This is a genomic window from Devosia indica (assembly GCF_003056405.1).
Lineage (GTDB): Bacteria > Pseudomonadota > Alphaproteobacteria > Rhizobiales > Devosiaceae > Devosia > Devosia indica.
In genome coordinates this window covers 1-113,691 of the sequence record NZ_PYVZ01000008.1, presented here as the reverse complement: position 1 = coordinate 113,691, position 113,691 = coordinate 1, and the positions used below count along the sequence as shown (strand labels likewise).

Sequence of the window (113,691 nt, the reverse complement as noted above, 5' to 3'; positions counted from 1 at the left end):
CGCGCGAGGCCGCATCGCGCTGGGCTGCCATATTGGCGTGCAGCGCCGCGATCACCTCGGTGTCGTGCTTGCCGATCAGGACGCGCAAAGCCTCGCTTTCAAGGCCCTTGCGGATGAGCATGTATTCACGGACGTCGGCAATCTTGACCAGCGAGACGGTTGAGCCGCGCTGTGGCGCGATATCGACCAACCCTTCATCGGCCAGCCGGGCCAGCGCTTCGCTGACCGGGAATCGCGAGACGCCCAACTGGCTGCAAATGGCGGATTTGTCCAGCATGGTGCCGGGTGGCAGAGCCAGGGTGACAATGGCCTGGCGCAGGGCATTGGTCACGTCCAGCGTAACCGTGCCGCGCGAGAAATCGCCTGCTTGCCCAAGAAATTGGTAGGGACTGGCTTCCGTTTTCATGCTAACATGTTAGTTAGTGATGTCTTGAATGACAATGCCGGACCTCTCTATTGCGGGCGCAATCTGACGAGAATATCCGCCGGCGTAAAGCGCTGAGAACCGACTGCCAAAGGCCCCCTGTCGATGAATGATCAAGTGACGCAGCCGCAAGGCAAGACCCTGGTGCTGAACGCTGCCGACAATATTGCGGTGGCGCTGGCCAATCTTGAGGTGGGCACCGATACGCCCGAGGGTGTCGCCATCATCCGCCGGGTGCCGCGCGGGCACAAATTTGCCACGCGCCCGATTGCGGCAGGCGAGGCGGTTGTGAAATTCGGGCAGATCATCGGCTTTGCCAAGGAGGGTATTGCACCGGGCGACTGGGTGCATGAGCACAATTGCGGCATGGGCGGCCCCGATGGGTCGCTGGCCCATGATTATGCTTTTGCGGAAGGCGCGGTGCCGGTCGAGATGGTCGAAGCCAGCCAGCGGGCGACCTTTGAAGGCTTCAGGCGGGCCAATGGTTCGGTGGGGACGCGCAATTACGTGGGCATCCTGACGTCAGTGAACTGTTCGGCGACTGTTGCCAAGTTCATGGCCGAAGCGATCAACCGCTCGGGCGTGCTGGATGATTATCCCGAGATCGACGGAGTGATCCCGTTCGTGCATGGCACGGGCTGCGCCATGGACCTTTCCGGCGAAGGCTATCAGATCTTCCGGCGGACGCAGTGGGGCTACACCTCCAATCCCAATCTGGGCGCGGCGCTGCTGGTGGGCCTGGGGTGCGAAGCGTTCCAGATCGACCGGATGAAAGAGGTCTACAGTCTTTCCGAAACCGACACGTTCCAGACCATGACAATCCAGGAGATCGGCGGCACGCGCAAGATGATCGACTGGGGTGTCGAGCGCATCAAGGAAATGCTGCCGGTGGCCGCAAAGGCAAGGCGCGAAACGGTGGATGCCAGTCATCTCACCCTGGCGCTGCAATGCGGCGGATCGGACGGCTATTCGGGCATTACCGCCAATCCGGCGCTGGGCGTGGCGGTCGATACGCTGGTCAAGCAGGGCGGCACCGCCATCCTCTCGGAAACCCCGGAGGTCTATGGCGCCGAACATATGCTGACCCGCCGCGCGGTGACGCGCGAGGTGGGCGAAAAGCTGATCGAACGCATCAAGTGGTGGGAAGATTACACCCGTCGCAATGGCGGGGAGATGAACAATAATCCCTCGCCCGGCAACAAGCTGGGCGGGCTGACCACGATCCTGGAAAAATCCCTCGGCGCCACGGCCAAGGGCGGTTCGACGCCGCTGACGGCGGTCTATGAATACGCTGAAAAAGTCACTGAAAAGGGCTTCGTGTTCATGGATACGCCGGGCTTTGATCCGGTCTCGGCGACCGGGCAGGTGGCCGGCGGGGCCAATGTGCTGACCTTCACCACCGGGCGCGGCTCGGCCTATGGCTGCAAGCCGGTGCCCTCCATAAAGCTGGCCACCAATTCGGACATGTATGCCCGCATGACCGAGGACATGGACATCAATTGCGGCGATATCGTCGAGGGTGTTTCCATCGAGGCCAAGGGCCAGGAAATTTTCGAACATATCCTCAAGGTCGCCTCGGGCGAGCGCACCAAGTCCGAGGCGCTGGGCTATGGCGACAATGAATTCGTGCCCTGGCAGGTCGGCGCGGTGATGTAAGTCACCGACGTATCGCTCTTGCGCCTCCCTCCCCTTGAGGGGGAGGGAATGAGGGTGGGGTGAATGGTGACGCTGCGATGAGTAGTCACCCCTCCCAGCTTCGCTAAGGCCTGTCGGCCAAGCTTCGCTGCCCTCCCCCTCAAGGGGAGGGAGGTGATGGAGCTGATGTGTCAGGGCTCTACGAAACGCACCTTCCCGATATGGGGCAGGTTCCGGTTGCGCTGGGCGTAGTCGATGCCGTAGCCGACGACGAATTCGTCGGGGATGTCGAAGCCGATCCAGCGGGCCGGCACATCGGTCTCCCGGCGGGATGGCTTGTTGAGCAGGGCGCAGACTTCCATGCGGCGCGGGTGGCGCGTCTCGAGGATTTCGAGCACGTGCTTGAGCGTGTGGCCGGTGTCGATGATGTCTTCCACCACCAGCACGTCGCGGCCGGCAATCTCGCCGCGCAAGTCCTTGAGGATACGGACTTCCCGGCTCGATTCCATGGCGTCGCCATAGGAGGAGGCTTCGAGGAAATCCACTTCGACCGGCAGGTCGATCTCGCGCACCAGGTCAGCGATGAAGATGAACGAGCCGCGCAGCAGGCCGACGACGACGAGCTTGTCGGTGTCGCGGAAAGTCTCGGTAATTTCGGCGGCCAGTTCCTCAACGCGGGCGGCAATGGCCTTGGCTGAGATGAGCTGGTCGACGGTGTAGGGGGCTTGGGGCATGAAGGGCTCCGCGGAATCGCTTTGGCGGGACCATACCCCCACCTGCCGTGCGGGCGTAGCCCTTCCGGCCTTCGAATCTAAAATCACGCCACTGGCGTGATTTTAGATTCGGCCGTTCCGAAGTCCCCCTGATAGGGGGAGGGACCCTTCCAGTATGCGGCGGGTCCGGGCCATTCGGCCATAGGCCTCATGGCCGGGTCGCCTCAAATCGCGCCACTGGCGCGATTTGCCCTGCGGGACGGCTCTCAGCGAGGAAGATCCGTCTTGCCCATCAGGTCGAAGTCGATGGAGCGGGCGGCCTGGCGGCCTTCGCGGATGGCCCAGACGACGAGCGACTGGCCGCGGCGCATGTCACCGGCGGCATAGACGCCGGGCACCGAGGTCTTGTAGCTCATGGTGTCGGCAAACAGATTGCCACGCTTGTCGAGGTCGGCGCCCAATTCGGTCAGCATGCCTTCGGCAACCGGGCCGGCAAAGCCGATGGCAAGCAGCACCAGATCGGCCTTGATGACGAATTCCGTGCCTGGAATGGGCTGGCGCTTGCGGTCGACGCGGGCGCATTCGACGCCGGTGACATGGCCATTGGCATCGGCAAGGATTTTCATGGTGCCGGCAGAGAATTCGCGGATGGCGCCTTCGGCCTGGGAAGACGAGGTGCGCATCTTGACCGCCCAATTGGGCCAGTTGGTCAGCTTGTTCTCCAGCTCGGGCGGCATGGGGCGCACATCGAGCTGTGTCACGGCAATGGCCCCCTGGCGGAAGCTGGTGCCGACGCAGTCAGATGCGGTATCGCCGCCGCCCACGACCACGACATGCTTGCCGGCAGCGGTGAGCTGGAACTCATTGCTGACGTCCTCACCGCCGATGCGGCGGTTCTGCTGCACCAGGAACGGCATGGCGTAGTGCACGCCGGCAAACTGGTTGCCTTCGACATCGACCGGCCGCGGGCGCTCGGCGCCGCCGCAGAGCAGCACGGCATCGTGGTCGCGCTGCAGGTCCGAGAGAGGCGTGGTGACGCCCACATTGACGCCATAGTGGAAGGTGACGCCCTCGGCTTCCATCTGTTCGACACGGAAGTCGATATGCCCCTTTTCCATCTTGAAGTCGGGAATGCCATAGCGCATCAGACCGCCGGCCTTGGGCTCGCGCTCATAGACATGCACGTCATGTCCGGCGCGGGCAAGCTGCTGGGCAGCGGCCATGCCGGCCGGGCCGGAACCGATGACGGCGACGCGTCTGCCGGTCCTGGCCTTGGGCATTTGCGGCTTGACCCAGCCGGCCTTGATCGCCTTGTCGGCAATGGCCTGTTCCACCGTCTTGATGGCGACGGGCACGTCCTCGAGGTTGAGCGTGCAGGCCTCTTCGCAGGGGGCAGGGCAGATACGGCCGGTAAATTCGGGGAAATTATTGGTCGAATGGAGATTGCGCGAAGCCTCTTCCCAATCGCCATTATAGATCAGGTCATTCCAGTCCGGGATCTGGTTATGCACCGGACAACCCGTGTCGCCATGACAGAAGGGAATGCCGCAATCCATGCAGCGGGCCGCCTGATCGACCACCCGGCCTTCGGTCAGGGGAATGGTGAACTCGCCAAAATGGCGAATGCGGTCGGAGGCCGGCTCGTAGCGCGGCTCTTCACGTTCGATTTCGAGAAAGCCTGTTACCTTACCCATGGGCCTTACCTCTAGTTCTCTGCCGAAAAGGCAGGTAGTCCGAGTTGGTTTTCGCAGGCAGCGATCCAGCGCAACAGCGCGGGCCGCCCGGAGAGATCAAAACCGCCCTGCGGCGCCTGCCGCGTATAGGGCAGAAGGGCGATGTCGGCGATGGTCATGGCCTCGCCCACCAGCCAGGTCCGGTCCGTCAGGGCCTGTTCCATCAGGTCGAGGGCTTTGTTGCCCTGCATGACCAGATTGGGGTCGAGATCGGACACGGCCTGCTTATCATAGACGACGCGGGCGCGCGCCACCGCCACACTTGGCTCATGGCTGTACTGTTCCCAGAACAGCCATTCGTCCACCTTGGCAGCCTCGTAGCGGTCGGCCGGGATGAAGCGCGTATCCTGTGCCAGATAACGCAGAATGGCGTTGGACTGCGCCAGGGGCCGGCCGTCATCGAGAATGACGACGGGCACCTGACCAGCCGGATTGAGCTTGAGGAACTCCGGTGTGCCGGTTTCTCCGGAACGTGAGCGGACTTCACGCAACTCAAAAGGCAGACCGATGGCGTCGGCGATATACTTGACCTTGAGGCAGTTGCCCGACCCAAAGTTGCCGTAGATCTGCAACATCACTCCGCCGCCGCCTGTGCGCCAGAGCCGCGCTTCTTTTCCATCTCAAGGATGGCGCGGCGATATTCGACTGGCATCACCTTGACGAATTTGGGGCGCATCTCGACCCAGTTCTCCAGGATCTGCTTGGCGCGGGTCGAGCCCGTATAGTGCAGATGGTTGGAGATGAGCTGGTGCAGGCGCTCGTCGTCATGCTTGGTCATGTCGCCTGAAATGTCGACGCGGCCATGCCATTCAAGGTCGCCACCATGGTGGTGCAGCTTGCGCATGAGGTCTTCTTCCTCCTGCACCGGCTCAAGATCGACCATGGCCAGGTTACAGCGGCTGCGGAAGGTTCCGTCCTCGTCCAGCACGTAGGCGACACCGCCACTCATGCCGGCGGCAAAGTTGCGGCCGGTCTTGCCGATGACAACGACAAGGCCCCCGGTCATATATTCGCAGCCGTGATCGCCCGTGCCTTCGACCACGGCGATGGCACCCGAATTGCGTACGGCAAAGCGTTCGCCGGCCACGCCGCGGAAATAGCACTCACCCGAAATAGCGCCGTAGAGCACGGTATTGCCCACGATGATCGAGTCTTCCGGCACAATGCCGACCTTGTCCGACGGGCGGACCACGATGCGGCCACCCGACAGGCCCTTGCCGACATAGTCATTGGCGTCGCCGATCATGTCGATCGAGATGCCCTTGGACAGGAAGGCGCCAAAGGCCTGGCCGGCCGTACCCTTGAGGGTGATCGAGATGGTGTCCTCGGGCAGGCCCGCATGACCGTATTTCCGGGCCAGTGCGCCCGAAAGCATGGCGCCGGCCGAGCGGTCGCGGCTGCGGATCGGCAGTTCGATCTGCACCGGCGTGCCGTTCTCCAGGGCCGGGGTGGCCAGCTCGATCAGCTTGCGATCAAGCACGGCTTCAAGGTGATGGTTCTGCGTTTCGGTGTGATGAAGGCTGTCGCCACCCAGCGGTTCGGGCTTGTAGAACACCTTGGAGAGGTCGATGCCTTCGCTCTTCCAGTGATCCTCTGCCCGGCGCTGGTCGAGCAAGTCGGAGCGGCCGATCAACTCGTCCAGCGTCCTGGCGCCGAGCGTGGCCATCAGGCCGCGCAGCTCTTCGGCCACGAAGAAGAAATAGTTGATGACATGTTCGGGCGTGCCCTTGAAGCGCTTGCGCAGCACCGGGTCCTGGGTGGCAACGCCAACCGGACAGGTGTTGAGGTGGCACTTGCGCATCATGATGCAGCCGGCTGCAATCAGCGGGGCCGTCGAGAAGCCGAATTCGTCTGCACCCAGAATGGCGCCGATCAGCACGTCGCGGCCGGTCTTGAGACCGCCATCGACCTGCAGGCGCACGCGGCTGCGCAGGCGGTTGAGCACCAAGGTCTGGTGGGTTTCGGCCAGACCGATTTCCCAGGGACCACCGGCATGCTTGAGTGAGGTCAGCGGGGACGCACCGGTGCCGCCATCATAGCCGGAAATGGTGATATGATCGGCGCGTGCCTTGGCAACGCCGGCGGCCACCGTGCCGACACCGACTTCACTGACCAGCTTGACCGAGATATCGGCCTGCTCATTGACGTTCTTGAGATCGTAGATGAGCTGGGCCAGGTCTTCGATGGAATAGATGTCGTGGTGCGGCGGGGGCGAAATCAGGCCCACGCCCGGGGTCGAATGACGCGTCTTGGCGACGATCCAGTCGACCTTGTGGCCGGGCAATTGACCGCCTTCGCCGGGCTTGGCGCCCTGTGCGACCTTGATCTGGATCTGGTCGGAATTGACCAGATATTCGGTGGTGACGCCAAAGCGTCCCGAAGCAACCTGCTTGATGGCCGAACGCAGCGGATTGCGCGAGCCATCGGGCAGGGGCTTGTAGCGGTCGGGTTCTTCGCCGCCCTCGCCGGTATTGGACTTGCCGCCGATCTTGTTCATCGCGATGGCCAGAGTGGTATGCGCCTCGCGGCTGATCGAGCCAAAGGACATCGCGCCGGTTACGAAACGGCGGACGATATTGGCGGCCGGTTCGACCTCATCGAGTTCGACGGCAGGGCCAAGCGGCTTGATGTCGAACAGGTTGCGGATCGCCAGATAGCCATTGTCGCCCGAGTTCACATGGGCGGCAAAACTGTCATAGCGCTCCTGGGCGGTTTCGGGGCTTTCGCCGGCAGTGCGCACGGCATGCTGCAGATCTGCCACCACGTCGGGCGACCAGGCGTGCTTTTCGCCGCGGATGCGGAAGCCGTATTCGCCGCCGACATCGAGCGCCTTGCGCAGCACTGCATCATCGCCAAAGGCCGAGGCATGACGGCGCACGGTTTCCTCAGCAACCTCGGCCAGGCCAACGCCTTCGATGGAGGTTGCGGTGCCGAAGAAATACTTCTTCACAAATTCGGAATTGAGGCCGATGGCGTCGAAGATCTGGGCGCCGCAATAGGACTGGTAGGTCGAAATGCCCATCTTGGACATGACCTTGAGCAGGCCCTTCCCGACGCTCTTGATATAGCGATAGACCACTTCGTCGGCGGACACCTCGGGCGGATACTCGCCTTCGGCATGCAGCGCGGCGAGGGCCTCGAAGGCCAAATACGGGTTGATTGCCTCGGCGCCATAGCCGGCCAGCATGGCGAAATGGTGCATTTCGCGGGCTTCGCCGGTTTCCACCACCAGGCCCGAAGAGGTGCGCAGACCCTTGCGGATCAAATGGTGATGCACGGCAGCGGTCGCCAGCAGCGCGGGAATGGCGATGCGGTCGGCCGCAACCAGGCGGTCGGAGAGAATGATGATGTTATATTCACCCCGCACCGCCTCTTCGGCAATGGCGCAGATGTCGGCCAGCGCGGCTTCCATGCCAGCGGCGCCCTTGTCGGCCATATAGGTGATGTCGATGGTCTTGGTCTTGAACTGGTTGTCGCGCATGTCGCCAATGGCGCGGATCTTTTCGAGATCCTCATTGGTCAGAATGGGCTGACGCACTTCCAGGCGCTTTTCGCGGGACGAGCCTTCGAGATCGAGAATATTGGGGCGCGGGCCGATGAAGCTCACCAGAGACATGACCGATTCCTCACGGATCGGATCAATGGGCGGGTTGGTGACCTGCGCGAAGTTCTGCTTGAAATAGGTGTAGAGGAGCTTGGACTTGTTCGAGAGCGCCGAGATCGGCGTGTCGGTGCCCATCGAGCCCACGGCTTCCTGGCCGGTGGTGGCCATGGGGGCCATCAACAGCTTGAAGTCTTCCTGGGTGTAGCCAAAGGCCTGCAGGCGATCGAGCAGGCTTTCCGAGCTCTTGGGTGCCTGCGGCTCGGTGGGCGGAAGGTCCTCGAGCACGATCTGGCTGCGGGCGAGCCATTCGGCATAGGGGTTCTTGGTGGCGAGGTGCTTCTTGACCTCTTCGTCCGAGATGATGCGGCCTTCTTCGAGGTCGATCAGCAGCATGCGGCCCGGCTGCAGGCGCCAGCGCTCGACGATATCCTCATCGGGAATATCGAGCACGCCCGATTCCGAGGCCAGGACCACATGGCCTTCCTTGGTGACGAGATAGCGCGCCGGACGCAGCCCGTTGCGGTCGAGCGTGGCCACGACAAAGCGGCCGTCCGACAGCGACATGGCGGCCGGCCCATCCCAGGGTTCCATCAGGGCCGCGTGATATTCGTAGAAGGCGCGGCGCTCTTCATCCATCAGCGAGTTGCCGGCCCAGGCTTCGGGGATCAGCATCATGGCTGCGTGCGGCAGCGAATAGCCGCCGCGCACGAGGAACTCGAGCGCGTTGTCGAAGCAGGCCGTATCCGACTGCCCCTCATAAGAGATCGGCCAGATCTTGGTGATGTCATCGCCGAACTTGGGCGAGGAAACCGACGCCTGTCGCGCCGCCATCCAGTTGACGTTGCCGCGAATGGTGTTGATCTCACCATTGTGGGTGGTCATGCGATAGGGGTGGGCCAGCTTCCAGGAGGGGAAGGTATTGGTGGAAAAGCGCTGGTGCACAAGCGCGATGGCGCTTTCGAAGGCCTCGTCATGCAGGTCCGTATAGAAGGCGCCAAGCTGGTCGGCCAGGAACATGCCCTTATAGACAATGGTGCGGGCTGACATTGAAACGACATAGAAGCCGTTGTCGCTGTCGCTTTCGGGCGCGTCCTTGTAGACCGAGTTGGAGATCACCTTGCGCACGATCAGCAGCTTGCGCTCGAACTCATCGATCGAGAGGCCTTCAGGGCGCGCAATGACCATCTGTTCGATGATCGGCTGGGTGGCAATGACGCCTTCGGACAGCCGCGAATTGTCGGTTGGCACGGTGCGTTCGCCGAGCAGTTCGAGCCCTTCGGCCTCAAGGCAGCGGCGCACCACCACGGCACACTTGTCGCGCAGGGCAACATCATTGGGATAAAAGATCATCGCCACGGCGTAGTGGTGCTTTTCGGGCAGGGCGAAGGGCAGCACCTTGGCGAAGAAGGCGTGCGGTGTCTGCACCAGAATGCCGGCGCCGTCGCCCATCAGCGGGTCGGCGCCCACCGCGCCGCGATGCTCCAGGTTCTCGAGAATTTCGAGACCCTTCTGCACCACTTCGTGGCTGGGCTTGTTCTTGATGTTCGCGATCATGCCGATGCCGCAGGCATCATGCTCGTGGGCCGGATCATAAAGACCCTGGGCCTGGGGACGGCCATCGACGCGCTTGCCGTCCAGAATCAGGGTTTTGCGATTGGCTGTTTCGGTCTGGGCGGTGATGCCGGTCCGTACGTTTGCCATTGCTCAACCTCGTTCTGTTCGGGCCCTGAACTGGGGCCAATGTTTCGTCTTGCGCATCCTGCTATTGCCGACGGGGCCGGCCGGGCGGATGCATGGTTTCCTCTGGGGCGCAGTGTTCAGCCGGGTCGTACTACACGAGTACGGCTCGAATGAGCAAATTGCGTTCCTGCATGGGGAGCGGCACTGCATCCAAATGGCCGCTCATATTCGGGCTCTATCTTAGCCCCGCCTGTCCGTTTCCGCTATCGACTAGCGGTCCAGCCGGACCAGCGTGCGCGCTGGCCGCGGAGAGCGGGGCGACGCGTGAGATAGGACAGAGATGCTGCCCTAACGCCTGCACATTTGCATAATTCAAAACTAGGGGCAAGCCATTTTGCCACCAGTCCGACACAAAAAATAGGACTTGGCTGCAAAAACAATAGGAAACTGTAGGACAATAGGCCCCAAACGCATTGGGCGCCCCGTCGGGGCGCCCAATCTCTATCCGTCCGGTCTAGAAATCCTATTCGAGATGGGATTTGATGAACCACAAATTCTTGTCGAGGTCGCGCGAATAGGCGGTCAGAATATCGGCGGTGTCGGCATCGCCGGCTTCGTCGGTGGTGTCGATATCCTTGCGCACCTGGTTGGCCAGCTTGCCAAAGCGCTCGGCCAGGGCGGCAAGGTGATCGGAAACCTTCTTGATGTCGGTGGGATAGGCATCAAGGCTAGTGGTCTTGGCAACGGTCTGGCTGGTGCCATCCGGTGTGCCGTCGAGCTGGGCGATACGCTCGGCCATCACATCGACATGGCCATCAATGGCAGCCCGCATCGGATCGAGCATTTCATGCACGGCGATGAAATTGGGGCCTTTCAAATTCCAGTGAGCCTGCTTTGTGGCGAGGGCCAGATCAATGCTGTCGGCAAGGCGGGCATTGAGCACGTCGATCACCGCAGATTTGGCATTGGCCTTGAGGTCGATGCTTGGCGTTTTCATGGGGTTCCTATCCTGACGCTTGTGTTGATTGAGATGGCGCGGCGGCCTTGCCCAATCAACTGCCCAGCACGCGGAACCGTTCCAATGCCGATGGGGAGTACGCTATTCGGCTGGTGCGGGCTTTGGATCCGGCATCGTGGATGCGGCGCGCCGCGTGATGGGCAGGATCAGGATGAAGCAGACCACCGGCAGGAGCGCCAGGCCGGTCCATGTCCAGAGCGTTGCGGAAACGCCGACCTGGCCAATAGCCAGAGCCATGGCAAAGGGGGCTGTTGCCGCGGCCATCTGGCGGGCCGCAGAGATCAGCCCCTGGCGGGCCCCGTAATTGTGCTGGCCAAACAGGTGCAGCGGCAGGGAGCCGGAGACAATGCTGGTGAGCCCCGAACCCAGTCCAAAGAGCAGGGCAAAGGCCATTGCACCGGCCAGAGCGGGAGCCGAGATGGCGAGCAGCAGCAGGGCTATCGGCAGGGTCGCGGCGGCGATGATGGCCAGGGCTGTCGGGCGCAAGCGGCCGCCGAACACCATGTTGACCAGTCGCGCCAGAACCTGGGCCGGTCCAAAAATGCTTGAGATCAGCAGGACGTACGTGCCAAGGTCGAGCGCCTGCAGCAGCGGCAGCATCTGCAGGGTCACTGCTGCCAGCACCAGTCCTTGCAGGGCAAACCCGACCAGCACCAGCGGAAAAAGCCATTTGCTTTTGGGACTATCGGACGGGGGCATTGCCAGCGCCCGGGTCGTGGCGGCATCGGTCGGCGCTGTCGCGGCACGATTTGACATTCGGCCCAGCCAGAGATGCAGCGGCAGGCAAATCAGCAGGTTCATGCCGGCGAAAACCACATAGCTGCCGCGCCAGCCGATCTGGTCTTCAAACACTGCTGTTAAGGGCCAGAACAGGGTCGAGGCAAAACCGGCGATCAGGGTGAGATGGGTGATGCTGGCCTGCGCCTGCCGCCCGGCCAATTGCACCAATACAGCGAAGGCGGCGGCATAGAGCACCAAAGTGGACGCGATTTCCATGCCGCCGAGGGCCAGTGCAAAGACCGTCCCGTTTGGTGCAATGGCCATCAGAAGCAGGAAGATCGTGACCAGGATTGAGCCCAGGCTCATGGCGCGGGCGGCGCCGAACCGGTCCAGCATGCGTCCGGTCCATGGCGCCGCCAAACCGCCGATCAGCAGGGCGACAGTCAGGGCGCCGAAGATCCATTCGGGCGACAGGCCAAAACTGTCCCCGATGGCCGGGGCCAACACGCTGAAGGAATAATAGAGCGAGCCATAGCCCACGATCTGGGTGATGCCGAGCGCCCAGACGGCGGTCGCGGGGACGGGCTTGGACATGGCGATAGGGTTCGCTTTACGTGGCGGTCAGGCGCAGCAGGCGGCGGATTGGGTCGCCGGGCCGCAGCAGGCTCCCTCCGGCTGGCTGGCGCGATGACGGGGCTTGCAGATGGCGGGGCGCATTGCCAGTTCCAGCTCCATGCGGCCCTGCCCTTTCTCAACGCGGGCGATATCAAAAACCTGCATGGCTTCGCCGGGACGGCTGATTTCGATGGTGACCCGGGATGAAGGGTCCATGCTCAGGGCCTGTTCGACACGGGCAAGAATGGAAAGAAACTTGCCCACGCTCATCGTGTCGTTTCCCTCCCGGGCCGGCAGGTCTTCCACCTGCAGGACCGTTTCGGCCCACTGGTCCGGGTTGCCGCCGCAGTCGAGGGCAGAAAAATGTGCCGCCTTGATCTCGGTGACATGGTAGCCGGGCTGGATGGTTCGTCCGGCATAGTTGAAGACCAGCGGCAGGGCGGTGTGCGGCTCCAGGCGAGCGCGCAACTGGCCAAGGGTGTGGTCGGGCTGGATCATGGAGGTGACAGGCGCGTTCATTGGTTCTACCATTATCTCAATCTTTCAAGAGATATTGAAATGAGAATGGACGAAAAGCAAGCCCTTGATGCCTTTGGCGCGCTCTCGCAGGACACGCGGCTGCGCATCGTGCGGGCATTGGTGATAGCGGGTGAAGGTGGCATGGCTGCGGGGGCCATCAGCGAGGCGGTGGGGGCATCGTCCTCGCGCACCTCGTTTCACCTGGCGCATCTGGAGCGCTCCGGTCTGATTGCATCGCGCCGCGAAGCGCGCTCGATCCTCTATACGGCCAATTTCGCCGGCCTGTCCGGGCTGGTGGACTTTCTGATGCGCGATTGCTGCCAGGGGCACCCGGCCATGGTGGCCGGTGTCACCCATGCGGCCGAGGCGTGCTGCGCGCCAGACCCTGGCGCATGAAAAAAGGCGCGGCCCTTGCGGACCGCGCCTTCATCATTCCGATGGACTCGGAAAGGTCTAGTTCACGGATTTGTCCTCGATGGTGGCGGTGCCGCCATTGATCTGGATGGTGCGCGCCTTCTTGCTCTCGGGCAGTTCGCGCTTCAGTTCCAGATGCAGCAGGCCGTTCTCAAGGGTTGCGCCTTGCACCTCGACATAGTCGGCAAGCTGGAAGCGCAGCTCGAAGGCGCGCTCGGCGATGCCGCGATGGAGGAACTCACGCTTGTCCTCACCGCTCTCGGAGGGCTTGGCGCCTTTGACGACGAGGCTGTTTTCCTTGGTCTCCACGGCGATATCGCCATTGGAGAACCCGGCTACCGCAATCGAGATCCGATAGGTATCATCGCCGGTGCGCTCGATATTGTAGGGCGGATAGGTCTTGGCTTCCTGTGCGCCCAGGCTGTCGAGGCGGTTGAACAGCCGGTCAAAGCCGACAGTGGAGCGGTAGAAGGGGGAAAAATCGATGGTCTGCATTTGTCACATTCTCCTGATTGAGCAACGTGGTTGAGTGTCGACCGGTGCCTGTGGCGGCGCTCCCTTGAATAGGCGAGACCGCTTGGACAGGGCCGGTGTCCCCGGTATTCCCGGCGAACAGCATTGATGTAGGTGCGGTCAAAGCCGGTTCAAGAGCTCGGCGAGATGAACCCAAGATGAATGATCTGCTCCGCTCCGGTTCAGGTGCATTGGCCTAGAAGGGGGCATGTGAACGTAGCCGGACAGCTCCGGCAGAGGCGTTCGCAACCCTGACGGTCCCGTCAACCCGCCCCCCGCATGGGACCGCGCAGACAAGGAAAGCCAGCAGCCAGACCGGTTGCTGGCTTTTCTTTTTTCACAATGCCCGATTAAGGTCGCCGCCATAGCGGAAACGAGGGCAGGCATTGTCAGCGCAAGTTGAACCAAACGGACCCAGGCTGGTGTCCATCCCGACCAATCCGGTGCCCGAAGGCGCGCGGGTGGGGTATTTCACCACCTCGGACAAGGTGCGGCTGCGCTATGCGCTATGGCCGAAGACCGAGGGGCCGCAACGCGGGACGGTGTGCCTGGTGCAGGGGCGAACCGAATATATCGAGAAATACTTCGAGACCATTGCCGCGTTCCGCAAGCGCGGCTTTGCGGTGGCAACATTTGACTGGCGCGGGCAGGGCGGCTCGGACCGGCTGATCGGCAACCAGCATGTGGGTTATGTCGATCGCTTCGAGGATTACTGGACCGATCTGCGCTGTTTTCACGCGGAGATCCTGCTGCCCGATTGTCCGCCGCCCTTTTACCTGGTGGGCCATTCCATGGGCGGGCTGGCCAGCCTGATCGCGACGACGCGCGACCGGATGATGTTCGACCGGGTGTTTCTCAGCGCGCCCATGGTGGGCCTGCATGGCCTGGATCACAGCCTGCATCGCTGGGCCGCCGTGGCCGAAGCGGTGAGCTTTTTCGGGCTCGGGCATTTGCCGCTCAAGCGCAAGGGCGACCGGCGGCCGGACGAAAGCATGTATCCGGACAATCCCTTGACCTCGGACATGCTGCGCTACAAGCGCATGGTCGAAACCATAAGGGCCGATGACGGGCTTTATGTCGGTTCGCCCAGCTTCCGCTGGCTGGGCGCCTCCATGCGCGCCATGCTCGAAACAAGGCAGGACAGGTTTCCCGGCGAAATCCGCATTCCCCTTTTGATCCTGGCGGCGGCGCGGGAGCGGATCGTCTCCACCCCGGCCATCGAACAACTTGGCCTGCGTCTGCGCACGGGGCGGCATATGGTGATCGCCGGATCGCGCCACGAGATGTTCATGGAGGCGGACCCGGTGCGCGGCCAGGTGTTTGCGGCTTTCGATGCGTTCATTACGGAGCAGAGCACGTGAGTGAAATGAGTGAGAGCCGAAGACGCGCGCAGATCAACGATGCCATGCGCGCTGACATGGACAATGCCGTACTGTGCTGGCTGGCAACGGTCGATGCGGACGGAGTGCCCAACGTTACGCCCAAGGAGATCTTCGCTGCTCATGGTGATGACACCATTCTCATCGCCGATATCGCGTCGACCAATAGCGTCCGCAATCTCTCCGCCCACCCCAAGGTCTGCGTAAGTTTCGTCGACGTGTTCCGGCAGAAGGGATTCAAGGTCGTCGGCACGGCGCGCCTGGTGGCGCCGAACGACGCGGATTTCACGCAGATGTGCGCGCCATTGCGGATATTGACGGGTGGAGCCTTCCCGATCAGGCACGTCATTGCGGTGGGCGTCGAAAAGGTGTCGCGCATCTGGGCACCAAGCTACAGCCTCTTTCCCGAGCGCAGTGAAGCAGAACTCATGGATGCGGCCTATCGCACCTATGGGGTGCGCCCCGAGCCTGATGTTCCCTAGACGGTGTTGATCAGCTCCAGCGCCCTGTCGAGCAGTTCAGGGGTTGCGGCGGCCACCACATTGCCGCCGCCGCTGGGCTCGGAGCCGTCCCAGCAGGCGATGGCGCCACCGGCTTCGCGGATGATCGGCACCAAAGCGGCGATGTCATAGGTGTTGAGATAGGGCTCGATGACGAGGTCGGCCTGGCCGGCCGCCAGCAGGGCATAGCCGTAGCAATCCATGCCAAAGCGTTGCAGGCGCGTGGCCTGTTCCACCGCCAGCCATTTGCTCCAGTGTTCACCCTGAAACAGGTTCGGCGTGGTTGTGAAGACGCGCGCGGCGGCCAGTTCGGTCTGGCCGCTGGTCTGGTTGGTGCGCAACAACTCGCCGCGCCGATAGCTTGAGCGGCCCGGTACGGCAATGAACTCCTCGCCGATAAAGGGCTGGCTCATCAGCCCGGCCACCGCCACCCCATCAATGGCAAAGCCGATCAGCGTGCCCCAGACCGGTGCGCCTGAAATGAAAGCGCGCGTGCCATCGACGGGGTCGATGATCCAGCTATGGTGCCCTTGCCCGGTTGTGCCCCATTCCTCACCGATGATCTGATGATCTGGAAAGGCCTGGGCGATGATGTCGCGGATGACGGTTTCAGCCCCCTTGTCTGCCTCGGTGACCGGATCGAAACCGGCAGCGAGCTTGTTGTCGATGGCAAGCGGGGTGCGGAACAGGGGCAGGGTGTGCTGCGCGGCTGCCGCGCTGGCCTGGCGCAGAACCGCTTCAATCCGGGCAAAATCGATCGAGTTGGCGGGCATATCGGGACTTTCGAGGCTATAGGTCAGACAAAAAGCAAATCTGACAAGGATTTACTTGCGAACACTTTTGGTTGAACGGCAAAGGCGGCAGAATTTGTCCCGGATTTTCTGTGTCGTTTCTGATTCATTTTTGCAACAAGGCGGGCGGGAACTGCTGTGGACCGGGGCGGGAAGACTTGTCCAAAGGCGCGAATGGGTTCATCGACAAGGGGCATGGTGCGTTGCCGAACGGCCCGGCATCTGGGTGCCGCGTTCGGTGAACATCGTTCCTCCCTTGACTGGGGCCGTCTTTGGGGGCGGCCCCTTTTGTTTGTCCGGGTTTATTCTGCCGCGGCCTGTTCGGGCAAGGTGGAGATGCCGGCCAAGGCAACCAGATCGATCCCCACCAGGGTCATGATCAGCCGCTCGATCAGCGCCTTGATGGTGTCAAAGCCGGCATTTTTCTCCAACGTCACCTCGTTCATATAGAGGTGACGGCTGATTTCGATCTGCAGGGCATGCACGCCATGTTGCGGGCGGCCATATGCGCGGGTACAGAAGCCGCCGGCATAGGGCCGGTTGCGGGCCACCCGCAGGCCTGCCGAGGCAAATACGGTTTCGACCAGATCGACCAGCGGACCGGCGCAGGTGGTGCCATAGCGGTCGCCCAGCACGATATCGGGCGTGGCCCGCTCGCCATGGCGGCCCAGCCGCGGCATGGAGTGGCAGTCGATCAGCACGCCCAGGCCGAACTTGGCCACGCTTTCGGAAAGCAGTTTCTGCAGCGCCGCGTGATAGGGGTGATAGATGCCCTCAATACGCATGCGCGCATCTTCCAGCGTCAGGCGTTCGCGATAGATGGGCTTGTTCTCGGCCACCACGCGGGCCAGCGTGCCCAGTCCGGCCGCAACGCGGGGGGAGCTGGTGTTGAACCGGTCCGATAGCGGTTCGACGAACATTGTGGGGTCCAGTTCCCAAGGCTCGCGATTGACGTCGAGATAGGCCCTGGGGAAATGCGCCCTGAGCAGCGGCGCGCCCAGATGGGGCGCCCGGCCGAACAATTCATCGACAAAGGCGTCCTCGGACTGGCGGATCGAGAGGTGGTCCAGCCGCGCCATGGCCAGGAACCGTTCGGGATAGACCCGGCCCGAATGGGGCGAGTTGAACACGACAGGCGCGACCAGCCGTCGTGGACGGATCGTTTCAAATGCCGGTTGATCCCAATAGTCGGACCGCACGCCGTCTCCCCCAATATGGCGGTATGGTCCGCCAGAAAGTGATTTGCTGGAGTTAAGTTTCGCGCGCGGCGGCGCGATTGTCCAGAATTGTTGCATTTGTGCGAACAACGCGGAAAAGGGCGCACTGGATGCAGTGAGAGGTTGCGAAAGCGGTACGGTGGCATAAACATCGGCGCAAATACCGACTCAGCCGCTGGCTCTGCCCCAAGAGGACCCTTGATGAAGCGAATCCTGCTCGCCGAAGACGACAATGATATGCGCCAGTTCCTGACGCGGGCGCTCAAGAATGCCGGCTATGAGGTTGTGTCCTTCGACAATGGACTGTCGGCCTATGAGCGGCTGCGCGAAGAACCGTTCTCGCTGCTGCTGAGCGATATCGTGATGCCGGAAATGGACGGGATCGAGCTGGCGCGCCGCGCCACCGAGCTCGACCCCGACCTCAAGGTGATGTTCATCACCGGCTTTGCCGCCGTGGCGCTCAACCCGGACAGCGATGCGCCCAAGGATGCCTCCGTGCTCTCAAAACCCTTTCACCTCAAGGATCTGGTCAACGAGGTCGAGCGCCTGCTGGCCGCCTAGGAAACGCTACTGCGGCGGCCATCTGACGCGCATTTTCTGCGCTTCCGGTGCTCATGTACTCATGTACGCTCCGCTCCAGGGCTCGAGAATGCACGCCAGTGGATTCACCGCAGCGAGTTTCCACAGAGGTCGAACTCTTCTGATTTGCCCTCTTGACCCCCCGAGGGGTTTTATGGTCTATCCGCGCCACCGGATCGGCACAGCCAGTCCGGCCCGGAGAGATGGGCGTATAGCTCAGCGGGAGAGCACTACGTTGACATCGTAGGGGTCACAAGTTCGATCCTTGTTACGCCCACCATCTCTTTCCGGTTCGCTTTGCTTCCCTCAGGGGAAAAAAGGCGATGTGGGAGTATAGCTCAGCGGGAGAGCATTCGCTTCACACGCGAAGGGTCACAAGTTCAATCCTTGTTACTCCCACCATTTTTCTTCAAGTGATAACGGCCTGCATCCGGCGTTCTTCTGCGCTCCGGTGCTCACGTACCCACGTACGCTCCGCTCCGGTGCTCGAAGAGCCACCGGCTTCGACTCGTTCTGACTTGAAGAAGCCCGCTGCCCGGGCAGATGGTGCCCTGACCCGACCTGGCAACGACCTTTCGATCACCACATCGTCTGTTTCGCCCTTTCGGGCCAGGCCTTGTCATAGCTCTCGCCGCCCACTCGCTGGCCGGTCATTGCCGCCAGGATCTGGCCCGGGGTGGGCAGGCTTGTCGGGTCGACATGGCGTTCGGGGTTCCAGAGTTCGGAGCGGAGAACCGCGCGGGCGCACTGAAAATAGATCTCATCGATATCAAGGACGACCACCGAGCGCGGCGCCTTGTCCTCAACCGCGAAGCTTTCGAGCAGGGCCGGATCGATGGAGAGATGCGCACGGCCATTGACGCGCAAGGTGGTGCCCGCGCCGGGAATGAGGAAAAGCAGCGCGCAGCGCGGGTCGCGCACAATGTTGCGCAGGCTGTCGATGCGGTTATTGCCACGCCGGTCAGGCAGCATCAGGGTTTTGTCATCATGGATGCGTACAAATCCAGGCTTGTCGCCACGCGGAGAGCAATCAAGGCCTTCGGGTCCGATGGTGGCGAGCGCGGCAAAGGGGCTGACTTCGATCAGGCGCCGATAATCGGGCGTTATGGCGTGCGCCACCTTGGCGGTCGAAGCGGGCGCTGGGGCGGGTTGATAGAGCGCCTCAAGCTGGTCGAGGGAAACAATCTTGGTCATGAATAAGCCCTGGGAACCGCGTCGTGATCGAGCGCGCGCTGGGATTGATGTGTAACCAAGCCTATATGACAAACGAAACACAGGTCGAGACAAGGAGTGATGCCATGGATGCGCAAACTTTCCCCGTGACCCGCACCGATGCCGAATGGCGCGCGCGGCTGAGCGAAGAGCAATATTACATCATGCGCCAGCACGGCACTGAGCGGCCGGGCTCCTGCGCCCTGTTGCACGAAAAGCGGCCCGGCACGTTTTCCTGCGCCGGCTGCGACAGCCCGCTCTTCGCCGCGACGCTGAAATTCGAGAGCGGTACAGGCTGGCCGAGCTTTAACGATCCGATCCCCGGTGCGGTTGAAACCACCACCGACCGCAGCCACGGCATGGTGCGCACCGAAGTGCATTGCGCCACCTGTGGCAGCCATCTGGGCCATGTCTTCCCCGATGGTCCGCCTCCGACGGGCCTGCGCTATTGCATCAATGGCGTGGCGCTCGACTTCACGCCCGAAGCATGAAGTTTTCTGCCAATCTGAGCATGCTCTATACCGAGCATGACTTTCTTGATCGCTTCGCCGCCGCAGCCGCTGATGGCTTCGGCGGCGTTGAATTTGTGTCCCCCTATTATCATGAGCCCGACACCGTGCGCCAGGCGGCACAAGCGGCCGGGGTGCAGGTGGTGCTGTTCAATGCGCCGGCCGGCGATTGGGCGACGGGGGAGCGGGGCTGCGCCTGCCAGCCTGGTCAGCAGGCCCGGTTTCGCGCCGAGATCGACCGGGCGATCGATTATGCCAGGGCGCTGGCTTGTCCGCGCCTCCATATCATGGCCGGCCTCGTCCCGGAGGGTGTCACCACGGCCGAGGCGGAGGCCGTGTTCATCGACAATCTGGGCTGGGCCGCCGAGCGGCTGGCGGGCGCTGGCGTCGTCGGGCTGATCGAGCCGATCAATCCGGTCGATATGCCCGGCTATGGGCTATCCCGTCTCGACCAGGCCGAGCGGGTGCTGGCGGCGGTGGGGCACGACAATCTGCGCCTGCAATATGATGTCTATCACATGGCCATGATGGGCGAAGCTGTGGTGACCCAGTTCACGCGCCTGCTGCCGATCATCGACCATATCCAGATCGCCGACAGGCCGGGCCGGCATGAGCCGGGCAGCGGCACCATCGATTTTCCGTCCGTGTTCACGGCTATCCGTTCGAGCGGCTACCAGGGTTGGGTGGGGGCGGAATATCTGCCGGCCGCAGGGACCAGCATGGGGCTCGGCTGGCGCGAGCGCGCCTGAAATTCAGGTGCCGCGCGGCTTGGCGCGACTGGTGGCGGGTGCGGCCAGAGGATCGTCCGGCCAGGGATGGCGCGGATATCGGCCCTTGAGGTCGCGTGCCACATCCTTCCAGCTGCCGCGCCAGAAGCCGGGCAGGTCCCGCGTGGTCTGGATCGGGCGATGGGCCGGCGACAGCAGCACCAGCAAGAGCGGTATCCGGCCATTGGCAATACTGGGGTGCCGGTCGAGCCCGAACAGTTCCTGCACCCGGATTTCCAGCGCCGGACCGTTTTCGGCCCCATAGTCGATGGGCAGGTGACTGCCCGAGGGCGCGTGGAAATGGCTGGGCAGCAGCTTTTCCATTTCCTGCTTTTTCGCCCAGGGCAGCAGGGCTTCCAGCGCCGATCCGAGATGCTCGGCAGTGATCGCGGACAGCCGGGTTTCACCCAGAATGTGCGGGGTCAGCCAGGCCGGGTCGGCGGACAAAGCCATGTCGGACAGGTCGGGCCAATCCGCCCCCAGGCTGTGATGCAAAAAACTGGCGCGGGCGCGCTGGGCTTTCTGTTCCTTGCTCCAGGGCAGGGTGTCGACCCGCTTGACGGCTGCTTCGGCCAGGAGCCCGGCTGCGGCGTCAAAATCGGTCACCGGCGCGGTTTCGTCGGCCAGCCGCAAGGCGTCGAGCCGGCGCTGCCGGCGGGCGCGGACGGCGCCGCTCCCCGGATCGAAACTGAGGCTGGTTTGAGTGCGGATATGGCTGGCAAACAGGGTTTCGAGTTCGCTCGCATCGAGAGCGGCGGCCGATCGGATGCGGCCTTGTGTGGCGCTGCCGGTCACATCGGCAACGACGATAAAGGGCGCGCCGGCCAGGGCGTGTGTCTCGTCAAGCTGGGCCTGCCGTCCATTGGCCAGGCGAAAGCGGCCACGGGCCCCGGCCGATTGCGCCACCCGGTCGGGAAAGGCGCGGGCGAGGTGATGGCCGGGGGACAGGCCTTCGCCCGAGGACCCACCGGCCAGCTTTGCCCAGCGCCGGGCCAGGCTGCGGGCCTCCTCGGCGCGGCGCGATCGATCCATGCGAAAGCGCTCAAGGCGGCGGCCGAGATCGATGTCGTCCCCACCCAGCCCCCGCTCGCCGATCAGCACGGCCAGTTCGGCAGCGGTTTGCGCATCGCCATCTTCGGCGTCGGCCACCACCATATGGGCGAGGCGCGGATGCAGCGGCAATTTTGCAAGGGCTTTGCCGGCCGGCGTGAGGTGTCCGGCTTGATCGATGGCGTCGAGGCGAGACAGGAGCGCTTTGGCCTCGGCCCAGGCCGGGGCAGGCGGGGGATCGAGGAAGGCCAGCGCCTGCGGGTCGGTGACGCCCCAACTGGCGAGGTCGAGCAACAGGCCAGACAGATCAGCGGCTAGGATTTCCGGGGTTTCGAACGGTTCGAGCGCGGCACTCTGGCCCTGGTGCCAGAGCCGGATGCAGACGCCGGGGCTGGTGCGCCCGGCCCGGCCGCGGCGCTGGTCGGCACCGGCACGGGACACCCTTCGGGTGGCGAGGCTCGTCATGCCGGTGGCGGGTTCATAGACCGGCACGCGGCGGAATCCACTGTCGACGACGATGCGCACGCCCTCAATGGTCAGCGAGGTTTCGGCAATCGAGGTCGCCAGCACGATCTTGCGGCGACCTTCGGGCGCGGGCTGGATGGCGCGATCCTGCTCGGCGGGCGAGAGCTGGCCATAAAGTGGCGCCAGATCGGTATTGGCGGGCAGGCGCGTCGCGAGCCGTTCGGCGGTACGGATGATCTCGCCCTGCCCTGGCAGGAACACCAGCACCGATCCCTCATGCTCGCGCAGGGCAGCGAGCGTCGCGCCGGCCACCTGGTCTTCGAGGCGCTGCAGCGGGTCGGGCTCGACATGTAAGGTTTCGACCGGAAAGGTGCGGCCGGGGCTGTCGATGACCGGCGCGTCATCGAGCAATGCGGCGACACGCGCGCCATCGATGGTGGCGGACATGACGAGAAGTCTCAGGTCCGGCCGCAGGGCGCGGGCATCGAGCGCCAAAGCCAGACCCAGATCGCCATCCAGGCTGCGTTCATGAAATTCATCGAAGATGACGGCGGCGACGCCGCTGAGTTCCGGGTCATCAAGCAGCATGCGGGTAAACACGCCCTCCGTCACCACCTCGATGCGGGTGCGGGCGGACACTTTGGTCTCCATGCGCACGCGATAGCCCACGGTCTGCCCGACCTCTTCACCCAGCAGCCGGGCCATCTGCCGGGCAGCGGCCCGGGCGGCCAGCCGGCGCGGCTCGAGCATGATGATGCGACGGTCGTCGCGCCAGGGTGCCTCCAATAGCGCCAGGGGCACGCGCGTCGTCTTGCCGGCACCAGGCTGGGCCACAAGCACGGCGGACATCCCCTGCGTCAAGGCTTTGGCAAGAGCGGGCAGGGCGGCATCGATGGGCAGCGGCGGCATGGCGTGGGACATAAAGAGCCGATAGCCCTTGCGGCCGCCAGCACGCAAGGGGTGTCACGACCCGCGCTGCCTTAGGAGCTTGTTCATCGCAAGCGTACTTGCGGGTTCTCCTTTGTGCCAGAAAGGGTTAGGGTGCTTGCTGATCCAGAAATTGCCCGGAGCGGCGCATGCAACTGACCCGTATCGCCAATGACCAGATCACCGTCGATATCGCGGCGCTTGGTGCGGAGATGCAGTCGATCCAGACGCGCGATGGCCGCCACTGGCTCTGGCATGGCGACGCGACCTATTGGACCGGCCGGTCGCCCCTGCTGTTTCCCATTGTCGGCAAGGCGCCCAATGACACGGTGACCGTGGACGGTGTGCCGTTCCAGATGAGCCAGCATGGCTTTGCCCGGCGCAGCAATTTTTCGCTCATGGTCGAGGAGTCGGATCGTTGCGTCTATCGGCTGACCGCTTCCGAGGCGAGCCGGGCCATGTATCCCTTCAACTTCGAACTCGATGTCGAGCACCGGGTGGAAGGTCGCGCCGTGGTGGTGAGCGCCATAGTTACCAATCGTGACCATAAGATCATGCCCTTCGGCATCGGCTTTCACCCGGCCTTTGCCTGGCCGCTGCCGGGCGCAGAGGGAGCGCCGCATGGCGTCGAACTGGATCAAGGCGGCGCTCCGGCGCTGCATCGGCTGTCGGGCGGGCTGGTGGACCCCAGGACACTGCCCTCGCCCTTTGAAGCGGGGCGGTTGACGCTCGACCACAGCCTGTTTGCGGACGACGCCATGCTGTTTCCCGATGGGGCAGGCGCCGGGCTGGTCTATGGACCGGTCGAGGGGCCAAGCGTGCACTTCACCTGGGAGAACCTCCCCAATTTCGCACTCTGGACCAAGCCGGGCGCCGGCTTTGTCTGCCTTGAACCCTGGCATGGCACCGCGGCCGAAATTGGCGGATCGGAAGAATTGAGCGAACGGCCATATTCCGAATTGCTGGGGCCAGGCGCGACGGCACGATACAGCTTCCGGGCGGAACTGAGGGGTTAATCGATCGCCATTTGAGCACAGCTCACATGGCCTCCTTGTCTCGATTCCCCCCACCGGGGAGAAACGCCTACCGACGACGCGAAATTACTCCGCTGCACCGCGTTCCTCGACCAGCTCGTCCGGGCCGTTGGGATCGCCCGGAGCCGTCTCGGCGCCCAGATCCGGAAAGGCGGCGATGCGCTGGTTGCGGAAATCGGTGCGCAGCACGATCAGCCCGCGTTCCTCGAACCAGGTCAAAAGGCGCCGGGCACGGCTCGATGAATGGGTGCCATAAAGCCGGGCCAGCGTGGCGTCGGACGGGCAGGGGGCGCCGGTGAGCGCCGCCTGGGCAATGACCAGGAACACGCCCTGCACATCATCGGTCAGCGTTTCGGACAAGCTCAGCGCCTGCTGCCAGCCATCGGAGGACGCGGTCTGTTCGTCAGGCGCCACCCGGGCCACGGCAAGCAACCGCTTGAAGGCCGGCAGGGCCGGTGGATCACCCGGCACGCGGCGGATGCGGCAGCGCACCAGGAAATCCTGATAGAGCTGGGCCGTGGTGCGAAAGCCGGCATCGGGGTCGCTCATCAGTTCGACCATCACCGCCTGGATCATGGCGTCGCGCTCGGCCTCGTCGATCTCGGGGAAGAGCGAGCCTGGCTCCTCGGGTGCTTCGGCGCGGGCTTTGGCACGGGCCTCGGCGACCTGGGCGAGCAATTCATTGGTCGATGGCGGCGGGGGCGGGGCCGGGCGGCGCGCGACCGGGCGGGCCAGTTCCTCGGGGTCCTGGGTGAAAATGAGATCGGCCGCGTCGGCCGGTGCCTCGGGCAAAGGTGTCAGCTTGGGGCTGGTCGAGCGGGCCGAGGTTTCTACAGATCCGATGACGATGGGCAGGGGCCGGCGCGAGATGGCGGGCCCGAGGGCCACGAAATGGCCGCGCGCCAGATCGCGGAACTGTTCGGCCTGGCGGCGATCCATGCCCAGCAGGTCGGCGGCGCGCGCCATGTCGATATCGAGAAAGGTGCGGCCCATGAGGAAATTGGAAGCCTCTGCCGCCACGTTCTTGGCCAGCTTGGCCAGGCGCTGGGTCGCGATCACGCCAGCCAGGCCCCGCTTGCGGCCGCGGCACATCAGATTGGTCATGGCGCCCAGCGAGAGCTTGCGCGCTTCGTCCGAGACCTCGCCGCCAGCGGCGGGCGCAAAAAGCTGAGCCTCGTCGACCACGACCAGCACCGGATACCAGAAATCGCGGTCGGCATCGAACATGCCACCGAGAAAGGCGGCAGCCGCGCGCATCTGCTGCTCGGCGTCGAGCCCTTCAAGATTGAGCACTACGGAGACACGGTGCTGGCGCACGCGATTGGCGATGCGGGTCAATTCGCTTTCGGTGCGCGTGGCGTCGACCACCAGATGCCCGTACTTGTCGGACAGCGTGACGAAATCACCCTCGGGATCAATGATGCATTGCTGCACCCATTGGGCAGATTGCTCCAGCAGGCGGCGCAGCAGATGGGACTTGCCGGACCCCGAATTGCCCTGCACCAGCAGGCGCGTGGCGAGCAATTCCTCAAGATCCATGTGGGCTGGGCCGGATCCCCGGCTTTCTCCCATGTCGATGGCGACCTGCATCATCTCTCCGGCTGGATGCGTCTCATCTCCAGCGGGAAGGCAGACGCACGGCTAACTGACTATTTGCGAGTGATAGCACATAGCCTCACCGATTCGCCCAATCGGCGAAAGCCCGGTTCCACAGGCCAGTCAGTCCGGCTTGCGGGCGATCAGGAAGAGCGCGGATTTCGGGTTGGGGCGCCAGTCATGCTCGATGACAAAACCGGTCCGGATCATGTCGGCGCGCAACTGGTCGGGGGTCATCACATTGAGCATGGGCAGCAGGCCCAGGGCGCGACCGAGCGGGGCGACATAGCCGAACCATTTCATGGAATCGCCCAGACAGGCCGTGCTCGACACGAACCGTCCGCCGGGTTTGAGCATCTCATAGACCCGCGCGATGACCGCCTGCCGGTCCTTGAGCAGATGCAGGATGGAGAGGTCCAGCACCATGTCATAGCGGCCCGGCTCCACCGCAATGCTGGTGATGTCGCCCTGTTCGAAGGTGACATTGTCCACACCGGCTTCGGCGGCGCGCTGGCGGGCCATGTCGAGCATGCGGGTGGAGAAATCAATGGCGCGGACGCTGCGCACATGCGGGGCATGGGCAATGGCGGTGCCTCCCGTGCCGCAGCCAAACTCGAAGATCTCCATCTCCGGGGTGAGATGCGCCTGGGTGCGCGCGAGCTTGGTGCGGTAGGCGTCTTCATCGGCAATTGGCTGGGCGGCATATTTGTCTGCCAGCCTGTCCCAGAAAGCGCTCAACTCGGCCATGTTCACGCGGTCCTGCCTCAATGAATTGATCGGGAGTGTAAAGCCTGCGCCCTCAAAACAAAATTGCACAATTTGGCAGAAGACCTATACATCAGCGTATGAATGTATCGCCCGGCAATCCCGACTGGAACCAGATGCGCGCCTTGCTGACCACGGTCGAGGCGGGATCGCTCTCGGCTGCGGCCAAGCGCCTGGGCCTCACCCAGCCGACACTGGGGCGGCAGGTGGCGGCGCTGGAGGAAAGCCTGGGGCTGGCCATTTTCGAGCGGGTGGGGCGGAACCTGGTGCTGACGGAGGCCGGGCAGCGACTGGTGGCCGATCTGCGCGAGATGGGCGCGGCGGCCGAGCGGGTGACCCTGTCGGCGGCGGCACAGTCGCAATCGGTCGAGGGGGTGGTGCGGATCACGACGGCCGATATCTATGCCGGCCATGTGCTGCCGCCTTTGCTCGAAAAAATCAGGCGCGAGGCCCCGGCGATCACCGTTCAGGTGCTGGCGGTGGGACAGATCAGCGATCTGTTGCGGCGCGAGGCCGATATCGCCATTCGCCATGTGCGCCCGGATCAGGACGGGCTGATTGCCCGGCGCTGCAAGGACACCGCGGCCTATGTCTATGGCACGCCGGCCCTGATCGCGCGGCTGGGGCGTCCGCAGACCGCCGCAGAACTGGCGCGGCACGATTTCGTCGGGGCGCTGGAAAACAATGATGATTTCATCGCCGAGATGCAGAAGCGCGGGGTGCCGCTGGGGCCGGACAATTTCCGGCTGGCAACGCAAAGCGGCATGACGGCGTGGGAATGGGTGCGCAAGGGCATGTGCCTGGGCGCCATGGTCGAAGCGGTAGCACGCCAGACCCCTGAGGTCGAAATCGTGGTTCCGTCCATCGAGCCGATCCCGGTGCCGGTCTGGCTGGTGACCCATCGGGAACTCCACACCAGCCGGCGTATCCGGCTGGTGTTCGACTTGCTGGTCGAGCATTTTTCCTGAGAGGTTAGAGATCCCGCAGCAGTCGCGCCGGTCTGGCCGAGGCCGCGCGCAGGATCGTCATGGCGCCCAGAATGGCGGTAATGGCGATGGCGACGGCCAGCACCACGATGATAATGTCGAGCTTGAGGGTGAACTCGACTGCCAGCAGCAATCCGCTGACAAATCGGCCCATGCCGATGCCCAGCACCAGGGCCGGAACCGCGGCCAGCACCGCCAGCACCAGGTATTGCAGGAAGGCCGAGCCGATCAGCTCGGACCGGGTTGCCCCCAGCACCTTGGTGATGATGGTGTCAGCCTCGCGCTGGCGGCGCCCGGTCGAGAGCGAACCGATCAGCACCAAGAGGCCATTGCCAACCGCGAGGCCCCCGATCAGGCTGGCCGCAAAGGAGAGCTGCCCCAATGCATCGGTTACCTGCTTGAGCGTGTCGCCCACCGAGATGAAGCGGATATCGGGCAATTCAGACGCCAGGAGCCGGGTGACGTCTTCCTCCGCGCCGGGCGCGGCGGTGACGGCGGCAAACAGCGTCGTGGGGTAATTCTCGATCACGCCGGGCGAGAAGGTGGCGAGAAAATCGATGCCGCCCTGCCAGGAATAGTCCCGGAAACTGGCAATGGTGACACTCACCTCTTCGCCGAATATCGAAAAGGTCAGCGTGTCGCCCAGATCGACACCCAGCCCATGCCGCAGGCTCTGGTGCAGGCTGACCAGGGCTGGGCCGGCGTAATCGTCGGGCCACCACTCGCCGGCCGTTACCCGCGATGAAGCGGGCAGATGGGTGCGATAGGTCAGTGGCACTTCACCGGCGAGGAGGAATGTGGCTTCCGGGCCACGCGTCACGAGTGCATCGGCCGGGGTGCCGGCCACATCGACCAGTGCGCCGCGCAGCATGGGGGTAGAGACAAAGCGGGTAATGCCATTGCCCTCAAGTGTCAGGGTTTCGAGCGCTTCGACCTCGTCCGGGAACAGGTCCGAGCCGACCAGCGTGGGCGCATCGAACGCCGAGGCGCCGAGGAATTCCTGCTGCAGATTGGTCTGCATCACCAGAACGATGATTAGCATGGTCAGCGCCATGCCGGCTGAAACCGCGACGGCGGCGGCGTTCTGCCCGGCGGCAGAGATATTGCGGAAGGTATGGCGCAGGACGCGCGGGCCGGCTTCGGGCACACGCTTGAGGCCAAGCTGGGCCAGGCGGATGAAACCCTGGAACAGAAGGGCGCCGAGCGCGCTCGCCAGGCCAAACCCGAACACCAGCGCGGCATCGCCGGTCATCAGCCAGGCCAGGTTGAAGAATGCCAGAATAGCGGCCAGCAGGGGCAGCACCTGCCAGGAGAGCAACAAGGCGCGCCAATCGACCGGCGGGGCGTCGAGCCCCTTGGAGCGGAACAACAGCACTGGCCGAATGGCCTGGGATTGCACCAGCGGCAGATAGGCAAAGGCAAAGGCGGTGACCAGCCCGGTGCCCGCTGCAATGGCCAAAGGCTGGATATGCACCGCTGGCGCCAGGGCAATGCCGACGGCCGCACCAATAGTGGGCAGGATGAACCAGGCCGTGCCGGCGCCAATGACCAGCCCGATGCCGACCCCGACCAGCGCCAGGGCGGCGACCTGGGCGAGGAAGTGCACAAAGACACGGGCGCGATCGGCGCCGATGCTGCGCAGCACGGCAATGACGCCGGAGCGTTCGGCGATATAGGCGCGCATGCCGGTCCAGACACTGACGCCGCCGATCAGCAGCGAGCCCAGCCCGACAATGAGCAGGAAGCGCATGAACAGATCATAATAGCGCACCATCTGCCCCAGCCCGTCGCGGGCCGAGCGCACGGTCCAGCCGGCATTGCCGAATTGGTCGACGGCGCGGGCAAGCCCCGCATCGATATCGCGGTCGCTGAGGTGGATCTTGTAGCGGTACCAGGTGCCCAGGCCCGGCAAGGGCGAGGTGCGGTCGCTGACGCCGGCGAAGCCGTCGCTCGATATCAGTGTCGGCATGCCGAGGCGGAAACCGCGCACCGGGCCATCGGGCAGTCCAATCAACGTGCCGCGGACCTGAAACTCGGTGCCGCCCAGCCCGAAGCTGTCGCCGATAGCGAGGCCGAGCTGGTCGAGCATGATGCCATCGATCAGCGCGCCATGCACGCCATCGACGTCGGCCAGCAAGGCGGCAAGGTCCTCGCCTTGTGCCAATTGCGGGCTGCGCACCTGGCCGAGCAGGGGATAGGTCTCGGCCACGGCGCTGACATCGGCAAAGGCTTCTTCGTAGAAGGTCTCGGCCCGCAGATTGGTGTCGATCACCTGGGCCACCCGGCCCATAGCTTGCATCGCGGCACGTTCATCCGGGGTAGCCAGGCGGTCGGCGCGGGAAAGTTCGATATCGCCGCCCATGATCTCGGCGGCGCCGGTTTCAATGGCGCGGGTGATGCTGGTGCCGACCGAATTGACGCCGGCAATCAGCGCGGTGCCGACGGCCAGGCAGATTACCAGCAGCAGGAAGCGCCGCAAGTCACCGCGCATGTCGAGCAGGCCGATGCGGGTGGCGGCCCAGAAGCTCCGCATCACTTGGTCACCGGCTTCTTGGTTGCCGGTTTTCTTGCCGCCGGCTTGCGGGCCGGTGCTTTTCGCGTGGAGGATGCACTTGCTGCGGCCGGCTTTGGGGCGGTCGTTTCGGTCAGCTGGCCCTGGGTCATGGTGAACACGCGGTCGGCCTTGGCGGCAAGCGCCGGGTCGTGGGTGATCAGCACCACGGCAGTATTGTTCTTGCGGGCCAGGTCGAACATCAGGTCGACGACGATGGCGCCGGTCTTCTGGTCCAGATTGCCGGTTGGCTCGTCGGCCAGCAGCAATGGCGGGTTGGCAACGCTGGCGCGGGCCAGGCCGACGCGCTGCTGCTCGCCGCCCGAAAGGGCCGAGGGGCGGTGGTCGAGCCGGCCTTCAAGGCCCACGGCGGCCAGCGCCGCAGCCGCCTTTTCGCGCACCTGCGCCATGGACAATTCGGGCTCGGCGATCTCAAGCGCCAGGCCCACATTGTCGAGCGCGCTGAGCGAGGGGATCAGGTGAAAGCTCTGGAAGACGATGCCCAGCGTATGGCGACGGAAGCGTGCCAGGTCGTCTTCGCTCATGCCCGAGAGGTCGCGGCCATTGACCACGACCTGGCCGCCAGTGGCCTTTTCAAGGCCTGCCAGCAGCATGAGCAGGGAGGTCTTGCCGCTGCCCGAAGGGCCGACAATGGCCACGACTTCGGCCGGTGCGACGGTAAGCGACACCTTGCGCAGGATGTGCAGCGGGCGTCCGGCGACGTCCAGCGTATAGTCGACGTCGCGTGCGTCGATGATCAGTCCGGCACTCATACCCGCAATATTCCCCTCAATGGCCAGCCTGGCATATTTTCATTCTGTTGGCCTCATTATCCAATAGTGGTTGGGTGATTCGTAACAATGCCGTCAATTGCTGGACTTTTTTTACTGGTTCCTGCCCTAGAGTGCTGGCAGATATGAACCGCAGGCGGACCTGAGGGGGTAGGACGTGACTTATTGGCTGCGAACAGTTTTGATAGCTTTTGTGCTGGCGGCAACCACGCTGAGCGCCGGGATGGCCCAGGCCGGCGTGCGGGAGCTGGAGCTGCTCTCCTCCTATATCGGGGACTGGCGCGGGGAAGGGGCCCTTGTCGGGGGCGACCAGCCCGAACCTTTCCGTTGCCGGCTGAGCGTGGCGCAGGGCAATCTGCTCAAGATCAATTATACCGGCCGCTGTAGCCTGGTAAACGCGACGCTCTCGATCAGTGGTACTATCGCCTATAATGACGATGCGGGACGTTATGAGGCGGCGATGAGCTCGAATGCCGGCTATACGGGCCTCGCCATAGGCCGCCAGTCGGGCGGCAGGATCAGCTTCGATTTGCGCGAGCAGCAGAAGGACCGGGCCGGCGGCGATGTCCGCATTGGCGCCCGTATCCTCCTGGTCGATGACCGCATTACCGTGGACTTCGAGGTCGAATTCAACAATTCGGGCGACGTACTGACCGCCTCGGTGCCGTTCGACCGGTAGGGCAGTATGTTCAGGGGATCGTGTCTGTGTGGCGCCGTGTCGTTTGAAATGGACGGAGGCATGCCGCGCGCTACTGCCTGCCATTGCTCAATATGCCGCAAGGCAACTGGTCATTACGAGGCCGGCGTCGACGTCAAAAAGTCGGACCTGACCATCCACGGAGAAGCGCACCTGACATGGTACTTTTCTTCCGAGAACGTTCGCCGCGGGTTTTGTTCGACCTGCGGATCGCCGATGTTTTTCGATCCGCCGGAGGCAGACTGGATCGGCCTGATGCTGGGCGCTTTTGACGGTCCAACAGACACAAGGATTGCCGAGCATGTCTTTGTCGGAGACAAGGGCGACTACTATGAGATATGCGATGGCGCGCCGCAGTACCGGACGATACCCGGCGCGCCGTGAGGCCTAAAGCTTCACCAGCGTCTTCACATCCACCGGCAAGCCGGTGTCGAAGGACTTGTTGGCGGCGATGCCGGTCAGGATCGAGAGGGCGCCATCGCGGTGGTTGGCGCCATAGCCGGGGCGCGGCGTGGCGTTGCCGAAGATTTCCTCGAGCATGATCTTGTCACCGCCGCCATGGCCGCCTTCGCCATGCTTGACCGGCACGACGCGCGGTTCGCCATGCAGGGGGAAGTGATAGAGCTTGACGCCCTTGGCGGCCCCTTCAGTGTCCGAGGTCGAGCCGGCATTGATATAGGAATTCTCGTGCACGGTGAGTTCCAGGCGCCCGCCGGTGCCGTTGATGGCGACGTTAAAGCCTTCCCAGGGTGCATAGGCATAGAGCGAATAGGTCATCACCGCCTTGTTGGCGTAGCGCACCATGACATTCATGGTGTCCTCGATGGAAATGCCGTCGCCGAACACGTTCTGGTCGCGCTGGTAGCCGTCTTCCTTCTCGCCGTCCCAATAAAGACCCTTCTGCACCGGGTTCGCGGTCAGGTCGATGGCGAAGGGGTCATCCTTGGCCGCTTCGACACCCGTGGTGCGGGTATAGGGGGTGAAGACACCCCGTTCCTCGGCGTTGGCGCGGCCGTAGAATTTGAGGTCGCCCATGGCAAACACGGTGTCGGGCTGAGTGCCGAGCCAGAAATTGACCAGGTCGAAATGGTGGGTCGACTTATGCACCATCAGGCCACCCGAATTGCGCTTATCGCGGTGCCAGCGGCGGAAGTAGTCGGCCCCGTGGCGGGTGTCGAGCAGCCATTCGAAATGCACCGAGGTCACCGTGCCGATTGCGCCCTCGGCAATCAGCTCGCGCAGGGCCGAATTATGCGGGGCATAACGATAGTTGAAGGTGACGCGGACCTGCTTGCCGGTGCGCTCGACAGCGTCGAGAATGGCCTGACATTTTTCCGGATCGGTGGTCATCGGCTTTTCGGTGATGACGTCGCAACCCGCTTCAAGCGCGGCGATGATATAGTGATGGTGGGTGCGGTCGATCGAGGTGACGATGATGGTATCGGGCTTTTGCTCGGCGATCATCTTGCCGAAATCGGCGGCCTTGTAGGTGGGCACCGCCTGGCCGGAGAGTTCCTCGACAATGACCTTGTTGGTGAAATCCATGCGGACTTGATTGGTGTCGCACAGGGCCAGCAGCCGGGACTGTTCGCGGTGCGGCCCCAGAATGGCCTCGTAGAACATCCGTGCGCGGCCTCCCGTTCCCACCAGCGCGTAAGTCTTGGCCATTCGATTTCTCCAGTCTCGATACAAATCGGTGCGCCGTCTCCTCGCCGGAGCCGGGCGAAAAAGCATCTACCATACAAGATTGCGGAAATGTACTGTTTCTTTCTACAATTGTGCGGCGCGGCGCCTGTTGGGCCTGCATGTAGCGAAAAAGGGCCAGAATCCTGTGGAAGACAGCAAACGAGGCAAGCCGTGCGCGGCCTATTCGTCACATGGTCCAGAAACGGAATCAGCCCGGGCTGGAGGCAAGGTGGGCGAGACGCTCGAAGGAACCATCGCATTTCGCGTCGTCGGCGCCTTGCGCGACGACATCGTCAGCATGGTGCTCAAGCCCGGCGACGTGATTTCTGAGAGCGATATCGCGGCCCGCTATGGCGTGTCGCGACAGCCGGTGCGTGAAGCCTTTATTCGTCTGGCCCAGCAGGGGCTGCTGCTGATCCGTCCCAAGCGTGCCACCGTGGTCAAGAAAATTTCGCCCGATGGGGTGCGACAGAGCCGGTTCATCCGCGAGAGCATTGAGGTTGAGATCATCCGCCGGGTGGCGACCGATCCCAAGCCGGAAACCGGCCAGATCCTGGACGATCTGATTGCCGATCAGGAAGCGGCTTCATCGGCCCATGACAGCCGCCGCTTCCATAAGTTGGACGAATTGTTTCACCGCACCCTCGCCCGGCTGGCGGGTGTGGAATATGCGTGGCAGTTGATCGACGATCACAAGATGCAGCTCGACCGGGTGCGGTATCTGACCCTGGGCGTGTCATCGAGCCAGCGCGCCATTGCTGAACACAAGCAGATCGCAAAGGCCGTCAGCACGGGCGATGTGGTGGCAGCGGAAGCGGCCATGCGGGCGCATCTGGCCCGGGCCGAAGTGCTGCTCAGCCAGACTATCGAGGACTTTCCCGATTATTTCGAATAGCCCTGTGTGCAGGATTGTTGGAACCGGGGCGCTGCGGCGCCCTTGTTCTTGACCGGGCGCGCCAATAGGTTGCCCGGCAGGTGACTTTATCGGGAGACAAGCGCATGAAAACGCGGCGGCTGGGCAAGACGGGTTATGAGGTCAGCGAGATTGGCCTGGGGTGCTGGCAGCTCGGCGGCGATTTCGGGCCGGTGGGCGATGAAACCGCCGACGCGATCCTGACCCATGCCCTTAATGCCGGGATCAGCTTCTGGGATACAGCCGATGTCTATGGCGGGGGGCTAAGCGAAAGCCGCATCGGCGCGCATGCCAAGGGCCCCAATGTCACCATCGCCACCAAGCTGGGTCGCGGGGCGGGCCTTTATCCCGATGGCTATTCCAAGCAGGCCATACGCGAAAGCCTTGTCGGTTCTGCCAAGCGTCTGGGCGTCGACACGCTCGATCTGGCGCAGTTGCACTGCGTGCCGACCGAGGTGCTGCGCGATGGCGCTATCTTTGGCTGGATGGACGAGCTCAAGGCCGAAGGGCTGGTGCGCCATTGGGGGGCGAGCGTTGAGACCATCGAGGAAGGCCTGATCTGCCTGGACCAGCCCGGTTGCGCCACGCTGCAGATCATTTTCAACCTGTTCCGCCAGGACGCGGCTGAGGAGCTTCTGCCCAAGGCCGCCGAAAAAGACGTCGGCATCATCGTGCGCCTGCCTTTGGCCAGCGGGTTGCTGAGCGGCAAATATGACAAGAACACCCAGTTCGAGGCCAGCGATCACCGCAGCTATAACCGCGACGGCGCGGCCTTTTCGGTGGGCGAAACCTTCTCGGGCATCCCCTTTGAGCGCGGCGTCGAACTGGTGCAGACGCTCAAGGGCTTTGCCCCCGAAGGCGTGCCGCTGAGCCAGTTCGCTTTGCGCTGGATTCTCGATCACCCGCAGGTCTCGACAGTGATTGCCGGCGTTTCCAAGCCCGAGCAGATCGCCGACAATGTCGCCGCGAGCGAACGCAAGAGCCTGTTCCCGGCGCTGCTCAAACAGCTCGGCGAATGGTATCGCGATGAGGTCAAGCCGGAGATCCGTGGCGGGGTGTAATCAGCGTTTCCAGCCGTTCGAGCGCAGCTCTATTGGCCGTCTCACCTTAGTTTGCCTCGCTGGAGCAAACTAAGGTGAGAAGCCCTAGCGAACCGACTGCTGCGCACCTAGGTTAGAGCCAAACAGAATTTCAAGAAGAGTAGCCTGATGTCCCATCCCGCCTTCGTGCTTGTCCGTGACGAGACCATTGCCGAGATCAAATCCCAGGCAAAACTCTATCGGCACAAGAAGACCGGGGCAGAGGTGCTTAGCCTCGTCAACGAGGACGAGAACAAGGTTTTCGGCATCACCTTCAAGACGCCGCCGGAGGATTCGACCGGCATTGCGCATATCCTGGAGCACTCGGTGCTGTGCGGGTCGCGCAAATATCCGGTCAAGAAGCCGTTCGTCGAGCTGCTCAAGGGCAGCATGCACACCTTCCTCAACGCCATGACCTTTCCGGACAAGACCGCCTATCCGGTGGCCAGCCAGAACCTCAAGGATTTCTACAATCTGGTCGATGTTTATCTGGATGCAGTGTTGTTCCCGCTGATTTCCGAGGACACCTTCGAACAGGAAGGCTGGCACTACGAACTCGACGATCTCGAAGCGCCGCTGGTCTATAAGGGCGTGGTCTTCAACGAGATGAAGGGGGTCTATTCCTCCCCGGATTCGGTGATGCACACCCAGACCCAGACCGCGCTTTATCCCGACACTACCTATGGCAAGAGCTCGGGCGGCGACCCCCGGGTCATTCCCGAATTGACCTATGAGCAGTTCAAGCGCTTTCACCAGACCTATTACCACCCCTCCAATGCGCGGGTGGTGTTTTCGGGTGATGACGCGCCGGAGAGGCGGCTGGAAATTCTGGATGAGTATTTCAGCCAGTTCGACAAGCTCGAGGTGGATGCCGAGGTGAAGCTGCAGCCGCGCTGGAATGCGCCGCGTCAGGTGTCGGGCACCTATGCCGGCTCCATCGATCCGGACAAGCGCCGCGACGGCATGGTTTCGGTCAGCTGGATGCTCGATCCGCCCGAGAGCCGGGAAGAAACGCTGAGCCACGGCATGCTGAGCTATCTGCTGGCGGGCAATTCGGCGGCGCCGCTGCGCAAAAAGCTCAATGAGAGCGGACTGGGCGAGGGCATGATCGGGGGCGGCATTTCCTCCTACCTGCGCCAGCCCATGGGCGGGTTCGGGCTCAAGGGGATCGATCCGGCTGACGCCGGGAAGGTCGAAAAACTGGTGCTCGAAACGCTGGCGGAGCTGGCCGAATCCGGCTTTTCGGCCGACCAGCGCGAAGCGGCGATCAATACCTTCGAGTTCAATCTGCGCGAGCAGAACACCGGCTCCTATCCGCGCGGCATGACCTATATGTTCACCGCCTTGGGCGGCTGGCTGCATGGTGGCGATCCGCTTTCACCGCTGGTCTATGAGGATGCCCTGTCCACCCTCAAGGAGAAGGCGGCCAACGGGCATTTCGAAAAAGAAATCCGGCGGCTGTTCCTCGACAATCCGCATCGCCTGACCTCAAGGATCGAGGCCGATCCCGAGCAGGGTGCGCGCGAGGCCAAGGCCGAAGCCGACAGGCTGGCCGCCGTACGGGCCGGCCTGAGCCAGAGTGAACTGGCCGAGGTCATGGAGCGCACCGAGCGTTTGCGGGCGCTGCAGGAAAGCGTCGACAAGCCGGAGGATCTGGCCAGGATCCCGACGCTGACGCTGGATGATCTGGACCGCGAGATCCGCACGGTACCGACCGCGGAGAGTGCCATAGCCGGCGTGCGCACGCTTTATCATGACCTGCCGACGCTGGGGATTTTGTATCTTGATCTTGGGTTTGACCTGCATGTGCTCGACAAGGCCGATCTGCCCTATCTGCCCCTGTTTGGCCGGGCTCTGCTGCAGACCGGCACCAGCAAGGAAGATTTCGTCTCGCTGACCCAGCGGATAGGCCGCACCACGGGCGGCATCTCTCAGCATCGTGGTCTTGCCAGCATGCAGGACGGCTCGGGCACGGCCGCCTGGTTCTTCCTTTCGGGCAAGGCCGTGGCGGACAAGTTCGCGGGCATGCTCGACATTATGGGCGATGTGCTGCTTGACGCTGACCTCTCCAACAAGGCGCGCTTCAAGCAGATGGCGCTGGAAGAAAAGGCCGGCTTTGAGGCGCGGCTGGTGCCGAGCGGCAATGCCATTGTCGACACCCGCATCAAGGCGGGCCTGACCGAAGCGGGCTGGATCGCCGAACAGATGAGCGGGGTCAGCTATCTCGATTTCCTCAAGGGGCTGGTCAAGCGCATCGACAGCGATTGGGAGAGCGTTGCAGGCCAGCTCTTTGCCATCCGCGACAAGCTGTTCAATCGCGGTCGCATGATCATCAATCTGACTGCCGATGGCGAGCTCTGGGACGGCGCCAAAGGCGCGCTTGAGAGCTTTGTTGGCGGCCTGCCCGAGGCTATGCTGGCCAATGCGGATTGGGGGTACGCCTTCGCGCCAAAGAATGAGGGCCTGGTGATCCCGGCGCAGGTCAATTACGTGGGCAAGGGCGCCAATCTCAAGGCGCTCGGGGTCGAGCTTTCGGCGGCCGCTTCGGTGGCGCTCCGGCTGCTCAACACCACCTATCTCTGGGACAAGGTGCGCGTGCAGGGCGGTGCTTATGGCGGATCGAGCCGGTTCGATCTGTCTTCGGGCAATTTCGCCTTCCTCTCCTATCGGGACCCAAATCTGCTCAAGACCCTTGAGGTCTATGACGGGGCGGCGAGGGCCCTGCGGGCCGAGATTGGCGAGGCCGACCTGGTGCGCTCGGTGATTGGTGTGGTCGGCGATCTTGATCGCCCCGAATTCCCCGATGCAAAGGGCTATTCGGCCATGTGGCGCCTACTCAACGGCACCACTGACGACATTCGCCAGCAGCGGCGTGATGAAATCCTTGGCACCAGCCGGGCCGATTTCCTGGCCCTGGCCGATGCGATCGACCTGGTGGCCGAGAAGGGCCATGTGGTGGTTCTGGGCGGTGAGGCGGCGATCACCACCGCCAATGAAAAGCAGCCCGGGTTGCTCGCGGTCAGCAAGGTGGTGTGAAGTATCCTTCTCCCCTTGTGGGAGAAGGTGCCCGAAGGGCGGATGAGGGGGACCCGTTTCCGAGTTCGGCAAAAGCGCCGAGACCCCTCACCTGTCTCGGTCTGCGGCAGATCCACCCTCTCCCACCAGGGGAGAGGGAAGAAGGGTTGACCTACTGGCTCAACACTTCCGCCAGATAGGGCAGGCTGACATCCATGCGGTAATCAATGCCGGAATGGTTGTCCGGGAATTCTTCGTAGCGATGGGCGATGCCGTGCTGCTCCAGCGCTTTATGAATGCGTCGGGTGCCGTAAAGGATCGCGTATTGGTCCTCGGTGCCGCAATCGAGGAAAAAGCCCTTGAGCTTGCCGATGGAATCGGCGTGCGACTTGACCATCAGGGCCGGGTCCCAGGCGAGCCAGTTTTCCCAGCGCTCGGGGATGATCTCGCAGGTGTCGAGCGTCACCGGCAGCCTCAGGCCCAGAAAGGCCTCGGGATCGGGGTCGAAGCTTGCGGCCTGGCAGAGGAACATCAGCGTCATGGTGTCCTTGCTATCGAGCTTGGGCTTGGCTTCAAAGGCCTTCATCCAAGCTTCGATTGAATTGTCTTTCTTGGCCAGGGCCATCAGGACGTCAGGGAAGCCGGCAAGGTAGAGATGCTCAAACCCGGCATCGCCGGAGTGGCTGGCGGCGGCGGCCCATACATCCGGGTGGCGCATGGCGTGGACGAGGCTGCCAAACCCGCCCGATGACTTGCCGAACACCCCGCGCCGGCCGGTGCCGCCGCAGGCAAACTTCTTCTCGACGGTCGGCAGCATCTCCTCGATCAGGAAATCCTCCCAGTTGCCCATGACGGGGCTGTTCACATATTGATTTCCGCCCAGCCGGGTGAAGCAATCGGGGAAGGCGACCACCACGGGCGCCATCTTGCCTTCGCCGATCAGGCGATCAAGGCGTTCGGGCACATTTTCGGTGAAGGCCTTCCAGGCCGTGTGGGCCGGACCGCCGGCCATATAGCCGACAAGATCGACCAGCAGCGGCAGATCCTTGCCGTCGTGGCCGGCAGGCACATAGACATCGACAATGCGCGTCGTGTCATCGCCGAGGCGGTTATTGGCCAGCGCCTTGCTCTGGATGGTCAGGCGATGGATGGTGCCGGGGGCGTGGGTCGTCTTGCGCATGGCGGGCTCCTCGTTTTCATCCGGTCTGGAACAATGCGATTGATAAGGCAAGGGCGGATCGCGGGCCGGCGCCATGCTGACACCGACTGGCGCTGGCAGGGCGCAAAAGCGGCGGTGAAAGCGTGAACCGGGTCTCGCATCGCTGCGTTTTGGTAGAACCATGAGCTTCATCCTCGACCGCAACCTTTACGTCCCCGCCATCGACGCCTGGATTGATCCTGGCGAACCGAAGCCGCGCGCCATCATCACCCATGGCCATGCCGACCATGCCCGGTCGGGCCATGGGGCGGTGCTGGCGACGCCGGAAACCATCGCCATCATGCAGGTGCGCTATGGCGACGATTGCGCCGGTCGGTTCGAGCCGCTGCGCTTTGGTGAAATGCTGACCATCGACGGAGCCCAGGTGAGCCTGCATCCCGCCGGGCATATCCTGGGTTCGGCGCAAGTGCTTGTCGAAGCCGAGGGACAGCGCGCATTGGTCACCGGCGACTACAAGCGTCTGCCGGACCGCACGGCCGAACCTTATGAGGCGGTCGATTGCGACCTGTTGGTCACTGAAGCCACCTTTGGCCTGCCGGTCTTCCAGCATCCCGCGCCGCAGGACGAAATTGCGCGCCTGCTGAAATCTGTGGCCGATCAGCCCGAGCGCTGCCATCTGGTGGGGTGCTATGCGCTGGGCAAGGCACAGCGGGTCATTGCGCTGTTGCGCGATGCGGGCTGGGACCGGCCGATTTATCTCCATGGCGCGATGATCGAGCTGTGCGCGCTCTATGAGGACCTCGGCGTGCCCCTGGGCGAACTGCTGCCCGCGACCGGCATGCCCAAATCTGCCATGGCCGGGCAGATCGTTGTCGCGCCACCCTCAGCCATCCGCGACCGCTGGAGCCGGCGCTTCCCCGATCCGGTGGTCTGCCAGGCTTCGGGCTGGATGAGCATCAAGCAGCGGGCGCGCCAGGCCCTGGTGGAACTGCCGCTGGTGATTTCGGATCATTGCGACTGGGGCGAACTCAACAGTTCGATCCTGGAAAGCGGTGCGGGCACGGTCTGGGTGACACATGGGCGCGAGGATGCGCTGGTCTATTGGTGTCAGCAGCAGGGGCTTGTGGCCGAACCGCTGGCCCTGCCGGGGCTGGATGATGATGGCGGGGAGGGCGGCGCATGAAGCGTTTTGCAGAATTGCTCGAACTCCTGGCCCTCACCCCATCGCGCACGCGAAAAATCGCGGCCCTGGCGCAGTATTTTGCCGAGGTGCCGGACCCGGATCGCGGCCTTGCGCTGGCCGTGCTGACCGGCGAACTCGACATTGCCAATGTCAAGCCGGCCCTGCTCAAGCAAACCGTCCTGGCGGAAGTGGATGAAACGCTGTTTGCGCTCTCCTATGACTATGTCGGGGATTTGGGCGAAACCATTGCGTTGATCTGGCCGCATCACGGGACAGGTGAGTTGCCGCGGCTGAGCGCCTTGGTGGAGCTGCTCAACACCACCAGCAAGGCGGAGCTGCCCAAGCTGATTGGTGGTCTGCTGACGCAAGCCGCGATCCATGAGCGCTGGGCGCTGATCAAGCTGGCAACCGGCGCGCTGCGCATTGGCGTGTCGGCACGGCTGGCCAAGACGGCACTGGCCGAAATGAGCGGGGTGGAGCTGCAGGCCATTGAAGAGGTCTGGCATGGGCTCAAGCCGCCCTATGCGGCCTTGTTCGCCTGGCTGGAAGGCAAGACCGGACGGCCGGAGGTGGATCACACGGCGCGGTTTCATCCCCTGATGCTCTCCACGCCAATCGAGGAGAGCGATTTCGAAAAGCTTGATCCACGCGACTTCGCCGCCGAATGGAAATGGGACGGGATAAGGGTGCAGCTTGTGCTGGGGCGCAACGGTGCATCGCTGTTTTCGCGCACGGGCGACGACATCGCGCCGAGCTTTCCCGATGTGGTCGATGCCGCCATGGGGCGGGCGGTGCTGGACGGCGAATTGCTGGTCGGGCACGATTTCGCGCCGCGCAGTTTCAATGACCTGCAGCAGCGGCTCAATCGCAAGCAGGCCAGCGCCAGGCAAATGGCCGAGCTGCCCGGCTTTGTGCGGGTCTATGACATGCTGTTCGATGGCGACGAGGACATCAGGGCGCTGGGTTGGCAAGCTCGGCGGGCGCGGCTGGAGGCATGGTTCGACCAGAACCCGCAGGCCCGGCTGGATCTGTCAGAGGTGCTTGGTTTCACCGCCTGGGAGGATGTTGCCAGCTTGCGGCGGCAGGGGGCGGAAAGCCACGGCCATGAGGGGGTAATGCTCAAGCTCAGGACCGCGCCCTATGTGCCGGGCCGGCCCAAGGGGTTCTGGTTCAAGTGGAAGCGCGATCCCAATGTGGTCGATGCGGTGCTGATGTATGCCCAGCGCGGGCATGGCAAGCGGAGCTCGTTCTATTCCGACTACACATTCGGAGTGTGGAAGGGCAATGAGATTGTCCCCATCGGCAAGGCCTATTTCGGTTTCACCGATGAGGAGCTGAAACAGCTCGACCGCTGGATCCGGGCCAATTCGATCGGCAGTTTCGGGCCGGTGCGCGAAGTGAAGAAGGAGCTGGTGTTCGAGGTGGCGTTCGACAGTGCGCAGAAAAGCACAAGGCACAAATCGGGCGTGGCGCTGCGCTTTCCGCGCATCAACCGGATACGCTGGGACAAGCCGGCCAGTGAGGCTGCACGACTTGAAGACATGGATGCATTTGTGGGGTGAGCGATGTCGTCACGGACCAATCATCAGCGTCTGGTGGCGCTGGAAAAGCAGATGGACGCAGCCGCTGCGGCCTTCGATTTCGAAACAGCGGCCGCCCTGCGTGACGAAATTGCGCGGCTCCGGGGTGAGTATGGCGAGGCCACAGAAGTGTACGATGCAGACGGCGAGCCGGTCCGCGTCGTGGTCGGGCAGGCGCCGCCGGGGCAGATCGGCCTGGGTTCCAACACCCCCTTGCGCCAGCCCCCAAAGGGCTGGGTGAAGCCGAAAAAGCCAAATCTGATGACCAGGAACCACAAGGGGCGCGGGGAGCGTTAGCCCGCTTTCTGCAGCCGATCCTGGGCCAGTTGCTTGATCTCGCGCAACTCGCGGATCGTGGTCTCGAGATCGTCGCGCTGGCGTTCGAGCAGGGCCAGGCGCTCGTCGACCTTCTCGGCCAACAGGTTCACCTGCTGGGTGCGGTCGGCATCGTAAAGGCTGAGATAGTCGGATATGTCGCGCAGGGTGAAGCCGAGCCGCTTACCGCGCAGAATCAGGATCAGCCGGGCCCGGTCACGCTTTCGGAAGATGCGCGTGGCCCCGACGCGTTCGGGCGAGAGCAGGCCCTTGGACTCATAAAAGCGGATGGCGCGGGTCGATATGCCGAACTCACGGGCGAGCTCGGCAATGGCAAAAAGATCCTGGCTTTCCGGTGGCGTTCTGGTCACGATTTTCCGGCTTTCATCTGGGCGTATTCTTCCCGCAATTCCTTCTTGGACAGCTTGCCGATCAGGGTCTTGGGCAGGGCATCCTTGAAGATGATCTGGCGGGGCATTTCAATCTTGTTGAGCTTTTCGGCGAGGAAGGATTTCAGATCCGCCTCGCTCAGCCTGTGGCCATCCTTGAGCTTGACGAAGGCCACCGGGGCCTCGCCGCGATATTCGTCCGGCACGCCGATCACATTGACCTCGTCGACAGCATCGTGGGTCATGATGGCCTCCTCAATGGTGCGCGGATAAACATTGAAACCCGAGCAGATGATGAGGTCCTTGATGCGGTCGACCAGGAACACATAGCCGTCTTCGTCCATATGGCCGACGTCGCCGGTGCGCAGCCATCCATCCATGAAGGCGTCCTTGCTTGCTTCAGGATTTTCGTAATAGCCGGCCATGACCTGTGGGCCCTTGACCTGCAACTCGCCATTCTCACCAATGCCGACGACCTTGCCGCTGTCCACATCGACAAAGCGGATATCGGTGCCGGGCAAAGGCAGGCCGATGGACATGGGCTTGGAGGGCACACGCAGCGCCGCGCAGCAGACCACGGGTGAGGCCTCGGTCAGGCCATAGCCTTCGGCCAGGAGGGCCTTGGACTTCTTGGAAAAGGCGTGGCGCACCTCGTCGGGCAGGGCGGCGCCACCGGAAATGGCGACCTCCAGGGTCTCGATCTGGGCCTGGGTGACGGCGTCGGCCCGCGCCAATGCACTGAGAAGGGTTGGCACGGCGGGCAGCACATTGGCGCCGGTTCGATTGAAGATGCCCAGCAGGGCCTTCAATTCGAAGCGCGGCAGCATGATCACCGGGGTGCCATTGCACAGCGGCACGTTCATGCAGACGGTCATGGCGAAGATGTGAAAGAAAGGCAGGACCGCGATCACCTTGGAGGGCGGATAGAACAGCCCGCACCCCCATTTGTCGATCTGGCTCATATTGGCCGCGATATTGGCGTGGGTCAGCAGCGCGCCCTTGGGAATGCCAGTGGTGCCGCCGGTATATTGCTGCACGGCGATGTCGGTCTGCGGATCGATGGCGACCGGCGCTGGCGCGTCCTTGCGGGCAAGCAGGTCTTCAAAGCGGCTGATGACACCGGCATGGGCGGAGCGGTCGGGGTGGGCCAGATCCTTGCGCTTGGCAACCGAGAACAGGATTTTCTTGACCAGTGGCAGGGCATTGGGGAAATGGGCCACGACCAGTTTCTTGACATGGCCGGCGGCCAGCAGGGCCTCGGCCTTTTCAAAGATCTGCTGCAGGTCCAGCGTCACCATGATGTCGGCGCCGGCATTGGCGGTGATGTGGCCCAACTCGGCCACGGTATAGAGCGGGTTGCAATTGACCACGGTGCCGCCGGCGCGCAGCACGCCATAATAGGCAATCGGGTAAAAGGGCGTATTGGGCAGCATCAGGGCGACGCGCGTGCCCTTGGTGACGCCGAACTGGCTTTGCAGCGCCCCGGCAAAGGCAACGATCTTTTCGGCCAGTTCACCGAAACTGGTCGTACCGCCCAGAAAGTCCAGGGCCATGGCGCCGGGATTTTTGGCGCAGGCAGCCAAGACCTGTTCATGCACCGGGGATGTGTCGATCGTGTCGTCCCAGACAATGCCCTCGGGATAGCTGGCGATCCAGGGGCGAAGCCCGTCATTGCTGGTGGCTGGCGTGTCCATTGATATCTCCTCCCTATGCCTGAAACAGACAAACGGGCGTTCCCATTATTGGATGCAGTGGCGCGGTTTCCGCCCCCGGCGCTCTTTTGGCGCCTATCCTGTCATCATCGTGAAACTATCACACTTGTTTACGTTAGCGTCAATTGGCTGCCCAAGACATTGGCAAGCGCTCGCCCGAGCGTGGCCCTTATCGGCATCTGGTTGACGTATGCGTCAATCTGAGTAAACTGTCTTCAACAGATCCCCGTGGTGGCGCTAGGCTGCGCTTGGCGAGGGGGAGCGGGGCGAAACTTTCGTGGCGGTCCCGCATTTGGTTGAAGACAGCATTGCTCCCCAGCTTGGGGCAATGTTGCAAGAGGAGGATGTGGGCGATGACCCTGTTGCTGGTTGCGATCAGTCTGGTGGCGTTTGGTGCTCTGGCCATGCGGGAAAGCCCGCTCTGGCAGTGGGGCGCCGCTTTCGCCGTGATCGGCGTGGTGTCGGGTTTGGACTTCACCCAGTCCGGCGCCGTCTATGGGCTGGGCTGGTTATCCTGGGTGCTGATCGTCTTCGGCGCCCTCTTGCTGGCCCTGTCGGTCAAGCCGATCCGCATGGCGGTGCTCACCACGCCAATTTACGGCGCGGTCAAATCCATCCTCCCCAAGGTCAGCCGCACCGAACAGGAGGCGCTCGATGCCGGTACCGTGGGCTGGGACGCCGAATTGTTCTCCGGCCGCCCGGACTGGAACAAGCTGACCGGCATTCGGCCGCTGACCCTGACCGACGAGGAACAGGCCTTTCTCGACGGGCCCACCGAAACCGCCTGCAAGATGATCGACGATTGGGATATCCGCCACAATCGCGCCGATCTCAGCCCCGAACTCTGGGACTTTCTCAAGTCCAAGGGGTTCCTGGGCATGCTGATTGCCAAGGAGCATGGCGGCTTGGGCTTTTCGGCTCAGGCCCAGTCGATGATCGTCTCCAAGATATCGAGCCGTTCGGTCGCTGCCGGCATCACCGTCATGGTGCCCAATTCCCTTGGGCCGGGCGAACTGCTGGAAAAATACGGCACACCGGCGCAAAAGGAAAAATACCTCCATCGCCTTGCCGATGGCCGCGAGGTGCCTTGTTTTGCATTGACCGGGGTGCATTCGGGGTCCGACGCGGGTGGTATGCGCGACATCGGCATTGTCACCAAGGGCATGCATAACGGGCAGGAAGTGCTCGGCGTGCGCCTCTCCTTCGACAAGCGCTACATCACGCTGGCGCCCATCGCCACCCTGGTGGGCCTGGCTTTCATCCTCAAGGACCCTGACAATCTGCTCGGGCGTGGCCCGGATATCGGCATCACCCTGGCGCTGATCCCGCACGACCATCCCGGGCTTGATATCGGCCGCCGCCACTACCCGGCCCGTCAGGCTTTCATGAACGGCCCGGTGCGGGGCACCGACATGTTCGTGCCGATGGATTTCCTCATTGGCGGCACCGACTATGCCGGGCAGGGCTGGCGCATGCTGATGGAGTGCCTGTCCACCGGCCGCGCCATTTCGTTGCCGGCCATCGGCACAACGTCGATCAAGCAGACCCTGCGCGCCACTTCGGCCTATGCGCGGGTGCGCCGCCAGTTCGGCATTCCGGTGGGCATCATGGAAGGCGTGGCCGAACCGCTCGGCGAGATGGTCAAGCGCGCCTATATGTATGAGGCGGCACGCCGCCTCACCGCCTCGATGGTCGATGAAGGCCAGCGTCCGGCGGTGATTGCCGGGCTGCTCAAATACACCACCACCGAGGCCATGCGTGACAGCATGGACGACGCCTTCGACATCCAGGGTGGCCGCGCCATCCAGGATGGGCCGGGCAATTATCTGTTCGGCGCCTATCAGTCCATGCCAGTAGCGATCACGGTGGAGGGTGCCAATATTCTCACCCGCACGCTGATGACCTTTGCCCAGGGCGTGCTGCGCGCGCACCCCTATCTCCTTAAGGAAATCCAGGCGGCGCAGAACAAGGACAAGCGGGCGGGTCTGGAAGCTTTCGACGCGGCTTTTGGCGGCCATACCGGTTTCATGCTGCGCAATATCGTGGCGAGTTTCCTGCATGGCCTCACCAATGGCGCCTTCGCTTCGGCGCCCAATGAAGGCTCGATGGCCCGTTGGTACCGGCGCCTGCATCGCTATAGCCAGGATTTTGCCCTGGTGGCCGACTGGACCACGGTGGTGCTGGGCGGCGCGCTCAAGCGCAAGCAGAAGATTTCGGGCCGCATGGCCGATATCCTGGGTGACCTCTATTTGATGTCGGCGACCCTCAAGCGCTTCGAGGAAGAAGGCGCGATCGCCGAGGACAAGGAACTGGTCGAGGCCATCATGGCCGATCGGGTCGCCTCGCTCGAAGCCAAGTTCGCCGAGGTCTTTGCCAATTTCCCCAACCCCGTCTTTGCCTGGGCCATGCGGTTCCTGTGTTTCCCGCTGGGCCGCCACGCCCAGCCCGCTTCGGACCGCGTCAACTATCGTTTCGTGCGGTCGGTGCTGCGGCCCGGCGCCTTCCGCGACCGGTTGACCACGGGCGTCTTTGTGTCGATGGACCCAAATGACGTGACGGGCGTTCTGGAAGATGCCTTGCTCAAGGTGACCGAGGCCGAAGAGATCGAAGCCAAGTTCATCAAGGCGGCGCGCCGCGGCGTGATTGAGCGCCGGCTGGATCGCGATGCGATTGCCGACGCGGTCGAGGCGGGTGTGCTGAGCGATAATGAGGCCGGCATCATGCGGGCCGCCGACGAAGCCACCAACCGGGCCGTGCATGTCGACGATTTCGATCAGGACGTGCTTAAGGAAACCTCGCCGCGTCAGGCGGCGGAATAGCAGAGCGTCCGTAGATAAAATTGAACGATGCAGGCTTGGCCTGCGCCTCCCTCCCCCCTTGAGGGGAGGGACTGAGGGTGGGGGTTCCGGCTTTTCAGGGGACGCAACAATGCGTTGAGCCGCCTGAACCCCCACCCCTAACCCCTCCCCTCAAAGGGGAGGGGAACAAGAGAGGACCGAACGAAGATGATCGCCCCACAGGCAACCGAGACCAGACATTGGCGCTTTCACACCGATCTCGAAAAGATCGGCTGGCTGACCATCAACACTCCCGAGTCCTCGGTGAATACGCTGAGCCGCGAAGCCATCATGGAGCTCGAGACGCTGGTGGCGCGCTTCGAGGACCTGGCCAGTTCCGACGAGCTGGCGGGCGTGGTGATCCTGTCGGGCAAGGATAGCGGCTTCATCGCCGGCGCCGATGTCAGCGAATTCGACGCAATGAGCGATTTTTCGGTGCTGCCAGAAGCACTGCGGCGCACCCATGCGCTGTTTGCCCGCATCGAATCGCTGCCCGTGCCGGTGGTGGCCGGCATACACGGCTTCTGCCTGGGCGGTGGGCTCGAACTGGCGCTGGCCTGCCACTACCGCATCGCGGTCAATGACGAGAAAACCCGCATTGGATTCCCGGAAGTGAACCTGGGCATTTTCCCCGGTTTCGGCGGCACCGGCCGCTCGATCCGCCAGGCGGGACCGGTCGATGCCATGGGCATCATGCTCACCGGCAAGATGTTGCGGGCAGGCGCCGCGCGCGGCCTCAACCTCGTCGACAAGCTGGTGCGCCATCGCGACCAGTTGCGCTGGGAAGGCCGCAAGGCCGTGCTGACCAGGAAGAAGTCGAGCGAGGCGCCAGCGATCAAGAAGGCGGCTGCCCTGCCGCTGGTGCGCGAGGCCATTGCCAACCAGATGCGCAAGCAGGCCGGCAAGAAGGCCCGCAAGGAGCACTATCCCGCCCCGTATGCGCTGATCGACCTGTTCGAAAAGCATGGCAATGACTGGCGCGCGATGATCCGCGGCGAGGTCGATGCCTTTGTGCCGCTGATGGGGTCACCCACCGCCACCAATCTCAGGCGCGTGTTTTTCCTGTCCGAGGGCCTCAAGAAACAGGGCCTCAAAGGCGCGAAATTCTCCCGCGTGCATGTGATCGGCGCGGGGGTGATGGGCGGCGATATCGCTGCCTGGTGCGCCTATCGCGGCATGAGTGTTACCTTGCAGGATCTGGACATGGAGCGGATCAAGCCGGCACTCGATCGGGCCAAGGCGCTGTTCAGCAAGCGCTACAAGAAGAAGCGCGAGGTCGATGCCGCCATGCTGCGCCTTGTCGCCGACCCCAAGGGTACCGGCGTGTCCCGCGCCGACGTCATCATCGAGGCGGTGGTGGAAAAGCTTGAGGTCAAGCAGAAGATCTTTTCCGGAATCGAGGATCAGCTCAAACCCGGCGCGATCCTGGCCACCAATACCTCGTCAATCGAACTGGAACGCATTGCCGAGGCACTGAAGGACCCGGCGCGTCTGATCGGCCTGCACTTCTTCAATCCCGTGGCGCAACTGCCGCTGGTCGAGGTGATCCGCTCGACCTTCAATACCGATGAAGAAATCGGCAAGGGCGCCAGCTTTGCCCAGGCCATTGGCAAGTCGCCGGTGGTGGTCAAGTCCGCGCCCGGCTTCCTCGTCAACCGCGTGCTGATGCCTTACATGCTGGGCGCCGTGGAGCGGGTGGAAAAAGGCGAGAGCAAGGAATTGCTCGATGCCGCCGCCGTCGCCTTCGGCATGCCGATGGGGCCGATCGAACTGATGGATACGGTGGGTCTCGACGTCGGCAAGTCGGTCGCCACCGAACTGGGCCACGATATTCCGGCCGACAGCAAGTTTGCCAAGCTGATCGCCGAAGGCAAGCTGGGCCGCAAGACCGGCGAGGGCTTCTACAAATGGGAAAAGGGCAAGGCGCAAAAGGGCGAAACGCCCAGCCATCCCGACCTCGCTGGCCTGGGCAAGGAACTGGTCAGGCCGCTGGTCGACATGACCGAAGTGGTGGTCGCCGAGGGCGTGGTTGCCTCGCCCGAACTGGCCGATATCGGCGTCATCATGGGCACCGGCTTTGCGCCTTTCCTGGGCGGGCCGATGAAGGCCAGGGCCGATGGCCGCGCGTAAGAGGAGAACAACACAAATGACTGAACTCAAACGCGTTGCCATTGTCGGCTCGGCTCGCATTCCCTTTGCCCGTGGTGGCACCGCCTATGCGGACGAAACCAACCTGTCCATGCTCGGCACGGTGCTGGGTGGGCTGGCCGACAAGTTCGGTCTCAAGGGCGAAAAGGTGGATGAGGTGATTGCGGGCGCCGTGATCAACCATTCGCGCGATTTCAACATTGCCCGCGAAGCCCTGCTCGATGCAGGCCTCAGCCCCCGAACCCCCGGCACCACCATGCAGATCGCCTGCGGCACGAGCCTGCAGGCGGCGCTGGTATTGGCCGGCAAGATTGCCTCGGGGCAGATCGAAAGCGGTATCGCCGCCGGCTCGGATACGGTGAGCGACAGCCCCATCGTCTTTGGGCCGAAGTTCCAGCATCGCCTGCTCAAGGCCAATGCAGCCAAGACGACGGGTCAGAAGCTGGGTGCCTTCAAGGGCTTTTCCTTTGGCGAACTGACCCCGGTGGCCCCATCGGTCAACGAGCCGCGCACAGGCCTATCGATGGGTCAGCACTGTGAACTGATGGCGCGTGAATGGGGCATCAGCCGCAAGGATCAGGATGCACTGGCCGTGGCCAGCCACCGCAATGCCGCGGCGGCCTATGACGAGGGCTTCCACGATGATCTCCTGGTCTCCTGCGCCGGCCTGGTGCGGGACAATAATGTCCGTGCCGATGCCAATCTGGACAAGATGAGCACGCTCAAGCCCGCCTTCGACAAAGCGAGCGGCCATGGCACGCTGACGGCCGGTAACTCGACGCCGCTGACCGATGGTGCGGCCGGGGTGCTGCTGGCCAGCGAAGACTGGGCGAAAGCGCGTGGCCTGCCGATCCTGGCGTACCTCACCACCGGGCGCGTGGCCGGCAATGACTTCGCCCATGGTGAGGGCCTGCTCATGGCGCCGACCATCGCGGTTTCCGAAATGCTGGAAAAAGCTGGCATCGGGTTTGATGACATCGATTATTTCGAACTGCACGAGGCCTTTGCCGCGCAGGTGCTGTGCACACTCAAGGCCTGGAAGGATCCGGCCTATTGCAAGGACGTTCTCGGGCGCGACAGCGTCATGGGGGAGATCGATCCGGCCAGGATCAATGTGAAGGGCTCGAGCCTGGCCTATGGCCATCCCTTTGCGGCGACCGGCGCGCGCATTCTGGGCCTGACGGCCAAGATGCTGTCGAACCAGGCTAACAAGAAAGCACTGATTTCGGTGTGTACGGCAGGTGGCATGGGCGTGGCAGCTCTGGTAGAAAGCGCTCAATGAGCGACAACGTCATCAAATTCCAGCGGCCCGAGAAGACGCCCGAGCCGCCCGTCAAGAAACCGCGCGGCCCCTTGCCGGGCTGGGTGCCCTTCGCCGTGCTGGTCGGCGTGGCCCTCATCATATTTTTTGTGCAGGGCGGCATGCAGCCGGGCTGAACGGCGCGATGCGGCGAATTAGCACGCGCTTGCGCAGGCTGAAGATTGATCCAGACGCCAGAGCATCTGATTCCATCATTGCCTTATCCGGCAAAAATTCATGCCTCCCAGCAGGCTGAATTGAGGATATTCACAATCGACCGCCAGATGACGTTTAGGTCAATCTTTTGCTTGTCAGTGGACGGATTTGCGTAATACCGTCCACCATCTTGCTCGCCGGGCCCCGGTCCGGCGGCGAAGAAGAATGAGCTGCCCGACGTCAAAGGCGGCCAGTTAGAGAAACGCGAAGAATTCCACAAGGAGATGGGACGATAATGAAATTCACAACAGCCCTTAAGGCCGTTGCGCTGGCCAGCGTGTTCAGCTTGAGCTTCGGCGCCGTGCAGGCACAGACCCTGCACATGATGAATGGTGGCGAGCCCGCTTCGCTCGATCCGCATCGCGTTTCCGGCGACTGGGAAAACCGGATTGTCGGCGACTATATCGAAGGCCTGATGACCGAAGATGCCGAAGGCGCACCGATCCTGGGTGCTGCCGAGTCCTATGAAGTGTCCGAGGACGGCCTGGTCTACACCTTCAAGATCCGCGAAGATTCGGTGTGGTCCGATGGCGAGCCGGTGACCGCTGGTGATTTCGTCTTCGCCTTCCAGCGCCTGATGAATCCGGAAACCGCAGCCGGCTACGCCTATCTGCAGTACCCGATCAAGAATGCCGAGGCCGTCAATGCCGGCGAGATGGAGCTGAGCGAGCTCGGCGTTACCGCTATCGACGACAAGACGCTTGAGATCACGCTGGAAAATCCGGCGCCGTTCTTCCTGGGCGCGCTGACGCACTACACCGCCTATCCCGTGCCGCAGCACGTGGTGGAAGAGTTCGGCGACGACTGGATCCAGCCCGAGAACATTGTAGGCAATGGTCCCTACACCCCGGTCGAATGGGTGCCCGGTTCGCACATCAAGTCGGTCAAGTCCGAAAGCTATCACGACGCGGAAAACGTGCAGATCGAAGAGGTCATGTACTACGCGCTCGACGACCTGACCGCTGCGGTTAACCGCTACCGTGCCGGCGAGTTCGATATCCTGACCGACTTCCCGGCCGATCAGGTGACCGCGCTGGGTGAAGACGCAGCCGTTGCCGCCTTCCAGGGCGTGCACTACTACGTGATGAACCAGAACGCCGAGAAGCTGCAGGACGTCAATGTCCGCAAGGCGATCTCGATGGCGATCAACCGCGAAGTGATCGGCCCCGACCTTTGGGGTACGGGCGAAGTGGCAGCCTATTCCTGGGTCCCGCCCGGCACGGCTAACTATGTCGAAGACGCCTTCGAATATGAATGGGCCGATACGCCCTATGGCGAGCGCGTTGAAGAAGCCCGCGCGCTGATGGAAGCGGCCGGCTATTCGGCAGACAATCCGCTGCAGCTCACGATCAACTACAACACCAACGACAATCACCAGCGCCTTGCGGTGGCGATTTCCTCGATGTGGGAGCAGATCCACGTCACCACCGAGCTGTCCAATGCCGAAGTGGCCGTGCACTATGATGCACTGCAGAACAACGACTTCGACTCGATCGGCCGTGCCGGCTGGCTGATGGATTACAACGATCCGATCAACATGCTCGAACTGCTGCGTAGCGACATCCAGTACAATTATGGTCGCTACAACAATCCGGAGTTCGACCAGTTGCTGCGTGACTCGGCCACCGAGCTCGATCTTGAGGCTCGCGCCGAGATCCTGGCCCAGGCCGAAACCATCGCCATGGAAGACTATGCGGCCCTGCCGCTGGCCTTCTATGTGTCGCGCAATGCCGTTTCGCCGCGTATTGAGGGCTTCGTCCCCAATGCTCGCGACGTGCATCGCACCCGCTGGATGAGCAAGTCCGAGTAATCGGGCCAATCTGCGGTCCGGTCGCCCCAGCGGGCGGCCGGACTCTTTCTTCTCCGGCATAGTGCGATGCATCGACATTGCCGGTGACCGCTGTACGGGTTCGTACGTTCAAGATTATTCGAGGGCAGCCAGCCGTCGGCCAGTGGCCGCGTCGCTCTGCTCGCTCAGGTCCCTAGAGAAAATGCTGCGCTATGCAACGCGGCGCGTGCTTTCGGCGCTGCCGATCGCCTTTATCGCCGTTACCGTCTGCTTCTTCATTCTGCGCGCCGCCCCGGGCGGGCCGTTCGACTCCGACCGGCCACTTCCGCCCGAAGTGCTGGCCAATGTCCGCGCCTATTACAATCTCGATCAGCCCCTGTTCATGCAGTACCTGCTCTATATCGGCGGGGTGCTGCGCGGAGATCTGGGACCGTCCATGTCGTCCTACGACTTCTCGGTGTCCGAGTTGATGGCGATCGGCATGCCGTTCTCGCTGCAACTGGGGCTGACCGCCTTCGTCATCGCGACGGCAATCGGCGTGATCACCGGGATGATCGCAGCCGTCTACAAGAACAAATGGCCAGATTACATGCTGGTGCTGGTGGTGATGATCGGCGTGATCGTCCCCAATTTCCTCATCGGCGCACTGCTTCAGCTCTGGTTCGGCGTCTATCTGCGCTGGCTGCCGGCGGGCGGCTGGGTGCCGGGAAGCTGGGCGCATCTGGTGCTGCCCGTGGCGGTGCTCTCCTGGGCCCACGCGGCGCGCATTTCGCGGTTGATGCGGGGCTCGATGATCGAGACGCTGGGCACCAATTATGTGCGGACCGCCCGTTCCAAGGGACTGGGCGAACGGCTGGTGCTGGCGCGCCATGCCATCAAGCCGGCCCTGATCCCCGTGGTCAGCTATCTTGGGCCGGGCCTGTCCTATCTGCTCACCGGCTCGCTTGTGGTCGAACAGATCTTCGGCCTACCCGGGATCGGCCGCTATTTCATTCAGGCCGCCCTTAATCGCGACTACGGCATGGTGCTGGGCACGACGCTCTTCTACATGCTGCTGATCATTGCGCTCAATCTGATCGTGGACCTCGTCTATGCCTGGCTCGATCCCAAGGTGAGGTACCGCTGATGGCCGGATTGACTCAAAAAGACGAGGTGCTCACCCGCTATGCGGAAAAGCTGAGCACGCTCAAGGCGCCCAAGGGTCGCTCGCTGACCGATGATGCGATCCGGCGCATGCTGGCCAACAAGGCTGCCATGGTGTCTCTGTTCGTGCTGGCCGCCATTGTGCTGTTTGCCTTTGTGGGGCCCTATTTCGTACCCTGGGGCTATTCCGAGGTTGATTGGGCCAGCATCCGCAAGCCCCCCGATTTCGAGGCCGGGCACTATTTCGGCACCGACCACAATGGCCGGGACCTGTTGGCCCGCACCATGTTCGGCACGCAGATGAGCCTGATCGTGGCGCTGGTGGCCACCACCGTGTCGGTGGTGATCGGCATCGCCTATGGCGCTATTGCCGGCTATTTCGGCGGCCGGGTCGATGCGGTGATGATGCGTATCGTCGATATGCTCTATGCGCTGCCCTATATCCTGTTTGTCATCATCCTGGTCGTGATTTTCGGCCGCAATCCGATCCTGCTGTTCGTGGGCATCGGGGCGATCGAATGGCTGACCATGGCCCGCATCGTGCGCGGCCAGACGCTGACGCTTAAGGAAAAGGAGTTCGTGGAAGCGGCGCGGGCGGGCGGTGCCAAGCCCTGGACCATCATCTTCCGCCATATCGTGCCGAACCTGACCGGGCCGGTGGTGATCTATGCCACGCTGACCATTCCCGAGATCATCATCGTGGAGAGTTTCCTCTCTTATCTGGGCCTGGGTATCCAGGAACCCCAGACCTCGCTGGGCACGCTGATCTCCACCGGTGCGCCGGTGGCCGAGGTGACGCCCTGGATGCTGATCTATCCCGGCATCATTCTGGTGTCGCTGCTGTTCTGCCTGACCTATGTCGGCGACGGCCTGCGCGACGCGCTCGACCCCAAGGACCGCTGACATGTCCGATTACGTACTTTCCATCCAGGACCTGTCGGTCACCTTCGCCTTGCACGATACCGAGGTGCAGGCTGTGCGCGAGATGAATTTCGACCTTCGGGCGGGGGAGACCCTGGCCGTGGTGGGCGAAAGCGGCTCGGGCAAAAGCCAGGCCTTTCTCGGGATCATGGGCCTGTTGGCCAAGAACGGCCGGGCCACCGGCAAGGCCGTGCTGGGTGATGTCAACCTGCTCGGCATGGCGCCGTCGCGGCTCGATGCCTATCGCGGCAAGGACATCGCCATGATCTTCCAGGATCCGATGACCTCGCTCAATCCCAGCCTCAAGATCAAGACGCAGCTTTCCGAGGTGCTGGTCAAGCATCGCGGCTTTGACACGCGCAAGGCCGAGATGACGACGATCGAAATGCTCGAGCGGGTCGGCATCCCCGAACCGGCCAAGCGTGCCAATGCCTATCCGCACGAGATGAGCGGGGGCATGCGGCAGCGCGTGATGATCGCGATGGCGCTGTTGTGCCAGCCCAAGATCCTGATTGCGGACGAGCCGACCACGGCGCTCGATGTGACCGTGCAGGCGCAGATGCTGGACCTGTTCAAGACACTGACCGAGGACTTCGGCACCTCGCTGGTGATGATCACGCATGATCTGGGCGTGGTTGCGGGCGTGGCCGACCGCATGATGGTGATGTATGGCGGTCGCGCCGTCGAAAAGGGTAAGGTCGACGACCTGTTCTACGATCCGCGCCACCCCTATACGCTGGGCCTGTTGCATTCGACCCCGCATATCGCGCATCGCGCCGCGCGGCTCGACCCAATCCAGGGCCTGCCACCCAGCCTTGAACATCTGCCCAAGGGCTGCTCGTTCAATCCGCGCTGCGCTTTCTGTTTTGACCGGTGCCTGGAAGAGCGCCCGCCGCTGACCCCGGTGGGGGATGAGCGCGAAAAGGCGTGCTTCTTTGAGGGCCCACTGCAATCGAAAAAGGTGGCCTGATGAACCAGACCCCCGCCAATCTGCTCGAGATCCGCGATCTCAAAAAGACCTTCTCCATCGCCACGGGCCTGTTCTCGCGGCAGCTGACCCTCACCGCGCTGGCCGATATCAACTTCAATGTGCGCCAGGGCGAAACCCTGGGCATTGTGGGCGAAAGCGGCTGTGGCAAGTCCACACTGGGGCGCTGCATCCTGCAATTGATCAGCCCCGATGAGGGGCAGGTGCTCTGGCTGGGCCAGGACCTGACGCGGGTGCCTGCCGAGGAAATGCGCAAGCGCCGCGCTGATCTGCAGATCATTTTCCAGGATCCGCTCGCTTCGCTCAACCCGCGCATGACCGTGGGCGAGATCATCGAGGACCCGCTGCGCACGCTGCGGCCGGAAATGAACAAGACCGAGCGCCGCGCCCGCGTGGTGCGGATCATGGAGTCGGTCGGCCTGCTGCCCGAGATGATCAATCGCTATCCGCACGAGTTCTCCGGCGGCCAGGCGCAGCGCATCGGCATTGCCCGGGCGCTGATCACCGAGCCCAAGCTGATCGTTTGCGACGAGCCTGTGTCGGCGCTGGATGTCTCGATCCAGGCGCAGATCCTCAACCTGCTCGCCGAGCTCAAGGACGAGTTCGGCCTGACGCTGATTTTCATTTCGCACAATCTGAGCGTAGTGCGGCATGTCTCGGACCGCATTCTGGTGCTCTATCTGGGCCGGATCGTGGAGCTGGCAACCGGCGACGAGATCTATGAGGATCCCAAGCACCCCTACACCACAGCCTTGCTGACCGCGGTGCCGATCCCCGACCCCAAGCTGGCGCGGCAACGCAATATCGATGCGCTGAAGGGGGAAATTCCTTCTCCGATCAATCCGCCTTCGGGCTGCACCTTCCGCACCCGATGCCGGCATGCCCAGCCGCAATGTGCCGAAACAAGGCCACCGCTCGAAACCCTTGAGAATGGCCGGTTGGTCGCCTGCATCCGCTGGCGCGAGATCGAGGCCGAAAAGGCCGCTCTGGCCGAAGCCTGAGATCTGTCCGGACGGGGTCAGACCTCGTCCGGCTCATGCTGGCTGCGCCGGTCGGCCGCACCGACATCCTTGGCCTGCCGTCGCCGGTCCGGCCCCGCATAGCCGCCGGCCTCGACGAAGGGCCGGGGATTGGCGGCAATGCTGTCGAGCCGCGTCTTGAGGTGGTTGGCGGCGAACGGCTTGCGCAGGAATTCGGTGACCCCCGCATCGCGCGCCGCGGCAATACGGGTGGCGTCGGGCGCGGCCGACATCATGATGATGGGGGTCAGCCGGTTGATGCATTCGGCATTGGCGCGCAGGCGCCGCACCAGGTCAATGGCGCCTGGCTTGGCAAGCCCGTCATCGATGATGATAATTTCGAACGGGCGGCGTTTAAGCTCGACCTGCGCCTGGTTGGCGTCATAGGCTTCGCGGATGTCGCGGCGTTTCAGGCCGCGCAGCATGGTGGCGACCAGCGCGGCCATATTGGCCTGCGGGTCGATGATCAAGATGCCGGATTTGGTGATCTGTTCGCTGGGCATGGGAGGCGATTCTGAACTCTGTTCCATACCAGAATAGGCCTTGCCGATAACTGCCGCGTTAACGACTGTGCAATGGGGGAAAGCCACGCGATTGCGCGTTGACAGCCGGGTTCGGTTTCCTTATGTAGAGGCCAGTTTTCGGGCGCCTTGCCGCCCCTTTTGTTTGACCGAGGATTAGTAAGATGAAGATCCGCAACTCGCTGAAGGCGTTGATGACTCGCCACCGCGCGAACAAGCTCGTCCGCCGTCGCGGCCGCGTTTACATCATCAACAAGGTGGACAAGCGCTTCAAGGCCCGCCAGGGCTAAGCGCTTCGCTCCACTGATTTGACTTCGACAAGGCCCGCACGAAACTGCGGGCCTTGTTGCGTTGGGGGGGAATGAATAAGGCCGTTTGCCGGAGACCTTGCTGCTAGGGCCTGTCGCCTTGCGCAATTTCCAGCCCGGCGGCGCGCCATTGCGGCAGGCCGTCCTCCAGCCTGCGGGCCTCGTATCCGGCCTGACGCAGGGCAGCCACCGCCTCGAAGGCATAAACACAATAGGGGCCGCGGCAATAGGCGATAATTTCGCGGGTCCGGCCCAGTTCGCCGATCCGCTGCTCGAGTTCGGCAAGCGGAATATTGTTGGCCCCCGGTATGTGCCCGGCCGCATACTCATCCGCCGGGCGCACATCCAGTACCGTCACCAGTCCGGATCGCGCGCGTTCGAGCAGTTCGGTGCGTGAGACCGGCTCCATGGCGTCACGCTGGTTGAAATAGCCCCGCACGATGCGGTCCATCTCGGCATTGTGCTGTTCGCTCACCACTCTGAGCCCCGACAGCAGCGTCATCACCGCGTCTCCCGCCACCGAATAGAGAATGAATTTGCCATCCCGCCTGGCGCTGACCAGCCCGGCGCGCTTGAGCGTCTGCAGATGCTGGGAGGTCGTGGCAATGGATAGGTCCGCGCGCTCGGCAAGGGCCTCGACGCTGCGCTCGCCCTGCGCCAGCAGTTCGATGATTTCGATCCGGGCCGGGTGACCAAGGGTTTTGGCCGTTTGGGCGAATTGGGCGAAAACGGCGCGCTTGGGTGTGGTGCTTGACATGGCCGGTCACATGTTATTATCACATTCAACAGAATTATTGAATGAATGGCTTTGGCCGCCTTGTCAAGGAAAGACCCTGCAATGATCGTTCGTCAGTTCCTGCACACCGACCCGGTCGGTGCCTCTTATCTTCTCGGCTGTGGCGGCAAGGCCTCCGGTGCCGTCATTGATCCCATCGGCCCCATCGCGCCCTATCTGGAGGCGGCCGAGCAGACCGGTATGAAGATCCTTTATGTCATCGACACCCATGTCCATGCCGACCATATCTCGACCGGCCGTGAGCTGGCGGCAGCGTCGGGCGGCAAATATGTGCTGCATGACAGCGCTGACGTGGCCTTCGACTATCACGCTGTTGCCGAGGGCGATGTGCTCGAACTGGGCAATGTCACGCTGACGGTCATGCACACGCCGGGCCATACGCCCGAGCACATCTCCCTGCTGGTCACCGACCGGACACGGACGAACGAGCCCTGGTTCGTGGTGACCGGCCATACCCTGATGGTTGGGGACCTTGGGCGCACCGAACTGGCCAGCAGCGCCAAGGAGGGCGCGCGTAATCTCTTTGCCAGCGCCCAGCGGCTCAAATCTCTTCCCGATCATCTCGAAGTCCTGCCCGGTGCGTTTTCGGGCTCGGTGTGCGGGCGCAAGCTATCGGGCAAGCCCTCCTCGACCATAGGCTTCGAGCGCCGCTTCAATACGGCCTTTGCCATCGAGAACGAGGCCGATTTCATTGCCGCAATGGTCGCCGACATACCGCCGCCCCCGCCCGGTGCGGCTCAAACCCGCGCCCTCAACGCTGGCCGCAGCTAAAGCGCAATGACAGCTATCACGCATCAGTTCGGCATTGCTGAAAACCGCAGCCAATTCGTTCATCAGCTCGTTCAGGTGCTGCTGGTCGGCTTTGCCATCGGCATGACCCGAACGGTGGTTCCCGCACTGGCCGAAAGCGAGTTCGGGCTGGAGCGGGGCTCCTTCGTGCTCCTGTCGGCCTTCGTCATCGCCTTCGGCGTGGTCAAGGGCGTGCTCAACTTCGTGGCCGGGCGCCTGTCCGAGCGGGTGGGGCGCAAGAAGGTGCTGGTGCTTGGCTGGCTGGTGGCGCTCCCCATTCCGGTGATGATCGCCCTGGCCCCCGACTGGAACTGGATCGTCGCTGCGACCGTATTGCTGGGCGTCAATCAGGGGCTTTGCTGGTCCATGGCACAGACCTCAAAACTCGACCTCACCCGGGCCAATCAGCGGGGCGTGGTGATCGGGCTCAATGAGTTTGCCGGCTATGTCGGGGTGGCGCTTGCCGGCATCATCACCGGTTATGCTGCCACCATTATGGGGCCGCGCGAGGGCCTTCTGGCCTTCGGCCTGATCGTTATCGGTCTTGGTCTTTTCCTCTCGGCCTTCTTTGTCCGCGACACGCTTCCTTGGGCCCATGCCGAAGCGAAATTCGCTGCTGCGACTGCGCCCCTCTCCACCTGGCAGGTCTTCACCCTGATGTCCTGGCGCGACCGCAGGCTTGCGGCGATCTCACAGGCGGGTCTCGTCGAAAAATTCGTCGATGCGCTGGTCTGGGTCATCTACCCGGTCTTCCTGTTCTCCCGTGGCCTGAGCCTGCCGGAAATCGGCTGGGTGGTGGGGATGTATGGTGTGGTCTGGGGTGGCTCGCAACTGGTTACCGGGCCGCTCTCGGACAAGGTCGGCCGTCACTGGCCCAATGTCTTGGGCATGTGGATCTGTGGCGCGGGTGTTGCCTTAATGGTGCTCGGAGAAGGCATTGCCTGGTGGTCCTTTTCGGCGGCGGTTTCCGGCCTCGGGATGGCGTTGCTCTATCCCAATCTTTCGGCGGCTGTGGCGGACATCGCCGCTCCCGCCTGGCGCGGATCGGCCATCGGCATCTACCGTTTCTGGCGCGATCTGGGCTATGCCATCGGTGCGCTTGGCTTTGCCCTCGCCGCCAACCTCATGGGCCAGATCGAAGCGGCCTTCTGGTTTGTGGCCGTTGCCATGCTGGTTTCAGGGCTTGTGCTACTGGTTTGGGGGGAGGAGACGCGGCCGCATTGAGCGCGCACATTGTCTCTCGGTTCTGAGTTATCCCCGCGCCCAAAACCTCCGCTATCCTCTTCCCATCTCTCCCGCGATGGGCGGACTGCAGCGAACAGTTGCGGGAGGAGCCGGTGAGACTGGATTCGCTCCAGGGCTCGCCTGCTCGTTGGGCCACCTTGCGACGATCGATCAATAGGGGCCACGACAGCAGGAGAAACCCGGTGTTCCGAGGCGGCGACGTCTCTATTTACTTAGTTTTACTGAGACGCACGCGCCTCGGGACACGTCCATTTCCAAAACCCGCGACGCCAATGGGCCGGGCGGCGCAAAGTCCTGCGCGCAGGAAGGCGACCCTATGCGGTTCCATGGACAATTCGGATCAGGCCTTGAGCACGATGACCTTGGTGTTGACCGGGGTGCGCTCGTAAAGGTCCATCATGTCCTGGGTCAAAAGGCCGATACAGCCGCTCGAAATGCCCTTGCCGATCGTCTCGGCCTGGCGGGTGCTGTAGAGCGTATAAAGCGTATAGACGCCGTCCTGGTAGAGATAGAGCGTGCGGGCGCCCAGCGGATTGTCGAGGCCGGGGGCCATGCCGCCGGCATATTGAGCGACTTCGGGCTGCCGCTCGATCATTTCCCTGGGCGGGGTCCAGACCGGCCATTCGGCCTTGCGGCCAATATAGGCGTCTCCGCTCCAGAGAAAGCCGGCCCGCCCCACATTGACGCCATAGCGCGTGGCGACATTGTCGCCCTCGATGCGATAGACATAGTAGTTGCGTGGATCGACGATGATGGTGCCGGGTGCCTCGGCGCTGTCATAGCGCACGGTCCGCCGCCAATATTTCGGATCAACCTTGTTGAGATTGACCGCCTCGATGGGGAAGCGCTCGTCGGGCAGCGGGCCATAGACCTGTTCGGCCTCGGCCATGCTCAGGGCCTTGATCGTGGTGCAGCCGGAAAGTGCCAGCGTACCCAGCGCGGCGGCAGAGCCGAGCAGGAAGCCCCTGCGGCCCATCGGCGTTGTGCGCGTGCGCGTTGCCGGGTTGTTTGCCGTCAGTTCATTGCCTGCACGCATGACCCTGCTCCCTTGCTTGCCTTGAGCGATCTTGGGCCTTGCCGGAGATGGCTGCAAGCACAGCCTGAACAAACAAGGCCCCGACGGGGTCGGGGCCTTGGTCATTGATGCAGCTGGGTAACACCCTAGCTCGAGCCGGCGCCATCCTGGCGCACAAAGGCGATGCGCAGCATATTGGTCGCGCCGGGGGTGCCCAGGGGCACGCCGGCGGTAATGGCGATGCGGTCGCCGGGGCGGGCAAAGCCTTCCTGATAGGCAATGACGCAGGCGCGATCGACCATGTCTTCCAGGCTCACCGCATCCTCGGTCTGCACGCAATGAATGCCCCAGACCACCGACAGGCGGCGAATGGTGCGCAGATTGGGCGAGAGCGCGATGATGGGCTTGTTGGGCCGTTCGCGCGCGGCGCGGATGCCGGTCGAGCCCGAGGCGGTATAGGTAACGATGGCGGCCAGATCGAGGGTTTCGGCAACCTGGCGGGTGGCGGCCGAGATGGCGTCGGCGGCGGTGGCCTCCGGCTCGGTCTGGGCGGCGCGAATGATGTTGTTGTAGTTGGCGTCGCTTTCCACGGCCACGGCCACCTTGGCCATGGTGGTGACGGCTTCGACCGGATACTGGCCCGAGGCACTTTCGGCCGAAAGCATGACCGCGTCGGCGCCTTCAAACACGGCAATGGACACGTCCGAAACCTCGGCGCGGGTCGGTACCGGCGCGGTGATCATGGATTCGAGCATCTGGGTGGCGACGATAACCGGCTTGCCGAAGCGGCGGCACATGCGGATCATGCGCTTTTGCAAGCCCGGCACCTGCTCAAGCGGCAGTTCAACACCCAGATCGCCACGGGCAACCATGATGGCGTCGGAGAGTTTGACGATTTCCTCGAGCCGCTCGATGGCCTGCGGCTTTTCGATCTTGGCCATGACGCCGGCGCGGCCCTGGACGATCTTGCGGACATCGATGATGTCTTCGGGGCGCTGCACGAAGCTGAGCGCAACCCAGTCGACCTCGGCCTTGAGCGCTTCGAGCAGGTCTGCGTGGTCCTTCTCGGTCAGGGCGCCGGTGGGCAGCAGGGTGTCGGGCAGGGACACGCCCTTCTTGTCCGAGAGCTTGCCACCATAAATGACTTCGGTCTCGATGGCGCCATTGCCGACCTTGGTGGCCTTCAGTTGCAGCTTGCCATCGTCGAGCAGCAGGCGGTCACCCACCGACACGCTCTCGATGATTTCGGGGTGGGGCAGGTACACGCGCTGGACATTGCCCTGGTCGTTTTCCTCGCTGTCGAGGGTAAAGCTCTGCCCGGCGACCAGATTGACCGAGCCCTCGGCGAACTTCCACACGCGCAGCTTGGGGCCCTGCAGATCGGCCAGGATGCCGATGGGGTGGTTGAGGCGCGCCTCGACCGCGCGGATGCGCTTGACGGTCTGGTGCAGCACTTCGTGGCTGGCATGGCTCATATTGATGCGGAAGACGTCGGCCCCGGCCTTGGCCAGTTCCTCGATCATGGTCTCCTCGTGGCTGGCAGGCCCGAGGGTGGCAAGGATCTTTGCGCGTCTGATCCGTCTCATTGCGTGTCCGTATTGTCTGGCGTTAGGGGCTCGTCGGGGTCGACAAGGAAGGCCGGGTCTTCAAGATCTTCGCCCAGGTCCGGGCCGACAATGCTTGGCGCGCCAGCGCTCTCGGTGAGCTGCAGCGTCCAGTCGGTACGGTTCTGTGTATCGATTTCAAAGAACCCGGTGCGCTCATAGCCCCGGGCGAGGCAATCCTCAACCCCGAATATTGTGAAGGTTTCGTCACGAGTGCACATGAAGACCTGTCCATCCCAGGATCCGCCGCCGATATCGTCCACTGCGTAGAGGTAGTAAAAGCGGCGGGCGAGATCGCCCTGGAAGATCGTGCGGCAGTCGCCCGGAGGGGCCTGCCACCAGCCTTCGCTCATCCAGCCGCGCTCGGCGCGATAGCCTAGGGCGACCGAAACCAGGTTGGCGGTTTCGTTGCAGATGCGCAAATCGGCCTGTGCGGGCGTGGCCATGGCCATCAGGCCACCAAGGGTGGCAAGCAACAGGGTCGAGCCAAGACGGATGGGTTTCACCATTGCGCTGGAAATCACCGGAAAACGTGCCCTTCTTTGATCGTATGGCAGAGACGAGGTCAATGGCTAATGGGGTGATTTGACGGAAATGCGGGCATCACTGGGGCGCTGGTCACAAAAGCGGCGTGAGCCACCCAACAATCACCGGCAAGCCCGGGCAGGGTGTGGATTGCCCCATAAAAGGGTTGAACCAATGCAGGGCATGAGGTTGATGGGGACCGGACAATTCCGGTTTATCCCCGCATCCGCTTATCCGTGCGAAGATGCCGTGGAGGGCCGGAGTATTTATTTGTTTTACCGCGCTTCCGAACCAAAAGTGGCGACCGCTTTTTGGAGGAAACGCTCCAGAAGAGGTTGGCCATGGCCGTTGAAGATAGCGTCGCGCAGGATCAGTTGCGCGCTTTCATCGAGCGCATCGAGCGTATGGAAGAAGAAAAGGCGGCAATCGCTGCCGACATCAAGGAAATCTATGCTGAAGCCAAGGGCAATGGCTTCGATACCAAGATCCTGCGCAAGATCGTGACCATCCGCAAGCAGGATGCCAATGAGCGCATGGAGCAGGAAGCCCTGCTTGAGCTCTATATGTCCGCCCTGGGCATGGTCGAAGCGCCGCCCGAGCGGTAGTCGGCGATCAGGCCAGTATGTCGAGCAGGGCTTTGGACATGTCGCTGGCCACGCTGACGACCTTAGCCGAGGCCTTGAAGTCGGCCTCGGCCCCGATCACGTTAACCATTTCGCTCGAGAGGTCGACGGTGTTGCCTTCGGTGCCTGACCGGGCGATGCGCGCGGCGCTCTGTTCGAGCTGACCGCTGGCGCGCTGCATGCCATAGGCGCCGATGGAAATGCTGGAAATGGTCATGGACCGCCCTCTCGTCTTGAGGGGCAGAAAGCCAGCAAAACTCTCAACAATCAGTTAGCCGGACCGGTCCAACTCGCCTCAAGCTCAAGCGGCCCGGGCGGCTTCATCGCCCAAAGCGAAACGGATCGCCGCATTGGCGTGGATGATCGTTGAGTCAAAGCCGGGCAGGGGAAGTGTATCCGGATCGATCAGCAGGCCGATCTCGGTGCAGCCAAGAATGACGCAGTCGGCGCCTTCCGCCTTGGCGCGGCCGATAATGTCGAGATAGGCCCTGCGGGCGGTTTCGCGCACCTGACCCTGGCACAACTCGTTGAAGATGATGTCGTGCACGATCTTGCGGTCATTTGTTGCCGGCACCATCACCTCAAGGCCACAGGCCTTCATCCGGTCGGTATAGAAGCCATGTTCCATGGTGTAGCGGGTGGCGAGCAGCAGCGGGCGCTTGTGGCGGTGCGCCTGCAAGGTCGAGGCCGTTTCGGTGATGATGTCGATCAGCGGAACCCCCGACATCGCCGCGACCGGTTCGGCCACCAGATGCATGGTATTGGTGCAGATCAGCACACAGTCCGCACCGGCGCGCGCCAGGCCTGCCCCGGCTTGGCCCAACAAAGCACCGGCCTGATCCCAGTGTCCGGCCCGTTGCAGCGCCACGACTTTGTCAAAGTCCAGCGAGCGCATCGCGATGTCGGCCGAGGCCAGCCCGCCGCGCAGGCGCCGCACCTCTTGATTGATGTGGCGATAATAGACAGCAGTCGATTCCCAGCTCATGCCGCCGATCAGACCGATCGTTTTCATTTCCGCGTCCTCCAGGTCCCGCGAATGATGCCGCGTTTCCGGAGCATTCGGCGCGCGGAGTTTGGCTGTCTTTGCAATAATCATGCGCAATATTTGCAGTATTTGCAGGAAATGCGCTATTGGTCTGCGTGGCCGGAGTGAATTGCATGCTGGATGAGCGCGATCGGAAGATTTTGAGCCTGCTGCAGGCGGATGCCGAGCGGCCTGTCAACGATATCGCGGCATCAGTGGCGCTGTCGCCTTCGGCCTGCTCCCGCCGGATTGCGCGGCTCAAGGAGGACGGATTTATCGCGCGAACGACGGCAGAACTGGACCGGCGCAAAATGGGCTTACCGACAACCGTCTTCGTCATCGTACGCACCGGCTCGCATGCCGCAGATTGGCTGGAAAAGTTTCATTTAGCCGTTTCGGCGATCCCCGAGATTGTCGAGGTGCACCGGCTGACCGGCAATTTCGACTATATTCTCAAGATCGTGCTGCCCGATGTGGAGCATTATGACGCAGTCTACAAGCAGCTCGTGTCGCGTATCGAGCTGTTCGACATGTCGGCCTATATCTCGATGGAAACGGTCAAGGCCGCCCAGGGCCTGCCGACGAATTATGCGTGAGGCGGAAAGTGTCCGGTAGGGCAGATTAGCGCGCTAAACCTTCGCCAGGGCCGCTTTCATGGCTGCCTGGTCATATCCGAGTGCGGTGAGGGCGGCAGCCACGATGCCGGCGCGATCGAGGCCGGCAGCGGCATACATGTCGGCCTGGGACGCGTGCTCGACAAAGGTGTCGGGGATCATCAGCGGGCGGAAACGCAGCTTGCCGTCGAGCAGGCCGTTGCCGGCGAGGAATGTTGCGACATGGCTGCCAAAGCCGCCCAGTCCACCTTCTTCGGTCGAAATCAACACGTCGTGGCTTTGTGCCAGTGATGTGATGAGTTCTTCATCGAGAGGCTTGAGAAAGCGCGCATCCGCCACGGTGGGATTAAGCCCAAGCGCGGCCAGCTTGTCAGCGGCGGCAAGCACTTCACCAAGCCGCGCGCCATAAGAGAGCAGCGCAATGGTGCTGCCCTGGCGCACCATGCGGCCCTTGCCGATCGGCAGGACATCGCCGCGTTCCGGCATGTCGACGCCCATGCCCTCGCCGCGGGGATAGCGGAAGGTGATGGGGCCGCTGTCAAATGCGGTGGCGGTTGCCACCATGTGGCGCAGTTCGGCCTCATCGGCGGCGGCCATATGCACCATGCCGGGAATGGCACCGAGATAGGCATTGTCGTAATTGCCGGCGTGGGTCGGCCCATCGGCGCCGACATAGCCGGCCCGGTCGATGGCGAAGCGCACTGGCAGGCCCTGAATGGCGACGTCGTGGATCACCTGGTCATAGGCGCGCTGCAGGAAGGTCGAATAGATGGCGCAGAAGGGTTTCATGTCTTCGCTGGCCATGCCTGCCGCAAAGGTCACGGCATGCTGTTCGGCAATGCCCACATCGTAGATGCGGCTGGGAAAGATCTCTGCGAACTTGTCCAGGCCTGTACCCGAGGGCATGGCTGCCGTGACGGCCACGATGCGGGGATCAGCCTGGGCTTCCTGGATCAGCGAGGAGGCGAACACCGAGGTATAGGACGGCGCATTGGACGGCGCCTTGGCTTGGGCGCCAGTGATGACGTTGAACTTGGATACGCCATGATATTTGTCGGCCGAGTTTTCTGCCGGGGCATATCCCTTGCCCTTCCTGGTCACGGCATGGATCAGGATCGGCCCCTGACCAAATTCCTTGACGTTGTCGAGAATGGCCAGCAAGTCCTCAAGATTGTGCCCGTCAATGGGACCGACATAGTAGAAGCCCAGTTCCTCGAACAGCGTGCCCCCGGTAAAGAAGGAACGGGCGAACTCTTCCGTGCGACGCGCCGGCTCGTGCAGGAAAGGCGGGAGCTTGGAAACCACGGCCTTCGCCGCCTCGCGGGTGCCGCGATAGACCGGGCCGGAGACCAGCCGCGCCAGATAGGTCCGCAGTGCCCCGGTGGGCGGGGCAATGGACATGTCATTGTCGTTGAGTATGACGATCAGCCGCGCATCCATTGCGCCGGCATTGTTCATCGCCTCATAGGCCATACCTGCCGACATGGCGCCATCGCCGATGACGGCAATGACATTGCGCGGCTTTTCGAGATGCTTGCTGGCCTCGGCCATGCCCAGGCCGGCCGAGATAGACGTCGAGGAATGCCCGGCGCCAAACGGATCGTATTCGCTTTCGGCGCGCCGGGTGAAGCCGGAGAGCCCCCCCTTCTGCCGAAGGGTCCGCATGCGGTCGCGGCGGCCTGTCAGGATCTTGTGCGGATAGGCCTGGTGGCCGACATCCCAGATGATGCGGTCGTGCGGGGTATCGAACACAGCGTGCAGCGCCACGGTCAGCTCGACGACACCAAGTCCCGCGCCGAGGTGGCCGCCGGTAACCGAGACAGCGTCGATCATTTCGGCGCGCAGTTCATCGGCTAGCTGGCGCAGATTTTCGCGCGGCATGCCGCGCAGATCGGCTGGCGTCTGAACGGTATCGAGCAGCGGCGTGTCGGGCTTGTTGGCCAAGCGTATCCCCGTCAAATATCTGGTTTGTCCCTGTTTAGGCGCAGGGTCATGCCTTTGCAATGCCGGCCAGGGCAATGCGGCGATGGGTCTCCACCAATGCGAGAGCATTCAGGCATTTGCGGGGCAGACAAGGCCCAACGGCAGCTTCAGTTGCTGGCCAACACCAAAGGTGCGGTGCGCGTAAAGCGGTTGTGGACTGGTGCGGGAGTACTATCACCGATACCCTTGACCAGCACATGGCGGCCCATTTCCGGCGTCGGGTCGAAATCGGCCTCATCGTGATCGAAGATCACCGCATAACGGCCCGAGGACATCGCTGCCGGATCGATAAAGATATCAGCGACATGTTCAAGGTCGGGCGCCACCAGATCGGGGCGGCGCATGGCATTTGGGTCATTACGGCTGGCGACATGTTGCACGAGTGCCTCGGCCAGCGGCGTGGTCGCATTGGCATCGGTCGCACCAAATGTGTCACCGAACAGGTCGGACAGGTTGCCACCGAGCGATGCGGTCTGGATGGTTGCTGCGGGGCGTAGAGGCGGCAGCACCGGCAAACGTTCAGTTGGTCTGGGGGGCGTTGCCGCAGTACTGGCGGTTGTCGTGCCTTCGATAATCATTTCCAGCGCGCGCTGGGCGCCAGGGTCGGCTGCCGGGCTTGCGGCAGCATAAGCTGACAGGATGTCCGCCGGCGGATCGGACATGATAAGCCGTGGCGTTGGCATGGTCGGCTCGGTCAAGGCTGCAAGGGCCGTGACGGCGTCATTGTTGCGCAGGTCTTCGGGCATGGTCACTGGCATGGCTACCGCGACCTGCGTACTCTCACTTATCTCGTCATCGGTCAGCGGCGCACTGCCGCTGGTCGAAAAGGGCAGAGCGGTATCGGACGCCGAGGCAACAGCAAGGTCTGGCCCGCCCAGATCGGCCGGCCGGAGATCGGGCATGACCGGGGCAACCGGGGTCGTGCGCTGTGGAGCCATGGATGCAGTTTGTACCTGCGGCGCATTGCCGGACGTCTGCTCGTCTTCGCCAAACAGCAGATCCATCAGGGTGCGGCCACTGCCTTCCGACGAGCTGGCCACCTGCGTGCCCGAACTGCTGCCATTGCAGGGATAGGCATGGCAGCGCTTCCATTCAGCCAGGGCCACATTGTAGCCCTGCTGGGACAATACCTTGCCATCGGTGGGCACATGCATGGTCTTGCCGTCGGGGAACAGGTCCTTGAGCTGAGCGCGGGTCATACGCGGCCAGGCGCGCACCGAACCGGTATCCAAATGCACAAACGGGCTGCCTGAAGTAGGGTAATAGCCTACGCCACCGACCTGTTTCTTCATTGCGGCGGCGCGCAGCTTGGCCAGTGGTACCCCGGGAATGAAGAAGTCCATGGCGGTGCCGCGCATGTGCTGCGAATTATCGGCCACGCCAGACGACTTTGAGGCCAGCATGGCGTTGGTGGCCGGTGAGCGATAGGCGGAAACGATGTTGATCGGCTGCGTGCCGCCGACGTCCTGATAGACCTCCCAGACCAGGTCGAACAGGCGCGGATCCATTTTGGTGGGTTCGTTGCGGCGCCAGTCCCGCAGGAAATAGTTGAGCTCATTCAGGCCCGACTGGACATATTGCCCATTGCGCTTGAAAACGATGCGGGCGGTTTCTTTGGTGTGGGTATAATAAAGGTAAAGAGCTCGCTCAGTCGCTGCCTGGACCGGAACGACCGGTAGCAGGGCGGAAACGCACAAGGCCGCGGCGGCAACAACCCGTGCAGCACTTCTCCAATTGATGAACCCCAAGACCGTCACGCCAAACTCTGCCCGGCTTTCTCGTCAGATAATGGTGAGACGTTAGCGCCCAATTCGCTCGAATTGATTAACGCTAACCAGTTGTGAACTGACCGTAGATCCCCTCACGCGTCTGTTATTAAGGGCAAAAGCAGGCACAACCAAGGCGAAATTGTTACCCGGGCGTTAACCTAGCTCAATGTCATCGAGCCTTTTTGCCGTCAGGGCGAGAGCTCTTGGGGCACTGTTTCGGCCTCAGCAACAATGGCCGGTGGCTCGACGGCATTGAGCCCCATGGCGGCGATCAGCTTTTCATTGTGGCCATAGAGATCACCAAACGAGCGAATGGCCCCGTCCTCGTCGACCCGCAGGGTAAAGTAGGCCAGATGCACCGGAATCTGCTTCTGCGGGTTTACCCAGCGCTCGGACGGGCCGAACATGGATTCGAGCGAGGCGCGCGATATGTTTGGCTCATTGGCCATCAGCGCATCGGCAAATTCCATCGGGTTCTGCACCCGCACACAGCCATGGCTGAAGGCTCGATAGGACCGCGCAAACAACGATTTGGACGGGGTGTCGTGCAGATAGACGTCATGCTTGTTGGGGAAGAGGAACTTGATCTGCCCCAGGGCATTGCCGGCGCCGGGGCGCTGGCGCACGCGGAAGGGGAAATTGGACGGCGAAACCTGGGTCCAGTCGACCTGCCAGGGACTGACCGGGGCGCCATTATAGAGCAGGTCCATATTGTGGCTGTCGGTATAGCCCGGATTGCGCAGGACCGCGGGGGCGATCTCACCGCGAATAATAGACGACGGCACGTTCCAATAGGGGTTCACAACCACGTGCCGGATGCTGTCTGAAAATACTGGCGTCTGGTTCTTGGTGGTGCCAACAACCACGCGCGTCGTATATTCTTCCTGGCCATTGCGCAGGATAGAGAGGCGGAACTCGGGAATGTTCACGAAGACGGTGAAATCGCCCAGTTCGGACGGCATCCAGCGCCAGCGTTCCATATTGGCGATGATGTCTTCGCGCCGCGTGGCTGCGCCACCGTTTAGGGCGGCGACCGTGGCGGGCCCGATGATGCCGTCGACTTCGAGTCCTTGGCCTTCCTGGAAGGATCGGATCGCTTCAACGGTCAGATCATCATAGAGCTGGGAGGTCGAGGCGGCCAATTCCAGCCGCGCGCGAATGGCGGGCAGGCGGGCATCGGAATTGCCTGGACGGAGCACCGGGCCGTCACCAATCGGGGTGGGGCGGGCGGCACTGGATTGCTCAAAATTGGCAAGGGCCGCCTTGAGCGCCTGGAACTCCCGGTGCTGGGGTTCGAGCTGCATCAGGATCGCGGCGGGATCGTTGCTCCGGGCGAGCTGCTCAAGCAGCGCGGCCTCATTGATCGGCTTGCGCTTGAGATCGAGCAGGGTGCTGATCGACTGGGGATCGATGCGGCCATTATGCAGGTGATCGGCATAGCGCATGGTGGCAGCCGAAAAAGCGGTCTCAAGGGTAGCCAGTTCAATGCCGTCGCCCGACAGCCGGGCGGCATCAATTTGCGGGGTCAGATAGTCGGACGGGTCCAGCCCCTCGCTGGCAGCATTTTCAAACAAGGTGATGATCTTGGCGGCTGCGGGCGAGAAGGCGACCGTGCCATTGGCCTGTTCGGTCAGCCAGATTGGCTCGAAATGGCGCTCACCATAGAGAAAATAGAGCCTTTGGGCTTCCTCGTGAGCGCGCGTGTCAGGGCGAGCGCCGTAATATGCGGCTGACAAGCCGGACTTGATTGTGCGCGCCAGGGCACTTTGCGGCGGAGCAATGACGATGCGGTCGGTTTCAAGGCTGGCAAGCTGTTGAGCTGATACCGGAGAAACCACAGCCGTGGCGGCGACCAGGGCGACCAGACTGACCAGAACCTTGTTCATGCTTGCTCCCGACAACAATCAACCACACCCGGCACGAATCTAGACGTGTCTGGGCATGCCAGAAAAAATCAATAGCCCGCAATTCTTAACAGGAGCAATTGCTCGCAGATTCGTGAAACGACGCTGTGGCTGGACTGCAACGGTATGGGCACTGCCGAAAGACCGCCTTTCTGCTCCTTGCGCTCGTGCCGCCCACATTAGGGTCGGCACGGTGGGTCGGCAACGCGCCTCATTCGCAGGAGGTAGCTTAGCTACCAAGGGGCCAGCCCGGATACTCGATCGGCAACTGGCTGATGGCGTCGAGTTGCGCCATGTCTTCCTGGTCCAGGAAAATTTCGGTTGCCTTGACGTTTTCGCGGAGCTGGTCAACCCGGTTGGCCCCGATCAGGACGGTGGAGACAACCGGCTGTATCAATAGCCAGGCGATGGCGATCTGAGCGGGCTTGCGGTCGTGTTTTGCAGCAACGGCTTTCAGCACGTCGATCAGCGGTTCGCCGCCTCACCGCTCGATGCACATGGCCACGCCCATGCCGCCGCCGATGCAAAGGGTGGCGAGACCTTTGCTGAGATTGCTGCGCGCAAGCTCGTGGAGAAGCGTGACGAGGATACGGGCGCCGGATGCGCCGATGGGGTGGCCGATCGCAATGGCCCCGCCATTGACGTTGACGATGTCCGGGTTCCAGTCCATCCCGGCATTGACCGCGCAAGCCTGGGCGGCGAAGGCCTCATTGGCCTCGACGCGATCAAGGTCACCGACAGTCCAACCCGCATTTGCCAGCGCCTTGTGCGATGCGGGAATAGGGCCGGTGCCCATGATCGATGGGTCAACCCCGGCTGTGGCCCAGCCAGCAATGCGCGCCAGCGGGGTGAGACCGCGCCGCGCCGCTTCATTCTGATGCATCAACAACAGGGCCGCCGCGCCATCATTGAGTCCCGAAGCATTTCCGGCGGTTACACTGCCGTCCTTGTCAAAGGCCGGACGGAGTCTCGCCAGGGCTTCGGCGCTGGTGTCGGGACGCAGATGATCGTCGGCATCGACAAGGGTGGTTCCCTTGCGCGTTTCGATGGAAACGGGCGCGATTTCCGCCTTGAAGTGCCCTGCGGCCTGGGCCGCAGCGGCCTTCTGCTGACTGGCCAGCGCAAATGCGTCCTGCTGTTCGCGCGAAATGCCAAACTGTCGCGCCACATTCTCGGCCGTGATGCCCATGTGATAGCCGCCAAAGGCGTCAACGAGCCCGTCGGTCACCATGGTATCGACCAGGCTAAGCGGTCCCATCTTGGTGCCGGCCCGCAAATGCTGGCAATGGGGTGAGAGCGACATTGATTCCTGTCCGCCCGCAACAATGATATCGGCATTGCCGCACAGGATCTGCTGCATGCCTATGGCCACGGCACGCAGGCCCGAACCGCAGACCTGGTTGATGCCCAGGGCCGTGGCCGATTTTGGAATGCCGGCTTTCACCGCCGCCTGGCGGGCCGGGTTCTGGCCGGCGCCAGCCGTTAGCACCTGGCCAAGGATCACCTCTTGGACGTCCTCGGGTGAAACGCCGGCGCGGGATAGTGCGGCGGTAATCGCAATGGCGCCCAGATCATGGGCCGGAACATTGCTCAACGGGCCCAAAAAACTGCCGACCGGCGTGCGGGCCGCGCCGACAATGACGATGCCGCTCATGCCACCTTCTCCGCGAGGGCGACCGTGAAGCGTGCCTCGGTCTTGGCGGTGATCTCATCTACGCTGACCCCATCGGCCAATTCGATGAGGCGCATGTCCGTGTCGCCTCGGCGAGCAATTGAGAAGACGCCGAGATCGGTGATGACAAGATCGGCAACGCGCTTGCCGGTGAGCGGCAAGGTGCATTCCTTCAGCAGCTTGGCCTGGCCCTTGGCCTCGTGCTCCATGACCACGACGACCCGCTTCACGCCCGCCACGAGATCCATGGCGCCGCCCATGCCCTTGACCATCTTGCCGGGGATCATCCAGTTGGCGAGATCGCCTGTTTCCGAGACCTGCATGGCCCCGAGGATAGAAAGGTCGATATGCCCCCCCCGGATCATGGCAAAACTGTCGGCGCTGGAAAAGAAGCTGGTTTCGGGCAGGGCAGTGACGGTCTGTTTGCCGGCATTGATGAGGTCGGCATCTTCTTCTCCGGCATAGGGGAATGGTCCCATGCCCAGCATTCCGTTTTCGCTCTGCAGGCGTACGTCCATGCCTTGGGGGATAAAATTAGCCACCAAGGTCGGGATGCCGATGCCGAGATTGACATAGAAACCGTCTTTCAGTTCCTGGGCGGCGCGTGCCGCCATCTGATCGCGTGTCCAGGCCATCAGGCACTCTCCTCGTCGCGCTGCCGAACGGTGCGCTGTTCGATATGTTTGGTGGGTACGGGCACATGCACAATGCGGTCGACATAGATGCCAGGCGTATGAATCTGGTCCGGATCAAAGCTGCCGGTCTCGACCAGGTTTTCCACCTCGGCAATTGTGACCTTGCCGGCCGTTGCCATCATCGGATTGAAGTTCCGCGCGGTCATCCGGTAGACGAGATTGCCTTCGGCATCGCCCTTCCAGGCATGGACAATAGAGATATCGGCAACCAGGCCGGTTTCCAGCACATAGTCGTCCTCGCCGAAGCGTCGCACTTCCTTGCCCTCGGCGATCAGCGTGCCGACACCGGTTCTGGTGAAAAAGGCTGGAATGCCGGCGCCTCCGGCACGAATGCGCTCGGCCAGGGTGCCCTGCGGGTTGAATTCCAGCTCAAGTTCCCCTGATAGATATTGTTCGGCAAACAGCTTGTTCTCGCCCACATATGACGAGATCATTTTTCTGATCTGCTTTGTCGCTAGCAGGCGCCCGAGGCCGACCCCATCGACCCCCGCATTGTTGGAAATGACTGTTAGTCCCTTGGCGCCCGAGGCCTCGATGCCTTCGATGAGCGCTTCGGGAATACCGCAGAGGCCAAAGCCCCCCGACATGATGGTCATGCCATCGGCCAGCACATCAGCCAGCGCTTCGGCAATATTGGACTTAACTTTGCGCATAGCGGGTTCCCTAGAGCGGTTTCTTGAGCCAGCGCGACAGCACGCCAATGATGCCTTCACGGAACAACAGCACGCTGACCACAAAAATGGTGCCTTGCAGGATGGTCACCCAGGCTCCGAAGCTGGCGAAATAGTTCTGCATGGTGACGATGACGGCGGCGCCGACAAACGGACCAAAAATGGTGCCCATCCCGCCCAATAGGGTCATCAGCACCACCTCGCCCGACATGGTCCAATAGACGTCGGTGAGTGAAGCGAGCTGGAACACGAGCGCTTTCGTCGAACCGGCCATTCCCGCGAGCGTGGCCGACATGACAAAGACGGCGAGCTTGTAGCGGTTGACCTTGTAGCCCAGCGAGATCGAGCGGGGCTCGTTGTCGCGTATGGCTTTCAGCACTTGGCCGAAGGGCGAATGGATGATGCGGTAGATGGCGAGGAGCCCGCCGAAGACAATCGCCAGCACAACAAAATAGAGCGTCATGTCATTGCTGAGCGGGATGACGCCAAAGAGATCGCCGCGCGGCACCGCCTGGATGCCGTCTTCGCCGCCGGTGAACGGCGATTGCAGGGCGAAGAAGAAGACCATCTGCGCAAAGGCCAGCGTTACCATGGCGAAGTATATGCCCTGGCGGCGGATGGCCAGCGCGCCGATGACGAGGCCGAGAAAGGCCGCGGCGATTGTGCCGAGCAGGATGGCCACTTCCGGTGTCAGGCCCCAGACCTTGGCGGCATGTGCGGTGACATAGCTGGCCGAGCCGAAGAAGGCGGCGTGACCGAAGGACAGGAGTCCCCCAAAGCCGAGCAACAGGTTCAGCGCCGAGGCAAAGAGCGCAAAGCACAGGATCTTCATGATGAAGACCGGATAGAGCACGAAGGGCGCGATCAGCAGCAGGACCAGGAGGCCGGCGAAGATGATGATGTGATGGCGCGGGGTGCCGATCGGCATGGCGTCGGCGGCGCTGGAATAGGTTGTTTCGGTGGTGACGCTCATTTATGCGGTCCTTCCGAAGAGGCCGGCCGGCTTGAAAAGCAAGACGATGGCCATGATGACGAAGATCGCGACCGAGGAAGCCTCGGGGTAAAACACCTTGGTCAGACCTTCGACGATGCCGAGACCGAACCCGGTGAGGATGGCCCCCAGGATCGAGCCCATGCCACCGATCACCACGACGGCGAAGACCACGATGATGAGGTCCGCGCCCATATTGGGATTGACCGAGTAGATCGGGGCGGCGAGCACGCCGGCAAAAGCGGCTAGAGCGACGCCGAAACCGTAAGTTAGCGTGATCATGCGCGGCACGTTGATGCCGAAGGCGCCGACCAGGGTGGGATTTTCGGTGGCGGCGCGGAGATAGGCGCCAAGGCGGGTGCGCTCGATGGCAAACCAGGTGCCGAAGCAGACAATGAGCGAGGCGACGACCACCCAGGCGCGATAATTGGGCAGGAACATGAAGCCCAGATTAGTCCCCCCACTGAGTTGGGAAGGGATGGAATAGGGCAGGCCGGAAACGCCGAAACCGTTGCGGAACAGGCCTTGGATGATAAGGGCGAGACCGAAGGTCAGCAGCAGGCCATAGAGGTGATCGAGATGGTAAAGCTTTGAAATCATTAGTCGTTCGATGACGACCCCGGTGGTGCCGACCACCAGCGGCACGATGACGAGGGCGCCCCAATAGGGGATGCCGAGCCAAGTCAGGCCCATCCAGGCGACGAAGGCGCCCATCATATATTGGGCCCCGTGGCTGAAATTGATGATGTTGAGCAGGCCAAAAATGACCGCCAGGCCCAGGCTGAGCAGGGCATAGAAGGAGCCGTTGATCAGCCCCAGAAGGAGCTGGCCGAACAGGGCCTGTGGGGGAATTCCCAGGAGCTCGAACATGATTTTGTCTCTTGGCTACCAGATCGGGGAGGGCCCCGGCCGTGGCCAGGACCCCAAAGATGAACGGATTGCTGCCTATTCGACGAGGGCGCAGCCGCCGTCTTCAAGCGGGCGGAAAGCGATCTCGGCGGGAATGGTGGCGAGGAGCTTGTAATAGTCCCACTCACCGGTGGATTCAGCGGGCGACTTGACCTGGAACAGGTACATGTCGTGGATGTGCCGGCCATCGGCGCGCAGTTCGCCTTCCCCGAAGACCTGGTCCGAAGACGGATTGGACTTCATCCAGTCCATGACGCCATCGGTGGCCTTGTCGCCGGAGGCTTCCACGCCCTTGAGATAGTGGGTGACGGCCGAATAGACGCCGGCATGGACCATGGTGGGCTTGGAGCCGCCCATTTCTTCGGAGAAGCGTTCGGACCAGGCGCGGGTCTCGTCATTGAGATCCCAGTAGAAGGCCTCGGTCAGCACCAACCCCTGTGCGGTTTCAAGACCCAGCGCATGCACGTCCGTGATGAAGATCAGCAACCCGGCAAGCGCCTGGCCGGCCTGGGTGATGCCGAATTCGGCTGCCTGCTTGATCGAGTTGACGGTGTCGCCACCGGCATTGGCCAGACCGATCACATCCGCGCCGGAGGCCTGGGCCTGCAAAAGGAAGGATGAGAAGTCGGTGCCGGGGAAGGGGTGGCGGACCGAGCCGACAACGGTGCCGCCGGAGGCTTGCACCACGGCGGTGGTGTTTTCTTCCAGCGAGTGGCCGAAGGCATAGTCGGCGGTCAGGAAGTACCAGTTCTGGTAGCCGTTATCGACCATGGCCTTGCCCGTGCCATTGGCCAGGGCATAAGTATCATAGGTCCAGTGGGCGGTGCCCGGAGCGCATTGCGCGCCGGTCAGATCCGTCGAGGCGGCACCGGAATTGAGGAAGATCTTGCCCTTTTCACGGGTGATCTCATTGACCGCCAGGGCTGCCGAGGAGGTAGGGACGTCGACAATGACGTCGACGCCTTCCTCGTCATACCACTGGCGGGCAATGGTGGAGGCGACGTCGGGCTTGTTCTGGTGGTCGGCCGAAATCACTTCGACATTGATGCCTTTGGCTGCGGCATCGAAATCCTCGATGGCCATGCGGGCGGCCACGACCGAGCCTTCGCCCGACAGGTCGGCATAAATGCCGGAGCGGTCGTTGAGCACGCCGAGCTTGACGTCGACGGCCATGGCCGACCCGGCCATCAGCATGGCGGCAAGTCCCGCCAGGGTTGCTGTCTTGAAGTTCATTGGTTCTCTCCTCCTAAGGTCCTCTCCCGGACCGGTTTCCTCACACGCCCAGATAGGCGTGAAGCTTGCCCAGATTGGTCTGGATCTCTGTGTTGGGGATCATGTCGATGACCCGGCCCTGCTCGACCACGTAGTGGCGATCGGCGACCGAGGCGGCGAAATGAAAGTTCTGCTCGACCAGGACAATGGTGAAGCCCTGGTTCTTGAGCGTGGCCAGCGTGCGGCCGATCTGCTGGACGATGACCGGGGCCAGGCCCTCGGTCGGTTCGTCCAGAAGCAGGAATTTGGCGCCGGTGCGCAGAATGCGGGCAATGGCCAGCATCTGCTGTTCGCCGCCGGAAAGCTTGGTGCCCTGGCTTGAAAGGCGCTCGCGCAGGTTGGGGAACATGGTCAGCACGTCGTCGCGGCTCAGTCCCCCGGGTTTGATGACCGGAGGCAGCATGAGGTTTTCGTCCACCGAAAGGGCGGAAAAGATGCCGCGCTCTTCGGGGCAGAAGGCAATGCCAAGCCTGGCGATGGTTCGGGCGGGGAGCGCGATCAGTTCGCGGCCCTCGAATTGCACAGCGCCGGCGCGCTTGGCGATCAACCCCATGATGGCGCGCAAGGTCGTGGTCTTGCCCGCGCCATTGCGCCCGAGCAGGGTAACGACTTCGCCCGGTGCCACGTCGAAATTGATGCCGTGCAGGATATGGCTTTCGTCATACCAGGCCTGAAGATCGCGGACGGCCAGAGCGCTGGATGAGGTGTCGAGTTTGCGGGCAGCGTCAGCCATGACCAGCTCCGATATAGGCTTCAACGACACGCGGGTCCTTGGAGACGGTTTCATAGGGGCCTTCGGCCAGCACTTCGCCGCGGGCCAGAACGGTGATCCTGTCCGAGAGATCGGCGACGACGGAAAGGTTGTGTTCGACCATCAGGATGGTGCGCTTGGCCGCAATGCGGCGGATCAGGGCCGAAATGCGCGACACGTCCTCCTGCGCCATGCCGGCCATGGGCTCATCGAGCAGCAGCATTTCCGGCTCGAGCGCCAGGGTCGTGGCAATTTCCAGTGCGCGTTTGCGGCCATAGCTCAACTCGCCGGCTGTCTCGCCGGTAAATTCGGTCAGGCCCACCTCGTCGATGCGCTCGCGTGCTTCGGCGTCGTAGTCGTTGAGCACCCTCTGGTTGCGCCAGAAATCGAAACTGTCGCCACGTCGGCGCTGCAGGGCGATGCGGACATTTTCGAGCACGCTCATGCGTGGAAACACCGCAGAAATCTGGAAGGAACGGACAACACCGAGCCGGGCAATGGCAGCCGGGGCCAGCCTGGTAATGTCGCGACCATTGAAGGAAATGGTTCCGGCGCTGGGCTGCAGAAATTTTGTCAGAAGGTTGAAGCAGGTGGTCTTGCCGGCGCCATTGGGGCCGATCAGCGCGTGGATGGTGCCGCGCTCGACATCGAGGTCGACGCCATTGACGGCGGTGAAGCCGGAGAAGCGCTTGGTCAGCTGCCGGGCGGAGAGAATGATATCGGGGGCGCTCATTTGGCGGTCCAGCCTCCGTCGATGGAAATGGTCGAGCCGGTGATCGAGCGGGCCCAGTCCGAGCAGAGATAGGCTGCCATTTCGGCGATCTCTTCGGGCTGCACGAATTGCTTGGTCGGCTGGGGCGCCAGAATGACCTGACGGATCACCTCGTCTTCGGTAAGGCCGTGGACGCGAGCCTGGTCGGCGACCTGTCTGGCCACAAGGGGCGTCCAAACATAGCCGGGGCAGATGGCGTTTACGGTGACACCCTTCTCAGCGGCTTCAAGCGCCACGGTCTTGGTGAGGCCGACAACGGCGTGCTTGGTGGCGACATAGGCCGATTTGAAGGGGGAGGCGCGCAGGCCATGGGCCGAGGCGATATTGATGATGCGGCCCCAGCCCCGTTCGGTCATGCCGGGCAGGCAGGTGCGGATGGCATGGAAGGCCGAATCCAGGCTCACTGATACGATGCGCCGCCAGTCCTCATCGGAGAAATCCTCAATTGGCGCGACCTTCTGGATTCCAGCATTGTTCACCAGCACATCGATCTGGCCGAAACGGGCAATCACCGCTTCAGCCAATGCCCGGCTGGCGGATGAATCGGACAGGTCTGCCGGGAAATAGGCGATCTCGCCGGTGCCCAAGGCATCGAGCTCACCGATCAGACCAGCATGGTCTGCAGCGCGCTCAAAGCTGTTGAGCGCAACGCAATAGTTTAGCTGAGCAAATTTATGCGCGATCGCGAGCCCAATACCGCTCGTCGATCCCGTCACCAGCGCAACGCGCTTTGACACGATCCCTTGCCTCCACCCTGTCCTCGGCCTTGTGGCCGTTGTTGTTGGGCAAGAGGTTGCACGAAGCGTGCCAGTGCCGGATTCCCTGCGTTCTCGGCATTTCGTTCAGGTGACTTTGTCCGGTTGCCCGGACGCGCCGGACAGATTTTGTCCGGAAAGCCGGATGCTACCTCTCAGTCGAGGCGGTGCCGCTTGAGCTTTTCATAGAATTGTGAGCGTGACACGCCCAGACGCCGGGCAGCGGCAGATTTGGAGCCGTCCTCTGCGGCGAGGGCTTCGAGCATGGCCGTGCGTTCGGCAAAAGCCAGGCGTTCGGCCAGGTTGTCAGCGATAGGTGGAGCGGGGGCAGCCGCCTCCCTCGCTGCGGGTGGCAGGGCCTTGGCGATCAAGTCCAGATCGATCATTTCGGAAGGAGCCATGGCGGCAGCGCGCTCCAGCACATTGCGCAATTCGCGCACATTGCCCGGCCAGGAATAGCGGGTGAGCTGGTCAATGGCTTCTGGTGTGATCAGCCAGCCGCGCTGGTCGCGGGGACGGGGAATGGTTTCGAGCAGGGCTTCGGCGATGAGGCCGATATCATCGAGCCGCTCGCGCAAGGGCGGCACGTGAATGGCCAGCACCGCAATGCGATAATAGAGGTCGGCGCGGAAGCTCTTGTCCTCGATCTTCTGTTCGAGGGGCTGGGAGGTGGCGGCGATGATGCGGACATCGACCTTCTTGACCGTGTTGGAGCCGAGCGGTTCGAATTCACCCTCCTGCAGGGCACGCAGCAGCTTGGCCTGCAGGGCCGCCGGCATGTCGCCGATTTCGTCGAGAAACAACGTGCCGCCATGGGCCAGCTCGAACTTGCCTTTTCGCGGCTTGCGGTCCGCACCGGTAAACGCCCCGGGGGCTACGCCGAAAAACTCGGCTTCCAGCAGTGCTTCGGGGATGGCGGCGACATTGACCGCCACGAATGGACCATCGGCCCGGTCCGATTGCTGGTGGATGGCGTGGGCGAGCAGTTCCTTGCCGGTGCCGGTCTCGCCAAGGATGAGCGCCGCGCCATCACGCAGGGCATAGCGGCGCACCACGGTCTTGAGTTCACGCACCGTCTCGGAAGCACCGACAAAGCTGGACAGTGAATATTTGGTCTGCCGTTCGCGGTTGAGCGCGGCCTGGGCTCGGGAAAGCTGGCGCTGCATGGTTTCGAATTTTTCGAGGATGGGCGCGAGATAGTCGATTTCTTCGTAGAAGACGAAGCCGACGGCGCCCTGGATTTCGCCCTCCTCATTGCGCAGGGGCAGGCGGCAGACGACGAACTGTTTGTCGTCGAAGGCCATGATATCGATGAGAATTGGGCGCCCGGTTTCAACAACGCGCCGCAGCAGGGAATGGGGGATGACCTCTTCCACCCGTTGGCCGATAAGGCCTGCTTGAGATGGAATACCCAGCAATTCGCGGTAGCGGTCATCGATCCAGGTGATCCGCGCCTCGGCATCCACGGTTATGGCGCCCTTGAAGCTGTCGCCCAGCGAGTCGAAGGCGTTGAGGACGGTTGCGACGGGTTTGGGCAGAGAGCGGTGTTGCGACATGCCGATCAACCGGGCATCGAGCTGAGATGGGAGAGCAGCTCGGCCACGTTGTGCGCATTGTATTTCTTGAGCAGCCGGGCGCGGTAGCTTTCGACGGTGCGGGGCGAGATGTCGAGCGTGCGGGCAATCTCCTTGGAGGTGCGGCCTTCGCCCAGATGCATGACGATCTGCCGCTCGCGTCCGGAGAGGTTGAGCACGTTGCGCGTTTCGGAGAGATCGGCAAAGCTCCAGACAGCGCGACGCAGCGGGTCATCGTCCCGGGTCAGGGAATGGCCGCGCACGCGGCACCAGAACAGGGTGCCGTTCTTGCGGGCCATGATGCGTTCGTCCGAATAGCGGTTGGTCCGCTTGAGCGGCTCCACCCCGACATCGCGAATGCGCTCGAATTCCTCCATGGAGGGATAGAGGATGGCGAAGGACTGCTCCAGCAACTCCTCGACAGCAAAGCCGAACATCTCGGCAAAGGCCGGATTGCATCCCTTGATGACGCGGCTCTCGGTGACCACCAAGCCGATCGGCGCGTTCTGAAAGGCTATGACGCTGAGGTCGTGGGGATCGATCATGTGGTGTGTTTCTACGGTATTGTCCGAGCTTCAGGAGCACGGGGATAATAGAGACCAATTCGCTCCGCGCCAGTCAAAGCCGAAATCGGCATGCCGGGGTGAACCGGAGGAGGGAAGTGTGACCGGACAGACCGGATGCACGATTCTCACAAGGATTGCATAGGGTTGGTTCGGGCGCGCAGTGCCTTGGCAAAACCTGTTGAGGGAGGAAAAATGATGAAGACGATATTGGCCGCCTTGGCTATTTCGACGGCGCTGAGTGGTGCGGCCTTTGCCCAGGATGCGGCGCGCATTGCGCTGCTGCACGGGCTTTCGGGCTCCCCGCTGGAGGCCTATTCCAAGCAGACCCATACGGGCTTCGAAATGGGTCTCGAATACGCCACCAATGGCACGATGGAGGTCAAGGGCAAGCCCATCGAACTGATCATCAAGGACACCCAGTTCAAGCCCGACATTGCCCGGGCGCTGCTGGCGGAAGCCTATGGCGACGATGATGCGCTGATCGCGGTGGGTGACACCTCCTCGGGCGTGGCGCTGTCCATGCTGCCGGTGGCCGAGGAATATGAGCGCATCCTGCTGGTCGAGCCGGCCGTGGCCGATGGCCTGACCGGGCCGGATTCCAACCGCTATGTGTTCAAGACCTCGCGCAATTCGTCGATGGACATGCAAGCCCAAGCGCTGGCGCTGGCACCGGACGAGAACCTATATGTGGCGACCCTGGCGCAGGACTATGCCTTTGGCCGCGACGGCGTTGCGGCTTTCAAGAGCGCACTTGAGGGAACGGGCGCTAATCTGGTGGCCGAGGAATATGTGCCGCAACAGACCACCGACTTCACCGCCACCATCGAGCGATTGTTCAACGCGCTCAAGGACCAGCCGGGCCGCAAGGTGATCATGATCTACGTGGCGGGTATCGACGCCATGACGCCGCTGGCGTCGGCCGATCCGGGGCGCTTCGAGATCGAGCTGTCGACCGGCGGCAATATCCTGCCGGCGCTGGCCGCCTACAAGCAGGTGCCGGGCATGGAAGGGGCGATCTATTATTATTACGAAGCCCCAGACAATGCCGTGAACGACTGGCTGGTCGAGGAGCATATGGCCCGTTTCGGCACGCCGCCGGACTTCTTCACCGCTGGCGGCATGGCTTCGGCCATGGCCATTGTCAAAGCGCTGGAAACGGCCCCCGACTGGGAAACCGAGACGCTGATCGAGACCATGGAAGGGATGAGCTTCGAGACGCCCAAGGGCACCATGACCTTCCGCCCCGAGGACCATCAGGCGCTCCAGGCCATGTATCACTTCAAGATCAAGGTTGAGGATGGCGTGGACTGGGCCATTCCCGAGCTGGTGCGGGTGATCGAGCCGGACGAGATGGATATCCCGATCGGCCGCAACAACCAGGAATAGGCTGCGCGTGTTGCAGGCTTGACGATGCGCCCGGCGGGGGCCCTCCTCCTCGCCGGACGCTTCAATTGCGCGGGGAACAGATTTGTCCACATCGCCTTCGATCCGAACCGAAAACTTGTCGATCCATTTCGGCGGTCATGCCGCGGTCAATAGCGTTAGCTGCGCCTTTCATCCCGGCGAGCTGACGGTGATCGTGGGGCCGAATGGCGCGGGCAAGACGACCTGGTTCAACCTGGTTTCGGGGCAGCTCCGCCCCACCCGGGGCCGCATCTTCCTGGGCGAGCGGGACATTACGACGCTCTCGCCTTCGCAGCGGGCGCGGGCCGGTATTGGCCGTGCGTTTCAGTTGACCAATCTGTTTCCCAAGCTGTCGGTGTTCGAGAATGTGCGGCTGTCGGTGCAGGGCAAGGCACGGCAGGGACATCGCATGTTCAAGAGGACAGCGGCGCTGTCGGGCCTGGCCGAGAAAGCAATGCATTTTCTTGAGCAGACCAATCTTGCCGCAGTGGCACAACTGCCGGCGGCGGCCTTGCCACATGGGGATCAGCGCAAGCTTGAGGTGGCGATGCTGCTGGCCATGGAGCCGGATATTTTCATGTTCGACGAGCCAACCGCCGGCATGTCGGTGGACGAAGCGCCGGTGATCCTCGATCTCATCGCACGGATCAAGGAGGACGCTTCGCGGACGATCCTGCTGGTCGAGCACAAGATGGATGTGGTGCGCGCTTTGGCGGACCGCATTGTGGTGCTGCACAATGGCGAACTGGTTGCCGATGGCGATCCGGCCGAGGTGATGGATTTGGCGCTGGTCCGCGACATCTATCTCGGCACCGGTGCCGATGAGGTGGCGTGATGTCGGCCATCCTTCGCCTTGAGGGCGTCCATACCAATATCGCCCAATATCAGGTGCTGCATGGGGTGAGCCTGGATATCCCCGAGGGTGGGGTGCATGTCATTTTGGGCCGCAATGGTGCGGGCAAGACCACCACGCTGCGCACCATCATGGGATTGTGGAAGTCTCGGCTTGGGACGATCCAGTTTCGCGGGCAGGACATTGCCCAGCTCGGCACCCCCGATATTGCGCGGCTCGGCATTGCCTTCGTGCCGGAGAATATGGGCATTTTCGGTGGCTTGACGGTGGAAGAGAATATGCGCCTTGCCACCCATGACGGCAGCTTCGACACCGAGCGGCTTGAACGCATCCATGCCATCTTCCCCGCGATCAAGCAGTTCTGGCAAAAGCCGGCGCATGCGCTCTCTGGCGGGCAAAAGCAGATGCTGGCGGTTTCCCGCGCCATTATCGAGAAGCGCGACCTGATTTTGATCGATGAGCCGACCAAGGGGCTGGCGCCCTCGATTATCCGCAACATGATCGCCGCGTTTCGCGAGATCGCCGAGGAGACCACGATCCTGCTGGTCGAGCAGAATTTTCACTTCGCCAAGGCGCTGGGCCAGACCGTGGCGGTGATCGATGACGGGCGCATCGTGCATCGCGGCAGCATGACCGAGCTGGCGGAGGACGCGGCCTTGCAAAGCCGCTTCCTCAGCCTCTCGCTGGAAGCCCATTGAGGACGACATGAGCGATACTTCCATTCCTTTTCGGACCCGCATGAGCGCCGGCATCGACCGTTTCGGCGGTGTGATGCTGCTGCCGGTCGTGCTGGCCTTCATTGCTTTTGTGCTGATTGGGCAGCCCTCGACCTGGGCGACCCTGACGATTGCAGGCCTTGCCATGGGCATGATGATCTTTCTGATGGCTTCGGGGCTCTCGCTGATTTTCGGGCTGATGGACGTGCTCAATTTCGGCCATTCCGCCTTTGCGACGGCGGGGGCCTTTGTCGGCGCCACCGTGCTGGCCTGGCTCGGTTTCTGGGTCACGGGGGGTAACCCCGCGCTCAATCTGGCCGGCTTGCTGCTGGCCATCGCGGCGGCGACCATATTTGGGGCGCTGGCCGGCTGGTTCTTCGAACGGGTGGTGATCAAGCCGGTATACCAGGATCACTTGCGGCAGATCCTGATTACCGTCGGCGCGCTGATCGTGGCTGAGGAACTGGTGCTGCTTATCTGGGGCGGTGCGCCCATTCCAGTGCCGCGCCCGGCAGTTCTAACCGGCTCGATCGTGTTTGCCGGTGTCTCGGTCGAGATCTACCGCATCTTCGCATTCCTGCTGGGCCTTGTGGTCTATGTCGCCATGTACCTGGTTCTCAACCGCACGCGGCTCGGATTGCTGATCCGGGCGGGTGTGGAGAACCGCGAAATGGTCGAGGCGCTGGGCTTTCGTATCGACCGGTTGTTCATTCTGGTGTTCATGGCCGGTTCGGCGCTGGCGGCCATGGGTGGAGCCATGTGGGCCGGTTATCAGGGCTTGATCACGGCGGCGCTCGGCTCGGAGATGATGATCCTGGTCTTCATCGTCGTCATCATCGGCGGGCTGGGGTCAATCCAGGGATCGCTGCTGGGAGCGCTTCTGGTCGGACTGATGGCGAACTATGTGGCCTTCCTCGTCCCCAAGATGGCGCTGGCCTCCAACATGCTCTTGATGATGGCGATCCTGCTCTGGCGGCCCTATGGGCTGCTGCCGGCGGTCAAGCGGTGAGGCGGAAATGAGCATGGTACACAACAGTTCCGCCCTTGCGTCCAAGCCCGTGCCTGGATCGGCAATTTCCGCCAACTGGCCCGGCCGCGTGATCGTCTATGGCGCGGTCGCGCTGATCGGGTTGGCTTTGGCGCTGGCGCCGTTCCTGTTTCCCGATGTGCGCAGCCAGGAGGTGGCCGCCCGCATCTGCGTGTTCATCGTGCTGGTGGCCAGCTACGACCTGCTTATCGGCTATACCGGCATCGTATCGTTTGCCCACACCATGTTCTTTGGGCTGGGCGCCTATGGCACGGCCATCGCTCTCAAGACCATGGGGCCGGGTTTGGAGTCCATCCTTGTCGGTGGCGGTATCGGCGTCGTGGCTGCGCTGGTGCTGGCGCTGCTGATCGGTCTGCTTTCGCTGCGGGTGAAGGCGATCTTTTTTGCCATGGTGACGCTTTCGGCCGCATCGGTGATGATGGTGCTGGCCAGCCAGCTTTCGGACTTCACCGGTGGCGAGGACGGTATCACCTATTCCATCCCGCGCCTGTTTTCGCCGGCTGTCGAATTGCTGAGCGATGCCGAAGGCAAGGCGGTGCGCGTGTTCGGTGTGCCTCTCAATGGCAAGATCGCGCTCTATTATTTTGTCTTCATTTCGGCGCTGGTGCTGTTCCTGGCGATGATGCGCATCGTCGCCTCGCCGCTGGGGTCGGTGCTCAAGGCCATTCGCGAGAACGAGTTGCGGGCCGAAGCCATCGGCTATCGCGTGGTGGTCTATCGCACCACCATTTTCTGCATTGCGGCCGGGATCGCGGCCTGCGCCGGGATTCTGCGCGCCGTCTGGCTCAAATATACCGGCCCGGACGTCGTGCTGTCCTTCGACATCATGATCGACATATTGCTCATGGTGGTGATCGGGGGCATGGGAACGATGCTGGGTGCGGTCATCGGCGTCGTGCTGATGACACTGGCGCAATACTACCTGAAGGACCTAATGGCGCTTGGGGCCGAGGCGACGGGCAATCTGCCGCTGGTGCCCGACCTGCTCAATCCGGAGCGCTGGCTGCTCTGGCTCGGCCTGGGCTTTATTCTCCTCGTCTATTTTTTCCCCTCGGGCATAGTGGGCACCCTGCTGGGCAAGGGAGGTCAGAAGTGACGCTTCCTCGCTCCATATATATCGATGCTGCCGGTTTCGAGATGCACGTGACCGAATGGGGCGACCGCGCCAATCCGGTTCTTGTCATGTGGCACGGGCTGGCCCGCACCGGACGCGATTTCGACGAGGCGGCGCGCGCCCTGTCTACGGATTATCTCGTGCTTTGCCCCGACACCCTGGGTCGTGGGCTGTCGGCCTGGGCGCGGCGGGGCGCGGCCGACTATACCTTTGCCACCTATGGCGCGATGACCAGCGCCATGCTTGAGCATTATGAAATCGATCAACTTGGCTGGGTCGGTACCTCAATGGGCGGATTGCTAGGGATCACCCTGGCCGCCGGGCCGTTGCGCGAGAGGATCACCCATCTCGTCATCAACGATGTCGGCCCCGATATCCCATATGACAGCGCCCGGCGTATCGCCGACTATGTCGGCAATCCGCCGGTTTTCGACAGCATTGCCGACTACGAAGCATGGCTGCGGCGCACCTATGCTCCGTTTGGAGAGAACTCGGAAAGCTTCTGGCGGCGGATGGTTGATACCTCAATGCGCCGCACCGACAAGGGGCAGGTCACGGTGCATTACGATCCAGCGATCGTCTCCACCATGGTCGAGAACAAGGCCGATCTGGATGTCTGGAACGCCTATGACGCGGTGACGGCGCATACCCTGCTGATCAGGGGTGCACAATCGGACGTGTTGCCGCCGACCGTTGCCAGCGCCATGCGCATGCGTGGCCCATGTCCTGAACTTGTCACCATCCCTGACTGCGGCCATGCCCCGACCCTTACAGATGAAAAGCAGATCGACCTACTGCGAACGTTTCTAAGGGAATGAGCGGCGCTGCCGCAGCTATTCCGTCCTACGCACATAGCCGGGCTGACCGCTGATAGCCCCAATTCAGACATGACAGAGTGCGAATTGTTGTCCCGATAGCTGCTTTCTCTAAGCCGGAAACAGCAAGTCGAATGCAACGGCGGATGCGCCCATGACGCTGGACATATTGTGATCTGGCGTCTTCATTGCCGTCTTGCTGCAACGAAGCTGCGATTGCCCGACGGCACCTACCCGATCGAGCATCTCTTGGGTATCTAGTTTCCCTTCGGGCCCGATCGAGCATGGATCCCGTGCGCCAGGACTGCTGAGGCATTCCGATCCCCCATATCCGCTGCAAGATGGGTGCAGAAGAACAGAAACTGCTCAAGTGCCAAGAGATCGAGGCCGCGTTCCCTGAAACCGTCAAGGCCGCCGGTGACCAGACGGAATTTCCCGGCTCGCCCAAGGGTATTCGCGATTGGGGGGGGACGCCCCGGAAACTGGCCAGCGAAGACACGTCGGAATCGGTGACCGCCTAGTCCACAAATGGCAGATCGCAATGATGCGAAAACACCCCATGCTTGTCCTTTAGCCAGCATAGGTGCTCCCTGAAAGGAGCGGCCAATACGCGGGGAGAGCGGGCCTCCAAAGCAATGGGCACAATGGCGAAAAAGGGGGGTAGCCAGGCGCGGCGGGACCAAGCTGTCCATATCCCTCTCGGGCTCACCGCTCCTCTAGCGCCAAGCTGGCGCCAAGCCCACAATAGATGGCTCCGACTATTTTGCCTTGCCACTTGAGAACAGCCGGGTTGCGACGCAGGACGCTGCCGAGGCTCCCGGCTGCGACCGAGTACACTATTGTGCTCAAGAACCCGATGGTTGCGAACAGGACGCCAAGGATGGTGAGTTGCGCAGCAACCGAACCATTCTCCGGTCTGACGAACTGAGGCAAGAATGCCAGGAAGAACAGCGCCGTCTTGGGGTTTAGAACCTCGGCCATGATTGACTGGCGGAACGCCTGCCGCGCGGTGATTGGGAGACGCCCTTGCCCAAGATCGACCGGAGCCTTGTCCAGAATGGCCTTGATTCCCAGGTAAACGAGATACGCCGCTCCAAGATATTTCACGATGTTGAACAGTGTCGCTGAAGCGGCAACAATTGCGGAAATTCCAACCACGGCCATGACCGTGTGGAGGATGTCGCCAGCCATGATGCCGGTTCCCGTTGCAATCCCCACCCTGGTGCCCGACGTCGTGGCGCGCGCCACCGTAAGCAGGGTTGCCGGCCCGGGAATGAAGACGAACCCGAGGACCACGAGCGCGTAGGTTGCCAGCACAGTGTGATCGATCATTTTTGGCTATTCTCCGGGCATTCTGGAGGAGTATTCCACTTTCGGCATGTGCAAATAGGAAACGCTCATATGGCAATCGAAGCAAGGCACCGTCTTAAGGTGCCTTGCTTCAGGCAGCGGCAGAAGAAGGCGAGCGGCCAAGCATTTTCAAAAGGTTACCCACGGATGCCAGACCGCTTGCTCTGGCCGCTTTGCTGGAGGCCGACGGGACCCTCAGGGCCCCTTGGCGTGTGAAAGCTCGGCTCATCGGCGAGCGTGGCAAGCATTTGAAGTAACCGATCTGCTATTTTCTCATTGATCGAAAAAGCCCTTGGGAGTCTCGCCATTCAGGAACGGCTCGATCAGGCTCATCAGCAGGTCCGTCTGGGTGATGATCGCGGTATGAGAGGTGGCCGGCAGCACTGCAAGCCGGGACTCGGGCAGGGGCACGCCCATATCGCCCATGACACCACCGCCCAGAAGTTGGAGCAGTTCGACAGAGTGCTCCAGGGTGGTTGTGTCGGCGTCGCCGGTGATCACAAGGACCGGCACGTCGAGCGTGGCCACACCTTCGGTCCAGTCAAAGGTCTCGTGCTCGAGCGCGATCATCCTGTCGATAAAGGCAGCGTATCCCTCGGGATCTGGGGCAAGCGCCTGCCACTGTTCCTCGAATGGGGCGAACAATTCCGGCGTCATCTGCGGCAGTGTTTCCAGATAGGTCGGATGCAGGCCATCATGAGCGTACAAAACTGAAGCTGCGACCAGGTGATCGAGCTTGTCAGGATAGCGAATGGCCAGTTGCAGACCGACGCCCGCGCCCATCGAATAGCCGAACACGTCAGCCTTTTCGAGACCGACCTCGTCCATGAACAGCGCAACGTCGTCGGCCATGTTCTCGTAGGTGATCGGACGGTCGATGTCGTTGGTCCGGCCGTGGCCCTGGAATTCGAGCGCATAGACGGTGTGCTTTTCGGCGAGCAGCGGAATGATTTCACCCATGGTGATGATGTTCATGTGCGCCCCGGGCAGGACGACAATCGGATCCCCCTGGCCTGAGACTTCGTAGTACATCCGCATGCCGTTGACGTCAGCATAGGCGCCTGCGGCTTCGGATTGAGCATAGGCTGGCGCTGCCATGATGAGTGCAGCGGCGAAAGTGGCAATTCGAAACATGGTTCTGTGCCTTCCTTTGAAGGTGATTGCGGGCGTTCGAAACGGAGCGTTTTGCCCCGAATTCTCTGACGCCGTTCTGGTGGAAATGGCGAGGGGCAAAGACCGCGACTAGCCGCGCAGAGCGTAAGTCGCGACGAGATTGCCCTTGCTGGTGGTGGTGCTGGAAACCAGGGAGACGCGCGTGACCGGGTCGTCGGGTGCGAACAGGTGCCGCCGCTTCTCACCGGCCACCACCGGATGCGTGATGAGACTGAGTTCATCGATCATGCCGGCCAGGAACAGCGAGCGCACAATCTCGATGCCGCCCATCACGGCAATTTCCTTGCCCTCGGTCTGCTTGAGGTCGCGCACGAAATTGACGACGTCGCCCTCGATCACCCGCGCATTATTCCAGGGAAGCGGCCCGGTCAGTGTGCGCGATGCGACATGCTTGGGAACGGTGTTGATGAAGTCGGCGAAGCCTCCGTCCGCGGTGGCGCTGGGCCAGTAACCGGCCCACTCCTGGTAGCCCTTGCGGCCAAGGATCACCGTATCGACGCGGGCCATGACCCCGCCAAGCATTTCCCCCAGCTCGTCGTCGAACTGGTCGAACTGCCATTGATCGGGTGCTTCGACGACGCCGTCGACGGAATGAAAGAGGCCTGCTGTTACTTTGCGCATTTGATATGCTCCTTATGGATGCGATCGGGGCCAGTCCCCGCCGGTCTTGGGGACGACGAACCGGGCGAGGCAAATTCGCCAAATTGGCCACAGATTTTTTGAGCGGGTCCTTGGCAGGGAATCCGCCGGCGCCGAGATCGCTGCGATTTCCTTGCGTCGCATGAGTTTTTCTCCCCAGTCGTGGCGCGATTGCACCGGTTTGCCGACCTGCTGTCTGGCCGGTGGCAATCTGAAGAGTGACGATAGTTGGCTCAATTACCTGCGAGGTAGGCAGACTGGCTCACGCCCCGGTGGTGTGTTGTGTCCTGTCCGTCTGCGGACGGTGATCCGTGTCTTGGCATCGCAGACGTTCGGCACCGTCCAATGCATTTCAATAATGAAAAGTGTCTATTGGTAAGCGAGATTGAGCCGCGCCCAGCTCGCATGCATATTGACGCGATGTCGCTGGACAGCTTTCAGCGGCACCAAGGCAGGGACGCAAAATTTGATGGGGTAGCTGTCGGCGGACGACGGCGGATGCCGCAGGAATCGAGGGCCGATGCAGGTCGGGTTGGAGAGCGTGCAATCGTTCGGAGAGGCGTTGGCGGCGGCCCGGCGGCGGCGCCAGTACTCACAACTCCGACTGTCGCAAATCGCTGCCGTGTCGGCCAGGCACCTGAGTTTTCTTGAAACCGGGAGGGCATTTCCCAGTCGAAAAATGGTCCTGCGGTTGTCCGCCGCCCTGGGTCTAGGCGAAGCGGAAGTCTGCGCGCTGTTGCAAGCCGCCGGTTATGCGACGGAGGTGCCGATCCCGGTGGCCCGGTCGCAGGTGCCCGGCATGGTCCCGGTTGACATGGACACCCTCTACGCGATCGAAGACGCGGACGAGTTGGAGAGTGCCATTGCCTTGGCTGCGGCGGCCCTCGGTCGGTTGGGAATATCACAGTTCTTTTTGGGCACCATGTCACTGCGCAGCACGAGCCTTGCCGCGTCGATACGGCATCACGATCTCTCCCATGCGCCGCTGGGATGGATGGCCCACTACAAGGAGCAGGGCTATGGCGCGATCGATCCCCTGCTGGTTGCCACAGCCAGTCAGCACCTGCCGTTCTACTGGTCCGAGGTGTTTTCCCCCCGCCTGATGGCGGACCCCTCCATCAACCGAATGGTTCGAGAGGCGGCAGACTTCGGTATCACAAATGGCTATGTCGCATCCATCCGCCGGTCTGATGGTCGCGTTCACGCGATCTCGTGCATGGCCGACCGACTTAGCCCAAAGGACCCCGCCGCGCGGTCTGCAGCCAGGGCGGTCAGTACGGCATTGCTGCACAAGGCCGACGAAGGCGGCATGCCGGAGCGCCGCCAGATTCTGCGGCTCGATGCAAAGCACGCCTCGATTTTGCAATCCGTCCTGAATGGTCTGGGCGCAGAGGCGACGGCTGCGCGCCACGGATTGTCGGACACCGAGTTGGCTTCGGAAGTTGCCCGGCTCTGTCGGCTATTCGGCACAAGCGACGTTCTGGACGCAGCATTGCGGGCGCGGCGATATGATCTGGTTCAGATCTGACCGGCTCTAGTGGACGTGCTCATTGACGGAGAACTCTCCAGACAAGTTTGACGTCTTCTTCTTGGAGGACCGTCCACGGTGATCGTCATTACCTGCAAGGTAATCGCATTGCCTCCCCGCCCGGCGCCATAAGTCTCCATCATCATCCTCCGGAGACGATCCATGACGATCAGAACTATTCTTGCAATCGAGGCTGTCACCTGCGCCGCAATGGGCATTGGGCTTGTTGCAGCCGCCCATAGCCTCACCGGCTTGCTCGGACTGCCGCAGGACCTGCTATCTGCCGCCGGCTGGCTTCTGCTTCCTATCGCCGTCTTCATGGCAGCGCTGGCCTGGCAGGCACAGCCCTGGCGTGCCGGCGTCTGGGTGATCATCCTGGGCAATCTCGCCTGGGTCATCGCAAGCATTGCCGTGCTGTTCTTGACGACACCAAACGCCCTGGGTGCAGGTTTTCTGGCCGCGCAGGCACTGGTGGTTGCCCTGCTCGCGCTGGCCGAAACCAGGGCCGTACGCAACCGTCCACTGCCGGCCTGAGGATACGCCATGACATCCGAAGTGAACCGTCGTGCCCTGTTGTTGGCCGGGTTGGCATTGCTGGCCGTTCAACCAGCCCTGGCACAGTCCGAACAATCCCCTACTCCTGGAGCGCAATCCATGAAAGTCCGCGATCTTTATCCGCTGATCACGACTCCCAATCTCGGCGCTGTGCGGGACTTCTACCGCGCGCATTTCGACTTTGACGTCGCGTTCGAAGCCAGTTGGTTCCTCTATCTGATCGGACCGGGGGAAGACGGGACGCGGGGGGCAACGCTGGCCTATATGCACCCTGACCATCCCTCGAACCCGCCCGGTCCAGAGACGTTCAACGGCCTGGGCATGATACTGACCGTGGAAGTCAGTGATGCTGCTTCGGTGTTCGAACGCGTCAGCGCCGGCGGCGCCCCGATCGTCCATGCGCTCACTGACGAGGTGTGGGGGCAGCGCCGGTTCATGACCCGCGATCCGGCCGGCGTACTGGTCGATGTTGTCGAGCAGATTGCGCCCAAGGAGGGGTTCTGGGACCAGTATATGGTCGGTATTTCACAGTAGTGTGGTTTCGGGCGCCTGGACCTTGCGGTTTTGGCGCCCGAACGCAGGAGCGCGCAGGTGACATGACACAGTCCGCAGCCAATAGCATAGGCGAGCATTTGCGCTCCTGGCGCGAACGGCATCGCCTCAGCCAACTCCATTGCGCGCTGGAGGCCAATATCTCGCAGCGGCATCTGAGCTTTCTTGAAACAGGGCGCTCACGACCGAGCCGGGACATGGTCATCCACTTGGCCACTCGGCTGAATGTTCCCCTGAGGGACCGCAACGCGGCCCTGCTAGCGGCAGGCTTTGCACCGGCCTATTCCGAGCGAGACCTTGATGATCCGGAAATGGCAGCAGCGCACGCGGCGCTGCGGATGATCTTGAAGGGGCATGAACCTTTTCCAGCCCTCGCGATCGACCGGCACTGGCATTTGATCGAAGCGAACGCGGCCATCGATCCGCTGATGGCTGGCGTACGCCCGGACCTGCTCGTCCCGCCTGTCAATGTATTGCGGCTCAGCCTGCATCCCGCTGGCCTAGCCCCGCGCATCGAAAATCTCAGGGAATGGCGCATGCACCTGCTGCAGCGGCTGGATCGGCAGATTGCCACGACCCGCGACGTTGTCCTTGTCCGGCTGCGGGAAGAATTAGTGACCTATTCAGGGGATCAGACCGACAGCGATGAGAGGACGCATGACAGCCCCGCAAGCGTTGCCGTTCCCTTGCGGCTGCGCACGACGGATGGCACGGTTTCATTCATCTCGACGACAACCGTCTTCGGAACACCCAGGGACGTGATGCTGTCCGAACTGGCTATTGAAGCTTTCTTTCCGGCGGATCCGGAAACGGCAGCTATGCTGGCAAATGCCCGGCCTTAGCCAGCCGATATCCCGCACTGCCGCAACCAAACCGAGGTCAATCAGGCGACAGAGACCAGGTTCGTGGCAAGTCCAACCGGCTCGCTACCTTGCAGGTAATCGACAGCCCCTTCACACGCGTCACTGTGTCTTGGCAGAGATGTTTCTTTTATTCGCACAATAGGTTGTCGGGCCAAGTATGACTTCAATAACGCACTTCGATCCGAACCACTGGCACGGAGAATGGGAGGGTCTAGGTTCTGGATCCGGCGTGTCGCTGATTTTCGTCACAACAGAAGACATCGGCTATGGCCCTGGGATTCATCGACATCCCTATCCAGAGACTTTCGTCGTCCTGTCGGGTCGAGCCATGTTCTTACTCGGCGCTAACGAGTTCGTCGCAGTGGCCGGTGATGTGGTGGTTGTTCCCGCCGGGTCGGCGCACAAATTCGAGAATCTCGGGCCCGAGCGCTTGCAGATGACCAACATACATTCGAGCCCCAATTTCATTACAGAGTGGTTGGAACAATAGTCTGAAGTCACTTCAGGGGCAGCCGGTCATCATAATGGCCAATCAATGTGAGCAGCACATTGAGGGATGCCGAAGGCCGACATCTCTTGGGTGGAGTATGGCGAAGAACCGACTATTGGCGTGCGGTGGTCATTGCTGGTCCAAGGGTCGACCTTGCAGCCTGAACCAATCGAGAATTTCCGCACCGGTCATCATGGCTACGCTGTCATGTCCCAGGATATAGTCGTAGAGCATTTCGAGATATTTGATGCGATGGGGGGCGCCGGTCAGGTACGGGTGAATAGAGATGGCCATGACCCGCGGCTGGTCCACCCCTTCAAGATAGAGCCGATCGAACTGGTCGACGCCGCGTCTGTAAATTTCGTCTGATCGGTGGCCTTGCAGAGCCGTCATCACCACGTCGTTGATTTCCACCGTGTAGGGCACTGAAACGATGGGACCAGAGGTCGTATGCATCGTGACAGGCTGATCGTCCATACACCAATCGCACACATATTCGATCCCTTCTGCCGCCAGCAGGTCGAGTGTTTCCATGGTTTCCGTCAACCCCGGACTCTCCCAGCCGCGGGGCGGGGCGCCAGTCAGCGCCTTGATGGCCGCCATAGTCTGGCGAATGGCCTGTGCCTGATCGTCGACCCGGTGCATGGGGCGCTGTACGAAACCATGGCCGATGAAATCCCAACCAGCGTCATGGGCGGCGCGGCAGGCTGCCTCGTAGACTTCGCAGGCGGACCCGTTGACCGCAAAGCTGGCGCGCAGGCCGCGTTTCTGCAGCACCTCCATGAACCGCCAGAAGCCAACCCGCATGCCATATTCATGCCAGGCCCAGTTTGGAATATCGGGCAGGAGCGGCTGGCCCATCGGGGGCGGCAGAACTGCGCGCGGCATTGGCCCCTCAGGCGACCAGTTTTCCACGTTTACGATGGTCCAGACCACCACACGTTCACCATTGGGCAGGCGCAGCTTTGGCCTGTTCACGATCGGTGAATAGTCCAGGCGCTGCCGGATTATGTTCGGGTCGATGCTCCGGTCGGTCATGTCCAGTCCTGTCATTGAAACTGTTGGAAGCTCGCCGCTATGGCGACACCGGTGCGGCCTTGGCCAAGCAGGAAGGCGAGGAGCAGCCGCGCCTTGGTAGCGGATAAGGTGCTGGCGGGAATCAGCCCGCGGGCAAGCAGATCGCGCTCCGCACCGGCAAAGCCATAGGTCTGCCGAAAAATGCTGCCGCCCGTTGCGCGCGAGGACAGGATTACGGGCATGCAAGCAACGGCCCGGTCCAGAGCGGGCAGCGTTGCGGCAGGCACGTGCCCGGCGCCCATGGCCTCTATGACCATGCCATCATAGTCCCGTTCGAGCGCTGCCTCGATCATCTCGCCGTCGTCACCAAGACAGAGCTTTATGAGGGCGACGCGACCGAGCTTCGGCATCGGGCCAAGAAGCAAAGGACGGCGCGGGTGCAGCCCCATCTTGACCTCGCCCTCCGCCACAACGCCCAGGGGGGTGAGCGATGGGCTGGAAAAGGCCGACGGCAGGGATTTGTGCGATTTCTCCACAAACCGCGCCCCATGGATCTCGTCGTTGAGCACCACGAGTGCACCAAGGCCACGCGCGGAAGGGGACGCTGCTGTGGTGATGGCCGCGAACAGGTTAGCCGGACCGTCCGCGCCCACTGCCTGCGCACCGCGCATGGCCCCCGTCACCACCAAGGGCGCGTCGCCGGTGTGCGCAAGGTCGAGCAGAAAGGCCGTTTCATCGATCGTGTCAGTGCCCTGAACAATAACCACCCCATCGGCACCACGGGCGATGGACTGGTTGGAAAGTTCCGACACGTCCCTAATCTGTTCAAAGCTAAGGGAGGCCCCGGGCACCAAAAACGGGGTCTCGACGGTGATCCGGGCAATCGCCGCCAGGCCTGGAACGGCCCCCACCAAGTCCTCCCCTGACAGCGCTGGGACGATACCGCTTTGGTGGGTAGGAATCATGGTGATGGTTCCACCCAGGACGATGATGTGGACATGGGGAAGAGGGGATGTGGGCATGGACCTGGTCTCGATAATCCGGTGTTCAGGACAGTCCGCCAAGTCGTGCGACCTGGCGGGCCAAAAGCCCATCGGGTTGCGCAAGTTGTTCGAGAACGGAGAAATGATTGCCACCAGTTATGGGCTCGAGGGTTCCGTTCAGCCCGCAACCTTGCCAGGCTGTCAGGTAGTCTCGTGACTGCCGCTGCAGTTCGGGCAGTTCCGCTGTGCCATAGACAACCACAAGATTGCCGGCCCGCCCCGGCAAGTTCTGTTGCGGGCTGAGTTGTCGGACGTCCTCGGGGGTAAGACCCAGCTTGTTGTTGAGGGAACCGAACAGGATCGGTTCCAGATCGAATATGCCGGAAATGGTGAGACCGGCATCGACCTCGGCCATATCCATCGCGCTTGCGGCCAGGTGGCCTCCCGCGGACCATCCGGAAATCACCAGCCGGTCCTTGCCGATACCCAGGTTGGAGGGCATCTGACGGATGAACGATATGGCCGCCCGGATCTCTGCGGCAATTTCTGCCAGGGACGCTGCGGGCGCCAATGTGTATCCCACCAGGGCGACATCCATGCCCGCTACAATCGGCCCTTGGGCCATGCAGCCGAAAACGTCCTTGGAATTGCGCTGCCAGTAACCTCCGTGAATAAACACCAGAATGGGCGCAGAGGGTTTGCCGCAGCGGTAGATGTCGATCAGGTTGCGCTCCCTCGGGCCATAGCGCAGGTCCAGCAGATGGCCGGGTTGCGCCCGAAGCGCAGCAGTCCTTTTCGACCATTCAGCAAGGTATTGCCCGCTCTCGGGCACGGCGCCGCTATTGTCGTAGGCGCTGTCAAGGGCGGCACGATCCATGCCGCGCCAGACCGGAGGGGCAGTTTCCTCCGCCGCTACGAAACTCACGCCGCGACCTTCCCGTGATGGCTGTGCAGTTTGCCGGACAGGGAACGCCTGAGCTCATTGAAGTCCTGGCTTGATACGTCACGCGGTCTAGGCAGGTCCACGGTAATGTCGCTATCGATGCGTCCCGGACCAGCACTCATGACGATAACCCGGTTGGACAGGACGACGGCTTCCTCGATGGAATGGGTGACGAAGAGCACGGTCAGCTTGGTGCGATCCCACAAATCCAGCAGTTCGTCTTGCAACCGCTCTCTCGTCATGGCGTCCAGGGCCCCGAAGGGTTCATCCATCAACACCATCTCGGCTTCGTTGGCCAGGACGCGCGCAATGGCAACCCGCTGCTTCATTCCCCCCGAGAGCTGGTGTGGGTAGACATCGGCGAACTTGCCCAACCCCACCAGATCAATGAAGTGATCTGCCGTTTCCTTGACCTCGCGGCTAGGGCGGCGCCGCGAAGCCGGGCCGAAACCGATATTGTCGCGGACCGTCAGCCACGGAAAGAGGCCGTAGTCCTGAAAGACCATGCCTCGGGTCGGGTCTGGCCCTTCGATCGGCCGGTTCCACATCAGCACGTCCCCGCTGCTGGCGGTTTCAAACCCGGCAACGATGCGCAGCAAGGTCGATTTCCCGCAACCCGAGGCGCCGAGCAGGCAGACAAACTCACCTCGCTTGACGTCGAGATTGGCATCGCGCAGGGCCTCGATCTTGCGGCCCTGTACGTCAAAGGTCTTGCCGACATGGCGCAGCGACAGAATGGTTGGTGTGTCAGACATGGTTGGGGCTCCAGGACAAGAGCTTGCGACCGATCATCAGGATGATGCGATCAGAGATGAAACCGGCGACGCCAATGGCGATCATGCCGCAGATGACGATTTCGGTTCGCGAGAGTTGCCGCGCTTCCATGATGATGGCACCCAGGCCAGTGGGAACGCCGGTCATTTCCCCGATAACGATGATCATCCAGGCAAAGCCGAGCCCGAGGCGGAGGCCGGTAAAGATGGCAGGCAGGGATGCGGGCAAGACGACCTTGGCAAATTGGGCCGAGGGTGTGCATCCCAGCATGCTGGCGGCTTCAAACAGGCGCGGTTCTACAGAGCGCACGCCGAAGACCGTGTTGATCAGGATTGGATAGAACGCCCCCAGAAAGACCAGGAATATTGCCGAGGTAGGACCAATACCGAAGATGATCATGGCGAGCGGCAGCCACGCCGTGACGGGAATGGGCCGCAAGATCTGCAGCATGGGGTCGAGCATCTGGCGCACGACCTCGATGCGGCCGATCAGCAGGCCGAGGGGCAGCGCGGCGAGTACAGCCAGGAAGAAGCCGCCATAGACGCGCGATACCGAGGCAATGACGTGGGTAAGCAGTGTCCCACTGAAGAAGTCATTGCGAATGCCGCCGAATGCGAGGTCGTAGAAGGCAAGCCCCACCTGGGTGGGTGGCGGGATCAGGCTGTAGGCTTTTCCGGCTGTCGCCAAATGCCAGAGAATGAGCAGCAAAAGGGGCAGCAATAGCGCCAGAGCAGGTTGTTTGAGCCGCGCGGCCTCGAAGGCAATCTGCCTTCGAGGAGCGGTTGCGGCTGGCGGTGTCTGGTTCCGGTCGGCCGCGACACTCATGGTCAGGCCCCTTGTGCGAGCGCGTTGACGAAGCTGGTGTCAAACAACGTGTTGAAATCAGGAAGTGCCTGGATCTGATTGAGCTCCAGCATGTGCTGTGCGTAGGTCTTGGACTGGGTTAACTCGGTCTCCCCAAAGTTCCAGGTCAGTTCTACATTCGGAGCCGACAGTTCGATAGCAGCGCGGTCCTGGCCCAATTTCATCACCGCCATGTCGACCATCGCGGCTGGATTGGCCATGGCGAATTCCGATGCCTGCCGGTGAATGTCGAGGATGACCGTGACCAGTTCTGGCCGCTCCACCAGCGTGTCGCGATGGGCGCCAAAGATCATGTTGAGTGCCCCCATTTCGGTGCCATAGGGATATTCCACAATCTTGCCGATACCCGTGGCCAGGCTTACGCCCGGCGCTGGCTCTGCGCCGACATAGGCATCGATATCGCCCCGTGCGAGCGCAAGGTGCATCTTGCTGAAAGAAATGCGAACCGGGGTAATATCGTCAATCGACATGCCTTCCATGCGCAATCGCTCCAGGATGAAGACTTCCTGGGTGGAGCCGGGCCAGATGGCGACGCGTTTGCCCTTGAGATCGCTGATCGCGCTGATGTCGCTGTCCTTGCCCGCGACGACACCCATGCCTTTGTTGCAGGCACCACCAATCACGACGATTGGTTCTCCGGCAGCCGCGCCCAGCGTGGCCGCAGCGATGCCGAACATGCCGAAATCGACAGATTTGGTTACTACGGCATTCTTGCCTTCAGTGGGGCTTTCGAAGGGAATGACTTCGACCTTGTAGCCGGCAGGGGTGAACTGCTCATAGAAGTGCGGCGCGATCGAATGGATGAGCTTGAGGGCGCCCATGCGGATCGTGGTATCAGACTGGGCCCGTACAAACGGCATGGGCATAATAGCCGTCGCTGCTGCGGTAGCGGCGGATGTGGCGAGGAACCTGCGTCTATTCATCATGGCCTGATCTCCTGTGCGGCTATGCTGTGATTGGTGTTGCAGCGGGTTTGGATGCGGCAAGAAAGTTTCGCCACCCACCGAAATGCGTAATGTCGGGAGCCTGCTCGAGCGCGTATTGCTCGCAAATGAAGCCCTTGACGAGGGTGCCATCCTCTAGTGCGATCGAACCGATCCCGAGTGGCGCAGGGATGGAGGCGACAAAGCTGCCAAAGGTGTTGAGCGGTACATCCCATAGTTCGATTTCAATCATGCCTTGACCCTCGTCGCGGGCGAGGCCGGGTTTGGGTGGCGCCGAATTGGGCAAAGCATAAAGGCTGTACCCGGATGCCGTGCGGGTCTGGGCAATGAAGCGCGCGCCCCGTTCGGTCAGTTGGTGATTGAGAGGCTGTCCGCGCAAATGCGCCCCGACGACGGCGAGGCGGACAGTGTTGGTCGATTCGATGTTCGGGACGCGGGTGGTTGCCGACAAGGGGATGGTGCCCGCCCCGAGCGCGGCTCCGGCATCGGTGCGATGAAGGCGATCGCCAATGTTGGCCAGCATGCTTTCGCTGAGACGCGGCGCAATCAGGGTGACCCCTAGTGGCAGACCATGCTCGCTTCGACCCGCGGGGACAGCCACGGCAGCCATATCGAGCAAGTTGACGAAATTGGTGAACAGGCCGAGCCGGGAGTTTGCTCCTATGGGGTCGGCCAGCATCTCTTGTATCGTGGGGTGTTCTGGCGCTGTCGGCACCAGCATCAGATCGAACTGGCCCAGGATTTCGGCCGTGCTGCGCGCCAAGGCCGCGAGCCGATACTGGCCCTCAAAGGCATCGACGGCCGCAAACTGGTGCGCAGACCGGATGATGTCGCGCACCACCGGATGAATGGCTTCGGGCTGGGTGGCCGCAAAATTGCGTATCGCCGCCAGCCTTTCGGCAATCCAGGGCCCTGCGTAGAGCAGTTCTGCTGTCATTTCGAAGGGGGCGTAGTCACAAGACACGGCGGTCCCGCCGAGCTGCTCAAGCGCCTCGATGGCCTTGCGGTAGCTTTGGACAACGGCCGGTGCGCATCGATCCAGTGTGCGACCATCGATGATCCCGAAAGTGAAACTGCTGGGCGGTGCACCCAAGGCGGCCCAGTCGCCTTCGCGCGAATAAGGGTCTTCCGGGTCATAGGCCGCCGCAGCCCCCAGGACCGCCAGTCCGTCTGCCATCGTGTTGGACAGGATAGAAACACAATCCAGTGAACGGCAGGCCGGAACGACGCCTTGTGTGCTCAGCAGGCCCCGGCTGGGTTTGATCCCCACGATATTGTTGAAACCGGCGGGAATACGACCGGAGCCGGCAGTGTCTGTTCCCAGAGCGAATGGAACCTGCCCCTTCGCTACGGCAATTGCAGAACCTGAGCTTGATCCGCCCGAAACATAGGCATCGTTGAATGCGCAGGCCGGCATGCCATAGGGCGACCGGGTGCCGTTGAGGCCGGTTGCGAACTGATCGAGATTGGTCTTGCCCACCGGTATGGCACCTGCGGCGATGAGCCGTCTCACCACGAAGGCGGACTCCTCGGGGTGATATGCGAACTGGTTGCATGCCGCCGTCGTCTCAAGACCCTTGACGTCGATATTGTCCTTCACGCCAAAGGGGATGCCGAACAAGGGCAGGTCCTGGCCGGCGTCGAGACGCGCTTGGGCATCGGCGAGCAAGGCATGCGCCTGAGCCCTTGGCATCACCGATATCCAGACCGGTTGCCCCTCCGCTTCTACAGCGTCGAGCGTCGCGTCGAGATCGCTGGCTGCTGAGCGGCCGGAACGGTATGCCGCGAGTCGCGCGGCGATGTCGGGCAGGTCGCATAGGGAGTGCGGCGTGGTGAGCAAGGTAAATGGTCCGTAAAGCTGATCCTGCTCAGACCCTATCGTGCTATGCGTTGACGTCTATTGCTAGTTTTTGATCGGCGTGTTGCAATTTGATCAACACTATGGAGGTCCGTCGTGAGGCATCTCAAGACCCTGCAATGTATCGCCGACGTCGCGGCCAGCGGGTCCATCCGGCAGAGCGCTGCGCGGCTGGGCATCACACCGTCGGCGCTGACCCGGAAAATTCAGGATTTCGAATCCGAACTGGGCACGCCAATTTTTGAACGCATGCCGCAGGGCATGCGCCTGAACGCTGCCGGTGAACTCGTGCTTCGGCATATTCACGCGCAACTGGCCGATTTCGAGCGCTTGCGGTCCCAGCTTGCCGATCTTTCAGGGGTGCGGCGCGGTCATGTGACGATTGCCGCAAGCCAGGCTTTCGCCCATGGATTGATCCCCCAGGAAATTGCGACTTATCGGGCCCAGCATCCGCTGGTCTCCTTTTCGGTCCTGGTGCGCGATCATATTCATGCGGTCAGCGCTGTGGCTGGTTTCGAGGCTGATGTCGCCCTGGTCATCGCACCGCCACCGGCACCCGAGTTCCAACCCTTGCTGATCCTGCACCAGCCGCTCTGCGCGCTGATGAGTAAGGATCACCCCCTGGCGGCCGCCGCGACCATCAGACTGCGCGAATGTCTGCAATATCCAATTGCCATGCCGGGGCCGACACTGGCGATCCGGCATTTGTTGCAGGCCGCATTGGTGCGGTTGGGCCTACCCGTGCATACGGTGGTCGAGTCGGATTCGTTCGAGGTCTTGCGCAGCTATGCTTCGGGCGAGAACATAATCTCTTTCCAGATCCGTGCCGGCGTCCCGCAAGTCAGTGGCAATCTGGTGGCGCGTGAAATAGACCAGCGCGACCTGCCACCCACCCAATTGGTCCTCGGGCAACTGAGAGGTCGGTCGCTCTCGGTTGCGGCCTCCAAGTTTGTAGATCAGATCTCGAGCAGCCTGCATTCGCGCTACGGCGATGGAAGGACAGGTTAGGTGGGAGGTCATCCGTCAGACAGGCCCTTCGTGGCGGAAGCACGGGGCGAATAGCGCCTTGTCTCGCGGTGAGTTAGATTCCTCGGGTCGAGGCCAGAAGCAACCGCCAGTGCCTGTTGCGGGCATGGTCGTTGACAACGCATCATGCCGCGATATTTCAGTTGTCATGGATTGGCCTGCTCAGGCCTTGGATCGACTCCTCAACCTACGTTGCCGGGATCACCATCATAGGCAACGCGGAAACCGGTGTTGCTTGCTGACGAATCCGCCGTCAGCGCCGAGCGGGCGGCGATGCGATAGCGATAGCAGTAGGATATGTGGCACAGGAATGAACCACCCTTGAGCACCTTTTCCTGGATTCGGAGCGAATGCTCGTTGCGCTCCTTGACTTGATGGCCAGGCGAGCGGACACGAAAGGCGTCGCTCGTCCACTCCCAGACATTGCCTGACATGCCGTAGAGCCCAGAGCCATTAGCCGGAAAGGCCCTGACCGGGCTTGTGCCCAAGTAGCCGTCGGTCACAATATTGGTGTGCGGAAACTGACCCTGCCAGATATTGGCATAGACGGTATGGTCATCTGGTTCCTCGTCGCCCCAGGGAAAACGCGGATCGGCAAGACCACCGCGGGCCGCATGCTCCCATTCAGCCTCTGTGGGCAACCTGCCGCCGCACCACCTGGCGAAGGCCTGTGCATCGGCCCAGGAAACGTGCACGACTGGATGATCCTCCCGCCCTTCGGTCGAACTGCCCGGACCCTCCGGCGCAGCCCAGTTCGCGCCGTCTACCCTGACCCACCAAGGCGTTTGTGTTGCCGATGGCGGTGGCGCATCAGGCCCCAGAAGGCCGCGAAACACTGGCGACCATCCGTATCTTTCGGCCTCCGTCACATAGCCAGTCTTGGCGACAAACTCAGCGTAGCGGACATTGGTGACGCTGGTTGCATCGAGCCAGAACGCCCCAATATCCACATCGTACCGGGGGCCCTCCCCATCCTGCAGTATTTCCGGGCGGTCGGTGCCGACAAAGCTGCGACCGCCGCGAAACCACACCCGCTCTGCCGCCACCCCGTCCCCGAACTGGGGCGACCCTACTGTTGTGGCCGGGCTCGCGCCCTTACGGCTGGGAGTGCAGCAGGACAAAGTTGTCTCCTATTTTTGCAGTCTCTGGTGCCCAGCCCAGCTATCAAGCTCGGCCATGTCGTCAACCGGCAGAGTTCGCGACCGACTCATGGCGTGCGTCATCTCGAAAAGCTGCTCATGGACACTTTATCGATCGGCGCTCCGGTACCGCCGCTGTCGGATAACCTGGGCATGACTGCTGCGGCAGCGGACGTTATGCGTTCAACCAAGTCAGCAATCTTAGGATCTTCCGCGCGATCGGCGAGCAGATAAATTCCCATGGGCTTGAACACTGGTTCGTCGGATTGTTGCACCTCCGCCAGGCCTCGTTTGCCGATCTCCTTGTTCAGGTGCTGGGTGAAGTGCAGCACAGCATCACTATCACGGACATAATCGATACACGCCGTCAACGAATTGGATGCAAAGGCATAGCGCGATGCAACAAAGGCGCTTGCAATAGTCTCCAGCCGTTCCGAGTCATTGATGAATGCGCGGTAGCGGTTCTGAGGGGTCGCGGGAGCGGCCCGGGGATAAGCAAAGATTTCGTTCCGGCTTCGGGGGCATCCGAGCAGAGGATGACCGGGGCGTACAAAGTATCCAGTTGGCGAGTGGCTGAGGGGAATGAACTTGGCTCCAGTCGTAGCCCTCAGGCCATCGAAGCGATAGGACACGAAAAGACTGATATCGCCGGCCAGCAATTGCTCCATGCATTCAATCTGGTCACCCAGGTTCACTCGAATGGGTGCGGTCGGGTGATCCACCCGGTATGCCTTGACCACGCTATGCACGAAAAGCGTCCACCAGGTATTGCCGCAAGCCAGCGCGATACCTTCCTCGCTGCGTTCCCGTTCATCTTTGAGATTGATCAGTGCGTTGTCGTAGATTCGCTGCATCATTCGGACATTTGCGCACAACATCTCGCCGTAGCTGGTCAACCGGACTCCTTCTGACGTGCGGCGCAGCAAAGGCAGACCTATCTCCTGTTCGAGCTTCTGCATGTTCACCGTCAGTGTCGGCTGCGTCACGTTGAGCACGCGCGCCGCTGCCGTCATGCTCCCAGCTTCGGCAATCGCCAAGAACTGTCGCAGAGCTCGATCCATCGAAGTGCTCCTTTATAGATGCCATCTATTTTCTTAGCATCATTTCATATTTTTCAAATGACCATGGGCGTGATTATCTGGCCCTGTACAGCGCCACAGACCGGTTTGGTCTCACCGGCAGAAGCGCTTGAGCGGACACGCTCCTCTGACAACCAGCAGTGGCTTACGCCATCCGCTTGTGCGGGCGGTCGATGGCGCATTGCTGCAAGCAAGAGCTGCCGTCGTGAATGGACCACACGAGGAGGATAATGACATGTATCTCAACTTGAACCGCCGCCAGCTCCTGCTCGGCGGCTCGGCACTGATGGCTTCGACTTGGCTGTCACCCATCCTGGCGCAGGACGAGCAGTTGCGCGTTATTTTCTGGGGCAACCAAGACCGCGCTGATCGCACCTTCAAGGTAATGGATGCCTTTGGTGAAGACATGGGGATCGCCATGGCCGGCGAATTTCTGGCTTTTGCCGATTATTGGCCGAAGCTGGCGACCCAGACTGCCGCCGGTACCGCGCCCGACGTGGTGCAAATGGATGGAGCCGGCCGCTACATCGCTGAATACGCAAGCCGCGGCGCCATTGCCCCGCTTGACGAGTTCATCGGCAAAGAGCTCGATTTTGCCCAATTCGATCAGGACCAGGTCGAAGCCGGCAAAGTGAATGACACGCTTTATGCAGTGAGCCTGGGCTCCAACGCATTCGGCATGATAGTCGACACCACGCCTTTCGAAGCCGCCGGCGTCGACATTCCTGGTCCGCAGACTACGCTGGACGATCTCTATGCAATTGCCGAAAGCTTCAAGAGCGCCGGCGTTGCTCAAGCCGTCACCGATGACAGGTCGGGATCCTGGGCGGCGCTTGAGAACTGGCTGCGCCAACAGTCAAAGGCGCTTTACACCTCCGACGGCGAACTCGGCTTCGACGCCGCCGACATGGCTGGCTGGCTGAACCTGTGGAAAGGCTTTCGGGATGCCGGCGTATGCGTTTCCCCCGAAGTGCAGGCCATGATGGAGGGGCCCGGCACATCGCCGCTGATCATGGGCAAGAGTGCCACTATGGCAGAGTTCTCCAATCTCATGTCGGCCTATCAGGCGCTCACCACTTCGCCTCTGGTGCTGACCAATTTCCCGCGCATCTCCCTCGATGCACCGGGTGGCTATTATCGCCGCCCGTCCATGTTCTTCTCAATCAGCAGCACCTCGTCCCGCAAGGCTGATGCCGCGCGCTTCATCAATTTCTTCGTCAATGATGTCGAGGCCAACACGATCCTAAACGCGGAACGAGGCATTCCTCCCTCGGCTGCCGTTCGCGACGGCATTGCCGGCATGCTCGAGGACTCTGCCCGCGCAGCAGTGACCTATGTGGGGGGGCTTGAACCACTCTTGAGCCCGCCGCCGCCGCAATCACCAAGCGGGGGCGGCGAGATCAACGAGTCCCTTCTCGCATTCGCAGCGCAGGAAGCAGCCTTCGGCGTGAGGCCGCCAGAAGCCGTTGCTGCCGATTTCATTGCTGCCGCTCAAGAGGCGTTGGAGCGCGCAGGCTGATCAATCAACCAAGGCGGTGCGAAGGATACATTCGCACCCTCATCTTCTGGAGGCCATTTTGGGCCTGAACATCATCTATATCCATACCCACGACACCGGCCGTTTTGTCTCCCCTTATGGCCATGCCGTGCCCACCCCGAATCTTGCCGGTCTTGCCCGAGAGGGGGTGCTGTTTCGCAAGGCGCATTCGGCCGCCCCCACCTGTAGCCCAAGCCGCGCAGCCCTGCTCACTGGCAACTGGCCTCATGAAACGGGCATGATCGGCCTTGTCCATCGCGGTGCGCGCCTCACCGATCCACGTCAGCACCTTGCCAATATCCTGGGTGCTGCGGGCTTTGATTGCGCTCTTGTCGGCCTCCAGCACGTAGCCCCGCAAGATGAACTGGGCGCTCTCGGCTATGGCGAGGTCATCAATCTGGGCGCCAACCATGCTCGGGATGTCGGGCCTGCGGCGGCCGCGTGGTTGGCTAACCGCACATCCGGCAAGCCATTTTTTCTCAGCGTCGGCTTCTTCGAGACTCACCGGGTCTACCCCGATGCCGACCCGGCGGATGATCCGCGCTATCTCGCTCCGCCACCAGGCTACCCAGACACCGCCGACGTGCGCGCCGACACGGCAAGGCTGCACACCAGTCTGCGCAGCGTCGACGATGCGGTTGGACAGGTGCTGGCCGCTCTGGCCGCATCAGGCCTCGATTCAGAGACCTTGGTGATCTTCACAACCGACCACGGGCTCCCCTGGCCGGAAGCCAAAGGCAATCTCAACGATGCGGGCACCGGCGTTGCCCTGATCATGCGCGGTCCCTCGGGGTTTTCCGGCGGCAGGATCGTGGACGCACTGGTCTCCCAGATCGACATCTTCCCCACGCTGATGGATATTCTCGGCCTTGCCAGGCCCGCCTGGCTGCGCGGCGAAAGCCTGCTCCCTCTGGTTGTCGGTGCCACCAAGGAGATTCACAGCGAAGTTTTCGCTGAGGTGACCTGCCACGCGGCCGCCGAACCAATGCGCGCCATCCGCACACAGGAGTGGCTCTACATCAAGCGCTTCGATGGTGCCGGCTCGCCCGTTCTGGCCAATGTAGACGATGGCGACGCCAAAACGCTCTATCTCCGTCATGGCTGGGCTACCTACCCGCCGGCCGAGCGGGCGCTTTACAATGTCATACTCGATCCGCTCGAGAGGCGGAATCGGGTGGATGATGCAGATTGCGCCGAAATCGTCGACGGGCTCGATGGTCGTCTGCAGGCATGGATGGTCGCGACCAATGACCCGCTTCTCGACCCGGACTGGACCCCGCCCGCGCATTTCAGACTTGAGCAAGGCCGCTAGGGACAAGTGAAAGGATTGCTTGGCTTCCTTCGAGACCTCGATTGGGCGGCCAGCAAACCTGGAGTGTGCCGGCTACCAATGGGCGGCAACCGGCTGTACCGCTCGACGGGAGTGATGATGCAGGTGTTGACACGCGCACCAAGTTCCCGCCGGTCTTACGGTTGGTCCTCGAGTTGACGTCTGGCGCCAATCCGACCGTTTTTCCAGTGCCAGATTGCTGGCGGATTCGCTGGGCGCGAAACTGCCCAGCGACAAATGCGGTTGATGGTCGTTGTTGTCATCCTGCCCTGTGCCGACTGGTATCCTGGCCTCGGCCAGCGAATAGCCCCGCGTCCTGTAGACACCTACGGGGCTAGGCCTGGTGTCGCCGTTCGAACTCAATGGGCGAGCGCCTGCGGTCGCGGACGTGCTTGGTTCCGGGTTCGACGGGTGCGGCGGGTGATCCTCTCGCACTTGAGCAGGTTGAAGAAGCTTTCGACCACGGCATTGTCATGGCAGATGCCGCGCCGACACCTCGACGCGGGCCATTGCGGCCGTTTGGCCGGCCTTGGCCACCTTTCGGAAACCGTCCGCTCGCCCAGACAGTTTCGGACCCCGTGTAGGATGCGCTCAAGCCGTGCTGGCCAGAGGCTGTCGCGCGTATGCCTGCCCGATGGCATCTACATCTCAAAGAGCGCCGTTCTTATTTGCTTCCAGCTTTCCCGATCTGGCGCTGCAAGCAAGATGCCATTGAGAATGGTTGGGCAATAGGGCTCTTGGGTGAGCAAAGCAGCGTAGCCTCCAGCCTCGGCATGAATCAAGGCACCGGCTGCGTGATCCCATGGGGCCAGGCCTGCATTGGCGCAGAAGCTCATCGCTCCTGTCGCCAGCATGCGGTATTCGAAAGCGGAACACCGCCAGGTGGTGGTGCGCGCAAAGGCTCCAAGGCGCGGTGCAATCCGAGACTGAAGCTCCGCCGGATACATATGGAGGGGCACGAAGCCGTGCATGTTGCTGGTCGGCGAGGGGACCGCAACGGCAATGCGGGTTGGCTTGCCGCCAGCACCGACATGCCACGCTCCTCTCCCAGGACGGGCGACCAGGAAGTCGTCCAAGCACGGATAATGAATCAGGCCGGCGATGGTTTGGCCGCCCGCGACAATGGCAAGGATCGAACCGAACAGGGGGACCCCGTGGGCAAAGTTCCAGGTGCCATCGACCGGATCGATGATCGCAACAGGTGAATGGCCCCGGAGATGCTCAAGGACCGTCCGATCACTTGAAACCGCCTCCTCCCCTACTATCGCAATATCTCCCAGTATCGTTTCCAGCTGTCTTGCCAAAGCCGCCTCGGCACAGATGTCAGCATCCGTTACCAGGTCATCATCGGCTGTCTTTGTTCTGATCGATGTTGCAGAAAGCGCATGAAATCGCGGCATTATTTCAGCCTGCGCCACGGTGCGCATCGCCTGCATCAGGGCAATCATCTGATCATCGGAAATTTCGTTCACGCGGCTCGTTCCTCAAGATAGGTCTTGAGGGCTTCCGGCTGATCGGTCTGGATGGCGCTGATGCCTGCGTTGATCAGGCGGCCCCATATCTTGTCCGGGTCGGCCAGCGCGGCCGTGTCGGTCCAGGTGCCGCTATTGGCCTGATCAAGCGTGTTCTTCCACAGGGCCATGCCCGCGCGCTGAAAGGCCTCGCGATTGTCAGCAATGGTGTCGATGGCATCAAAGCGGATCTCGCTCATAAAGGGCCGGAGTTCGGCAAGCACGGCCAGGGTGCTGGAGGTCTCCTGCCTGGTGAAGGTGGACATGGCCATGAAGGGCAGGTCCGGGATGTCTTGGGCGCGCACCCAGGCCACGTGCTCAGGCGTCATTACCGTGGTCTTGAGATCCACATAGGCGGTGGCGTTCAGATCTCGCACACAGGCGGCGACCTCGGGAAACAGTGAGCGGTCCTTGAGGTCCAGGTCGGCAAAGATACGGCCGCGGATGGCCTCAAGCGACTGGGACAGCGTGGGAATGCGTTGATCGGTCAGGGGATTGTCTTCGCCGCCATCGTCGGCCCGCAGGGCTATTTCCTGCAGTTCGGCCATGGTCATGCTCTCGGCTTCGCGGTCGATGCCGGCCATGCGCAACAGGGTTTCGTCATGCATCAGGAAAAGTATGCCATCGGCACTCTTGCGCACGTCGATTTCAACAATGTCGGCCCCGATCCGGATCGCATTCTCAATAGCCGCCAGACTGTTTTCCGGGGCGCCGTGCCAGGCGCCGCGGTGGGCCACAATTGCACAGCGGCGCGTCGGATCGCTGACAAAGTCGATATAGCTCATTGTTCTTGTCTTTCTTGGAAGGTGTCGCAAACAGCGGGAAATGGAGAAGATCAGGCGTCGGCGAGCGCTTTGGCCCGAGTGAAGGCGTAAGGGATGGCGCGGCCATCGCCTGCATCGAACAGATGCAGGCGCTCGGGCGGGAAATTCACCGCAAACGTATCGCGACTGCCAATGTCAGAGCCGAACGGGGTCGAGATGCGGATCAGATTACCGGCGATTTCGACGGCCAGAACAGAATGGGAGCCCAGTTCCTCACGGTAGCGCAGTTTGACCTGGAGCGGCCCGTTGTTGATCTGGATGTCTTCGGGCCGTATGCCCAGCTGATAGCTTCCCTTGAGTGAGGATCGGGCCAGGACCTCGCCGCTGGCCAGCCGCAGTGTGGAACCGTCACCCTGCACTGGCAGGATGTTCATTGGAGGGGACCCGATGAAACGGGCGACAAAGACCGACGCGGGTTTGTGATAGATGGTCCGGGGCGTATCGAACTGCTCGATGCGGCCCTTGTTGAGGATCACGATGCGATCGGCCAAGGTCATTGCCTCGACCTGGTCGTGGGTAACGAAGACCGTGGTCGCGCCGATGCGCCGGTGCAGCTCGGCCAGCTCAATGCGCATGTCGTGGCGCAATTGTGCGTCCAGGTTGGACAAGGGCTCGTCAAAGAGCAAGATACCCGGCTCTCGAACAATCGCGCGACCGATAGCAACACGCTGTCGCTGGCCACCTGAAAGCTGGCCGGGTTTGCGTCCCAGCAAGCCCGTCAGGGCCAGCATTCTTGCTGCGGCTTCGACCCGTTGCAGACGCTCGGCGCGCGCCATTCCGGCGACTTTGAGACTATAAGCGATATTGTCGAAGACGCTCATATGAGGATACAGCGCATAGTTCTGAAACACCATGGCGCAGCCACGCTGCTTGGGCTCAAGCTCGTGCACCTCGCGTGAGCCGAAGCGGATAGCACCGGCGCTCACCCGTTCCAGCCCGGCGATCATCTGCAACAAGGTGGACTTGCCGCAGCCTGAGGGACCAAGCACCACCGTGAATTCGCCAGCGCGCAATTCCGCGCTGAGTGGAGGGATGACTTCGGCGCCCTTGTCGTAGGACTTGCTGACACCATCGAGAACGATGGAGGTGGCGGCTGCGCGGATGGCGGAGTCGATCGCAGACATCTTATTTCTCCGAGAGAACCAGGCCGCGCACGAGATAGCGCTGCAGCAACGCAATCATGGTGAGCGGGATAATTGATACAACCACGGCTCCGGCCATGATCAGGGGAAAGTCCGGCATGACACCGTCCGAGTCCGGCGAAAGTCGGGCCAGGCCGACGACGGCAGTCTGCATGTCGGGGGTCGAACTGGCGACCAATGGCCAGAGATACTGCGTCCAGCCGCTCAGGAAGGTCAGGACAAAGAGTGCCGCAAAGCTGGGCCGGGAGAGAGGCAGCAGGATGTCGATCAGAAAGCGGAGCGGGCCGGCGCCATCCATGCGCGCGGCCTTGACCAGGTCCTTGGGCAAGACCAGAAAGAACTGCCGGAACAGGAAAGTGCCTGTGCCATGCGCTACAAGGGGTGCGATCAAGCCGAAATGGGTGTCGAGCACACTCCACTCGAGCGCCAGCCGAACCCCGAACATACTGTCGAGCAGGCCATTGAGGCCGGTGCTATCGAACAGGGCGTTGAGCGGCGAAAAGATATTTGCCGCTACCTGATAGGTCGTGATCACCCGGATATCGAGCGGCAGCATGATTGTGGCAAGGATCAGCGCAAATACCACCGAGCCCCAGCGAACCGGGAAGAACACAAGTGCATAGGCCGTGATGAATGACAGCACGCAGGTAATCAGGGCGTCGAGCACCGCTACGATGAGGGAGTTGACCATCTGCAGGGGAATGCGCGTCTCGGTGAAGATGCGCACGACATTGGCGAGCAACTGGTCGCCCGGATACCAGACGATGCCGTTGCGCAGCATGAACTGATAGGACTGGGTGGCCGTGGCAAGAGCCAGATAGAGCGGGGCCAGGATGTAGACCATGCCTGTGAGCAGGATCAGGCCGGCGACGATATTGAGGGAACGCGCATTCTCTATCATGTTCAGCGCTCGTAGTTGATGCGGCGGCCGAGGAAGGCGAATTGCGCCCCGGTCAGGAAGATGACGAAGATCATCAGGAGGGCCGTCTGTGTGGCCGCGCCTGACAGGTCGTAGCCGTTAAAGCCATCCACATAGATCTTGTAGACCAGCAGGGTTGTCGCTCCGCCCGGTCCTCCCTTGGTCATTGTGTCGACCAGGGCGAAAGCTGATGTGACGCTTTCGGTGAATTCGAGCACCAGGGTCAGGAATAGCTGCGGCATGATCAGTGGCAGTTGCACATCGAAAACGCGCCGCCAGGGGCTGGCACCGTCCATGGCGGCGGCCTGGTGCATCGTGCGGGGAATGGACTGCAGTCCGGCCAGGAGAATTACGAAGTTGAACGGAATGCCTCCCCAGACATGGGCGGCGATCAGCATGATGAAAGCATCCGTGCCATCGATGCCAGGGGTGTTGAATGTCACTGAGATCTGACCCTCTAGGGGCAGAAGTTTTCACTGAGAAATGACCCATGTTTTGATCGTCCCCTGGCTGTTGGTCGGGGGATCCAGGAGTGATCGACATGGCGTTATTGAGCG

Annotated in this window: 105 protein-coding genes, 2 tRNA genes and 1 pseudogene (1 of these 108 only partly in view); 48 read left to right on the top strand and 60 right to left on the bottom strand. The window is 62.2% G+C overall.

From position 1 onward, the window contains the following. Positions 1–406 carry the 5' portion of a GntR family transcriptional regulator gene (locus DDE76_RS09810; protein WP_104893042.1) on the bottom strand. Its footprint begins 344 nt before the window's first position, so the window shows 406 of its 750 coding nt (coding positions 1–406); it begins with the start codon at positions 404–406; its stop codon lies beyond the left edge, outside the window. Positions 407–529: 123 nt separating this feature from the next. Between DDE76_RS09810 and DDE76_RS09805 the strand changes: the two genes are divergently transcribed. Beyond that, positions 530–2,080 (top strand): UxaA family hydrolase, encoded by a 1,551-nt coding sequence (locus DDE76_RS09805; protein ID WP_104893043.1) that lies wholly within the window; start codon positions 530–532, stop codon positions 2,078–2,080. Positions 2,081–2,250: 170 nt separating this feature from the next. Here the strand turns inward: DDE76_RS09805 and hpt are convergent, their stop codons facing one another. The 7 genes from hpt to DDE76_RS09770 all read right to left on the bottom strand — a co-directional run bounded on the left by hpt (position 2,251) and on the right by DDE76_RS09770 (position 12,661). After that, positions 2,251–2,793, bottom strand: a complete 543-nt coding sequence (hpt, locus tag DDE76_RS09800; RefSeq protein WP_104893044.1) for a hypoxanthine phosphoribosyltransferase — start codon at positions 2,791–2,793, stop codon at positions 2,251–2,253. A 245-nt stretch (positions 2,794–3,038) separates the two neighbouring features. Continuing rightward, positions 3,039–4,466, bottom strand: coding sequence for a glutamate synthase subunit beta (locus tag DDE76_RS09795; protein ID WP_104893045.1), 1,428 nt, complete (start codon positions 4,464–4,466; stop codon positions 3,039–3,041). Between the two features lie 11 nt (positions 4,467–4,477). After that, on the bottom strand, positions 4,478–5,077 hold the full coding sequence (locus DDE76_RS09790; RefSeq protein WP_104894874.1) for a glutathione S-transferase family protein: 600 nt from the start codon (positions 5,075–5,077) through the stop codon (positions 4,478–4,480). Positions 5,078–5,079: 2 nt separating this feature from the next. Then, complete coding sequence (gltB, locus tag DDE76_RS09785; protein WP_104893046.1) at positions 5,080–9,810, bottom strand: glutamate synthase large subunit; 4,731 nt, start codon at positions 9,808–9,810, stop codon at positions 5,080–5,082. 502 nt (positions 9,811–10,312) lie between these two features. Beyond that, entirely contained in the window at positions 10,313–10,786 is a 474-nt protein-coding gene (gene dps, locus DDE76_RS09780) for a DNA starvation/stationary phase protection protein Dps (RefSeq protein ID WP_104893047.1), read from the bottom strand. 102 nt (positions 10,787–10,888) lie between these two features. Next, positions 10,889–12,121 (bottom strand): arsenite efflux MFS transporter ArsK, encoded by a 1,233-nt coding sequence (gene arsK / locus DDE76_RS09775; protein WP_104893048.1) that lies wholly within the window; start codon positions 12,119–12,121, stop codon positions 10,889–10,891. 27 nt (positions 12,122–12,148) lie between these two features. Further along, positions 12,149–12,661, bottom strand: a complete 513-nt coding sequence (locus DDE76_RS09770) for a DUF6428 family protein (RefSeq protein WP_104893049.1) — start codon at positions 12,659–12,661, stop codon at positions 12,149–12,151. Positions 12,662–12,706: 45 nt separating this feature from the next. Here DDE76_RS09770 and DDE76_RS09765 point away from each other — a divergent pair, with 45 nt between their 5' ends. Next, on the top strand, positions 12,707–13,057 hold the full coding sequence (locus DDE76_RS09765; protein WP_104893050.1) for an ArsR/SmtB family transcription factor: 351 nt from the start codon (positions 12,707–12,709) through the stop codon (positions 13,055–13,057). A gap of 57 nt (positions 13,058–13,114) precedes the next feature. Here the strand turns inward: DDE76_RS09765 and DDE76_RS09760 are convergent, their stop codons facing one another. Beyond that, complete coding sequence (locus DDE76_RS09760; protein WP_104893051.1) at positions 13,115–13,570, bottom strand: Hsp20 family protein; 456 nt, start codon at positions 13,568–13,570, stop codon at positions 13,115–13,117. 440 nt (positions 13,571–14,010) lie between these two features. Between DDE76_RS09760 and DDE76_RS09755 the strand changes: the two genes are divergently transcribed. Together DDE76_RS09755 and DDE76_RS09750 are read left to right on the top strand one after the other, a co-directional pair. Next, positions 14,011–14,949, top strand: coding sequence for an alpha/beta fold hydrolase (locus DDE76_RS09755; protein WP_157955740.1), 939 nt, complete (start codon positions 14,011–14,013; stop codon positions 14,947–14,949). A 5-nt stretch (positions 14,950–14,954) separates the two neighbouring features. Further along, a complete protein-coding gene (locus tag DDE76_RS09750; RefSeq protein ID WP_104893053.1) occupies positions 14,955–15,449 on the top strand; it encodes a pyridoxamine 5'-phosphate oxidase family protein in 495 nt (164 codons plus the stop codon). On the opposite strand, the gene DDE76_RS09745 is transcribed toward DDE76_RS09750, so the two are convergent. Together DDE76_RS09745 and DDE76_RS09740 are read right to left on the bottom strand one after the other, a co-directional pair. Further along, the gene (locus tag DDE76_RS09745) at positions 15,446–16,240 is read right to left on the bottom strand and encodes an inositol monophosphatase family protein (protein ID WP_104893054.1); all 795 of its coding nucleotides are present in this window, start codon (positions 16,238–16,240) and stop codon (positions 15,446–15,448) included. The genes DDE76_RS09750 and DDE76_RS09745 overlap by 4 nt on opposite strands. A gap of 320 nt (positions 16,241–16,560) precedes the next feature. Next, positions 16,561–17,457, bottom strand: coding sequence for an N-formylglutamate amidohydrolase (locus DDE76_RS09740; protein ID WP_245891867.1), 897 nt, complete (start codon positions 17,455–17,457; stop codon positions 16,561–16,563). A gap of 219 nt (positions 17,458–17,676) precedes the next feature. Here DDE76_RS09740 and cpdR point away from each other — a divergent pair, with 219 nt between their 5' ends. The 3 genes from cpdR (at position 17,677) to DDE76_RS09725 (ending at position 18,456) form a co-directional block, all read left to right on the top strand. Then, the gene (cpdR, locus tag DDE76_RS09735) at positions 17,677–18,036 is read left to right on the top strand and encodes a cell cycle two-component system response regulator CpdR (RefSeq protein ID WP_046105558.1); all 360 of its coding nucleotides are present in this window, start codon (positions 17,677–17,679) and stop codon (positions 18,034–18,036) included. A gap of 223 nt (positions 18,037–18,259) precedes the next feature. Beyond that, positions 18,260–18,334 (top strand) — tRNA-Val (locus tag DDE76_RS09730). 47 nt (positions 18,335–18,381) lie between these two features. Then, a tRNA-Val gene (locus DDE76_RS09725) sits at positions 18,382–18,456 on the top strand. A gap of 177 nt (positions 18,457–18,633) precedes the next feature. On the opposite strand, the gene DDE76_RS09720 is transcribed toward DDE76_RS09725, so the two are convergent. Beyond that, positions 18,634–19,248 carry a pyridoxamine 5'-phosphate oxidase family protein gene (locus DDE76_RS09720; RefSeq protein ID WP_104893056.1) on the bottom strand — a complete coding sequence of 205 codons (615 nt, stop codon included), beginning with the start codon at positions 19,246–19,248 and terminating at the stop codon, positions 18,634–18,636. A 104-nt stretch (positions 19,249–19,352) separates the two neighbouring features. On the opposite strand from DDE76_RS09720, the gene msrB reads away from it, so the two are divergent. After that, positions 19,353–19,757, top strand: coding sequence for a peptide-methionine (R)-S-oxide reductase MsrB (gene msrB, locus DDE76_RS09715; RefSeq protein WP_104894875.1), 405 nt, complete (start codon positions 19,353–19,355; stop codon positions 19,755–19,757). Further along, the gene (locus tag DDE76_RS09710; RefSeq protein ID WP_104893057.1) at positions 19,754–20,524 is read left to right on the top strand and encodes a hydroxypyruvate isomerase family protein; all 771 of its coding nucleotides are present in this window, start codon (positions 19,754–19,756) and stop codon (positions 20,522–20,524) included. Before msrB ends, DDE76_RS09710 begins: the two co-directional genes overlap by 4 nt. Positions 20,525–20,527: 3 nt before the next feature. Here DDE76_RS09710 and hrpB read toward each other — a convergent pair whose 3' ends face one another. Beyond that, complete coding sequence (gene hrpB / locus DDE76_RS09705) at positions 20,528–22,978, bottom strand: ATP-dependent helicase HrpB (RefSeq protein WP_104893058.1); 2,451 nt, start codon at positions 22,976–22,978, stop codon at positions 20,528–20,530. A gap of 155 nt (positions 22,979–23,133) precedes the next feature. Between hrpB and DDE76_RS09700 the strand changes: the two genes are divergently transcribed. Further along, positions 23,134–24,000, top strand: coding sequence for an aldose 1-epimerase family protein (locus tag DDE76_RS09700; RefSeq protein ID WP_104893059.1), 867 nt, complete (start codon positions 23,134–23,136; stop codon positions 23,998–24,000). Positions 24,001–24,084: 84 nt separating this feature from the next. Here DDE76_RS09700 and DDE76_RS09695 read toward each other — a convergent pair whose 3' ends face one another. Both DDE76_RS09695 and DDE76_RS09690 read right to left on the bottom strand, forming a co-directional pair. Next, positions 24,085–25,608: a helicase HerA domain-containing protein gene (locus DDE76_RS09695; RefSeq protein ID WP_104894876.1), complete on the bottom strand. Its 1,524-nt coding sequence runs from the start codon at positions 25,606–25,608 to the stop codon at positions 24,085–24,087. Positions 25,609–25,737: 129 nt separating this feature from the next. Continuing rightward, a complete protein-coding gene (locus DDE76_RS09690) occupies positions 25,738–26,361 on the bottom strand; it encodes a class I SAM-dependent methyltransferase (RefSeq protein WP_104893060.1) in 624 nt (207 codons plus the stop codon). A gap of 98 nt (positions 26,362–26,459) precedes the next feature. On the opposite strand from DDE76_RS09690, the gene DDE76_RS09685 reads away from it, so the two are divergent. Beyond that, positions 26,460–27,347, top strand: coding sequence for a LysR family transcriptional regulator (locus DDE76_RS09685; RefSeq protein WP_104893061.1), 888 nt, complete (start codon positions 26,460–26,462; stop codon positions 27,345–27,347). Positions 27,348–27,351: 4 nt separating this feature from the next. Here the strand turns inward: DDE76_RS09685 and DDE76_RS09680 are convergent, their stop codons facing one another. Together DDE76_RS09680 and DDE76_RS09675 are read right to left on the bottom strand one after the other, a co-directional pair. After that, the gene (locus tag DDE76_RS09680) at positions 27,352–29,898 is read right to left on the bottom strand and encodes an ABC transporter permease (protein ID WP_104893062.1); all 2,547 of its coding nucleotides are present in this window, start codon (positions 29,896–29,898) and stop codon (positions 27,352–27,354) included. Then, positions 29,898–30,689 carry an ABC transporter ATP-binding protein gene (locus DDE76_RS09675; protein WP_104893063.1) on the bottom strand — a complete coding sequence of 264 codons (792 nt, stop codon included), beginning with the start codon at positions 30,687–30,689 and terminating at the stop codon, positions 29,898–29,900. The genes DDE76_RS09680 and DDE76_RS09675 overlap by 1 nt, the downstream gene beginning before the upstream one ends. A 175-nt stretch (positions 30,690–30,864) precedes the next feature. Between DDE76_RS09675 and DDE76_RS09670 the strand changes: the two genes are divergently transcribed. Continuing rightward, complete coding sequence (locus DDE76_RS09670) at positions 30,865–31,386, top strand: heme-binding beta-barrel domain-containing protein (protein ID WP_157955739.1); 522 nt, start codon at positions 30,865–30,867, stop codon at positions 31,384–31,386. 6 nt (positions 31,387–31,392) lie between these two features. Next, on the top strand, positions 31,393–31,788 hold the full coding sequence (locus DDE76_RS09665; protein ID WP_104893065.1) for a GFA family protein: 396 nt from the start codon (positions 31,393–31,395) through the stop codon (positions 31,786–31,788). Between the two features lie 3 nt (positions 31,789–31,791). Here DDE76_RS09665 and DDE76_RS09660 read toward each other — a convergent pair whose 3' ends face one another. Next, complete coding sequence (locus DDE76_RS09660; RefSeq protein WP_104893066.1) at positions 31,792–33,072, bottom strand: Gfo/Idh/MocA family protein; 1,281 nt, start codon at positions 33,070–33,072, stop codon at positions 31,792–31,794. A 247-nt stretch (positions 33,073–33,319) separates the two neighbouring features. Between DDE76_RS09660 and DDE76_RS09655 the strand changes: the two genes are divergently transcribed. From DDE76_RS09655 to DDE76_RS09645, 3 genes are all read left to right on the top strand, one after another. Then, the gene (locus tag DDE76_RS09655) at positions 33,320–33,985 is read left to right on the top strand and encodes a GntR family transcriptional regulator (protein ID WP_157955738.1); all 666 of its coding nucleotides are present in this window, start codon (positions 33,320–33,322) and stop codon (positions 33,983–33,985) included. A 104-nt stretch (positions 33,986–34,089) separates the two neighbouring features. Next, entirely contained in the window at positions 34,090–35,064 is a 975-nt protein-coding gene (locus DDE76_RS09650; RefSeq protein ID WP_104893068.1) for an aldo/keto reductase, read from the top strand. A gap of 147 nt (positions 35,065–35,211) precedes the next feature. Next, positions 35,212–38,118: an insulinase family protein gene (locus DDE76_RS09645; RefSeq protein ID WP_104893069.1), complete on the top strand. Its 2,907-nt coding sequence runs from the start codon at positions 35,212–35,214 to the stop codon at positions 38,116–38,118. Positions 38,119–38,269: 151 nt separating this feature from the next. Here the strand turns inward: DDE76_RS09645 and DDE76_RS09640 are convergent, their stop codons facing one another. After that, positions 38,270–39,277: an alpha/beta hydrolase gene (locus DDE76_RS09640; protein ID WP_104894877.1), complete on the bottom strand. Its 1,008-nt coding sequence runs from the start codon at positions 39,275–39,277 to the stop codon at positions 38,270–38,272. A 160-nt stretch (positions 39,278–39,437) separates the two neighbouring features. On the opposite strand from DDE76_RS09640, the gene DDE76_RS09635 reads away from it, so the two are divergent. The 3 genes from DDE76_RS09635 to DDE76_RS09625 are packed head-to-tail and all read left to right on the top strand — an operon-like array spanning position 39,438 to position 42,316. Continuing rightward, the gene (locus DDE76_RS09635; protein ID WP_104893070.1) at positions 39,438–40,439 is read left to right on the top strand and encodes a ligase-associated DNA damage response exonuclease; all 1,002 of its coding nucleotides are present in this window, start codon (positions 39,438–39,440) and stop codon (positions 40,437–40,439) included. After that, the gene (locus DDE76_RS09630) at positions 40,436–42,001 is read left to right on the top strand and encodes a cisplatin damage response ATP-dependent DNA ligase (protein ID WP_104893071.1); all 1,566 of its coding nucleotides are present in this window, start codon (positions 40,436–40,438) and stop codon (positions 41,999–42,001) included. The genes DDE76_RS09635 and DDE76_RS09630 overlap by 4 nt, the downstream gene beginning before the upstream one ends. 3 nt (positions 42,002–42,004) lie before the next feature. Continuing rightward, complete coding sequence (locus DDE76_RS09625; RefSeq protein ID WP_104893072.1) at positions 42,005–42,316, top strand: UvrB/UvrC motif-containing protein; 312 nt, start codon at positions 42,005–42,007, stop codon at positions 42,314–42,316. Here the strand turns inward: DDE76_RS09625 and DDE76_RS09620 are convergent. Beyond that, on the bottom strand, positions 42,313–42,705 hold the full coding sequence (locus tag DDE76_RS09620; RefSeq protein WP_198650881.1) for a MerR family transcriptional regulator: 393 nt from the start codon (positions 42,703–42,705) through the stop codon (positions 42,313–42,315). The two genes, DDE76_RS09625 and DDE76_RS09620, sit on opposite strands and share 4 nt — an antisense overlap. After that, positions 42,702–44,417, bottom strand: coding sequence for a long-chain-fatty-acid--CoA ligase (locus DDE76_RS09615; RefSeq protein ID WP_104893073.1), 1,716 nt, complete (start codon positions 44,415–44,417; stop codon positions 42,702–42,704). Before DDE76_RS09615 ends, DDE76_RS09620 begins: the two co-directional genes overlap by 4 nt. Before the next feature lie 371 nt (positions 44,418–44,788). Between DDE76_RS09615 and DDE76_RS09610 the strand changes: the two genes are divergently transcribed. The 9 genes from DDE76_RS09610 (at position 44,789) to DDE76_RS09575 (ending at position 56,778) form a co-directional block, all read left to right on the top strand. After that, a complete protein-coding gene (locus DDE76_RS09610) occupies positions 44,789–47,254 on the top strand; it encodes an acyl-CoA dehydrogenase (RefSeq protein ID WP_104894879.1) in 2,466 nt (821 codons plus the stop codon). Positions 47,255–47,440: 186 nt separating this feature from the next. Continuing rightward, positions 47,441–49,402: a 3-hydroxyacyl-CoA dehydrogenase NAD-binding domain-containing protein gene (locus DDE76_RS09605; protein ID WP_104893074.1), complete on the top strand. Its 1,962-nt coding sequence runs from the start codon at positions 47,441–47,443 to the stop codon at positions 49,400–49,402. Positions 49,403–49,418: 16 nt separating this feature from the next. Beyond that, positions 49,419–50,702 (top strand): acetyl-CoA C-acetyltransferase, encoded by a 1,284-nt coding sequence (locus DDE76_RS09600; RefSeq protein WP_104893075.1) that lies wholly within the window; start codon positions 49,419–49,421, stop codon positions 50,700–50,702. Then, entirely contained in the window at positions 50,699–50,857 is a 159-nt protein-coding gene (locus DDE76_RS19540; RefSeq protein WP_157955737.1) for a hypothetical protein, read from the top strand. Before DDE76_RS09600 ends, DDE76_RS19540 begins: the two co-directional genes overlap by 4 nt. Positions 50,858–51,171: 314 nt before the next feature. Next, positions 51,172–52,746, top strand: coding sequence for a peptide ABC transporter substrate-binding protein (locus DDE76_RS09595; protein ID WP_104893076.1), 1,575 nt, complete (start codon positions 51,172–51,174; stop codon positions 52,744–52,746). A 181-nt stretch (positions 52,747–52,927) separates the two neighbouring features. Continuing rightward, the gene (locus DDE76_RS09590; RefSeq protein WP_104893077.1) at positions 52,928–53,851 is read left to right on the top strand and encodes an ABC transporter permease; all 924 of its coding nucleotides are present in this window, start codon (positions 52,928–52,930) and stop codon (positions 53,849–53,851) included. Beyond that, positions 53,851–54,771 (top strand): ABC transporter permease, encoded by a 921-nt coding sequence (locus tag DDE76_RS09585; protein ID WP_104893078.1) that lies wholly within the window; start codon positions 53,851–53,853, stop codon positions 54,769–54,771. Before DDE76_RS09590 ends, DDE76_RS09585 begins: the two co-directional genes overlap by 1 nt. Before the next feature lies 1 nt (position 54,772). Beyond that, positions 54,773–55,759, top strand: a complete 987-nt coding sequence (locus tag DDE76_RS09580; protein ID WP_104894880.1) for an ABC transporter ATP-binding protein — start codon at positions 54,773–54,775, stop codon at positions 55,757–55,759. Continuing rightward, positions 55,759–56,778, top strand: coding sequence for an ABC transporter ATP-binding protein (locus tag DDE76_RS09575; protein WP_104893079.1), 1,020 nt, complete (start codon positions 55,759–55,761; stop codon positions 56,776–56,778). Before DDE76_RS09580 ends, DDE76_RS09575 begins: the two co-directional genes overlap by 1 nt. A gap of 17 nt (positions 56,779–56,795) precedes the next feature. Here the strand turns inward: DDE76_RS09575 and DDE76_RS09570 are convergent, their stop codons facing one another. After that, entirely contained in the window at positions 56,796–57,299 is a 504-nt protein-coding gene (locus tag DDE76_RS09570; RefSeq protein WP_157955736.1) for a response regulator, read from the bottom strand. 182 nt (positions 57,300–57,481) lie between these two features. On the opposite strand from DDE76_RS09570, the gene ykgO reads away from it, so the two are divergent. Next, positions 57,482–57,607: a type B 50S ribosomal protein L36 gene (ykgO, locus tag DDE76_RS09565; RefSeq protein WP_046105532.1), complete on the top strand. Its 126-nt coding sequence runs from the start codon at positions 57,482–57,484 to the stop codon at positions 57,605–57,607. 103 nt (positions 57,608–57,710) lie between these two features. Here the strand turns inward: ykgO and DDE76_RS09560 are convergent, their stop codons facing one another. Beyond that, positions 57,711–58,382 carry an ArsR/SmtB family transcription factor gene (locus DDE76_RS09560; RefSeq protein WP_104893081.1) on the bottom strand — a complete coding sequence of 224 codons (672 nt, stop codon included), beginning with the start codon at positions 58,380–58,382 and terminating at the stop codon, positions 57,711–57,713. Between the two features lie 81 nt (positions 58,383–58,463). On the opposite strand from DDE76_RS09560, the gene DDE76_RS09555 reads away from it, so the two are divergent. Together DDE76_RS09555 and DDE76_RS09550 are read left to right on the top strand one after the other, a co-directional pair. Next, positions 58,464–59,192: an MBL fold metallo-hydrolase gene (locus tag DDE76_RS09555; RefSeq protein WP_104893082.1), complete on the top strand. Its 729-nt coding sequence runs from the start codon at positions 58,464–58,466 to the stop codon at positions 59,190–59,192. A gap of 6 nt (positions 59,193–59,198) precedes the next feature. Beyond that, the gene (locus DDE76_RS09550; RefSeq protein ID WP_104893083.1) at positions 59,199–60,434 is read left to right on the top strand and encodes an MFS transporter; all 1,236 of its coding nucleotides are present in this window, start codon (positions 59,199–59,201) and stop codon (positions 60,432–60,434) included. A gap of 361 nt (positions 60,435–60,795) precedes the next feature. Here DDE76_RS09550 and DDE76_RS09545 read toward each other — a convergent pair whose 3' ends face one another. The 3 genes from DDE76_RS09545 to DDE76_RS09535 form a co-directional block, all read right to left on the bottom strand. Then, positions 60,796–61,431 (bottom strand): L,D-transpeptidase, encoded by a 636-nt coding sequence (locus tag DDE76_RS09545; RefSeq protein WP_425430622.1) that lies wholly within the window; start codon positions 61,429–61,431, stop codon positions 60,796–60,798. Between the two features lie 185 nt (positions 61,432–61,616). Next, positions 61,617–63,056 carry a pyruvate kinase gene (gene pyk / locus DDE76_RS09540; RefSeq protein ID WP_104893085.1) on the bottom strand — a complete coding sequence of 480 codons (1,440 nt, stop codon included), beginning with the start codon at positions 63,054–63,056 and terminating at the stop codon, positions 61,617–61,619. Further along, complete coding sequence (locus tag DDE76_RS09535; RefSeq protein ID WP_104893086.1) at positions 63,053–63,583, bottom strand: DUF1036 domain-containing protein; 531 nt, start codon at positions 63,581–63,583, stop codon at positions 63,053–63,055. The genes pyk and DDE76_RS09535 overlap by 4 nt, the downstream gene beginning before the upstream one ends. 357 nt (positions 63,584–63,940) lie before the next feature. On the opposite strand from DDE76_RS09535, the gene DDE76_RS09530 reads away from it, so the two are divergent. Then, positions 63,941–64,204: a DUF2312 domain-containing protein gene (locus tag DDE76_RS09530; protein ID WP_061907597.1), complete on the top strand. Its 264-nt coding sequence runs from the start codon at positions 63,941–63,943 to the stop codon at positions 64,202–64,204. A 7-nt stretch (positions 64,205–64,211) separates the two neighbouring features. Here the strand turns inward: DDE76_RS09530 and DDE76_RS09525 are convergent, their stop codons facing one another. Both DDE76_RS09525 and DDE76_RS09520 read right to left on the bottom strand, forming a co-directional pair. Then, on the bottom strand, positions 64,212–64,439 hold the full coding sequence (locus tag DDE76_RS09525) for a flagellar basal body rod C-terminal domain-containing protein (protein WP_104893087.1): 228 nt from the start codon (positions 64,437–64,439) through the stop codon (positions 64,212–64,214). Between the two features lie 84 nt (positions 64,440–64,523). Then, entirely contained in the window at positions 64,524–65,234 is a 711-nt protein-coding gene (locus DDE76_RS09520) for an aspartate/glutamate racemase family protein (RefSeq protein ID WP_104894881.1), read from the bottom strand. Positions 65,235–65,380: 146 nt separating this feature from the next. On the opposite strand from DDE76_RS09520, the gene DDE76_RS09515 reads away from it, so the two are divergent. Beyond that, positions 65,381–65,842 carry an Lrp/AsnC family transcriptional regulator gene (locus tag DDE76_RS09515; protein WP_104893088.1) on the top strand — a complete coding sequence of 154 codons (462 nt, stop codon included), beginning with the start codon at positions 65,381–65,383 and terminating at the stop codon, positions 65,840–65,842. A 33-nt stretch (positions 65,843–65,875) separates the two neighbouring features. Here DDE76_RS09515 and dxs read toward each other — a convergent pair whose 3' ends face one another. The 15 genes from dxs to DDE76_RS19845 form a co-directional block, all read right to left on the bottom strand. Continuing rightward, on the bottom strand, positions 65,876–67,804 hold the full coding sequence (gene dxs / locus DDE76_RS09510) for a 1-deoxy-D-xylulose-5-phosphate synthase (protein ID WP_281261860.1): 1,929 nt from the start codon (positions 67,802–67,804) through the stop codon (positions 65,876–65,878). A gap of 146 nt (positions 67,805–67,950) precedes the next feature. Continuing rightward, positions 67,951–69,600 (bottom strand): peptidoglycan L,D-endopeptidase MepK, encoded by a 1,650-nt coding sequence (gene mepK, locus DDE76_RS09505; protein ID WP_198650880.1) that lies wholly within the window; start codon positions 69,598–69,600, stop codon positions 67,951–67,953. A gap of 200 nt (positions 69,601–69,800) precedes the next feature. After that, positions 69,801–71,498 carry a L,D-transpeptidase family protein gene (locus tag DDE76_RS09500; protein WP_104893090.1) on the bottom strand — a complete coding sequence of 566 codons (1,698 nt, stop codon included), beginning with the start codon at positions 71,496–71,498 and terminating at the stop codon, positions 69,801–69,803. Positions 71,499–71,745: 247 nt separating this feature from the next. Beyond that, positions 71,746–71,976, bottom strand: coding sequence for an aldo/keto reductase (locus DDE76_RS09495; RefSeq protein WP_198650879.1), 231 nt, complete (start codon positions 71,974–71,976; stop codon positions 71,746–71,748). 21 nt (positions 71,977–71,997) lie between these two features. Then, positions 71,998–73,170, bottom strand: a complete 1,173-nt coding sequence (locus DDE76_RS09490) for an acetyl-CoA C-acetyltransferase (protein ID WP_104893092.1) — start codon at positions 73,168–73,170, stop codon at positions 71,998–72,000. Then, a complete protein-coding gene (locus DDE76_RS09485) occupies positions 73,167–73,823 on the bottom strand; it encodes a 3-oxoacid CoA-transferase subunit B (protein ID WP_104893093.1) in 657 nt (218 codons plus the stop codon). The genes DDE76_RS09490 and DDE76_RS09485 overlap by 4 nt, the downstream gene beginning before the upstream one ends. Continuing rightward, complete coding sequence (locus tag DDE76_RS09480) at positions 73,823–74,536, bottom strand: CoA transferase subunit A (RefSeq protein WP_104893094.1); 714 nt, start codon at positions 74,534–74,536, stop codon at positions 73,823–73,825. Before DDE76_RS09480 ends, DDE76_RS09485 begins: the two co-directional genes overlap by 1 nt. A gap of 10 nt (positions 74,537–74,546) precedes the next feature. Continuing rightward, positions 74,547–75,527 carry a branched-chain amino acid ABC transporter permease gene (locus tag DDE76_RS09475; protein ID WP_104893095.1) on the bottom strand — a complete coding sequence of 327 codons (981 nt, stop codon included), beginning with the start codon at positions 75,525–75,527 and terminating at the stop codon, positions 74,547–74,549. Then, entirely contained in the window at positions 75,528–76,415 is an 888-nt protein-coding gene (locus tag DDE76_RS09470; protein ID WP_104893096.1) for a branched-chain amino acid ABC transporter permease, read from the bottom strand. A 75-nt stretch (positions 76,416–76,490) separates the two neighbouring features. Then, complete coding sequence (locus tag DDE76_RS09465; protein WP_104893097.1) at positions 76,491–77,687, bottom strand: ABC transporter substrate-binding protein; 1,197 nt, start codon at positions 77,685–77,687, stop codon at positions 76,491–76,493. A 40-nt stretch (positions 77,688–77,727) separates the two neighbouring features. Continuing rightward, a complete protein-coding gene (locus tag DDE76_RS09460) occupies positions 77,728–78,459 on the bottom strand; it encodes an ABC transporter ATP-binding protein (protein ID WP_104893098.1) in 732 nt (243 codons plus the stop codon). After that, positions 78,452–79,210 (bottom strand): ABC transporter ATP-binding protein, encoded by a 759-nt coding sequence (locus DDE76_RS09455; RefSeq protein WP_104893099.1) that lies wholly within the window; start codon positions 79,208–79,210, stop codon positions 78,452–78,454. Before DDE76_RS09455 ends, DDE76_RS09460 begins: the two co-directional genes overlap by 8 nt. Beyond that, positions 79,207–79,989, bottom strand: coding sequence for a 3-hydroxybutyrate dehydrogenase (locus DDE76_RS09450; protein ID WP_104893100.1), 783 nt, complete (start codon positions 79,987–79,989; stop codon positions 79,207–79,209). The genes DDE76_RS09455 and DDE76_RS09450 overlap by 4 nt, the downstream gene beginning before the upstream one ends. Positions 79,990–80,159: 170 nt before the next feature. After that, the gene (locus tag DDE76_RS09445) at positions 80,160–81,560 is read right to left on the bottom strand and encodes a sigma-54 interaction domain-containing protein (protein WP_157955735.1); all 1,401 of its coding nucleotides are present in this window, start codon (positions 81,558–81,560) and stop codon (positions 80,160–80,162) included. Positions 81,561–81,565: 5 nt separating this feature from the next. Beyond that, a complete protein-coding gene (locus DDE76_RS19845) occupies positions 81,566–82,123 on the bottom strand; it encodes a helix-turn-helix domain-containing protein (RefSeq protein ID WP_104893102.1) in 558 nt (185 codons plus the stop codon). 216 nt (positions 82,124–82,339) lie between these two features. Here DDE76_RS19845 and DDE76_RS09435 point away from each other — a divergent pair, with 216 nt between their 5' ends. The 7 genes from DDE76_RS09435 (at position 82,340) to DDE76_RS09405 (ending at position 88,615) form a co-directional block, all read left to right on the top strand. After that, the gene (locus DDE76_RS09435) at positions 82,340–83,530 is read left to right on the top strand and encodes a substrate-binding domain-containing protein (protein ID WP_104893103.1); all 1,191 of its coding nucleotides are present in this window, start codon (positions 82,340–82,342) and stop codon (positions 83,528–83,530) included. 82 nt (positions 83,531–83,612) lie between these two features. Continuing rightward, positions 83,613–84,383, top strand: a complete 771-nt coding sequence (locus DDE76_RS09430; protein ID WP_198650878.1) for an ABC transporter ATP-binding protein — start codon at positions 83,613–83,615, stop codon at positions 84,381–84,383. After that, a complete protein-coding gene (locus tag DDE76_RS09425) occupies positions 84,383–85,099 on the top strand; it encodes an ABC transporter ATP-binding protein (protein WP_104893104.1) in 717 nt (238 codons plus the stop codon). Before DDE76_RS09430 ends, DDE76_RS09425 begins: the two co-directional genes overlap by 1 nt. 7 nt (positions 85,100–85,106) lie before the next feature. Further along, entirely contained in the window at positions 85,107–86,126 is a 1,020-nt protein-coding gene (locus tag DDE76_RS09420) for a branched-chain amino acid ABC transporter permease (protein ID WP_104893105.1), read from the top strand. Between the two features lie 7 nt (positions 86,127–86,133). Beyond that, positions 86,134–87,261, top strand: coding sequence for a branched-chain amino acid ABC transporter permease (locus DDE76_RS09415; RefSeq protein WP_245891866.1), 1,128 nt, complete (start codon positions 86,134–86,136; stop codon positions 87,259–87,261). Continuing rightward, complete coding sequence (locus tag DDE76_RS09410) at positions 87,258–88,097, top strand: alpha/beta fold hydrolase (RefSeq protein ID WP_198650877.1); 840 nt, start codon at positions 87,258–87,260, stop codon at positions 88,095–88,097. Before DDE76_RS09415 ends, DDE76_RS09410 begins: the two co-directional genes overlap by 4 nt. Positions 88,098–88,435: 338 nt before the next feature. After that, entirely contained in the window at positions 88,436–88,615 is a 180-nt protein-coding gene (locus DDE76_RS09405) for a hypothetical protein (RefSeq protein ID WP_104893107.1), read from the top strand. A gap of 184 nt (positions 88,616–88,799) precedes the next feature. Here DDE76_RS09405 and DDE76_RS09400 read toward each other — a convergent pair whose 3' ends face one another. The 3 genes from DDE76_RS09400 to DDE76_RS09390 all read right to left on the bottom strand — a co-directional run bounded on the left by DDE76_RS09400 (position 88,800) and on the right by DDE76_RS09390 (position 91,238). Beyond that, complete coding sequence (locus DDE76_RS09400; protein ID WP_104893108.1) at positions 88,800–89,426, bottom strand: LysE family translocator; 627 nt, start codon at positions 89,424–89,426, stop codon at positions 88,800–88,802. Positions 89,427–89,717: 291 nt separating this feature from the next. Then, on the bottom strand, positions 89,718–90,578 hold the full coding sequence (locus tag DDE76_RS09395; protein ID WP_104893109.1) for an alpha/beta fold hydrolase: 861 nt from the start codon (positions 90,576–90,578) through the stop codon (positions 89,718–89,720). 108 nt (positions 90,579–90,686) lie between these two features. Continuing rightward, a complete protein-coding gene (locus DDE76_RS09390; RefSeq protein WP_104893110.1) occupies positions 90,687–91,238 on the bottom strand; it encodes a dihydrofolate reductase family protein in 552 nt (183 codons plus the stop codon). Between the two features lie 538 nt (positions 91,239–91,776). Between DDE76_RS09390 and DDE76_RS09385 the strand changes: the two genes are divergently transcribed. The 5 genes from DDE76_RS09385 to DDE76_RS09365 all read left to right on the top strand — a co-directional run bounded on the left by DDE76_RS09385 (position 91,777) and on the right by DDE76_RS09365 (position 95,244). Further along, positions 91,777–92,784, top strand: a complete 1,008-nt coding sequence (locus DDE76_RS09385; protein WP_108463685.1) for an autoinducer binding domain-containing protein — start codon at positions 91,777–91,779, stop codon at positions 92,782–92,784. A 162-nt stretch (positions 92,785–92,946) separates the two neighbouring features. Further along, positions 92,947–93,318 (top strand): hypothetical protein, encoded by a 372-nt coding sequence (locus DDE76_RS09380; protein ID WP_104893111.1) that lies wholly within the window; start codon positions 92,947–92,949, stop codon positions 93,316–93,318. A 9-nt stretch (positions 93,319–93,327) separates the two neighbouring features. After that, positions 93,328–93,873, top strand: coding sequence for a VOC family protein (locus tag DDE76_RS09375; RefSeq protein ID WP_245891865.1), 546 nt, complete (start codon positions 93,328–93,330; stop codon positions 93,871–93,873). Positions 93,874–93,935: 62 nt separating this feature from the next. Next, positions 93,936–94,733, top strand: coding sequence for a helix-turn-helix domain-containing protein (locus DDE76_RS09370; RefSeq protein ID WP_104893113.1), 798 nt, complete (start codon positions 93,936–93,938; stop codon positions 94,731–94,733). A gap of 250 nt (positions 94,734–94,983) precedes the next feature. Further along, positions 94,984–95,244: a cupin domain-containing protein gene (locus DDE76_RS09365; protein ID WP_245891864.1), complete on the top strand. Its 261-nt coding sequence runs from the start codon at positions 94,984–94,986 to the stop codon at positions 95,242–95,244. Between the two features lie 129 nt (positions 95,245–95,373). On the opposite strand, the gene DDE76_RS09360 is transcribed toward DDE76_RS09365, so the two are convergent. From DDE76_RS09360 to atzF, 7 genes are read right to left on the bottom strand one after another with little or no spacing between them, the layout of a single operon-like run. Next, a complete protein-coding gene (locus tag DDE76_RS09360; protein WP_104894885.1) occupies positions 95,374–96,282 on the bottom strand; it encodes a polysaccharide deacetylase family protein in 909 nt (302 codons plus the stop codon). Positions 96,283–96,293: 11 nt separating this feature from the next. Then, positions 96,294–97,397 carry an asparaginase gene (locus DDE76_RS09355; protein WP_245891863.1) on the bottom strand — a complete coding sequence of 368 codons (1,104 nt, stop codon included), beginning with the start codon at positions 97,395–97,397 and terminating at the stop codon, positions 96,294–96,296. Then, positions 97,309–98,169: an alpha/beta hydrolase gene (locus DDE76_RS09350; RefSeq protein WP_245891862.1), complete on the bottom strand. Its 861-nt coding sequence runs from the start codon at positions 98,167–98,169 to the stop codon at positions 97,309–97,311. The genes DDE76_RS09355 and DDE76_RS09350 overlap by 89 nt, the downstream gene beginning before the upstream one ends. After that, positions 98,166–98,942 (bottom strand): ABC transporter ATP-binding protein, encoded by a 777-nt coding sequence (locus DDE76_RS09345; RefSeq protein ID WP_104893115.1) that lies wholly within the window; start codon positions 98,940–98,942, stop codon positions 98,166–98,168. The genes DDE76_RS09350 and DDE76_RS09345 overlap by 4 nt, the downstream gene beginning before the upstream one ends. Beyond that, entirely contained in the window at positions 98,935–99,786 is an 852-nt protein-coding gene (locus DDE76_RS09340; RefSeq protein ID WP_104893116.1) for an ABC transporter permease, read from the bottom strand. The genes DDE76_RS09345 and DDE76_RS09340 overlap by 8 nt, the downstream gene beginning before the upstream one ends. Positions 99,787–99,788: 2 nt before the next feature. Continuing rightward, entirely contained in the window at positions 99,789–100,751 is a 963-nt protein-coding gene (locus DDE76_RS09335; RefSeq protein WP_198650876.1) for an ABC transporter substrate-binding protein, read from the bottom strand. Positions 100,752–100,770: 19 nt separating this feature from the next. Continuing rightward, complete coding sequence (gene atzF / locus DDE76_RS09330; protein WP_245891861.1) at positions 100,771–102,609, bottom strand: allophanate hydrolase; 1,839 nt, start codon at positions 102,607–102,609, stop codon at positions 100,771–100,773. 114 nt (positions 102,610–102,723) lie between these two features. Between atzF and DDE76_RS09325 the strand changes: the two genes are divergently transcribed. Next, positions 102,724–103,635 carry a LysR family transcriptional regulator gene (locus DDE76_RS09325; RefSeq protein ID WP_104893117.1) on the top strand — a complete coding sequence of 304 codons (912 nt, stop codon included), beginning with the start codon at positions 102,724–102,726 and terminating at the stop codon, positions 103,633–103,635. 200 nt (positions 103,636–103,835) lie between these two features. On the opposite strand, the gene DDE76_RS09320 is transcribed toward DDE76_RS09325, so the two are convergent. Then, positions 103,836–104,774, bottom strand: coding sequence for a formylglycine-generating enzyme family protein (locus DDE76_RS09320; RefSeq protein WP_104893118.1), 939 nt, complete (start codon positions 104,772–104,774; stop codon positions 103,836–103,838). A 98-nt stretch (positions 104,775–104,872) separates the two neighbouring features. Beyond that, a complete protein-coding gene (locus DDE76_RS09315) occupies positions 104,873–105,853 on the bottom strand; it encodes a LysR family transcriptional regulator (protein WP_104893119.1) in 981 nt (326 codons plus the stop codon). Between the two features lie 253 nt (positions 105,854–106,106). Between DDE76_RS09315 and DDE76_RS09310 the strand changes: the two genes are divergently transcribed. Together DDE76_RS09310 and DDE76_RS09305 are read left to right on the top strand one after the other, a co-directional pair. After that, a complete protein-coding gene (locus tag DDE76_RS09310; protein ID WP_104893120.1) occupies positions 106,107–107,390 on the top strand; it encodes an ABC transporter substrate-binding protein in 1,284 nt (427 codons plus the stop codon). 58 nt (positions 107,391–107,448) lie between these two features. Next, positions 107,449–108,720, top strand: coding sequence for a sulfatase family protein (locus DDE76_RS09305; RefSeq protein ID WP_157955734.1), 1,272 nt, complete (start codon positions 107,449–107,451; stop codon positions 108,718–108,720). A 659-nt stretch (positions 108,721–109,379) separates the two neighbouring features. On the opposite strand, the gene DDE76_RS09295 is transcribed toward DDE76_RS09305, so the two are convergent. The 5 genes and pseudogenes from DDE76_RS09295 to DDE76_RS09275 form a co-directional block, all read right to left on the bottom strand. Further along, complete coding sequence (locus tag DDE76_RS09295) at positions 109,380–110,210, bottom strand: inositol monophosphatase family protein (protein ID WP_104893123.1); 831 nt, start codon at positions 110,208–110,210, stop codon at positions 109,380–109,382. Further along, positions 110,207–111,034: a glycerophosphodiester phosphodiesterase family protein gene (locus DDE76_RS09290; RefSeq protein ID WP_104893124.1), complete on the bottom strand. Its 828-nt coding sequence runs from the start codon at positions 111,032–111,034 to the stop codon at positions 110,207–110,209. Before DDE76_RS09290 ends, DDE76_RS09295 begins: the two co-directional genes overlap by 4 nt. Positions 111,035–111,084: 50 nt before the next feature. Continuing rightward, positions 111,085–112,197 (bottom strand): ABC transporter ATP-binding protein, encoded by a 1,113-nt coding sequence (locus DDE76_RS09285; RefSeq protein WP_104893125.1) that lies wholly within the window; start codon positions 112,195–112,197, stop codon positions 111,085–111,087. 1 nt (position 112,198) lies between these two features. After that, complete coding sequence (locus DDE76_RS09280; RefSeq protein WP_104893126.1) at positions 112,199–113,116, bottom strand: carbohydrate ABC transporter permease; 918 nt, start codon at positions 113,114–113,116, stop codon at positions 112,199–112,201. Positions 113,117–113,118: 2 nt separating this feature from the next. Then, positions 113,119–113,562: pseudogene (locus tag DDE76_RS09275) on the bottom strand (carbohydrate ABC transporter permease); the annotation flags it as partial. Positions 113,563–113,691: the final 129 nt, after the last annotated feature.

Excerpts from the sequence above, each read along its gene's own strand:
- DDE76_RS09805 (WP_104893043.1), top strand. The coding sequence starts at position 530 with ATGAATGATCAAGTGACGCAGCCGCAAGGCAAGACCCTGGTGCTGAAC.
- hpt (WP_104893044.1), bottom strand. The coding sequence starts at position 2,793 with ATGCCCCAAGCCCCCTACACCGTCGACCAGCTCATCTCAGCCAAGGCC.
- DDE76_RS09795 (WP_104893045.1), bottom strand. The coding sequence starts at position 4,466 with ATGGGTAAGGTAACAGGCTTTCTCGAAATCGAACGTGAAGAGCCGCGC.
- gltB (WP_104893046.1), bottom strand. The coding sequence starts at position 9,810 with ATGGCAAACGTACGGACCGGCATCACCGCCCAGACCGAAACAGCCAAT.
- dps (WP_104893047.1), bottom strand. The coding sequence starts at position 10,786 with ATGAAAACGCCAAGCATCGACCTCAAGGCCAATGCCAAATCTGCGGTG.
- arsK (WP_104893048.1), bottom strand. The coding sequence starts at position 12,121 with ATGTCCAAGCCCGTCCCCGCGACCGCCGTCTGGGCGCTCGGCATCACC.
- DDE76_RS09770 (WP_104893049.1), bottom strand. The coding sequence starts at position 12,661 with ATGAACGCGCCTGTCACCTCCATGATCCAGCCCGACCACACCCTTGGC.
- DDE76_RS09765 (WP_104893050.1), top strand. The coding sequence starts at position 12,707 with ATGGACGAAAAGCAAGCCCTTGATGCCTTTGGCGCGCTCTCGCAGGAC.
- DDE76_RS09760 (WP_104893051.1), bottom strand. The coding sequence starts at position 13,570 with ATGCAGACCATCGATTTTTCCCCCTTCTACCGCTCCACTGTCGGCTTT.
- DDE76_RS09750 (WP_104893053.1), top strand. The coding sequence starts at position 14,955 with ATGAGTGAGAGCCGAAGACGCGCGCAGATCAACGATGCCATGCGCGCT.
- DDE76_RS09745 (WP_104893054.1), bottom strand. The coding sequence starts at position 16,240 with ATGCCCGCCAACTCGATCGATTTTGCCCGGATTGAAGCGGTTCTGCGC.
- cpdR (WP_046105558.1), top strand. The coding sequence starts at position 17,677 with ATGAAGCGAATCCTGCTCGCCGAAGACGACAATGATATGCGCCAGTTC.
- DDE76_RS09720 (WP_104893056.1), bottom strand. The coding sequence starts at position 19,248 with ATGACCAAGATTGTTTCCCTCGACCAGCTTGAGGCGCTCTATCAACCC.
- msrB (WP_104894875.1), top strand. The coding sequence starts at position 19,353 with ATGGATGCGCAAACTTTCCCCGTGACCCGCACCGATGCCGAATGGCGC.
- DDE76_RS09710 (WP_104893057.1), top strand. The coding sequence starts at position 19,754 with ATGAAGTTTTCTGCCAATCTGAGCATGCTCTATACCGAGCATGACTTT.
- hrpB (WP_104893058.1), bottom strand. The coding sequence starts at position 22,978 with ATGTCCCACGCCATGCCGCCGCTGCCCATCGATGCCGCCCTGCCCGCT.
- DDE76_RS09700 (WP_104893059.1), top strand. The coding sequence starts at position 23,134 with ATGCAACTGACCCGTATCGCCAATGACCAGATCACCGTCGATATCGCG.
- DDE76_RS09695 (WP_104894876.1), bottom strand. The coding sequence starts at position 25,608 with ATGCAGGTCGCCATCGACATGGGAGAAAGCCGGGGATCCGGCCCAGCC.
- DDE76_RS09690 (WP_104893060.1), bottom strand. The coding sequence starts at position 26,361 with ATGGCCGAGTTGAGCGCTTTCTGGGACAGGCTGGCAGACAAATATGCC.
- DDE76_RS09685 (WP_104893061.1), top strand. The coding sequence starts at position 26,460 with ATGAATGTATCGCCCGGCAATCCCGACTGGAACCAGATGCGCGCCTTG.
- DDE76_RS09680 (WP_104893062.1), bottom strand. The coding sequence starts at position 29,898 with ATGCGGAGCTTCTGGGCCGCCACCCGCATCGGCCTGCTCGACATGCGC.
- DDE76_RS09675 (WP_104893063.1), bottom strand. The coding sequence starts at position 30,689 with ATGAGTGCCGGACTGATCATCGACGCACGCGACGTCGACTATACGCTG.
- DDE76_RS09665 (WP_104893065.1), top strand. The coding sequence starts at position 31,393 with ATGTTCAGGGGATCGTGTCTGTGTGGCGCCGTGTCGTTTGAAATGGAC.
- DDE76_RS09660 (WP_104893066.1), bottom strand. The coding sequence starts at position 33,072 with ATGGCCAAGACTTACGCGCTGGTGGGAACGGGAGGCCGCGCACGGATG.
- DDE76_RS09650 (WP_104893068.1), top strand. The coding sequence starts at position 34,090 with ATGAAAACGCGGCGGCTGGGCAAGACGGGTTATGAGGTCAGCGAGATT.
- DDE76_RS09645 (WP_104893069.1), top strand. The coding sequence starts at position 35,212 with ATGTCCCATCCCGCCTTCGTGCTTGTCCGTGACGAGACCATTGCCGAG.
- DDE76_RS09640 (WP_104894877.1), bottom strand. The coding sequence starts at position 39,277 with ATGCGCAAGACGACCCACGCCCCCGGCACCATCCATCGCCTGACCATC.
- DDE76_RS09635 (WP_104893070.1), top strand. The coding sequence starts at position 39,438 with ATGAGCTTCATCCTCGACCGCAACCTTTACGTCCCCGCCATCGACGCC.
- DDE76_RS09630 (WP_104893071.1), top strand. The coding sequence starts at position 40,436 with ATGAAGCGTTTTGCAGAATTGCTCGAACTCCTGGCCCTCACCCCATCG.
- DDE76_RS09625 (WP_104893072.1), top strand. The coding sequence starts at position 42,005 with ATGTCGTCACGGACCAATCATCAGCGTCTGGTGGCGCTGGAAAAGCAG.
- DDE76_RS09615 (WP_104893073.1), bottom strand. The coding sequence starts at position 44,417 with ATGGACACGCCAGCCACCAGCAATGACGGGCTTCGCCCCTGGATCGCC.
- DDE76_RS09610 (WP_104894879.1), top strand. The coding sequence starts at position 44,789 with ATGACCCTGTTGCTGGTTGCGATCAGTCTGGTGGCGTTTGGTGCTCTG.
- DDE76_RS09605 (WP_104893074.1), top strand. The coding sequence starts at position 47,441 with ATGATCGCCCCACAGGCAACCGAGACCAGACATTGGCGCTTTCACACC.
- DDE76_RS09600 (WP_104893075.1), top strand. The coding sequence starts at position 49,419 with ATGACTGAACTCAAACGCGTTGCCATTGTCGGCTCGGCTCGCATTCCC.
- DDE76_RS19540 (WP_157955737.1), top strand. The coding sequence starts at position 50,699 with ATGAGCGACAACGTCATCAAATTCCAGCGGCCCGAGAAGACGCCCGAG.
- DDE76_RS09595 (WP_104893076.1), top strand. The coding sequence starts at position 51,172 with ATGAAATTCACAACAGCCCTTAAGGCCGTTGCGCTGGCCAGCGTGTTC.
- DDE76_RS09590 (WP_104893077.1), top strand. The coding sequence starts at position 52,928 with ATGCTGCGCTATGCAACGCGGCGCGTGCTTTCGGCGCTGCCGATCGCC.
- DDE76_RS09585 (WP_104893078.1), top strand. The coding sequence starts at position 53,851 with ATGGCCGGATTGACTCAAAAAGACGAGGTGCTCACCCGCTATGCGGAA.
- DDE76_RS09580 (WP_104894880.1), top strand. The coding sequence starts at position 54,773 with ATGTCCGATTACGTACTTTCCATCCAGGACCTGTCGGTCACCTTCGCC.
- DDE76_RS09575 (WP_104893079.1), top strand. The coding sequence starts at position 55,759 with ATGAACCAGACCCCCGCCAATCTGCTCGAGATCCGCGATCTCAAAAAG.
- DDE76_RS09570 (WP_157955736.1), bottom strand. The coding sequence starts at position 57,299 with ATGCCCAGCGAACAGATCACCAAATCCGGCATCTTGATCATCGACCCG.
- ykgO (WP_046105532.1), top strand. The coding sequence starts at position 57,482 with ATGAAGATCCGCAACTCGCTGAAGGCGTTGATGACTCGCCACCGCGCG.
- DDE76_RS09560 (WP_104893081.1), bottom strand. The coding sequence starts at position 58,382 with ATGTCAAGCACCACACCCAAGCGCGCCGTTTTCGCCCAATTCGCCCAA.
- DDE76_RS09555 (WP_104893082.1), top strand. The coding sequence starts at position 58,464 with ATGATCGTTCGTCAGTTCCTGCACACCGACCCGGTCGGTGCCTCTTAT.
- DDE76_RS09550 (WP_104893083.1), top strand. The coding sequence starts at position 59,199 with ATGACAGCTATCACGCATCAGTTCGGCATTGCTGAAAACCGCAGCCAA.
- DDE76_RS09545 (WP_425430622.1), bottom strand. The coding sequence starts at position 61,431 with ATGGGCCGCAGGGGCTTCCTGCTCGGCTCTGCCGCCGCGCTGGGTACG.
- pyk (WP_104893085.1), bottom strand. The coding sequence starts at position 63,056 with ATGAGACGGATCAGACGCGCAAAGATCCTTGCCACCCTCGGGCCTGCC.
- DDE76_RS09535 (WP_104893086.1), bottom strand. The coding sequence starts at position 63,583 with ATGGTGAAACCCATCCGTCTTGGCTCGACCCTGTTGCTTGCCACCCTT.
- DDE76_RS09530 (WP_061907597.1), top strand. The coding sequence starts at position 63,941 with ATGGCCGTTGAAGATAGCGTCGCGCAGGATCAGTTGCGCGCTTTCATC.
- DDE76_RS09525 (WP_104893087.1), bottom strand. The coding sequence starts at position 64,439 with ATGACCATTTCCAGCATTTCCATCGGCGCCTATGGCATGCAGCGCGCC.
- DDE76_RS09520 (WP_104894881.1), bottom strand. The coding sequence starts at position 65,234 with ATGAAAACGATCGGTCTGATCGGCGGCATGAGCTGGGAATCGACTGCT.
- DDE76_RS09515 (WP_104893088.1), top strand. The coding sequence starts at position 65,381 with ATGCTGGATGAGCGCGATCGGAAGATTTTGAGCCTGCTGCAGGCGGAT.
- DDE76_RS09500 (WP_104893090.1), bottom strand. The coding sequence starts at position 71,498 with ATGAACAAGGTTCTGGTCAGTCTGGTCGCCCTGGTCGCCGCCACGGCT.
- DDE76_RS09490 (WP_104893092.1), bottom strand. The coding sequence starts at position 73,170 with ATGAGCGGCATCGTCATTGTCGGCGCGGCCCGCACGCCGGTCGGCAGT.
- DDE76_RS09485 (WP_104893093.1), bottom strand. The coding sequence starts at position 73,823 with ATGGCCTGGACACGCGATCAGATGGCGGCACGCGCCGCCCAGGAACTG.
- DDE76_RS09480 (WP_104893094.1), bottom strand. The coding sequence starts at position 74,536 with ATGCGCAAAGTTAAGTCCAATATTGCCGAAGCGCTGGCTGATGTGCTG.
- DDE76_RS09475 (WP_104893095.1), bottom strand. The coding sequence starts at position 75,527 with ATGAGCGTCACCACCGAAACAACCTATTCCAGCGCCGCCGACGCCATG.
- DDE76_RS09470 (WP_104893096.1), bottom strand. The coding sequence starts at position 76,415 with ATGTTCGAGCTCCTGGGAATTCCCCCACAGGCCCTGTTCGGCCAGCTC.
- DDE76_RS09465 (WP_104893097.1), bottom strand. The coding sequence starts at position 77,687 with ATGAACTTCAAGACAGCAACCCTGGCGGGACTTGCCGCCATGCTGATG.
- DDE76_RS09460 (WP_104893098.1), bottom strand. The coding sequence starts at position 78,459 with ATGGCTGACGCTGCCCGCAAACTCGACACCTCATCCAGCGCTCTGGCC.
- DDE76_RS09455 (WP_104893099.1), bottom strand. The coding sequence starts at position 79,210 with ATGAGCGCCCCCGATATCATTCTCTCCGCCCGGCAGCTGACCAAGCGC.
- DDE76_RS09445 (WP_157955735.1), bottom strand. The coding sequence starts at position 81,560 with ATGTCGCAACACCGCTCTCTGCCCAAACCCGTCGCAACCGTCCTCAAC.
- DDE76_RS19845 (WP_104893102.1), bottom strand. The coding sequence starts at position 82,123 with ATGATCGATCCCCACGACCTCAGCGTCATAGCCTTTCAGAACGCGCCG.
- DDE76_RS09435 (WP_104893103.1), top strand. The coding sequence starts at position 82,340 with ATGAAGACGATATTGGCCGCCTTGGCTATTTCGACGGCGCTGAGTGGT.
- DDE76_RS09425 (WP_104893104.1), top strand. The coding sequence starts at position 84,383 with ATGTCGGCCATCCTTCGCCTTGAGGGCGTCCATACCAATATCGCCCAA.
- DDE76_RS09420 (WP_104893105.1), top strand. The coding sequence starts at position 85,107 with ATGAGCGATACTTCCATTCCTTTTCGGACCCGCATGAGCGCCGGCATC.
- DDE76_RS09415 (WP_245891866.1), top strand. The coding sequence starts at position 86,134 with ATGAGCATGGTACACAACAGTTCCGCCCTTGCGTCCAAGCCCGTGCCT.
- DDE76_RS09405 (WP_104893107.1), top strand. The coding sequence starts at position 88,436 with ATGGGTGCAGAAGAACAGAAACTGCTCAAGTGCCAAGAGATCGAGGCC.
- DDE76_RS09400 (WP_104893108.1), bottom strand. The coding sequence starts at position 89,426 with ATGATCGATCACACTGTGCTGGCAACCTACGCGCTCGTGGTCCTCGGG.
- DDE76_RS09395 (WP_104893109.1), bottom strand. The coding sequence starts at position 90,578 with ATGTTTCGAATTGCCACTTTCGCCGCTGCACTCATCATGGCAGCGCCA.
- DDE76_RS09390 (WP_104893110.1), bottom strand. The coding sequence starts at position 91,238 with ATGCGCAAAGTAACAGCAGGCCTCTTTCATTCCGTCGACGGCGTCGTC.
- DDE76_RS09385 (WP_108463685.1), top strand. The coding sequence starts at position 91,777 with ATGCAGGTCGGGTTGGAGAGCGTGCAATCGTTCGGAGAGGCGTTGGCG.
- DDE76_RS09380 (WP_104893111.1), top strand. The coding sequence starts at position 92,947 with ATGACGATCAGAACTATTCTTGCAATCGAGGCTGTCACCTGCGCCGCA.
- DDE76_RS09375 (WP_245891865.1), top strand. The coding sequence starts at position 93,328 with ATGACATCCGAAGTGAACCGTCGTGCCCTGTTGTTGGCCGGGTTGGCA.
- DDE76_RS09370 (WP_104893113.1), top strand. The coding sequence starts at position 93,936 with ATGACACAGTCCGCAGCCAATAGCATAGGCGAGCATTTGCGCTCCTGG.
- DDE76_RS09360 (WP_104894885.1), bottom strand. The coding sequence starts at position 96,282 with ATGACCGACCGGAGCATCGACCCGAACATAATCCGGCAGCGCCTGGAC.
- DDE76_RS09345 (WP_104893115.1), bottom strand. The coding sequence starts at position 98,942 with ATGTCTGACACACCAACCATTCTGTCGCTGCGCCATGTCGGCAAGACC.
- DDE76_RS09340 (WP_104893116.1), bottom strand. The coding sequence starts at position 99,786 with ATGAGTGTCGCGGCCGACCGGAACCAGACACCGCCAGCCGCAACCGCT.
- DDE76_RS09335 (WP_198650876.1), bottom strand. The coding sequence starts at position 100,751 with ATGATGAATAGACGCAGGTTCCTCGCCACATCCGCCGCTACCGCAGCA.
- DDE76_RS09315 (WP_104893119.1), bottom strand. The coding sequence starts at position 105,853 with ATGGATCGAGCTCTGCGACAGTTCTTGGCGATTGCCGAAGCTGGGAGC.
- DDE76_RS09310 (WP_104893120.1), top strand. The coding sequence starts at position 106,107 with ATGTATCTCAACTTGAACCGCCGCCAGCTCCTGCTCGGCGGCTCGGCA.
- DDE76_RS09290 (WP_104893124.1), bottom strand. The coding sequence starts at position 111,034 with ATGAGCTATATCGACTTTGTCAGCGATCCGACGCGCCGCTGTGCAATT.
- DDE76_RS09285 (WP_104893125.1), bottom strand. The coding sequence starts at position 112,197 with ATGTCTGCGATCGACTCCGCCATCCGCGCAGCCGCCACCTCCATCGTT.
- DDE76_RS09280 (WP_104893126.1), bottom strand. The coding sequence starts at position 113,116 with ATGATAGAGAATGCGCGTTCCCTCAATATCGTCGCCGGCCTGATCCTG.